94 protein-coding genes and 2 tRNA genes (2 of these 96 cut by a window edge) are annotated in these 115,343 nt (G+C 47.4%); 41 read left to right on the top strand and 55 right to left on the bottom strand.

All coding sequences use genetic code 11. The features are described 5' to 3' along the window. Nucleotides 1–258, bottom strand: partial view of an aminoacyl-tRNA hydrolase gene (pth, locus tag EOO50_RS00960; RefSeq protein ID WP_290837011.1) — the 5' end (the start) only. It extends 363 nt beyond the left edge of the window; only the first 258 of its 621 coding nucleotides appear in the window; its start codon is at nt 256–258; the stop codon falls past the left edge of the window. A 176-nt stretch (nt 259–434) separates the two neighbouring features. Between pth and EOO50_RS00955 the strand changes: the two genes are divergently transcribed. Continuing rightward, nucleotides 435–1,346: an alpha/beta hydrolase gene (locus EOO50_RS00955; RefSeq protein WP_290837009.1), complete on the top strand. Its 912-nt coding sequence runs from the start codon at nt 435–437 to the stop codon at nt 1,344–1,346. 110 nt (nt 1,347–1,456) lie between these two features. Beyond that, the gene (locus EOO50_RS00950) at nt 1,457–1,855 is read left to right on the top strand and encodes an SRPBCC family protein (protein WP_290837007.1); all 399 of its coding nucleotides are present in this window, start codon (nt 1,457–1,459) and stop codon (nt 1,853–1,855) included. Nucleotides 1,856–2,266: 411 nt separating this feature from the next. Here the strand turns inward: EOO50_RS00950 and EOO50_RS00945 are convergent, their stop codons facing one another. Then, nucleotides 2,267–2,875 (bottom strand): 50S ribosomal protein L25/general stress protein Ctc, encoded by a 609-nt coding sequence (locus EOO50_RS00945; RefSeq protein WP_290837005.1) that lies wholly within the window; start codon nt 2,873–2,875, stop codon nt 2,267–2,269. 31 nt (nt 2,876–2,906) lie between these two features. Further along, complete coding sequence (locus EOO50_RS00940; protein WP_290837003.1) at nt 2,907–3,848, bottom strand: ribose-phosphate pyrophosphokinase; 942 nt, start codon at nt 3,846–3,848, stop codon at nt 2,907–2,909. 167 nt (nt 3,849–4,015) lie between these two features. Here EOO50_RS00940 and EOO50_RS00935 point away from each other — a divergent pair. From EOO50_RS00935 to EOO50_RS00920, 4 genes are all read left to right on the top strand, one after another. After that, nucleotides 4,016–4,095 (top strand) — tRNA-Leu (locus tag EOO50_RS00935). A gap of 257 nt (nt 4,096–4,352) precedes the next feature. After that, nucleotides 4,353–4,847: a DUF4142 domain-containing protein gene (locus tag EOO50_RS00930; protein WP_290837001.1), complete on the top strand. Its 495-nt coding sequence runs from the start codon at nt 4,353–4,355 to the stop codon at nt 4,845–4,847. A gap of 174 nt (nt 4,848–5,021) precedes the next feature. Further along, on the top strand, nt 5,022–5,462 hold the full coding sequence (locus tag EOO50_RS00925) for a hypothetical protein (RefSeq protein ID WP_290836999.1): 441 nt from the start codon (nt 5,022–5,024) through the stop codon (nt 5,460–5,462). Nucleotides 5,463–5,621: 159 nt separating this feature from the next. Continuing rightward, nucleotides 5,622–6,011, top strand: coding sequence for a nuclear transport factor 2 family protein (locus tag EOO50_RS00920; RefSeq protein ID WP_290836997.1), 390 nt, complete (start codon nt 5,622–5,624; stop codon nt 6,009–6,011). 12 nt (nt 6,012–6,023) lie between these two features. Here EOO50_RS00920 and EOO50_RS00915 read toward each other — a convergent pair whose 3' ends face one another. From EOO50_RS00915 to EOO50_RS00900, 4 genes are all read right to left on the bottom strand, one after another. After that, nucleotides 6,024–6,518 (bottom strand): hypothetical protein, encoded by a 495-nt coding sequence (locus tag EOO50_RS00915; protein ID WP_290836995.1) that lies wholly within the window; start codon nt 6,516–6,518, stop codon nt 6,024–6,026. Nucleotides 6,519–6,524: 6 nt separating this feature from the next. Further along, nucleotides 6,525–8,465, bottom strand: a complete 1,941-nt coding sequence (locus tag EOO50_RS00910) for a heavy metal translocating P-type ATPase (protein ID WP_290836993.1) — start codon at nt 8,463–8,465, stop codon at nt 6,525–6,527. Nucleotides 8,466–8,546: 81 nt separating this feature from the next. Next, nucleotides 8,547–8,981 (bottom strand): DUF3828 domain-containing protein, encoded by a 435-nt coding sequence (locus EOO50_RS00905; protein ID WP_290836991.1) that lies wholly within the window; start codon nt 8,979–8,981, stop codon nt 8,547–8,549. 5 nt (nt 8,982–8,986) lie between these two features. Continuing rightward, nucleotides 8,987–11,146, bottom strand: a complete 2,160-nt coding sequence (locus EOO50_RS00900; protein WP_290836989.1) for a glycoside hydrolase family 97 protein — start codon at nt 11,144–11,146, stop codon at nt 8,987–8,989. 281 nt (nt 11,147–11,427) lie between these two features. Here EOO50_RS00900 and EOO50_RS00895 point away from each other — a divergent pair, with 281 nt between their 5' ends. The 3 genes from EOO50_RS00895 to EOO50_RS00885 all read left to right on the top strand — a co-directional run bounded on the left by EOO50_RS00895 (nt 11,428) and on the right by EOO50_RS00885 (nt 14,774). Further along, nucleotides 11,428–13,416, top strand: a complete 1,989-nt coding sequence (locus EOO50_RS00895; RefSeq protein ID WP_290836987.1) for a tail fiber domain-containing protein — start codon at nt 11,428–11,430, stop codon at nt 13,414–13,416. A gap of 112 nt (nt 13,417–13,528) precedes the next feature. Continuing rightward, a complete protein-coding gene (locus tag EOO50_RS00890) occupies nt 13,529–14,155 on the top strand; it encodes an NAD(P)H-dependent oxidoreductase (protein WP_290836985.1) in 627 nt (208 codons plus the stop codon). Nucleotides 14,156–14,192: 37 nt separating this feature from the next. Continuing rightward, a complete protein-coding gene (locus EOO50_RS00885) occupies nt 14,193–14,774 on the top strand; it encodes a Crp/Fnr family transcriptional regulator (protein ID WP_290836983.1) in 582 nt (193 codons plus the stop codon). Nucleotides 14,775–14,779: 5 nt separating this feature from the next. On the opposite strand, the gene EOO50_RS00880 is transcribed toward EOO50_RS00885, so the two are convergent. Then, nucleotides 14,780–15,031, bottom strand: a complete 252-nt coding sequence (locus EOO50_RS00880) for a hypothetical protein (RefSeq protein ID WP_290836981.1) — start codon at nt 15,029–15,031, stop codon at nt 14,780–14,782. 25 nt (nt 15,032–15,056) lie between these two features. Then, nucleotides 15,057–16,055, bottom strand: coding sequence for a GntR family transcriptional regulator (locus EOO50_RS00875; RefSeq protein WP_290836979.1), 999 nt, complete (start codon nt 16,053–16,055; stop codon nt 15,057–15,059). Nucleotides 16,056–16,156: 101 nt separating this feature from the next. Here EOO50_RS00875 and EOO50_RS00870 point away from each other — a divergent pair, with 101 nt between their 5' ends. From EOO50_RS00870 to EOO50_RS00815, 12 genes are all read left to right on the top strand, one after another. Continuing rightward, nucleotides 16,157–17,209 carry an aldose epimerase family protein gene (locus tag EOO50_RS00870; RefSeq protein WP_290836977.1) on the top strand — a complete coding sequence of 351 codons (1,053 nt, stop codon included), beginning with the start codon at nt 16,157–16,159 and terminating at the stop codon, nt 17,207–17,209. Between the two features lies 1 nt (nt 17,210). Next, on the top strand, nt 17,211–18,302 hold the full coding sequence (locus EOO50_RS00865) for a glycosyl hydrolase 53 family protein (RefSeq protein WP_290836975.1): 1,092 nt from the start codon (nt 17,211–17,213) through the stop codon (nt 18,300–18,302). A gap of 311 nt (nt 18,303–18,613) precedes the next feature. Next, complete coding sequence (locus EOO50_RS00860; RefSeq protein ID WP_290836973.1) at nt 18,614–19,711, top strand: glycosyl hydrolase 53 family protein; 1,098 nt, start codon at nt 18,614–18,616, stop codon at nt 19,709–19,711. After that, nucleotides 19,711–20,883, top strand: a complete 1,173-nt coding sequence (gene galK, locus EOO50_RS00855; protein ID WP_290836971.1) for a galactokinase — start codon at nt 19,711–19,713, stop codon at nt 20,881–20,883. The genes EOO50_RS00860 and galK overlap by 1 nt, the downstream gene beginning before the upstream one ends. Before the next feature lie 209 nt (nt 20,884–21,092). Further along, on the top strand, nt 21,093–22,145 hold the full coding sequence (locus tag EOO50_RS00850; protein WP_290836969.1) for a UDP-glucose--hexose-1-phosphate uridylyltransferase: 1,053 nt from the start codon (nt 21,093–21,095) through the stop codon (nt 22,143–22,145). Between the two features lie 539 nt (nt 22,146–22,684). Beyond that, on the top strand, nt 22,685–23,311 hold the full coding sequence (locus EOO50_RS00845) for a response regulator transcription factor (RefSeq protein WP_290836967.1): 627 nt from the start codon (nt 22,685–22,687) through the stop codon (nt 23,309–23,311). Nucleotides 23,312–23,322: 11 nt separating this feature from the next. Beyond that, nucleotides 23,323–25,062 (top strand): ATP-binding protein, encoded by a 1,740-nt coding sequence (locus EOO50_RS00840; RefSeq protein ID WP_290836965.1) that lies wholly within the window; start codon nt 23,323–23,325, stop codon nt 25,060–25,062. A 299-nt stretch (nt 25,063–25,361) separates the two neighbouring features. Beyond that, nucleotides 25,362–26,684 (top strand): hypothetical protein, encoded by a 1,323-nt coding sequence (locus tag EOO50_RS00835; protein WP_290836963.1) that lies wholly within the window; start codon nt 25,362–25,364, stop codon nt 26,682–26,684. Continuing rightward, a complete protein-coding gene (locus EOO50_RS00830) occupies nt 26,618–28,207 on the top strand; it encodes a tail fiber domain-containing protein (RefSeq protein WP_290836961.1) in 1,590 nt (529 codons plus the stop codon). Before EOO50_RS00835 ends, EOO50_RS00830 begins: the two co-directional genes overlap by 67 nt. Before the next feature lies 1 nt (nt 28,208). Beyond that, entirely contained in the window at nt 28,209–31,412 is a 3,204-nt protein-coding gene (locus EOO50_RS00825) for a tail fiber domain-containing protein (protein ID WP_290836959.1), read from the top strand. Next, on the top strand, nt 31,409–32,269 hold the full coding sequence (locus tag EOO50_RS00820; protein ID WP_290836957.1) for a T9SS type A sorting domain-containing protein: 861 nt from the start codon (nt 31,409–31,411) through the stop codon (nt 32,267–32,269). Before EOO50_RS00825 ends, EOO50_RS00820 begins: the two co-directional genes overlap by 4 nt. A 154-nt stretch (nt 32,270–32,423) precedes the next feature. Next, nucleotides 32,424–33,176, top strand: a complete 753-nt coding sequence (locus EOO50_RS00815) for a glucose 1-dehydrogenase (protein WP_290836955.1) — start codon at nt 32,424–32,426, stop codon at nt 33,174–33,176. Between the two features lie 129 nt (nt 33,177–33,305). Here the strand turns inward: EOO50_RS00815 and EOO50_RS00810 are convergent, their stop codons facing one another. The 16 genes from EOO50_RS00810 to aspS form a co-directional block, all read right to left on the bottom strand. Next, nucleotides 33,306–34,676, bottom strand: a complete 1,371-nt coding sequence (locus tag EOO50_RS00810) for an NADH-quinone oxidoreductase subunit N (RefSeq protein WP_290836953.1) — start codon at nt 34,674–34,676, stop codon at nt 33,306–33,308. A 14-nt stretch (nt 34,677–34,690) separates the two neighbouring features. Beyond that, nucleotides 34,691–36,130 (bottom strand): NADH-quinone oxidoreductase subunit M, encoded by a 1,440-nt coding sequence (locus EOO50_RS00805; protein WP_290836951.1) that lies wholly within the window; start codon nt 36,128–36,130, stop codon nt 34,691–34,693. Beyond that, the gene (nuoL, locus tag EOO50_RS00800) at nt 36,130–38,040 is read right to left on the bottom strand and encodes an NADH-quinone oxidoreductase subunit L (RefSeq protein ID WP_290836949.1); all 1,911 of its coding nucleotides are present in this window, start codon (nt 38,038–38,040) and stop codon (nt 36,130–36,132) included. The genes EOO50_RS00805 and nuoL overlap by 1 nt, the downstream gene beginning before the upstream one ends. Nucleotides 38,041–38,046: 6 nt before the next feature. After that, nucleotides 38,047–38,367: an NADH-quinone oxidoreductase subunit NuoK gene (gene nuoK, locus EOO50_RS00795; RefSeq protein ID WP_290836947.1), complete on the bottom strand. Its 321-nt coding sequence runs from the start codon at nt 38,365–38,367 to the stop codon at nt 38,047–38,049. Next, entirely contained in the window at nt 38,367–38,882 is a 516-nt protein-coding gene (locus EOO50_RS00790; RefSeq protein ID WP_290836945.1) for an NADH-quinone oxidoreductase subunit J, read from the bottom strand. The genes nuoK and EOO50_RS00790 overlap by 1 nt, the downstream gene beginning before the upstream one ends. After that, nucleotides 38,882–39,421 (bottom strand): NADH-quinone oxidoreductase subunit I, encoded by a 540-nt coding sequence (locus tag EOO50_RS00785; protein WP_290836943.1) that lies wholly within the window; start codon nt 39,419–39,421, stop codon nt 38,882–38,884. Before EOO50_RS00785 ends, EOO50_RS00790 begins: the two co-directional genes overlap by 1 nt. Nucleotides 39,422–39,580: 159 nt before the next feature. Continuing rightward, on the bottom strand, nt 39,581–40,633 hold the full coding sequence (gene nuoH, locus EOO50_RS00780; RefSeq protein WP_290836941.1) for an NADH-quinone oxidoreductase subunit NuoH: 1,053 nt from the start codon (nt 40,631–40,633) through the stop codon (nt 39,581–39,583). After that, entirely contained in the window at nt 40,633–41,676 is a 1,044-nt protein-coding gene (locus EOO50_RS00775) for a 2Fe-2S iron-sulfur cluster-binding protein (RefSeq protein WP_290836939.1), read from the bottom strand. The genes nuoH and EOO50_RS00775 overlap by 1 nt, the downstream gene beginning before the upstream one ends. Nucleotides 41,677–41,921: 245 nt before the next feature. Beyond that, on the bottom strand, nt 41,922–43,286 hold the full coding sequence (nuoF, locus tag EOO50_RS00770) for an NADH-quinone oxidoreductase subunit NuoF (protein WP_290836937.1): 1,365 nt from the start codon (nt 43,284–43,286) through the stop codon (nt 41,922–41,924). After that, on the bottom strand, nt 43,261–43,815 hold the full coding sequence (locus tag EOO50_RS00765; protein WP_290836935.1) for an NAD(P)H-dependent oxidoreductase subunit E: 555 nt from the start codon (nt 43,813–43,815) through the stop codon (nt 43,261–43,263). Before EOO50_RS00765 ends, nuoF begins: the two co-directional genes overlap by 26 nt. Nucleotides 43,816–43,940: 125 nt before the next feature. After that, complete coding sequence (locus tag EOO50_RS00760; RefSeq protein ID WP_290836934.1) at nt 43,941–45,176, bottom strand: NADH-quinone oxidoreductase subunit D; 1,236 nt, start codon at nt 45,174–45,176, stop codon at nt 43,941–43,943. Further along, nucleotides 45,176–45,703 carry an NADH-quinone oxidoreductase subunit C gene (locus EOO50_RS00755; protein WP_290836932.1) on the bottom strand — a complete coding sequence of 176 codons (528 nt, stop codon included), beginning with the start codon at nt 45,701–45,703 and terminating at the stop codon, nt 45,176–45,178. The genes EOO50_RS00760 and EOO50_RS00755 overlap by 1 nt, the downstream gene beginning before the upstream one ends. A gap of 4 nt (nt 45,704–45,707) precedes the next feature. Next, nucleotides 45,708–46,262 carry an NADH-quinone oxidoreductase subunit B gene (locus tag EOO50_RS00750; RefSeq protein ID WP_290836930.1) on the bottom strand — a complete coding sequence of 185 codons (555 nt, stop codon included), beginning with the start codon at nt 46,260–46,262 and terminating at the stop codon, nt 45,708–45,710. A gap of 125 nt (nt 46,263–46,387) precedes the next feature. Beyond that, complete coding sequence (locus tag EOO50_RS00745) at nt 46,388–46,753, bottom strand: NADH-quinone oxidoreductase subunit A (RefSeq protein WP_290836928.1); 366 nt, start codon at nt 46,751–46,753, stop codon at nt 46,388–46,390. A 186-nt stretch (nt 46,754–46,939) separates the two neighbouring features. Next, a complete protein-coding gene (locus EOO50_RS00740) occupies nt 46,940–47,137 on the bottom strand; it encodes a cold shock domain-containing protein (RefSeq protein WP_290836926.1) in 198 nt (65 codons plus the stop codon). A gap of 127 nt (nt 47,138–47,264) precedes the next feature. Further along, on the bottom strand, nt 47,265–49,016 hold the full coding sequence (gene aspS / locus EOO50_RS00735) for an aspartate--tRNA ligase (RefSeq protein ID WP_290836924.1): 1,752 nt from the start codon (nt 49,014–49,016) through the stop codon (nt 47,265–47,267). A gap of 641 nt (nt 49,017–49,657) precedes the next feature. Between aspS and EOO50_RS00730 the strand changes: the two genes are divergently transcribed. Beyond that, nucleotides 49,658–50,641 (top strand): TlpA disulfide reductase family protein, encoded by a 984-nt coding sequence (locus EOO50_RS00730; RefSeq protein ID WP_290836922.1) that lies wholly within the window; start codon nt 49,658–49,660, stop codon nt 50,639–50,641. Between the two features lie 169 nt (nt 50,642–50,810). Next, nucleotides 50,811–51,155 (top strand): membrane-binding protein, encoded by a 345-nt coding sequence (locus tag EOO50_RS00725; protein WP_290836920.1) that lies wholly within the window; start codon nt 50,811–50,813, stop codon nt 51,153–51,155. A gap of 131 nt (nt 51,156–51,286) precedes the next feature. Here the strand turns inward: EOO50_RS00725 and EOO50_RS00720 are convergent, their stop codons facing one another. The 8 genes from EOO50_RS00720 to EOO50_RS00685 form a co-directional block, all read right to left on the bottom strand. Then, nucleotides 51,287–52,828 (bottom strand): PepSY domain-containing protein, encoded by a 1,542-nt coding sequence (locus tag EOO50_RS00720; protein WP_290836918.1) that lies wholly within the window; start codon nt 52,826–52,828, stop codon nt 51,287–51,289. A 130-nt stretch (nt 52,829–52,958) separates the two neighbouring features. Further along, nucleotides 52,959–53,243, bottom strand: coding sequence for a hypothetical protein (locus EOO50_RS00715; RefSeq protein ID WP_290836916.1), 285 nt, complete (start codon nt 53,241–53,243; stop codon nt 52,959–52,961). A gap of 1 nt (nt 53,244) precedes the next feature. Beyond that, nucleotides 53,245–53,580 (bottom strand): hypothetical protein, encoded by a 336-nt coding sequence (locus EOO50_RS00710; protein WP_290836915.1) that lies wholly within the window; start codon nt 53,578–53,580, stop codon nt 53,245–53,247. Nucleotides 53,581–53,649: 69 nt separating this feature from the next. Beyond that, nucleotides 53,650–56,130 carry a TonB-dependent receptor gene (locus EOO50_RS00705; RefSeq protein WP_290836913.1) on the bottom strand — a complete coding sequence of 827 codons (2,481 nt, stop codon included), beginning with the start codon at nt 56,128–56,130 and terminating at the stop codon, nt 53,650–53,652. Between the two features lie 207 nt (nt 56,131–56,337). Continuing rightward, entirely contained in the window at nt 56,338–59,523 is a 3,186-nt protein-coding gene (locus EOO50_RS00700) for an efflux RND transporter permease subunit (protein ID WP_290836911.1), read from the bottom strand. A gap of 16 nt (nt 59,524–59,539) precedes the next feature. Continuing rightward, complete coding sequence (locus EOO50_RS00695) at nt 59,540–60,604, bottom strand: efflux RND transporter periplasmic adaptor subunit (protein ID WP_290836909.1); 1,065 nt, start codon at nt 60,602–60,604, stop codon at nt 59,540–59,542. A 3-nt stretch (nt 60,605–60,607) separates the two neighbouring features. After that, on the bottom strand, nt 60,608–61,945 hold the full coding sequence (locus tag EOO50_RS00690) for a TolC family protein (RefSeq protein WP_290836907.1): 1,338 nt from the start codon (nt 61,943–61,945) through the stop codon (nt 60,608–60,610). A gap of 4 nt (nt 61,946–61,949) precedes the next feature. After that, nucleotides 61,950–62,543 carry a TetR/AcrR family transcriptional regulator gene (locus tag EOO50_RS00685; protein WP_290836905.1) on the bottom strand — a complete coding sequence of 198 codons (594 nt, stop codon included), beginning with the start codon at nt 62,541–62,543 and terminating at the stop codon, nt 61,950–61,952. 148 nt (nt 62,544–62,691) lie between these two features. Here EOO50_RS00685 and EOO50_RS00680 point away from each other — a divergent pair, with 148 nt between their 5' ends. Further along, nucleotides 62,692–63,660 carry a polyprenyl synthetase family protein gene (locus EOO50_RS00680; RefSeq protein ID WP_290836903.1) on the top strand — a complete coding sequence of 323 codons (969 nt, stop codon included), beginning with the start codon at nt 62,692–62,694 and terminating at the stop codon, nt 63,658–63,660. Then, nucleotides 63,657–64,010, top strand: a complete 354-nt coding sequence (locus tag EOO50_RS00675; RefSeq protein WP_290836901.1) for a hypothetical protein — start codon at nt 63,657–63,659, stop codon at nt 64,008–64,010. Before EOO50_RS00680 ends, EOO50_RS00675 begins: the two co-directional genes overlap by 4 nt. A 2-nt stretch (nt 64,011–64,012) precedes the next feature. Here EOO50_RS00675 and EOO50_RS00670 read toward each other — a convergent pair whose 3' ends face one another. Beyond that, entirely contained in the window at nt 64,013–65,470 is a 1,458-nt protein-coding gene (locus tag EOO50_RS00670) for a serine hydrolase (RefSeq protein ID WP_290836900.1), read from the bottom strand. Nucleotides 65,471–65,632: 162 nt separating this feature from the next. Between EOO50_RS00670 and EOO50_RS00665 the strand changes: the two genes are divergently transcribed. Together EOO50_RS00665 and EOO50_RS00660 are read left to right on the top strand one after the other, a co-directional pair. Beyond that, on the top strand, nt 65,633–66,193 hold the full coding sequence (locus EOO50_RS00665; RefSeq protein ID WP_290836898.1) for a porin family protein: 561 nt from the start codon (nt 65,633–65,635) through the stop codon (nt 66,191–66,193). Nucleotides 66,194–66,203: 10 nt separating this feature from the next. Next, nucleotides 66,204–66,758, top strand: a complete 555-nt coding sequence (locus EOO50_RS00660; RefSeq protein ID WP_290836896.1) for a redoxin family protein — start codon at nt 66,204–66,206, stop codon at nt 66,756–66,758. Nucleotides 66,759–66,768: 10 nt separating this feature from the next. Here the strand turns inward: EOO50_RS00660 and EOO50_RS00655 are convergent, their stop codons facing one another. The 4 genes from EOO50_RS00655 to EOO50_RS00640 all read right to left on the bottom strand — a co-directional run bounded on the left by EOO50_RS00655 (nt 66,769) and on the right by EOO50_RS00640 (nt 69,215). Next, nucleotides 66,769–67,191: a hypothetical protein gene (locus EOO50_RS00655; protein ID WP_290836894.1), complete on the bottom strand. Its 423-nt coding sequence runs from the start codon at nt 67,189–67,191 to the stop codon at nt 66,769–66,771. A gap of 150 nt (nt 67,192–67,341) precedes the next feature. Next, entirely contained in the window at nt 67,342–68,133 is a 792-nt protein-coding gene (locus tag EOO50_RS00650) for a glucose 1-dehydrogenase (protein WP_290836892.1), read from the bottom strand. A 223-nt stretch (nt 68,134–68,356) separates the two neighbouring features. Then, nucleotides 68,357–68,632 carry a hypothetical protein gene (locus EOO50_RS00645; RefSeq protein ID WP_290836890.1) on the bottom strand — a complete coding sequence of 92 codons (276 nt, stop codon included), beginning with the start codon at nt 68,630–68,632 and terminating at the stop codon, nt 68,357–68,359. A gap of 4 nt (nt 68,633–68,636) precedes the next feature. Then, nucleotides 68,637–69,215 (bottom strand): hypothetical protein, encoded by a 579-nt coding sequence (locus EOO50_RS00640; protein ID WP_290836888.1) that lies wholly within the window; start codon nt 69,213–69,215, stop codon nt 68,637–68,639. Between the two features lie 118 nt (nt 69,216–69,333). On the opposite strand from EOO50_RS00640, the gene EOO50_RS00635 reads away from it, so the two are divergent. After that, nucleotides 69,334–72,108: a 2-oxoglutarate dehydrogenase E1 component gene (locus tag EOO50_RS00635; RefSeq protein WP_290836886.1), complete on the top strand. Its 2,775-nt coding sequence runs from the start codon at nt 69,334–69,336 to the stop codon at nt 72,106–72,108. Nucleotides 72,109–72,218: 110 nt separating this feature from the next. Beyond that, nucleotides 72,219–73,469: a 2-oxoglutarate dehydrogenase complex dihydrolipoyllysine-residue succinyltransferase gene (odhB, locus tag EOO50_RS00630; RefSeq protein ID WP_290836885.1), complete on the top strand. Its 1,251-nt coding sequence runs from the start codon at nt 72,219–72,221 to the stop codon at nt 73,467–73,469. 121 nt (nt 73,470–73,590) lie between these two features. Here the strand turns inward: odhB and EOO50_RS00625 are convergent, their stop codons facing one another. The 4 genes from EOO50_RS00625 to EOO50_RS00610 form a co-directional block, all read right to left on the bottom strand. Beyond that, nucleotides 73,591–73,965 (bottom strand): ASCH domain-containing protein, encoded by a 375-nt coding sequence (locus tag EOO50_RS00625; RefSeq protein WP_290836883.1) that lies wholly within the window; start codon nt 73,963–73,965, stop codon nt 73,591–73,593. Then, nucleotides 73,962–75,488, bottom strand: a complete 1,527-nt coding sequence (locus tag EOO50_RS00620; protein WP_290836881.1) for a PIN domain-containing protein — start codon at nt 75,486–75,488, stop codon at nt 73,962–73,964. Before EOO50_RS00620 ends, EOO50_RS00625 begins: the two co-directional genes overlap by 4 nt. Before the next feature lie 214 nt (nt 75,489–75,702). Then, complete coding sequence (locus tag EOO50_RS00615; protein WP_290836880.1) at nt 75,703–76,623, bottom strand: DUF4476 domain-containing protein; 921 nt, start codon at nt 76,621–76,623, stop codon at nt 75,703–75,705. Nucleotides 76,624–77,153: 530 nt separating this feature from the next. Further along, entirely contained in the window at nt 77,154–77,609 is a 456-nt protein-coding gene (locus tag EOO50_RS00610) for a retropepsin-like aspartic protease (RefSeq protein WP_290836878.1), read from the bottom strand. Between the two features lie 86 nt (nt 77,610–77,695). Between EOO50_RS00610 and EOO50_RS00605 the strand changes: the two genes are divergently transcribed. The 9 genes from EOO50_RS00605 (at nt 77,696) to EOO50_RS00565 (ending at nt 86,606) form a co-directional block, all read left to right on the top strand. Further along, nucleotides 77,696–78,466, top strand: a complete 771-nt coding sequence (locus EOO50_RS00605; RefSeq protein ID WP_290836877.1) for a TatD family hydrolase — start codon at nt 77,696–77,698, stop codon at nt 78,464–78,466. A gap of 57 nt (nt 78,467–78,523) precedes the next feature. Then, nucleotides 78,524–79,663: a 1-acyl-sn-glycerol-3-phosphate acyltransferase gene (locus EOO50_RS00600; protein WP_290836876.1), complete on the top strand. Its 1,140-nt coding sequence runs from the start codon at nt 78,524–78,526 to the stop codon at nt 79,661–79,663. Continuing rightward, nucleotides 79,653–80,681 carry an asparaginase gene (locus EOO50_RS00595; RefSeq protein WP_290836875.1) on the top strand — a complete coding sequence of 343 codons (1,029 nt, stop codon included), beginning with the start codon at nt 79,653–79,655 and terminating at the stop codon, nt 80,679–80,681. Before EOO50_RS00600 ends, EOO50_RS00595 begins: the two co-directional genes overlap by 11 nt. Before the next feature lie 49 nt (nt 80,682–80,730). After that, nucleotides 80,731–80,817, top strand: a tRNA-Ser gene (locus tag EOO50_RS00590). Between the two features lie 472 nt (nt 80,818–81,289). Beyond that, nucleotides 81,290–81,796, top strand: a complete 507-nt coding sequence (locus EOO50_RS00585) for a hypothetical protein (RefSeq protein ID WP_290836873.1) — start codon at nt 81,290–81,292, stop codon at nt 81,794–81,796. Next, nucleotides 81,793–83,052 (top strand): DUF4407 domain-containing protein, encoded by a 1,260-nt coding sequence (locus EOO50_RS00580; protein WP_290836871.1) that lies wholly within the window; start codon nt 81,793–81,795, stop codon nt 83,050–83,052. The genes EOO50_RS00585 and EOO50_RS00580 overlap by 4 nt, the downstream gene beginning before the upstream one ends. Then, nucleotides 83,015–84,391, top strand: a complete 1,377-nt coding sequence (locus EOO50_RS00575; RefSeq protein ID WP_290836870.1) for a DUF4407 domain-containing protein — start codon at nt 83,015–83,017, stop codon at nt 84,389–84,391. The genes EOO50_RS00580 and EOO50_RS00575 overlap by 38 nt, the downstream gene beginning before the upstream one ends. Then, nucleotides 84,391–86,103: a hypothetical protein gene (locus tag EOO50_RS00570; RefSeq protein WP_290836868.1), complete on the top strand. Its 1,713-nt coding sequence runs from the start codon at nt 84,391–84,393 to the stop codon at nt 86,101–86,103. The genes EOO50_RS00575 and EOO50_RS00570 overlap by 1 nt, the downstream gene beginning before the upstream one ends. Then, entirely contained in the window at nt 86,100–86,606 is a 507-nt protein-coding gene (locus EOO50_RS00565) for a hypothetical protein (protein ID WP_290836866.1), read from the top strand. The genes EOO50_RS00570 and EOO50_RS00565 overlap by 4 nt, the downstream gene beginning before the upstream one ends. A 917-nt stretch (nt 86,607–87,523) precedes the next feature. Here EOO50_RS00565 and EOO50_RS00560 read toward each other — a convergent pair. Next, nucleotides 87,524–88,663: a hypothetical protein gene (locus EOO50_RS00560; protein WP_290836865.1), complete on the bottom strand. Its 1,140-nt coding sequence runs from the start codon at nt 88,661–88,663 to the stop codon at nt 87,524–87,526. Nucleotides 88,664–89,031: 368 nt separating this feature from the next. Here EOO50_RS00560 and EOO50_RS00555 point away from each other — a divergent pair, with 368 nt between their 5' ends. The 3 genes from EOO50_RS00555 to EOO50_RS00545 are packed head-to-tail and all read left to right on the top strand — an operon-like array spanning nt 89,032 to nt 90,834. Continuing rightward, complete coding sequence (locus tag EOO50_RS00555) at nt 89,032–89,721, top strand: hypothetical protein (protein ID WP_290836863.1); 690 nt, start codon at nt 89,032–89,034, stop codon at nt 89,719–89,721. Nucleotides 89,722–89,779: 58 nt separating this feature from the next. Next, a complete protein-coding gene (locus tag EOO50_RS00550) occupies nt 89,780–90,145 on the top strand; it encodes a DUF2200 domain-containing protein (protein WP_290836862.1) in 366 nt (121 codons plus the stop codon). A 32-nt stretch (nt 90,146–90,177) separates the two neighbouring features. Continuing rightward, on the top strand, nt 90,178–90,834 hold the full coding sequence (locus EOO50_RS00545) for a hypothetical protein (RefSeq protein ID WP_290836861.1): 657 nt from the start codon (nt 90,178–90,180) through the stop codon (nt 90,832–90,834). A 22-nt stretch (nt 90,835–90,856) separates the two neighbouring features. Here the strand turns inward: EOO50_RS00545 and EOO50_RS00540 are convergent, their stop codons facing one another. The 12 genes from EOO50_RS00540 to EOO50_RS00485 form a co-directional block, all read right to left on the bottom strand. Next, nucleotides 90,857–91,315 carry a nuclear transport factor 2 family protein gene (locus tag EOO50_RS00540; protein WP_290836860.1) on the bottom strand — a complete coding sequence of 153 codons (459 nt, stop codon included), beginning with the start codon at nt 91,313–91,315 and terminating at the stop codon, nt 90,857–90,859. 226 nt (nt 91,316–91,541) lie between these two features. Then, a complete protein-coding gene (locus EOO50_RS00535) occupies nt 91,542–92,672 on the bottom strand; it encodes an aldo/keto reductase (protein ID WP_290836858.1) in 1,131 nt (376 codons plus the stop codon). A gap of 10 nt (nt 92,673–92,682) precedes the next feature. Beyond that, on the bottom strand, nt 92,683–93,534 hold the full coding sequence (locus EOO50_RS00530; RefSeq protein WP_290836856.1) for an aldo/keto reductase: 852 nt from the start codon (nt 93,532–93,534) through the stop codon (nt 92,683–92,685). A 165-nt stretch (nt 93,535–93,699) separates the two neighbouring features. After that, complete coding sequence (bglX, locus tag EOO50_RS00525) at nt 93,700–95,946, bottom strand: beta-glucosidase BglX (RefSeq protein WP_290836854.1); 2,247 nt, start codon at nt 95,944–95,946, stop codon at nt 93,700–93,702. Between the two features lie 69 nt (nt 95,947–96,015). After that, nucleotides 96,016–96,843 carry a glycoside hydrolase family 16 protein gene (locus EOO50_RS00520; RefSeq protein WP_290836852.1) on the bottom strand — a complete coding sequence of 276 codons (828 nt, stop codon included), beginning with the start codon at nt 96,841–96,843 and terminating at the stop codon, nt 96,016–96,018. 30 nt (nt 96,844–96,873) lie between these two features. Beyond that, nucleotides 96,874–98,748, bottom strand: coding sequence for a glycosyl hydrolase family 16 (locus tag EOO50_RS00515; protein WP_290836850.1), 1,875 nt, complete (start codon nt 98,746–98,748; stop codon nt 96,874–96,876). A gap of 15 nt (nt 98,749–98,763) precedes the next feature. Beyond that, on the bottom strand, nt 98,764–101,898 hold the full coding sequence (locus EOO50_RS00510) for a glycosidase (protein WP_290836849.1): 3,135 nt from the start codon (nt 101,896–101,898) through the stop codon (nt 98,764–98,766). 311 nt (nt 101,899–102,209) lie between these two features. Then, complete coding sequence (locus EOO50_RS00505) at nt 102,210–105,017, bottom strand: triple tyrosine motif-containing protein (RefSeq protein ID WP_290836848.1); 2,808 nt, start codon at nt 105,015–105,017, stop codon at nt 102,210–102,212. Nucleotides 105,018–105,262: 245 nt separating this feature from the next. Then, complete coding sequence (locus EOO50_RS00500; RefSeq protein WP_290836846.1) at nt 105,263–107,335, bottom strand: hypothetical protein; 2,073 nt, start codon at nt 107,333–107,335, stop codon at nt 105,263–105,265. A gap of 70 nt (nt 107,336–107,405) precedes the next feature. Then, nucleotides 107,406–112,148 carry a MopE-related protein gene (locus EOO50_RS00495; protein ID WP_290836845.1) on the bottom strand — a complete coding sequence of 1,581 codons (4,743 nt, stop codon included), beginning with the start codon at nt 112,146–112,148 and terminating at the stop codon, nt 107,406–107,408. 245 nt (nt 112,149–112,393) lie between these two features. Further along, the gene (locus EOO50_RS00490) at nt 112,394–113,989 is read right to left on the bottom strand and encodes a T9SS type A sorting domain-containing protein (RefSeq protein WP_290836843.1); all 1,596 of its coding nucleotides are present in this window, start codon (nt 113,987–113,989) and stop codon (nt 112,394–112,396) included. A 282-nt stretch (nt 113,990–114,271) separates the two neighbouring features. Next, on the bottom strand, nt 114,272–115,343 hold the end of the coding sequence (locus EOO50_RS00485; RefSeq protein ID WP_290836841.1) for a T9SS type B sorting domain-containing protein. The gene runs 2,465 nt beyond the window's last position; only the last 1,072 of its 3,537 coding nucleotides appear in the window; the start codon falls outside the window, past its right edge — the gene reads right to left on this strand; it ends in the stop codon at nt 114,272–114,274.

Raw genomic sequence — 115,343 nt, 5'->3', positions numbered from 1 at the left:
CAGGTTCATGTATGTGTTCGGTTTGAGCAAGATGAACTTTCGGCCTTTGAAACTATATTCGGCAACCGCTCCGAGTTTTGCCGTCTCGAATTGCAAACCTTCTTTTCTCGCCAAAAAGTCGAGCACTTTAAACCCGATGTTGTGGCGCGTGTTCACATAATCGGCACCGATGTTTCCTAAGCCGGCAATCAGATATTTCTTCATAGGACCGAAATCGTCTTTTGTTTCTCGCGCGAAAAGTTTGGAGAAAAAGTTCATGGGTGCAAAATTAGGGAATTAGGGAATTGGAAAATTAGAAAATTAGCGGATAAGCGAATGGGAGTTTAGGAGATCGATCGCATTATTTGTTCGGCGACACGCATCATCCGCTAATCCGCTAATTTTCTAATCTACTAATCATTACTTTAGCGATCAATCACAATCAAATCACAATCATGAAATCAATTTTGTTATTCCTTGTAGGATTCGTCCCGTTTTTTGCAAGCGCCCAACTGCCGACGCAATTCCAGATCCTCAACAATTTGAAAATCGCCTACAAAATCACGTTATCCGAGAATCGAAAACCCAATGAACCCGTAATCGTATTCGAAAGCGGCTTGGGAATGGGCGGCGGAAACTTCGAAACCGTGTTCCAATACCTGCCCAAAGACGCGAGTTATTTCGTGTATGACAGGAACGGCCTGGGCGAATCCCAAATCGATCCGGCCGTGAAGACCGACAGCGATGTCGTTGACCAATTGCACACATTGCTTGTAAAGGCCAAGATAAAGCCGCCGTATTTGCTCGTCGGACATTCAATAGGTGGCGCGTTCGTTCGTTTGTTCGAGTCAAAATATCCCGATGAAGTGGCGGGAATGGTCTTTATCGATCCGACGGATTTCATGTTGTCGGATGTTGAGAATGCCGCTGCCACAAAGCAGTCCAAGAGCAAGATCGGTTATCGTGAACTTTGGCCGAAAATGCTTACCGACATTTCGCAGGACAAAAATACGCCCAATGGTCTGCGCGCGGAAGCCGAACGTGAATTGCGCGCGAGCGAACCTTTTTTCGCGGAATACCAAAACCTGAAACCGTTGGGCAACATTCCCGTCGCGGTTTTGATCGCGTACAACCGCCGCAGTGAAAAATTCGAGGAAGAGATGAACGCGAAACTTGGTCTGAGTGGGAAACCTTGGTTCAAGGCATTTGACGATCTGCGGATCGAACATTATTCGAAAATGATCGCAACCAACGATCGCAGTTTTTTGATGTTGTTGCCGCAGTATAGTCATGGCGTGCACAATCAGGATCCGGAATTGGTCGGAAATGTGATTTCGTATATTTTTGCGAAAGCGGACGTTAAATGATGTGTAACTAAATTTTGATGAGGATGAAATTCTTAACTTTATATGTGGCTGTTGTCCTGCTTTTTAGTTGCGACAGGGCCGAATCGAGGCATCAACTAAAAATCAATTCCATGATGACATTTGCAGCTAAGAATATCAGTGTTTCCATAAATAGGCCAAAGGATTCGGTTTACGAATTTGCATCGGATCCTGAGAATTTCCCGAAATGGTTGGCTTTCGTGAAATCGGTTAGAAAGAAAACGGATTTGGTTTGGGAAGCTGAAACCGACCTTGGAAAAATTGAGTTCGAACTCGTGCCGAAAAACGAATTCGGTGTTATCGACCAAGTCGTGACTTTACCCGATGGCACTAAAGTAGACAGCCATTTGCGTGTAATAGAGAACGGTTCGGGAACTGAGGTCGTATTTACGTTGTTTAGAACGCCAGGAAAAACCGAAAAGGAATTTGACGACGACGCGAGAGCGGTACAAACTGATCTGGAAACGCTAAAAATCAAATTGGAAAATTAGGAGATTGCTTTGCTGGTGTAGCTTTCCGTTTACGATCGTGGCGTTGCCGATTAGAAATTTCGTTACGATAAATTTGCCACCGCCACCCACCCACAAGTTCGCGCTGTTCCACACAACCCAGCTACACAAAAAACGCACATTATCCTAAAATCCACCGTCCTGAAATCCAACATCCCAAAACCACAAACACCACCCTAAACCACATTATCCTGAAACCACACATCACCCTTAAACCACGCACACCACCCAAAACCACACACCACCCCAAAATTAAAAGCCATCGCTCAAAACTTCCCAAACCTCAAACCATAAAAAAAGCCCCGACTTTCATCGAGGCTTTCCTTAAAAAAATATGATTTCGCAGTCTCGGCCAAGCCTTTAAGACGTCATGACCTTCGACGTTACGATTGCTTACTTTTTCTTCCCTTTTGCCGGAGCTTTTGCGGCTTTCGCAGCTTCCTGGGCAGCTTTCATAGCAGCACGTGAAATTCTCACTTGAGCTACAACAGTGTTGTCAGGGTGCAACAATTTGTATTTGTCGGCAGCCAATTTTGTAACGTACAATTTGTTACCCATTTCAAGTTCTGAAATGTCGGCATTCACAAAGTCAGGAAGATCGGCCGGAAGGGCTTTCACTTTCAATTTGCGAGTGTTCAAACGCAAAACACCACCACCAAGAACACCTGGAGACGTACCTGTAATTTTCACAGGAACTTCCATCGTGATCTCTTTCTTCTCGTTCAATTCGAAGAAGTCGATGTGAAGAATCTTGTCAGATACAGGGTGAACCTGGATATCCTGCAAGATTGCGTTGATAGATTTTCCACCAAGATCAAGCACGACAGTGTGTGCGTTCGGTGTGTAAACCAAGCTTTTGAAAGCTTTCTCTTCTGCTGAGAAATGCACTGGTTTGTCGCCGCCGTATACTACGCACGGAACCAATCCAGCATCACGTAGCGACCTTGTCGAAGACTTGCCTACGTTTTCTCTTTCTGATCCTTTAATCGTAATCGATTTCATTGATAAAAAAAATTATAGTTAATATTAAAATTTACATTACAAATTTGCCGCTGATCGACTTGTTCTCCTGAACCATTTTCATCACATCGGCGAAAAGGTTGGCACAGGTCACGACTTTAATCTTCGGCGACTGCTTTTTCAAAGGAATCGAATCGGTCACGATCAATTCAGTCAACTGAGAGTTCTCGATCTTCTCATACGCGCCACCTGAAAGGATAGCATGCGTACAAATCGCGCGAACGCTGAGCGCTCCTTTTTCGATCATCAGATCGGCAGCCTTTGCAAGCGTTCCTCCCGTATCGATCATATCATCGACCAAGATCACGTTTCGGCCTTTTACTTCCCCGATGAGTTCCATCGATTCGATAACATTCGCCGCCTTGCGTTGCTTATAACAAATCACCACATCCGAGTTCAAGAACTTGGAATAAGCGTAAGCACGTTTCGATCCACCCATGTCAGGCGATGCGATCGTAAGGTTTTCAAGCGCGAGGCTTCTCACATACGGCAAGAAGATCGTCGAGGCGAACAAATGGTCCACCGGTTTCTCAAAAAATCCCTGGATCTGGTCAGCGTGCAAATCCATCGTCATGATGCGTGTCGCTCCGGCGGCCTCGAGCAACTTGGCTACGAGTTTGGCTCCTATCGGAACACGCGGCTTGTCCTTGCGATCCTGGCGCGCCCATCCGAAGTAAGGGATTACAGCGGTGATGTGGCGGGCCGAGGCACGTTTCGCGGCGTCGATCATCAGCAAAAGTTCCATAAGGTTATCGGCGCTCGGAAACGTCGAACAGACGATAAACACGCGGATCCCGCGGATCGATTCCTCATACGACGGCTGGAATTCACCATCGCTGTATTCAGAGAACGTTACCTTGCCAAGCGGCGCACCATAAGCTTCGGCGATTTTCTCGGCCAAATAGGTGCTTTGCGTACACGCGAAAATCTTTGCTTCCGGTTCGTGATTTAGCATCGTTTAATGTGTTGTTAAGTAGTTAGTTGTGTGTGCGTTTCTTAAACGAGGTGCAAATTTAGGAATAAAATCGACAGTCGAAAGCATATTTTCTACAATTTTTTGGTTGGAATAAAGATTTCTTTTTACATTTGCACGCACAAAACGGTTACTACCTAATCAAAAATGCCCGGGTGGCGGAATTGGTAGACGCGCTGGTCTCAAACACCTGTGGGAAACCGTGCCGGTTCGAGCCCGGCCCCGGGTACAAAAGCTTCTCTTAATCGAGGAGCTTTTTTCATTTAAGGACGTTTGCTTTGACAATGAGACACGGGCTCAAACTTGCAAAGGTTGAGCCGGGTACAAAAGCTTCTCTTAATCGAGGAGCTTTTTTCATTTACTGAAGTTTGCTTCGGCGACAAGTTTTTTTTACTCAATGACTTCCAGAAACATACACGCGAAACCCGCAATCCTGTAACGTAATCCGCAACCGGAAACCGAACTTTATGACTCTAAAAAAAAGTCATGAAAGCAATCATCCTCACATTCGTTCTCGCCGTAACATTGGCGTTTACGGTAAAACCGACCGATCCAAAAGAAATCGCACGTTTCCTAACCGAGGCCGCCGACGCGCGCATGATGGATCGCGAAGAAGGCAAACTCGCCATCCAAAAAGGAACCACGAAAGACATACGCGACTACGGCGAATGGATGGTGAAAGACCAAACTGCGTTACTCGGCGAACTCGAAAAAGTGGCCGCAAAGAAAAACGTGATGTTGCCAAAAGCAATCAGCGACAAAAAGCAAAAGGCGCTCACCAAACTCAGTGAAAAAACCGGAGCCGATTTCGACAGGAAATTCCTAAGCATGATAAAAATCGACCACAAGCGCGACGTCAAGCAATTCAAAAAAGCCAGCAAATACAGCGACATCGACGTCATGCAATTCGCCACGGAATTTTTGCCCATGATCGAAAAACACTTATCGGGCGTAAAAGCGATCAAACAATCGATGAAGTAAATTTTTTGTGCGTTCCGGCGGCGAGGCAAAAGCTATTCGCATTTGCCTCGCCGCCGTCGGGCTATCCGCTCCAATCTTTTGTCGCGATTCGACAAGCTCATCGCGACAAAAGGATTTCTGCTGCTATCCCTAACGCGGACGAATCCCGATCACATTTTAGGTTAACTTTAAACCATGAAAACATTCCTATTTGCATGGAACGCCGAGAAATGGAAATGGCCGACTCTCAAAGATGACATTCTCGAACTCAGGCAAACCGGAATTTTCGTCGAGGATTGGAGTTGCGCGAGCCATAAATCGGTGAAGATCGGCGATGCGGCGTTTCTGATAAAACTCGGCAAAGAACCGCGCGGCATAATCGGTTCGGGCTTCGTATCGTCAGAACCATTTGAAGGCACGAACCACAGCGGCAAGCACAGGATTCGCGTGATGATCAACTTCGAAACGTTGCGCGACCCGTTCACGGAACGGATTCTCGACATGGAAACGCTGAATTCCGGAATTTTGTCGAAACAACATTGGTCCACGCAATCGTCGGGCATCTCCATAAAAAATGACGTCGCCGACGAACTCAAACAGGTCTGGAAAGAATTCCTGAGAACTTCCGCACGTTGATTAGCTGCATTATTGCGTTCAACGAATTGACTGAAAGATAGTTAAGTCGTCTTTGGATTAATTTTCTACTTTAGTGACACGCTAAAACAGGAATCATGAGAATCGCAATATTGTTATCGGTGTTTTTTATTTCAATTTCAGCTTTGGCCCAAAACGAATTTGAAACCGCCGGACTCAAAGCTAATCAAGGAGCTCGATTTGGCGCATGCAAAAGCGATTTTCGAAGGCAATTCGATTGCGTTGGACAGCTTGATGAGCGACGACATAACCGTAAATCATCCGACGAACCGAATCGTCAACGAGAAAAAAGAGTTGCTCGACCTGATCAAAAAAGGCACGATCCGCTACACCGAATTTTCGCGAACACCTGAAAAATTTCTATTCTACAAAGACATGGTCGTCGTCATGGGAAGCGAAATTGTCGTTCCTGCCGCGGGAGCGCCGAATGCGAAAAAAAGATTGTCGCGCCGTTACACGAACATTTGGATGAAAAATAATGTCGGTAGATGGCAACTGACGGTCAGGCACGCAAACAACACTTGTGATTAGCGCGACGCAAACTCAATAATGAAGACTGATTTCGCCGACACAAATGGCGCTCGCCAAAAAGTGTTCTTCCGAATATACCCAAAATCCAACAGAGCTGTTTTTCTTTCGTTCGATCCTCAAATCCATGCTGTCGTTTCCTGCCTTCAAGACGATTTTGACTTTATCGTCGAACGTATGTCCGATGGACCTTGGTTTTCTGATACCTTTAAATGGATAAATTAGAAAAGGGTCGACTTTCCCGTCCGCGATGATTTCGAATCCTGGTTTACTCGAAAAGATCTTTATCTCGTCACGAATAAGTTGGTTTTCATACGAGTGAAGCAGGAACGTAACCAAGACGCCGAATATCGTGGCGATCAACGAAGGAAAACCCAATTTGGAACGCTTCAATCCGCCGATCAAACTTCCTCGCTTCATACTTGAGACCGCGATTATTGAAAAAGAAACGGCCGAAAAAACCGTTATCGCGAAAATTATCAAAATCGAAATTTCTATTGCGTCGATCATCGGAACCTAAAGTTTCATGCGCTGGATCCGGACCGCGTTCAAGATCGCGAGCAACGCGACTCCGACATCGGCGATCACGGCTTCCCATAAATTCGCAACGCCGCTCGCGCCCAGAGCCAGAACCGCAACTTTCACGGCCATTGCCAATATTATATTTTGCCAAACCACATTGCGCGTGATTTTCCCGACTTTGATAGCCGAGACGATTTTTGAAGGTTGGTCGTTCTGGATTACGATGTCAGCGGTTTCGATCGTCGCGTCGCTGCCCAGTCCGCCCATTGCGATTCCGGCGTCGGCTAACGCAACTACGGGCGCATCGTTGATTCCGTCGCCCACGAACGCGATTTTCTTGCCCGCGTCCTTGAGTTCCTGGACTCTTTCGACTTTTCCTTCAGGCAATAAATTCCCGAAAGCCGAATCGATCGAGAGTAATTTCGCCACTTCGTCCACGACGGCTTGCTTGTCGCCTGAAAGCATGACGGTTTTTATGCCGAGCGCGTGCATTTCGGCTATCGCTTTTTTGGCGTCCGATTTTATCTGGTCGGCGATCACGATATGGCCCGCGTATTTTTTATCGATCGCGACCACGACCAACGTAAACGCGATGTTATCGATTTCCTTTGGATAGTCGATCCCGAATTTCTGAAGCAACTTCACGTTTCCGGCCAAAACTTCGCGTCCACCGACTTCGCCTCGCAAACCGTGTCCCGCGATTTCCTCGACTTTCGAAACCGATTTGTCCGATATGGTTTCGCGTCCCGCTTTTTCGATGATCGCAAGCCCGATCGGATGCGTCGAATGGCTTTCGATCGCGGCTGTGGTTTCCAGGAGTTCCTGTTCTGAAATTCCGTTCGACTTGATTTCCTGCACCTTGAAAACGCCTTCGGTAAGCGTTCCCGTTTTGTCCATCACGACCGTGTCGATCCTGGTCATCACGTCGAGGAAGTTCGAACCCTTGAACAAAATTCCGTTTCTCGACGCCAATCCGATTCCTCCGAAGTAGCCGAGCGGGATCGACACGACGAGCGCGCAAGGACAACTGATGACCAAGAAGACCAACGCGCGGTAAAACCATTCGCGGAACTCATAGTCGGCCACAAAAAAATAAGGTGCGACGCAAACCAGCAGCGCCAACGCGAAAACGATCGGCGTGTAGATTTTAGCGAATCGGCTGATGAACAATTGCGTTTGGGATTTCCGGGCCGTCGCGTCCTGAACCATTTCGAGGATGCGGCTTAGTTTGCTGTCGGCGAATTTGGCCGTGACTTTTACTTGAGCGACAGTATTGAGGTTGATCATTCCGGCGTAGATCGGTTCGCCCGCGCTTTTTTGGTCGGGCTGGCTTTCTCCTGTTAATGCAGCGGTGTTGAACGATGCTTTCTCCGACGCTAATTCTCCGTCGAGCGCGACTTTTTCTCCGGGTTTGATTTCGATGATTTCACCGATTTCGACTTCGCTCGGGTGCACGTTCTCGGTTTTCCCGTCTCGCTTCACGCCAACCGATTCGGGCCTGATGTCGAGTAACGCCTTTATGCTGCGTTTGGCGCGGTTCACGGCTTCGTCCTGGAACCATTCCCCGATGGAATAAAATGCCATTACGGCGACGCCTTCACTATATGACCCGATCGCGAACGCGCCGATAGTCGCCACGCTCATCAAAAAGAACTCGTTGAAAAAGTCGAACCTGATCGCTTTTCGATACGCGAGGTACAAAACGTTGTAACCCGCGAGCAGATACGCGATCGAATACATGACAAGATTTATCGGAAACTTAGGTAGGATTGAAAATCCATATTCGGCGGTGAGTAAGATGAACAAGATCGCGATCGCCAATAGCAACGCCCAATGGCCTTTCCAACCTGAAGATTCACCCGAATGGTCGTGATCATGATCATGGTCGTCGTGATCGTGATCGTCTTCTTGCGGTTTGCAGCAGGTTTTTGACATTGATTTTATTTGGTTCAAATTACAAAATCCCACTAAAATTCCGTGTTAAAAAAGCCCCATCGTTTTGAAGGGGCTTTTGTATCAATCGGTTTTGATGTCGTCGATCTTGAATTTTCCATTTTCCTTGGCGACAACCGGTCGGATCAGCGCTTGGTCGTCCTCGAAATTCATGTCGTACGTGACGCGGAAAACATTGAACGTCGCCGATGGCTCGATCTTGAGCGACTTGAGCCATTCGATGTCGTAATCCTGGGCGCTCACGAAGATGTCGTAGTCGGTTTCGCCGCCGGCTTGTTGGGCCGCAAGTTGTTTGAGGAACTTCGCCGTGCAATACTTTTTCTTGATTGCGTCGACTTCTTTTTCGTCGATCGGGGTTTTGGAATTCGCGATTATATATTCGGTGTAGAACGATTTGAGCATCGCGATTTTCGTTTGCTGATCGTCGGTTTTCTTTTGGGCCGAAGCCGAGAATACAACTGTCAACAAAAGGAAAAGTGCAGTTAGATTTCGGGTCATGTCGATTACAGCTTTTTGAGTCCTTTAGAAGTTTCAGCCGTCGCAGGGAAAACCGAAATGGCGTAACCGCCGCCCGGAGCGACCATTTGCGACAATTTCGATTTGCTGGTCACGAGTACTTTCGTAATCGTGTACGCCTGTGGATTCGTCTTGTAATGCGCGTCCTTGGCATCGGCGTAAATCGTAGCGACGTAGGTTTTGCCTTTGTCGAGGAAGTCGAAGTTGATCTTTGAAGTCCTGGTTTCGTTTCCGCCGACGCTTCCGATGAACCAGTCCTGTTTTCCCTTGGCCTTGCGCGCAGCCGTGATGTATTGTCCGGGCTCGGCTTCGAGGTATTTGCTTTCGTCCCAATCGATCGCGACGTCCTTTATGAACTGGAACGCGTCGAGGAAACGGTTGTAGTTTTCAGGCAGATCGGCGGCCATTTGCAAAGGCGAATACAGCGTTACGTAGAGCGCGAGTTGGTTGGCTATCGTCGCGTTCACGTGCGAATGGTTGTCGGGATTCAATTTCGTTAAATCCATTTCGAAGATTCCCGGCGTGTAATCCATCGGGCCGCCAAGCAAACGCGTGAACGGAAGCAGCGTCACGTGGTTCGGTTTTGATCCGCCGAACGATTGGTATTCGGTTCCTCGGGCGGCTTCGTTTCCGATTAGGTTGGGATACGTCCTGCAAATTCCCGTCGGACGCACCGCTTCATGAGCGTTCACCATGATCTTGTAATCGGCGGCTTTCTCGATCGCATATTGGTAATGGTTCACGATCCATTGGCTGTAATGGTTTTCACCTCTTGGCAAAATATCGCCCACATAGCCTGATTTCACGGCATCGTAACCGTTGTCTTTCATGAATTGGTACGCTTTGTCCATGTGTCGTTCGTAATTCCTGACCGACGAAGACGTCTCGTGGTGCATGATCATTTTCACGCCTTTCGACGCCGCGTATCGGTGCAATTCCTTGACATCGTAATCCGGATAAGGCGTCACGAAATCGAAAACGTAATCTTTTGAATGTCCGAACCAATCTTCCCAACCTTGGTTCCAGCCTTCGACGAGAACGCCTCCGAATCCGTGTTTCGCGGCGAAGTCGATGTACTCTTTGACGTGAGCCGTGTTCGCACCGTGGCGGCCGTTCGGTTTTGCTTTGCTATAATCGGTTACGCCGAGTTGCACCGCGGGAATCTCGTCAGTATAAGCCCAAGATGACTTGTTCGTGATCATTTCCCACCAAACACCGACATATTTTACAGGCTTGATCCAAGACGTATCGTCGATTTTACACGGTTCGTTGAGGTTCAATGTTATTTTCGACGCCACGATATCGCGTGCATCGTCGCTGACCATGATCGTTCTCCAAGGTGAAGTCGATGGCGCCTGGATGTAACCTTTGTCACCTTTGGCATCGGGAGTGAGCCAAGATTCGAACGTCAAGGTTTTCGGGTCGAGGTTCAAATGCATGCACGAATAATTGATGAGCGCGGCTTCGTGAAGGTTGATGTACAAGCCGTCGGCCGATTTCATCATGAGCGAGGTTTGGACGCCTGTGTCTGAAAACGATGTCTGCGACAAATTCGCCGTCACCGACTTTTTCATGAGCGGTTCGATTTCGCTCAATTTCGACGTCGTGAAATCATACTCCTGGGTGTCGTAATCTCCGGGAATCCAAAACGCCGTGTGGTCGCCTGCCATCGCGAATTGGGTTTTTTCTTCCTTGATTACGAAATACGTTAGGTTTTTTTGTTGTGGGAATTCATATCGGAAACCCAAGCCGTCGTCGAACAAACGAAAACGCACGATCATCAAACGCTCGGTTCCAGATTGCTTCAACGTCACGGCGAGCTCGTTGTAATGGTTGCGGATGTTCGCCACTTCGCCCCAAACGGGTTTCCAGGTTTCATCGAAAGTTGCCGTTTTCGTATCGGAAACCGTGAAATCGTTGAGTAGGGATTTCGGGTTTTTATCGTCCTTTTGAACCTTTAGGTCAAGACCCAATTTACTTGGCTTGATGACAGGTTTGTTTTTATGGTTCAAAGTATACGACGGAACGCCGCCTTGAAGCAGCGAAAAATTCATCGTCAAATTGCCGTTGGGCGACTTCAATTGTTGCGCTGCGAGCTGGCTTACCGAAGCTAAAAGCACGAACGCGAGGAAATAAATTTTCTTCATTTTGATGTAGAGGTTTTGCAGAAAGCCAAAGGTAAATAAAAACGCGAAAGGGCGATTGTTTACCGTCGATTTCATTCGGCTGCAATTCGTCGATAAAATGCTGTTCGTCGTCGGAATCGCAATTGCTTTAAGATTTCTTTACCAAAATTTCTTACGGAAAACCTCAAATTCACCGACAAAAAATGGATTTTTGACGAATAAAACGTCTTGAATGACAGATTCTTATAAAACTTTATAAATTTGGCATATCAAACATTACAGAGTCCCAATCTGCTTTTTTTATGATGAATCGAATTTGTATTACGCTTGCACTGATACTTTGTGCGATAGTGAACGCCCAGGTAGGCATCGGTACGACTACGCCGAATGCGCAGCTGGAGATCGCTGCTTCGAATCCGTCAGCGCCTTCAAGCACTGACGGTATACTGATTCCAAGAATTAACGTGTTTCCCTCAATTAATCCATCGGTTTCCCAGGATGGCATGCTCGTCTATTTGGCTGTAGGGTCGGGTTCGAGCCTTCCGGGATTTTATTACTGGAACAACGCCGCCGGAATTTGGATCAACCTGAGCAGTTTTAAAGGTTGGGACACGAGCGGGAACGCCAACGCCATGAGCGGGACGAACTTCATCGGGACCGTAAACGCCCAGGACATTGATTTCAGGACGAACAATACGTTACACTTACGCCTTTCGCAAAAAGGCCAAATCGGGATTTACAACAGCGGCCAATCGATATTCATAGGCGAAGAAGCCGGCCAAAACGACGATTTGACGAACAATGTCAACACATTCATCGGTACGCGATCGGGTTTTTCGAATACGAGCGGAGCCGCGAACGTCGCGATGGGTTATCACTCGCTTTTTGCAAACACCGTCGGGTTTTCGAATTCGGCCATAGGGAACAATTCAATGGAATTCAATACGATCGGGAGTTGCAATACGGCTACGGGTTGGTTCGCTTTGAACGCGAATACGTCGGGAAACAACAATACCGCTCTTGGTTATCGGGCGCTTTACGCGGGATCGACGGCGTCTTGGAACACGGCAATCGGCGCGAACGCATTGAAAAATACAACGACCGGAGAAAGCAATGTCGCGTTGGGATCGGGAGCGTTGACTACCAATACATCGGGAAACGGAAATACCGCAACGGGAACGAATTCCCTGGTCTCGAACACGATCGGCTCGGGAAATACTGCGGTCGGCGCCGCATCGTTGCATGACAACATCGACGGCATTGGGAATACGGCCGTAGGAAGTTCCACGCTTTATTATACGACGTCGGGTTCACAAAATACCGCGATCGGCGCATCGGCCTTGATCGACAATAAAACGGGAAGCGGGAACGTCGCCTCAGGCGCTTTCGCAATCAGGAAAAACGTCACGGGAATCAACAATACCGCGATGGGGCGATACGCACTTACCGCCAATATGGACGGAAACAGCAACACCGCATCGGGCGCGAATGCGTTGGGATCGAACGTCTCGGGAAACAATAATACGATTTCAGGCATCCTGGCCGCCGTTTTCAATATTTCCGGAAGCAACAATACGGCTTCAGGTGCGTCGGCACTTTACAGCAGTAACGGAAGCGGGAACTCGGCATTCGGAACAGGCGCCCTGATCACGAATACGGTCGGGAACAATAATACGGCTGTCGGGAATACCGCAAATACATCAACCGGAATAATCAGCAATGCGACCGCGATTGGGAATGCCGCTATCGTGAATTTGTCCGATAAGGTCCGATTCGGAAATGCCGCGGTAACAGTGATCGAAGGCCAGGTTCCATATTTCAATCCATCGGATGCCCGGTTCAAGTTCAACGTGAAGCAAAACGTCCCCGGGCTCGATTTCATCATGAAGCTGAAGCCGGTCACATACAATTTCGACACGCGTAAATTCCAGCAATATCTGTCGCAAAATATTCCTGATAGTTTGAAAACCGATGTGAAAGGAAATGCGTTCGACAAATCGTCGGGCATCGTCCGCACAGGATTTTTGGCGCAGGACATCGAAAAAGCCGCGAATGAATTGGGTTATGATTTCGATGGGCTTCACATTCCCGACGCGTCGAATCCAACCGACAATTACAGCGTCGCGTACAGCCAGTTCATCATGCCGCTCGTGAAATCGGTTCAGGAGCAACAGGGCGAAATCGAGGCGTTGCGCAAAGAAAATGTGGCACTCAAGGCCGAATCTGAAAAGCGCAAAAAGCAAATGGAAGCCTTTGAAGAACGACTTTCAAGACTCGAATCGAAGAACTAACTAAAAACGTTATTGACATAAGAATCCTCTTCCGATCGAAGGGGATTTTTTTGTGATGTAGGTCACAGGCCGTGTCTTGCGTTTCGGGCGAACTTTGCCAAAAAATAATATCATGAGAAAAATATTCATCGTTAACGGCGCGCACGCATTCGCACATTCGGGCGCGAAATTCAATGAGACCGTTGTAAGTTGGGACAAGACATTTTTCACGGCCGCCAACGGTTTCGAGGTTCAGGTTACCGATGTGAGCCAACCATACGACGCCCAAGCCGAAGTCAAAAAATTCGCTTGGGCCGACACGATTGTCTACCATACGCCGATCTGGTGGTTCTCGCTCCCGCATAAATTCAAGACGTATCTCGATGAGGTTTTCACGGCGGGGCATAGAAACGGTTTGTATTACAACGATGGGCGAAAGGCTGAAAATCCTGAAATAAACTACGGGACCGGCGGATTGATGCACGGACGAAACTACGTGTTGACGACAAGCTGGAACGCGCCCCAGACCGCATTCACGCTTAAAGGTGAATTCTTCGAACAGAAAAGCGTGGACGAAGGCGTGATGTTCGGATTCCATAAAATGAACCAGTTTACCGGAATGGATGCGTTGCCGAGCTTCCACTTTCACGATGTCGAAAAGAACAATTCGAGCGAGCGGATCGAGGCATACCGAAACGAATACCTGGAACATCTGGCGTCAGTTTTCGAGCCGGTTTCGGTAAGTGAATTCGCGAAATGATTGATGAAAATGCGTGCACTATTCCTATTTTTACCGAATGGAGCACGCATCATTTTTACGCGATCACATTGAACGGATTGTCGGTTTGACTGACGACGAGTTCGCTGAAATTTTGCCCAAGTTCAAACCCAGACACGTTTCAAAAAAGGAATTCCTGATAAAAAGCGGCGATAAAGTTCAATCGGAATTCCTCGTCGTCAAAGGTTTGCTTAAAGCCTTCGTGCTCGACGAAAGCGGCAAAGAACACATCCTGCAGTTCGCGATGGAAAATTGGTGGGTTTCTGATTACGCGGCGTATTCGGTCCAGGATGTCGGAGAAGTTTCAATTCAGGCGCTCGAACCTTGCCTGGTGCTCGAATTCAGTCTTCTCGACAAAAGCGAATTGTGCCGTCGTATTCCAAAGATGTATCGGTTTCATGGCGAGAAGTCGTTCTCAGGTTACGTAGCGTTGCAGAAACGCGTGTTGTCGTTCATGAAAAATTCGGCGAAAGAAAAATACCAATTGTTGCTCAGGCAATATCCACAACTTTTCCAGCGCGTTTCGAAAACGTTGATCGCGCAATACCTCGGCGTCTCAAGGGAAACCTTAAGCCGGCTGGAAAAACGCGAAAAGGAATAGTTGAATCAGTTTTTCGTTCCTTCCCAACACAAAGATCCGTCGTTCACGTTGCCCAATCCCGTATAGTAATCGTAGGTTTCTTCGTTGACTTCCACCGTTCCTGACGAAGCTTCGGTCGGGCCGTACGTCGCGTAATACATTTCGCCTGCAATAACCATGTTCCAGACTTTGTTTTCGCATTCGTAGTCTTCATCGTCGCCGTTGGATTGGCAGGAAAACAGGAACGCGAACGCTAAGAGGGCAAGTAACTTTTTCATCGGGATTTTTTGCGAAGTTCGGAAATTACAGCGAGTTGCGCATAATCAGTGCGCATTTGTTCTCGATTTGTTTTTTCTTGCCGTCGAAGATGAGTTTCGCCATGACTTTTCCCATCGCCTCAAAATCGGTGGAAATCGTCGTGATGCCGTCGCCGACGACTTTCTTGAGCGGCGTTTCATTATACGAGATGATCCCGAAATCATTGCCCGCCTCAAACCGTTGCTTTTTCGATTGTTCGATCACGCGCACGAGATCGCGGTCGTTCGGAATAATATAGACTTCTCCATGGGCGATGTTGCGTCCGTCGAATTCTGAAATCACTTCATGGTCGACCACAAAATCGTTGCAGAAATTCAAAAAACCCTCACGCATGCCAAGCGGCTCGCGGAATCCCGGAAAAATCAGCACGAACTTCCCGTATTGGTCGAGTCGGGATTTGCCTTTCTTGAGCGCGTTGTACATGTCCGACACGAAATTTTGGTATACGGCGGGATATTTTGAAAGTTCGGCACTGGTCTGGTCGAGGATAAAAACTTCGGTCGATGGAAGATGTGAAATCGCCTCGGCCGCATTTTCGACATTCGCGGGCATGATCACGTATTTCGTGTAGTTTCCGTTGCTGTCGTCGATGAGTTTCGCGAACATCTTGCTGTTGAAATGATGGAACGAAATATCGACCTGGACATCTTTTCCGACGCTTTCCAAAAACGAATTATATAAATCTTCCTTGAACGAATTGAGTTCGTCAAACAACAGGAAAATCTTCTCGCGTATGCTGATTTCAGTGCTTTTTACGTAATAACCTTTGGCCGGAATCGCGAGAATGATACCGCGTTTCTTGAGTTCTTCGTAGGCCAAAAGCACGGTGTCGCGCGACAAAGTAAATTCAAGGCAAACTTTATTTACCGACGGCAATCGGTCGCCTTTGACCAGAATTCCGTTGCCGATCGCCTTTTCCAGAGACGCGATGATCTGCTTGTATTTGGGTACGCCCGAATTGTTGAGGATCGAAATCAGCTTCATTCGTTAAAAAATTTGTCGCAAATATACAAAAACTGGTAGGTAACGGTATGGTTTTACCGAATCAAATTTTACTTTTGGTTTTCATATTACGCAAGATTTAGATGAAACTAAAACAAATATCCAATTTTGTAGAGCCCATTTTTGAGAAAGTGTTCGGTTTTGCGAACGGCTTCGAAAAAGTTGGGTTGTACACGCTCCAGAATAAGAACGGCATGCAATTGCGCGTTTCCGACTACGGCGCGACCGTGACATCGCTTCAGGTTCCGACGAAATCGGGCGAAATGATCGATACTGTTTTGGGCTTCGAAAATCTGCAGGATTACCTCGATGCATATGATTTGCCGAGCGCGCCTTATTTCGGAGCCGCGATCGGGCGTTATGCGGGAAGAATCGCCCGCGCACATTTTTCACTGAACGGAAAGCAATTCGTACTGAATGCGAACGAGAACGGAAACACGCTTCATGGCGGCAACGTCGGGTTCGGCCAAAAAATCTGGAATGTGAAGCGCCTGTTGCCGGGAAACAATCCGTCGATAACATTATCGCTCGTGAGTGCCGACACCGACGAACATTTTCCCGGGAAATTGACGGTCGAACTTACGTATACGTTGACCGAAGAAAACGAATTCATCGTCGAATACAAGGCAATCACGACCGAAGATACGGTCGTTAATTTGACGCACCACAGTTATTTCAACCTCGACGGACACGATAAAAATGTAACCGACCAATTGCTCACGGTCAATTCGAACAAAATAGTCGAGACCGATTCCAAAAACATTCCGACGGGAAATTTCGTAGAGCTGCAAAATCACGCTTTCGATTTTTCGCAGGCCAAACCGTGTCCCCAAAGCATCGACAATACATTCGTGCTCGAAGGCGATTACGGACAGGCCGCGACGTTGTACAGCCCAGGAAAAAAATTGAAAATGTCGGTGTTTACGAACCAGCCCGGCGTCCACATTTACGTCGGAGGAAATTGCTTTGACCGCATCAAAGGCAAAGAAGGCGCCGATTACCATGCGCTCAGCGGGATCTGTTTCGAAACGCAGAATTTTCCCGACGCGCCAAACCACGCGAATTTCCCAAGCTCGATGCTCAGGAAAGATTCCATTTATCACCACAAGACGATTTATAAATTCCAATCCTATTGATATGAAAAAGTATATGCTAACGCTGGGTATTGTCGCGATGATCGCGTTGCCTCTAGCGTGCGGCGGGTCGGACGATTCGACGCCAAATGATGACGACGGTCCGATTATTCCAACCGAGGAATTCGTGCGCGCCGCCGATATGTCGTATCTGCCGTTGATCGAAAGCGAAGGCGCGGTCTATTATGAAGACGGAGCCGAAAAAGATGCGCTCACGACGTTGAAAGACGCGGGTTGCAATACGATCCGAATCCGTTTGTGGAAGAATCCATCGGACGCACATTCGGGAATGCAGGAAGTCAAAACGTTGGCGAATCGCGTGCGTGCTGCGGGCATGAAAGTGTGGTTGACCGTTCATTATTCCGACACTTGGGCCGATCCGGGCGCGCAAACGACTCCGTCGGCGTGGTCGACACTTACGTTCGCGCAGCTAAAAACGGTCGCTGAAGATTATACGTCGGACATCATATCGGAAATCAATCCCGACATTATCCAGATTGGAAACGAAACCAACGACGGTCTTTTGTGGCCGATGGGAAAATTGTCGACGAACGAAGCGCAATCGGTGCAACTGTTTTCAGCCATCAGCGCCGTGATCCGCGCCGAAGCCCCGAATACGAAGATCATGTTGCATTATGCGGGAACTTCGGGTTCGGATTGGTTCTTCAACAAGACGGCGGGCGTCGATTACGACTACATCGGGCTGTCGTATTACCCGGTTTGGCACGGCGCGAACCTATCGGCGTTGACAAATGCGATCAATACGTTGGGCGCGGCTCATAACAAGAAAGTACTCGTGGCTGAAACCGCGTATCCATTCACTTTGGGTTGGGACGATTGGACGAACAACATCGTCGGCGAAGAAGGCCAACTCGTTTCAGGTTATCCTGCGACGCCCGACGGACAGAAAAATTTCGTGAATGCGATCCGCACGTTGGTCGACGATTCTCAATACGGCCAAGGTTTCGCATATTGGGGAAGCGAATGGTTGGCGTTCCGCGGGCCCGAGTCCACGAATGGTTCGCCGTTTGAAAACCAGGCGTTGTGGGATTTCGACCACGAAGCACTTCCGGTTCTCGACGCGTTCCATCAATAAAATTCAAACAATTGGGATAGTTAAGAATAGTTTAGGCGAGATGCTGTACTTATTTGATTTGGTTAGACGATAAGTTATTGATTATGCATCGTGCTTGACTATTCTTAACTTCTGATTGCAATCGATTACCATGACCAGTCGACAGAAAGCTTAACTATTCTTAACGTCTTAATGGTAAAAATTAAACCATTAAGCGCATTATGAACATTAAGCTTGAGCCAATTGTTCGATCTGATTACAACCGGGAATGCAAACGTTTCTTCTACAAAAATCTTAATGAACTTAATGCCCTTAACGGTTCAAAAAACAAAATGAAAAACCTCCTTTTTCTCATATTTCCGATGTTGCTCGTCGCACAAAAAGATAAAATCTATCTCGGTGCTGACCTAAGTTACGTCAACGAAATAGAAGACTGCAACGCCCATTTCCAATACCAAGGAAAAACAGTCGATCCATTTGAATTGTTTGCCCAAAAAGGCACGAATCTCGTCCGACTTCGCTTGTGGCACACGCCCGAAATCAACGCATACTCCGGTTTCGCCGACGTCAAGAAATCCATCAAACGCGCCAGGCAAAACAAAATGCAAGTGTTGCTCGACTTCCATTATTCCGACACCTGGGCCGATCCTGAAAAACAATACATCCCGAAAGCCTGGTCGACAATCACCGACGAAAAAATCCTTGGCGACAGCATTTACAACTACACGCTATCGACTTTGCTCAAACTCCACAAGGAAAATCTTCTGCCCGAAATGGTCCAGGTCGGAAACGAAACTAACCAGGAAATCCTGCAACCCGATAAAACCCACAAAAAAATAACCGACTGGAAACGCAACGCCTTTTTATTCAACAAAGGAATTTCGGCCGTTCGCGAAGCATCGAGAAGAACCGGAAAGAAAATCGACATTTTACTGCACATCGCCCAACCTGAAAACGCGTTGAAATGGTTTGCCGAAGCCGATAAGAATGGAATAAAAGATTTTGATTTCATCGGCATTTCGTATTATCCGTTGTGGTCCGAATACAAATTCGACCGACTTCCCGAAGCCATAAAAACCCTGACAACAACATACAAAAAACCGTTGTTGGTCGTCGAAACTTCGTATCCGTACACGATGCAAAACATCGACAAAGCCAATAACGTTTTGACTGAAAAAGCCTTGATCGACGGTTATCCCGCGACGCCCGAAGGCCAGAAAAAATACATGATCGACCTGACGAAAATCGTCCTCAACGCTGGCGGAAGCGGCGTCATTTACTGGGAACCCGCGTGGGTAACCTCGAACTGCAAAACGCTTTGGGGCGATGGTTCGCATTGGGACAACGCCACGTTTTTCGACTCGGCCAACAATAACGAAGCGCTTCCGGCCTTCGATTTTTATGACATAAAGCAGTACTCAAAGAAATAATGAAGAAGAAAAAACTCATTCAGGACGTGCGTTCCGAATTCCAAAAAGTCTTCGGATTCATTCCGAAACACACGTTTTTAGCGCCCGGCCGCATCAATATCATTGGCGAGCACGTCGATTATAACGACGGTTACGTGTTGCCCGCCGCGATCAATAAATACATAGTCTTCGCCGTTTCGCCGAATGAGACCGACGAGATTTCCATCGTCGCAAAGGATCTGTCAGATGCGCATCATTTCAATCTTTCCGACGACATCAAACCCATCGAGAAAATGTGGGCGAACTACATGCTCGGCGTACTTTCGCAACTCAAGGAAAAAGGCTTGCGGTTGCAGGGATTCAACATCGTTTTTGCGAGTAATATTCCAATGGGCGCGGGGCTTTCATCGTCGGCGGCGTTGGAGTGTGGTTTCGGATACACGCTCAATAAGATCTTCAACCTCGGATTATCCAAGAAGGAAATCGCGCTCATCGGGCAAAAGGCCGAACACACGTTCGCAGGCGTAAACTGCGGCATCATGGATCAATTCGCCTCGGTTTTCGGAAAGAAAAACCATGTGTTCCAACTCGATTGCACGACGCTCGAACACGATTATCATCCCGCCGATTTCCACGATTATTCCGTATTTTTACTGGACAGCAAGGTCAAGCATACGCATCTCACGTCAGGTTACAACGACCGCCGACGCGAGGCTGCCGAAGGTTTGGAACTGCTCAAAACAAAATATCCTGAAGTCAAGACGTTTCGCGATTTGTCGCAGGAGCAAGTCGCGAAGTACAAAGACGAACTTGGGGACGTGAATTTCAGACGTTGCGATTTCGTCGTCGGTGAAATCCAGCGCGTTCGTGACGCCGTTAATGCGCTTGAGGCCAACGATTTCAAGAAACTTGGCGAACTTTTGTACGAAACCCACGATGGTTTGAGCAAAGGTTATGAAGTGAGTTGCGAGGAAATTGACTTTTTGGTCGATCGCGCGAAAGATGAAAAAGACGTGCTCGGATCGAGAATGATGGGCGGCGGTTTCGGCGGCTGTTCGATCAATCTGGTCAAGAAAGGCAGCGAAAGGGAAATCATCAATCGTATCGCCGAAGCGTACCAAAACGAATACGACATTGAGTTAGCCGTTTACAAAGTGAAAATTTCGGACGGTTGTAAAGAATATAAAAAGTAAAATTTGGGCGTTGCGCCGGCCTTGAAGAGTTGGCAGTAGCGGGGCAGTTGGCAGGCCGTCGCGGGGCTTTCCGCTATATCTTTTGAAACCTACAAGGTTAAAAAAACCTTGCAGGTTGGAAAAAGGATGCCGCTTCTATCCCACCCGAGGCTTTAGCCGAACTGACGAAGTAAACGCGAATTACGTCCCAAACAAGAAAACGAAAAGAAATGCACCAATTCAACCATAACAACGATCCGCACCGCCGTTTCAACCCTTTGTTGAACGAATGGGTTCTCGTTTCGCCTCATCGCGCGACGCGTCCGTGGCAAGGACAGAACGAAACCGTCAACCACGAAAAGCGTCCCGAATTCGACCCGACGTGTTATTTGTGCCCAACAAACGTGCGCGCGAACGGGGAACAAAATCCCGATTACAAGAACAGTTTCGTGTTCGACAATGATTTCGCGGCGTTGAAGCAGGAAGAAGTTTTGTTCGACGAGAATCCTCAGGAGCAGTTTTTCCGCGCGAAACCTGAACGCGGCATTTCACGCGTGGTCTGTTTTTCGCCTCGTCACGACTTGACGTTGCCTGAAATGGATCTGGAAACCATCGAACAAATCGTAAAAACCTGGCAGCGCGAATATGAAGAATTGGGTTCGGTCGATTTCATAAATCACGTGCAGATTTTCGAGAATAAAGGTTCGATCATGGGTTGCTCAAATCCGCATCCGCATGGACAGATCTGGGCGCAATCGTCATTGCCGACATTGGTCCAAAAAACCCACGACAGTTTCGTAAACTACTTTAAAGAGAATAACAGGACATTGCTGTCGGACTATCTTGAACAGGAATTGCGCAAGGATGAACGTATCGTGATCGAGAATGAACATTTCGTCGCGCTCGTTCCGTTTTGGGCTATCTGGCCGTTCGAAACCATGATCGTAAGCAAACGCGCGTTCTCAAAAATCACCGATATGACAAGCGATGAGGTTTCGGCCTACGCCAAAATCATGAAGCAACTCACATCGAAATACGACAATATTTTCAACACGTCGTTTCCGTATTCATCGGGCATACATCAAGCCCCGACCGATGGCGAAGAACATCCCGAATGGCATTTCCACATGCATTTCTATCCGCCATTGTTGCGATCGGCGACGGTCAAGAAATTCATGGTCGGATATGAAATGATGGGCGAATCACAACGCGATATCTCGGCTGAGAAAGCGGCGGAAATGTTGAAGAACCTTTCTTCGGAACACTATAGTCTTTGGGTTTAATCGGCGAATCGGTTAGTTGTTTAGTCGTCAAACGATCAGCATCATCAAAATTGACAACGAGATAAACAACAAACCAATGTGAATTTTCACGTTGCTTTTGTTTTCGCGTTTGTTGATGAAATAGCGATTCAATATCACCACGAATCCGACAGCAATAATTGCGAAAAGAACCCAAAGATCAACCGCTTTTCCTAAAGTCAAAGCAAAGAAAAGTGCGAGCATTCCAAAAGCCTTGCTGTTTGATTCGATTTTTTGTGATAGCTGCTGAACGGTCGGCATTGGCTTCTAACTTGGATTATGTGTCGGCGAAAATAAATAATTTCTCTTGAAAACGTATGGATTTTGAAGGGTTTAACTGTTTAATCGGTTAACTGGTTAGTGGCGGTTTTTCGGTAAGTGAACATTCGTTGCCTATCTTTTACCACCGTTAACCAATTAAACGATTAAACAAACCTCCAATTAATAACTTTCCCCGTACGCCAAAATACGTATTTCACAAACCCTTTCTTATCTTTATCATTGTACCAAGATACCAACGCATGAGAAAACGGATTTGCATAGTAGAAGACGACCGCGATTTGCGCGAAGCCTTGGGCATGATGATTCAGTTCACTGACCAATACGAACTCGCGGCCTCATTCGAGAATGCCGAATCGGCTTTTGAATCGCTTCCTGATTTGGATCCCGACGCCGTTCTCATGGACATCAACCTGCCCGGCGAAAGCGGAATCGAATGTGTGCTCAAACTAAAATCGGTTTGTCCGCAGCTTTTGGTATTAATGTGTACGTCGTATGAAGACGATGAAAAAATCTTCGAAAGCCTCGAAGCCGGCGCGACGGGTTACATCCTAAAAACCGAAGGTCCCGTTAAAATCATCGCTGCTCTGGACGAGCTCTTCGACGGCGGAAGCCCGATGAGTTCAAGTATCGCACGTAAAGTCGTAGCGAGTTTTTCCAAAATGGAATCCTCGAACAAGCTCACCGAATCGCTCACGGCGCGTGAAAAGGAAATCCTAGAACAGCTTTCCAAAGGCCAAATGAACAAGGAAGTCGCGTATCATCTTGAGATCAGTTCGGGAACGGTGCGCAAACACATACAGAACATCTACGAAAAATTGCACGTGAACACGCGCGTTGAGGCTGTAAACATGTATCTTAAGCGTTAAAAATCCACGACTTGAGATACGTAATTGTCATTTCTCTGTTTGCCCAACTCGCTTTTGCGCAGCCAATCGGCAAGAATGCGTTTGCGGTTTGTAAGGATCGCGACTGCCGTTTCGTGTCGGCGTTTCGGTCGGCTGAGAATGACCTTGAAAACGACAAGATCGGGCAATCGCAAAAGTGGTTGCAGCTCGCCCAGAAAAATCGCGATCAGGAAGCGGTCGATTCGTCGGCGTACTTCATCCAAAGCCTGCAATCGGAACTTTTTTATTACACGGGTTTGTATCAATTCGGCGTTCACGAAGCACAGAAAGGTTTGGTAATCGCAAGGACGCTGAATGACAGTCTGCTAATTTCAGATGCGTATTTCTTCAAGGGAATCAACGAATTCGAGCTCAGTGATTTCAAATCGTCCGAAAACTCCCTGTTGCTTTCCAAGCGATATTTCCCGCGTCGCGAACCAAAAAAACATTTGCGCACCGTCGTAAAAGAAGAATATATCTACAACAATCTCGCGCAATTGTACGTGGCCCAAAAAAGGTTCGGGCTTGCGATGGCTGAAAACCAAAAGGCGTTCGACGAAGCCACACGCACCAAAAGCAAACGCGGCATTCCCAACGCCGAGCAAACTTTCGGGTTGATCTATCTGGGCAAAAGACAATTAGGGCAGGCGTACCGATACTTGAAAAAAAGCACCGAATCGGCGGTATCGGCGGGCTATCACGACATCCAACTCATGAATTACGGTTACATGATGAAGTGTTGTCCGCAAACGGATTGTGCGATGGAATTGTATAAAACGGGCGTCGATTTGCTTGAACGCGTCGAAGTTAACGTCGCGTTCCAGCGGTTCTTTTACGATTCGGCGCGCGATGTGTTTCTGCACCAGGAAAACCACGACATGTTGCTAAAAGTCCAAGAGCGCATTATCGAGCTCGAGAACCAAAGGCGTTTGCGCAACAACTCCTCGATCCAAGATATCACGAGCGAATACATCGAAAGTGAAAACAAACTGTTGACGCTCAAGATCGAAGAACTCAGAAAGCAGCGAAATTTGACGTTGCTCCAACTCACGGCTTCGTTGTTGTGCGTGGTGATTTTGGTGCTTGTGTTGTTTCTCATCCGACGCAAAAATCGACTGCAAAAAATCCTGCTCGACCAGAAAAACGACATAAGTAAAGACTTGCACGACGACATCGGTTCAGGGCTCAGCAGCATTTTGATCCACGCCGACCTGCTCCAAAAAAGCGAACGAGCCACCGACAAGCAACAACTGCTCGCCTCAAAAATCGAAGCTACCGGAAAAGAGGTTTCCCAAAAACTCAGCACATTCATCTGGTCGCTGAACAACGAGAACAATTCGGTGCAGAGCTTTTGCGAATACGTAAAGTTTTACGCCGACCGATTGTTCGACGGTACTTCAATACAATTCGAACATAGCGAAGATATTTCGTCGGCCACAAGCAAAATCATCAACGGTCATGACCGAAAGAACTTATTTTTCTGCATAAAGGAAATGCTCAATAACGTGCTTAAACATTCGGGCGCGACGCATGTAAAACTTGACATTTCGACCGACCGTAAATCGCTTTTCATAACCGTTCACGATAATGGAAACGGATTGCGCGACCAAAACAAGTTTGGAAACGGTTTGAAGAACATCCAAAAACGCATTGATTCACTGAACGGAACGCTCGATTTCGAAAACTCAAATGGATTGAAGATCAGTATTTCAGTTCCATTTTCAACGGTGTAACTCGGCCGGCACAAAGACTCACTCTGCGCCTCGCACTTTTCCATATACGTCAAACGGCGTATTCGGCTTAGACCTCTTTTCTTTTAAATAGGCCATTCACCGACAAACCTTTCACAAACAACAGGTTAACGGCAACTATAATCGCATTTTGCATACGCGCAATTTCGTATTGTGACGCTTTTTCGAATGTCGCACATTTGAAAAAGTAAGTCATAAATCCCCGTGGTGATTGGTGGTATTTCATTTCGGGACCTAAAATCCTCCGCCCTAAACGGGGGATTTTTAAATAAAACGATCGCATGAGAAAATTATACGCTTTGTTTCTGTTTATTTCTATGGCCGTCGGCGCACAAGTCGGTGTTAATACGACCACGCCTCATGCGATGCTTGACATTCCCGCAACCAATCCGGCAACGCCTTCGAACACCGATGGAATACTTGTGCCCCGGATTTCGGCATTTCCGGTCATAAATCCGACGGCCGCACAGCACGGCATGATGGTTTTTTTAACCGCAATCTCGGCCGGCAATGCTCCTGGATTTTATTATTGGGACAATCCGACAGCGAGTTGGAAAGGAATCGTAGGCAGCGTTACGGGCGGTTGGGCGCTCACTGGAAATCCGGGAACGAATCCAGCCTCGAATTTTATAGGAACTACCAATGCTGTAGGTTTGACCATGAGAACCAATAACAGTCCGCGCTTTTTAATCGACCAGATAGGCAGCGGCAGGTTTGGCATAACTGGCTTTTCAGATTCTCTGTCGGATAGGTCCAGATTCGAGATAAACGCCGAAGATACAGACTTTAACGACCTTACTTTGCGATTTGCGGGCGTTGATCATCCGGTATTCAATATTATCCACAACCGCGGTAAGTTCACCAACCCTGAGCGTTTGTTGGCGGATGATGTCATCGGCGAAATCAAATTTTTTACTCACGAACCGGGCGCAACATCTTTCGGCGGACATGCCGAGGCGGCAAGAATAGGCGTACGGGTCGAGAACAATTCAGGGAACATATCGTCAGGTATGTATTTTCGGACGACCGCAGGTGGCTTGGAGCCCATTATGTATTTAAACGGACAAGGAAATGTTGGCATAAATACAGATACGCCAACAGCCAAATTACATGTCGTAGGCCAATTCTTATTGAACAACGGAACCCAGGCCAATGGTCGGATTTTGAGGACAAATGGAACAGGTGTTACCAGTTGGGTCGAACCCTCTTCGGTTTTCAGCGGAAGCCTCGATGGCGCCTACGATTTTCCGACGGCCGGCGCAGGTCGAACCATCATAGCCGATTTTGGCCCGGTAACCATTTCAGGAACCGACGGGTTTTTGATAACAGGACTTCTCGGATCCGGCAATCAAATCGTTGGAGGAGGAGGAACAAAATTATTTTGGAATCCCAGAAAAGCGGCTTTTCGAGCTGGTTCGGTGACCAACCAATGGGATGAAATCTCGGTTGGAGAACATTCCACGGCTTTCGGTTTCGAAACCGTTGCAAGCGGAAATTATTCGATGTCGGCAAATATCCAGAATGCAGCCACAGGACCATGTCTACCTCATTCGGATTTCAAAACGCCAGTGTGGGAACGGCCTCTTCGTCCTTCGGGTTGCTGAATACGGCAAGCAGTTACGGTGAAACGGTTGTTGGAATTGGTGCCGCGACCTATACGCCAAGTGCAAACGGAGCCACGCAATTCAGGATAGCCAATGCGACTGACCGCGTTTTTACTGTCGGAAATGCTATCGACAGCAACAATAACGGAACAGTCGATGCAGGAGAAAGGAGTAGCGCTTTAGTAGTTCTCAAGAACGGCAATACGGGAATCGGCAATGCAACGCCTCAGGAAAAACTTCATGTAACGGGCAAAATCAGAATGGCCGATGGAACACAAGCCGCCGGTCGCATTCTTGTAAGCGACGTCAATGGAACGGCATCATGGCAAAATGTTTCGGCGGCAAGCGGATGGGGATTGGTCGGAAATGCGGGAACGGACGCCGCAGTAAACTTTATCGGCACGACCAATAATGTCGATCTCGCATTCAGACGCAACAGTGTTAAAGCCGGCCTTATCGGTTCTGCAAACACCTCGTTCGGGCTAATGGGATTAGGTTCGGTAACCACAGGAACTTCCAATACGGCAATGGGCGCGGACGCTTTGCGCAATAATACTGCCGGAGATGAAAACACAGCGGTTGGTTTCAATGCACTGAGAATTACCCAAGGCAACGGAAATACGGCTATTGGCGCTCAGTCAGGAGTCGCTTCGACCATTTCGAGTAATGCGACTGCAATAGGATATCGCGCCTATGCGGGTCGTAGCGATGTGGTAATCCTTGGCGGTGTTACAGGGGAAAACGGGGCGACGGTGACATCAGATGTCGGGATCGGAACCACAAATCCAAGAAGCCGTCTCGAAGTGATTTCGACGAGCATAATTACGGCTCCGCTAACAGAAGGCACGATCAACATCAATTCCAATTCTCCCCAGGCAATCAATGCAGGCTCTTCGATTACCCTTAGCGCTGCGATTACTGCTACAGGCGCTGCTTCACGTGTCATGGCAACGGTAGAAGGCAGGAAGTCCAATGCAACCGACGGAGAACAATCGGGTTATCTCATGTTCAAAACCAACAATAACGGAACATTGTCCGAGCGCATTCGCGTGACGTCTTTGGGCGATGTCGGGATTGGAACGGCAACTCCAGGCGGCTTATTAGAACTGTCATTGAATGAAGGCCGCAAACCCGGCACCAATACCTGGACAATCCCATCGGACGAACGCCTAAAAACCATCCACGGCGCATACACAAAAGGCCTGACCGAAATAACAAAGCTAAATCCAATCACTTACAACTATAAAAACACAGGCGAAAAAACGTTTGAACCTGACGTGCTCAACACCGAATTCTCAGGATTTTCAGCCCAACAAGTCCAACAGGTTTTCCCCGAAGCGGTCGGCACCGATGATGACGGCTATTTAAACCTGAACATCCATCCGATATTGATTGCATCGGTAAACGCTTTTAAGGAATTGAAAAAAGAAAACGAAGAACTGAAAGCCAGCAACGAGAAGCTGACGAACACAGTTGAAGATTTATTAAAACGTGTCTTGGCACTCGAAGCGAAAAATAATTAAAATGAGAAAAACAATCGTCATATCAGTATTTTGGTTTGTTGGAATTTCAGCGGGCGCGCAAGTCGGAATCAACACGACTTCTCCTCAGGCATTGCTCGACATTCCGGTCGCCAATGCAGCTGCTCCCGCGAACACCGACGGGATCCTGATTCCTCGTATTACAGCATTTCCGACAGTAAACCCAACGGCCGCACAACATTCGATGATGGTTTTTCTTACAACCGTATCCGGAACAAATCAACCGGGTTTTTATTATTGGAACCAACCAACGCTGGCTTGGGTGAAAATCGCAGTCGGCAATGCCGGGACGTTGGATCAAGCCTACGATTTCGGTGGCGTGGGAGCCGGTCGCACGATTACGGCCGATTCGGGGCCCGTGCTCATCAATGGTGTAGACGGATTCGTATCTACGGGAACACAAAATTTCGGTGCGCTAATGCCAACAATCCCTGCAGGTGTGCGAATGTTTTGGTATCCGCGCAAAGTAGCGTTCCGGGCTGGGCGCAGCATCAACAATGAACTAGAAACGTCCATTGGGCAAGCTTCGGCATCTTTTGGCGCAACCACAACTGCATCGGGCGATTTCAGCATGGCCTGGAACGTTCTTGCATCGGCGACCGGAATGGGGTCGACAGCGTTCGGAGTTAACTCTCTTGCTTCGGGTCTATATGCTACGGCCTTCGGGGATATTTCCCAGGCGACTGCTGAAAACTCGACGGCGTTCGGCCGGAATTCCATCGCTTCGGGATTCGCATCTACCGCATTTGGGAATGGCAATTCGGCGGCGAGCTATGGGGAAACCACGATAGGAATCGGAGCCATAAACTATATCCCTTCGCTTAACGGAAATACTCAGTTCCGGTCGGCGAACGCAACAGACAGGCTTTTTACAATCGGGAATGCCATAGATCTGAATAATAATAATTATCCCGATGATTCAGAACGGCGGAACGCCATGGTCGTACTCAAGAACGGCAATGTTGGTTTTGGAAGTTCAACGCCTCAGGAAAGGCTTCACGTCGAAGGCAAGATCAGAATGGTCGACGGAACGCAAGCCGCAGGAAGAATTCTCACCAGCGACGTCAACGGAACTGCAAGTTGGGCAGATCCAGGCAGTGTTTTCGGACAAAGCCTTGATGCTTCATACGATTTTCCGACGGCAGGCGCAGGTCGTACGATTACTGCCGATACCGGAGCGATTTTGATAAATGGGACTGATGGAATCGTATCTACCGGAGTTTACGGCTCTGGGGCGATTCCGCCTGCCATCGGTACTGGTTCCAGAATGTTTTGGAATCCCAGAAAAAGTGCTTTCAGATCTGGGTTTGTATTAGCGGCCAACTGGGATAACGCCAATGTCGGGGATTTTTCGGCAGGATTCGGATATTCGCCCGTCGCCTCCGGAGCATACAGTTTTGGCGCCGGTTACAGTAATACGATAAGCGGAAATGGAGCTGCCGCATTCGGGCTTTTGAATGAGGCTTTGGCAATAGGAGCGGTTTCGTTCGGTCAAGTGAACAGCAGCACGGGTTCGTATAGTTTTACGATGGCATACAGCAATACCGCATCAGGTTTATATTCGACGGCATTTGGTCGATGGAGCCGCGCTTATAGTTGTGGTGAAGTCGTAATTGGGATCGGATCCCAATCTTACACGCCATCCGCAGGCGGGGCAACCGGATTTGGAACGGCAAATCTTACCGATCGCCTTTTTGTGATCGGAAACGCACTCGACGCAAACGACAACGGCATAGTTGACAACGGCGAAACCCACAACGCCTTGGTCATGCTCAAAAACGGGAATTTAGGTTTGAACCAATCGAATCCGCAAGAATCTTTGCATGTAAATGGTAAAGTGCGCATTGTCGACGGAACTCAAGGCGTGGGTCGTTTGCTCACAAGCGATGCGAACGGAACGGCATCCTGGTCGGCTACAAACACCATTGCCAGCGGAACGCTGGATCAGGCTTACGATTTTGGCGGTGCCGGTTTAGGCCGTGTCATTACTGCCGATGCCGGTCCTGTTCAAGTTTCAGGCAACGCAGGCCTTCAGGTTACAGGAACTTTTAATTCGGGACCAACTTTAGACTTGAGCGGTCCGGGGACGCGTATGTTTTTCTATCCGAGAAAAGCAGCTTTCCGATCGGGATTTGCCCAAGGCAACCAATTTGATGATGTCAACATCGGAAATTATAGCCTGGCTAGCGGTCATTCGTCCATAGCAACCGGATTTTCTAGCACCGCAATGGGTTTCAGTGCTATTGCATCGGGAAATTCTGCGGTTGCGTTAGGATATAATGCGGTTTCTACAGGTCATTTTGCGTTTGCGGTAGGTTATGAGACGACGGCTTCTGGACCTGACTCACGGGCTATTGGTCAAAGTTCCACTGCATCGGGTGCCAATTCCGTTACTTTAGGGTCAGGCAGTGTGGCATCGGGAAATGGGGCAACCACCATAAATAGTCTAAATACCGCTGCGGGCAACAATTCGATAGCGGCTGGTCAGGGTAATATTTCGGCAAGTTTCGGAGAGTCGGTTTTCGGGCTTGGTGCAACAATTTATACTCCTTCCACAGATGGAGATAGCAAATTTGGCCTGGCGAATCAAAACGATAGACTATTTGTCATCGGAAATGCCATGGACGCCAATAACAATTCTCAAGTTGCCGACTCTGAACGCAGCAACGCACTTCTGATCCTAAAAAACGGCCGCGTAGGAGTCGGAATCGATACCAATGCCGGAATTGGCGGACAATTCCAACTGTCCCTCGATCAAGGCCGCAAACCTGGAACCAATACTTGGACAATCGCATCGGACGAAAGACTAAAAACTATTCACGGCAATTTTGAAAAGGGATTATTGGAAATCACACAGTTACAACCAATCCGATACAACTATAAAAATCTAGGAGAACGTATTTTTGAAGAAGAAGTTTTACGAACGGAATTTTCAGGATTCTCGGCCCAGCAAGTCCAACAAATTTTCCCCGAAGCAGTCGGCACCGACGATGACGGATATCTAAACCTGAACATCCACCCGATTTTGATCGCATCGGTAAATGCTTTCAAAGAACTTAAACAACAGAACGACACGTTGCAAGAACAAAATCAAACCCTTGCCGAAACCGTAAAACGTCAGCAGGAAATGCTCGATGAAGTCATGCGGCGGATCGAGAAACTGGAAACCCAAAATCCATCAAAATGAAAAATCTTTGCACATCTTTAATGTTGCTGGCGGCTTGTTTCGCGACCGCGCAAACAGGGACAATTACTATCGGCAGCGGCAACATCGAACACAACCAATTGCCCGTTTTCAGTTTTTACGGTTATACGTATTCCCAGCAAATCGTGCCGAAAGCGACGATAAATGCGGCAAGCGGGACATCGGGCGCTATTACGAAACTGCGCTATTACTGCGTGCACACGGGCAGTTCGATCACGCCTTGGAACAATTGGGTGATTTACATCGGGCATACCGACAAAACGAGTTTCCAGCCGGGCGCTTGGGTTCCGGCGGGTGAAATGACGCAAGTATTTTCGGGCGAATTCACTCCCGTTGCGGGAAATTGGATAGAATTCGAATTCGCGCAACCATTCGTCTACAATAACGTTGACAACATCGTGATTGCCGTCGACGAGAATGCTCCGGGCTGGACGGCAACGAGCGATGCGGCGAGTTTCTACAGCTATATATCCGATGTGGAACTGGGCATGCGAATAACCTCAGACAACGACAATTTCGATCCACTCAACCCGGTCGGTAGCACGTCGACGTTTTTTCAGGTGCCGATGTTGCAATTGGAAGGGCAGATTTTAGGGGTTGCGAGTGTGTCGCGAAAAGCGGTTTCCATTTCTCCGAATCCATCCGATGGGTTGTTTTCGATACTGTCCGACTCTGAAGTCATCTCGTCCGAAGTAACTGATTTGAGCGGAAGAACGGTTTTTACGAATTCAAATTCCGGACAAAGTGAAATCGATCTGCGCGATTTGCCTTCGTCGGTGTATCTGATAAAAATTAAAACGAATGACGGGACGTTCATCAATCGCGTCGTCAAAAGATAGAGAGTTAATTTAGTAGTTAAGTTGAAAGTCCCTTTCCGCACGTCGGCGAGGGATTTTTTTTGTGCAAAAGTTAATCAAATGTCAATGTTCAATTAATGCTGTTTTTTGAAGCAATGAAGCCGTAACTTTAATAGAGAATAAAAAATCATTCATTATGACACTATTAAAAGATAAAGTGGCCGTGGTATCGGGCGGAGGTTCCGGAATCGGTTTGGCCACGGCTTTGGCGTATGCACGCGAAGGCGCAAAAGTTGTGATTACTGACGTGAACGCCGAACACGGTGAAGCCGCAGCACAAAAGATCAAAGACAATGGAGGCGATGCGTTCTTCATCAAATCCGATGCTTCGAAAGCCGCCGACAATAAAAAGGTCGTCGAAGAAACCGTCGCAAAATACGGTCGCCTCGACATCGGGTTCAACAACGCGGGAATCGGAGGAAAACCGGCACCGACCGGGGAAACCGATCCCGAGGAATGGGACAAAGTTGTCGCACTCAATTTAAGCGGCGTTTTCTATGCGTGCCGCTACCAACTGGAACAGATGGAAAAACAGGGCGGAGGCGTAATCGTAAACATGGCGTCCATTCACGGGACGGTCGCGGCTCCTATGAACGCGGCGTACACGGCTACGAAACACGGCGTAGTCGGATTGACGAAGAACATCGCGGTCGAATACGGCCAAAAGAACATCCGTTGCAACGCCGTCGGTCCGGGATATATCGAAACGCCTTTGGTAAAATCGAGCCTTGACGCCGAAGCACTCAAAACGTTGGAAGGAAAAGCGGCATTGAACCGATTGGGTCAACCTGAGGAAATCGCCGAACTCGTGATCTTCTTGAGTTCCGACAAATCGTCGTTCACTACGGGAAGTTACTTTATTTCAGACGGCGGATATACGGCTGTTTAGTCGAAAGTTGAAAGTCGAAAGTCTAAAGTCTAAAGTCGAAAGTCGTAAAGTCTTAAAGGCCGTTTTCTAAGAATGAATCATCATCATGAACGGTCCTTATGACTTTACGATTTTCGACTTTATGGCTTCTTACGGGATCAATCCGATAACACACGACGGATACAATCCGATCGCAATATTCAATAAAATCGAAACAGCGGCGACTGCGTAGAACGCGAATGGCGTCGTAGTCGGTGTTTCAGTAGCGTCTTTGTTGTACATCGCCAGAATCAGCTTGAAATAATAACCGACACTGATGATCGAGTTGATTACGGCTGCAATCACGACGGCGATATAACCGGCTTGGATGGTTTGTGTGAACAACGAGAATTTCGCGAAGAATCCGGCAAAAATCGGGATTCCGGCCATCGAAAGCAAAGCGGCCGTAAGTACTGCGGCAAGGAAAGGTTTTGTCTTCCCGAGGCCGTTTAAATTGTAGACTTCCTCATTGTCTTTGTCGCGACACACGTAAAGGATTACCGCAAACGCAGCGATTCCCGCCAATGTGTAAGCCGACGCATAGTACAACAGCGTTCCCGCCGATGATCGGATATTGAGCAATGTCATCAACATATAACCCGCATGCGAAATACCTGAAAACGCAAGCATCCGTTTCACGTTCGATTGTCGCAATGCCATGATGTTCCCGACGGTCATCGACAAGATCGAAACGATCATGATCACGACTTCATATTCATATGAAATATTCGCGTTCATTCCCGTAAGCAACTTGTAGAACGTGGCCATAGCAACGACTTTCGCGAGCGTACTCATGATTGCGGTCGTCAATGCAGGCGAACCTTCGTAGACGTCGGGTGCCCAAAAATGGAACGGAACCGCGGCGATCTTGAACAACATCCCGATCGTGAGCAATACGATGCCGATGAAGAACCATTCCGGTAATTCGGCCGATCCGGTGAGTTCAGAGATTTCCTGTATGTCGAACGTTCCCATCGCGCCGTAGATCAGGCAAATCCCGAAAAGGATGATTCCCGACGCGAAGGATCCCATAAGGAAATATTTCATCCCGGCTTCGTTGCTTCGCACATTGAGGCGATTGCTCGCGGCCAAGATATAAAGTGAAATCGAAAGGATTTCGATCCCAAGGAAGAACATGGACAGGTTGCCGAACGATACCATCGCGATCGCGCCCGCCAACATAAATAGTTTGATCGAAATGAAGTCGGAGATCTTCGCCGGCGCGTTTCGGTAAAAATCGTGGCTAAGCCCGACGATGAAAACCATAAGCACGATAAACAAAGACGAAAACGAAACCGAGAAATTGCTGGTCACGACCATATTGCCGTAATGGCTTTGTTCGTGCCCGTAATCGGCAACCGTAATGGCAAGCGCGCCAAGCAATCCGATGATGGTAAACGGTATGATCGCCTTGCGCCAGTTCATGATCTCGAACAAAAGGCACAAAACACCTAATCCCGTTATTGCCAGTAATGTATTCATGTGTCAGTCTCGAATTAGAATCTTTGTGTGTATTTTAAAATTTCCTGGATGCTTGGCGTGATGAGCTCGTTGATCGGTTTCGGATACAGTCCGAAGAAGAACAAAACGGCAATGATCACGACCATCGTCAAACCTTCCTGGAACGTGATGTCGCGGAATGGTTTCGCGTTCGACTCGCCCAACATGACGTTCTGGAACATCTTGAGCATGTAGTAAGCGCCTAGAATTATCGTAAGTCCGCCCAAAACCGCGAACCAGATGCCAACATTTGAAAGTCCGTACAATACGGTGAATTCGCCCACGAAGTTAAACGTCGACGGCAAAGCGACCGATGCCAACACCAGAATCATGAACATCGAGGTGAATTTTGGCGCTTGTGTTCGGATGCCGCCCATTTCTGAGATTTCACGTGTTTGGTAACGACGATAGATCACGTCGGCCGCGAAGAACAAACCGACGATCACGAAACCGTGGGAAATCATTTGCAGAACCGCGCCACGCAAACCGTCGACAGTCAACGAATATGCGCCAGCGGCAATCAACCCGACGTGAGCCAATGACGAATAAGCGAGTAATTTTTTCAAGTCCTTCTGACGCAACGCGACGATCGAACCGTAAATCGTTCCAGCGATCCCGAATCCGATGAATACTTTCATGAACGTGATCGCAGCCATAGGCGCAATCGGTAATTGCCAACGCAACACGCTGTACAATCCCATTTTGAGCATGATTCCCGATAGCAACATCGTACCCGCAGTCGGTGCTTTTTGGTAGACTGCAGCCTGCCAGGAGTGGAACGGGATGAGTGGAATCTTGATCGCATAAGCGGCGAAGAAGCCAAGGAAAATCCAAAACTGTTCGTTTTCGCTAAGATCGACCGTACTCAACGTCCCGACGAGGAAACTTCCGGTTTTCGTGTATAAATAAGCGAATGCGGCCAACATGAAAAGCGAACCCGCAAACGTGTAGATGAAGAATTTGACGACGGCTTTTTGTCGGTCTTTCGGATCGCCGTTACCCCAAAGCAACGCGATGAAGTAAATCGGGACAAGCGCGAGTTCCCAGAAAATGTAATAGAGCAAGCCGTCGGCGGCAAGGAACGTCCCGACCATCGCGAATCCCATGAACAGGATCAGCGCGTGGAACGATTTGGCGTTTTTGGTCTCGCTTCCGAACGTCGAATAAATGATGATCGGCAACAACGACGTCGTGAGCAACAACATCGCAAGAGAAAGTCCGTCTCCGTTGAGTGCGAAATACACGGTCGGGATGTCCATCCAACGCCTGATAAAGGCAACGTCTTGATTGCAGTTGTGATGGTAAAGCAGCACAAGCGAAACGGCCAATGCGGCTACACTGAACAACAGTGAAACGCGCGGCGCCCATTTATCGCCCGAGAGAAACGTGACGAACGTTCCTGCTAAAAGTAAAATCAGAATACTACTTACATCCATTACTTATTGATTATTTTATTGTAGAACAAACAGGTGATGATGGCCACGACGCCCAATGTGAATGCGAAAAGGTAACGTCCGACGCTTCCGTTTTGCAGCAATTTTCCTTTGTCTCCGATGGCGTTCGTGAATTTTCCAAGCCCGAAAACAAATCCTGAAAGCGCTGTTTCCAAGGTGTCGCGGAAGAATTTCGAAGCCGCGTTTATCGGGTTGACGATGAGCGATTCGTAAATTTCATCAATGTAATATTTGTTGTAAAGCACTTTTTGGAAGCCTGTGATTTCGTCGTCGGCCGGCGGAACTTCGCCTTTCTTTAGGTATTTCGCATACGCCAGACCAATTCCGATCAATCCGCCCACGACGGCGATCGCCATCAACATATATGCGGTGTTGTCCAAATGGTGTTCGCCTTCGCCTTTGTGCGCAATGATCGGTTCCAGGTAATGGTTGAGCCAGCTGTTTCCAGGCAAACTCAACAATCCGCCGACCGTGGCCAAAATCGCGAGAACGATTAGCGGGAACGTAATCAGCGCAGGACTTTCATGCAGGTGGTGTTTTTGTTCGTCGGTACCGCGGAATTCCTTGAAGAATGTGAGGTACAACAATCGGAACATATAAAATGCGGTCATGATCGAAGCAAGCGACGCAAGAACCCAAAGGCCTTTATCGGCATGGAACGCGGTCATCAGGATCTCGTCTTTCGAGAAGAAACCTGAAAACGGCGGAATACCTGAAATCGCGAGAGACGAAATCAAGAACGTCACATACGTTACCGACATCCATTTCTTGAGTCCGCCCATATTTCGCATGTCCTGTTCGCCGTGCATCGCGTGGATCACCGATCCCGAACCAAGGAACAAACACGCCTTGAAGAACGCATGCGTAATCACGTGGAAAACCGCAACTTCATAAGCGCCCAAGCCCAAAGCCAGGAACATCAAGCCGAGTTGTGAAACGGTAGAATAGGCGAGTACTTTCTTGATATCGTTCTGCACGAGTCCGATCGTCGCGGCGATCAATGCCGTCACAGCTCCTACGATTGCAATGATCGTATTCACGGTTTGCATGTCGGCCGAGTCGATCGAGAAGATGAAGTTCAAACGCGTGATCATGAAAATTCCCGCAGTTACCATCGTCGCCGCGTGAATCAACGCCGACACCGGAGTCGGGCCAGCCATCGCATCGGGCAACCAAGTGTACAATGGAATCTGGGCCGACTTTCCGCAAGCTCCGATGAACAAAGCAAGCGCCGCACCCGCGACCATATAGGTATCGGCATTGTTTCCGCCACCGAGTACGACGGTTTTCAAAGACGCGTAATCGAGTGTGTTGAACAAATGCCCGAGGATGAACATTCCGATAAGAAAGCCTAAATCCCCGATTCGGTTCATGATGAACGCCTTCTTGGCCGCGTCGTTGTAATCCTGATTTTTGTACCAGAATCCGATGAGCAGGTACGAACACAGACCAACGCCTTCCCATCCGATGAACATCACCAAAAGGTTGCTGCCCGTAACGAGCGTGACCATGAAGAAGATGAACAAGTTGAGGTACGCGAAGAATTTATGTCGGTTCTCGTCATCGTGCATGTACGAGATCGAATACAGGTGAATCAACGATCCGATTCCCGTCACGAACATGAGCCAAAGCAACGACAATTGGTCAAGCAAGATCCCGAAGTCAACCTGGAATTTCCCCAATTGAATCCAATCGAAAAGCTTCACGGTAACCGCTTGTCCGGTCTGGTTGATGCCGATGAAATATTTAAGCGTGACGAGGAAAGAAACGAACACCGCGAATGTCGCCAAATAACCGGCGCCGTTGTGCCCAAGCTTTTTCCCGAAGAAAACGTTGATAAGGAATCCCGCGAACGGAGCCAGTAATAAAAGTAAAATGTAAGCTGTATCCATGCGCGCTTATCCTTTGAGATTTTTTAGATTATCGAGGTCGATCGAACCAAGGTTTCGGAATATCGATACCACGATGGCAAGCCCGACGGCAACTTCAGCCGCGGCAACCGCCATTGAAAAGAATACGAAAACCTGTCCCTGCGCATCCTGATGATAGGTCGAGAATGCAACGAACAACAAGTTGACAGCGTTGAGCATGATTTCGATGCTCATGAAAACGATGATCGCATTGCGTCGGTACAAAACCCCGAAAACACCAATGCTGAACAAAATCACGCACAGGAAAATATAATTTTCAATACCGATCTGGTTAAGGACATTTCCCATTATTTCTTTTCGATTTTTTCACGTTTAGACAATAGCACCGCTCCGATCATTCCCACCAACAAAAGCACCGAAGCGAATTCGAACGGCACCATATATTCGTTGAGCAAAACTTTTCCGAGGACTTTAATCGACTGGTAATCTTCGCCAGTATGGTCGTAGTCGCCCACGATCGGTTTGGTTTGTATGAAGATCGCGAGCAGGACCAACGATGTCAAGATAAAGATGATCGCGGCTCCGAGTCGCGTCACGCGCGGTTTGTGCACTTCGTCTTCCTTGTTCAAGTTCATGAGCATGACCGTAAACAGGAACAAGATCATGATCGCGCCCGAATACACGATAATATGAACGACGGCCAAAAACTGGGCGTTGAACAACAAGTAATGACCCGCGACCGAGAAGAAACACAACACCAAATAAATCGCGCTGTGAATCGGTTGTTTCGTGAAAATCGTAAGGAATGCAGTGGCTAACGTGATCGCCGACAGTACGCAAAAAATGATTAAAACTGTAGACATTAGTTCTTGTTTTTAGAATTCGCCATCGCCATTTCAAGCGGCATGACCAATTTGTCTTTCCCGAAGATGAAGTCCTCGCGCTCGTAACTCGCAGGTACCAAAACTTTCGATTCGGTCAGGTAGATCGCGTCTTTCGGACAGGCTTCTTCGCACAATCCGCAGAAAATACAACGCAACATATTGATTTCGTAGACTGACGCGTATTTCTCTTCGCGGTACAAATGTTTCTCGTCAGGTTTGCGTTCCGCCGACGTCATCGTGATCGCCTCAGCCGGGCAAGACAACGCACAAAGCCCGCAAGCCGTGCAGTTCTCGCGTCCTTGTTCGTCGCGTTTCAGCATGTGTTGTCCGCGCCAAACCGCCGCTCTCGTGCGCACTTCCTCAGGATATTTCACCGTGACTTTGCGCGTGAACAAGTGACCGATCGTGATCCAAAGACCTTTCACGATCGCCACGAGATACAGGCTTTCCCAAAAAGTCATCTTTTTGTTCGAAACCTCTTTTTTGCGTCCGGATAAGGACATCGTTTCTACTGACATTTTTTATTTTTTATTCGCTTGCAGCGATTTTTTATTTTTATTTGGAGCTAATCCCGCTATCCGCTGTATCTTTTATGCTGGAACTTCCGGATTAGGGGAAAATTTCGGTTAGCATAAAAGGATGCCGCTGCTATCGGGGCTAGGGTTGCAACCTCCGTATTAAAATCCGAGGTACGCCATCAATTCTTCTCTCACCATCACGATTCCCGTAATGAAAATATTCGCGATCGCGAGCGGGATCAAACCTTGCCAACCCAAACGCATCAATTGGTCGTAACGGAATCTCGGGATTGTCCATCGTACCCACATGAAGAAGAAAATGAACGCGCATATCTTGATGAACAACACGACAATTCCTAATATATTGGCAGGATTCACGCCCCAGTTTTCGACGGCCCATTCCATTCCGGGATAATTATATCCGCCAAAATAAAGCACCGACAAAATCGTAGACGAGATGAACATGCTCGCGTATTCGGCGAACAAATAGAATCCCATTCGCATCGATGAATATTCGGTGTGATAACCTCCGATTAGCTCAGCCTCACATTCGGCCAAATCGAATGGCGTCCTGTTGGTTTCCGCAAACGAGCAAACGAGGAAAATTATGAACCCTAAAGGCTGATAAAAAACATTCCAGTTCATTCCGGCTTGTTGCATCGAAATTTCCTTCAAGCTCAACGTTCCGCTCATCATAAGCAACGCGATCAACGACAATCCCATCGCGACTTCGTATGAAATCATCTGTGACGAGGCGCGCATCGCACTCATGAGCGAGAATTTGTTGTTCGATGCCCAACCGCCGATCATGATTCCGTAAACCCCAACCGACAAGACTCCGAACACATACAATATGGAAACGTCGATATCGGTCGCCTGCAAAATCACGGTTCTTCCCATGATCTCGAGTTTGTCGCCCCAAGGAATCACGGCGCTCGTCATCAAAGCCACGCTCATTGAAATGGCCGGCCCCACAACGAACAGGAATTTGTTTGGCGTATTCGGTAAAAATTCCTCTTTTGAAAAGAGTTTCAAACCGTCGGCAAGCGGTTGCAGCAACCCGAAAGTTCCCGCACGGTTCGGCCCGATGCGATCCTGAAGCCATGCTGCGACTTTCCTCTCGGCCCAAGTCGAGTACATCGCAGCTAACATCGTAATCGCGAAAATGGTGAATATAAACACCGATTTTTCTATGAGTATCGCGCTGTCCATTATACGTTTCCTTCTTTAAATACTTCTTGTTCTTCAGTGCGCAACGGTCGTGACGCCATCGAGATTTTGCGTCGGTCTTCGTCTCGGCCGAGCAGGATTTTCTCTTCGGTCTCGATGATGACAGGCTCGATTTTTCTCGTATAGTTATTCGCGTTGATAACCGAATCCTTCTCGAAACGGCGCGGTCCTTCAATGACCCAATCTTTCACGTCCTTGTGGTCGAAACGACATTCGTTACAGATGAATTCCTCAACTTCATGATATTCATCTTTTCTTCCCGTGACGCGTTGGATCTCGTTTCCGAACATCCAAACCGTCGTCTTTCCGCAACATTTCGTGCAATCGCGGTGCGCGTTGTACGGTTTGTTGAACCAGACGCGTTGTTTGAATCGGAACGTCTTATCGGTCAAAGCGCCAACAGGACAAACGTCGATCATATTTCCTGAGAACTCGTTGTCGATTGCTTTCGAGATGCACGTCGAGATGTTCGAATGATCGCCTCGGTCCAAAACACCGTGCACGCGTCCATCGGTCAGTTGATCGGCGACCATCACGCAACGGTAGCACAAGATGCAACGGTTCATATGCAATTGGATGTTCGGGCCGATATCCTCAGGTTCGAACGTCCTTTTTTCTTCGATGAATCTCGTTTCCGATTTCCCGTGCTTGAAACTCAAATTCTGCAGATCACATTCGCCGGCCTGGTCGCAAACAGGGCAATCGAGCGGGTGATTGATAAGCAGAAATTCAGTTACCGATTTTCGGGCGTCGGTCACGCGTTCTGAAGCGGTGCTGTTGACTTCCATTCCGTCCATTACGCCGGTCACGCATGAGGCGACGAGTTTTGGCATCGGACGCGGATCAGCCTCGCTTCCTTTTGAAACCTCTACCAAACAACAACGGCATTTTCCGCCACTGCCTTTGAGTTTCGAGTAATAGCACATCGCCGGAGGAACCGATTCGCCCCCGATCATGCGCGCCGCCTGCAGGATCGTGGTTCCTGGTTCGACGTCTATGCTTTGACCATCTATGGTTACTTTCATATTTTAGACTAATGACGAAAGACAAATGACTAAGGACATGGCTTTCGGATTAATTTTAGACGAATGACGAAAGACGAATGTCGAAGGACTCAGTCAAATCGTTAAATGTCATGTTCTCTTTTTTTTTAGACTAAAGACGAAACACTAAAGCCGAAGGACTATCGTATTTCGTTAACATTTCGTACTCTATTTTGACCAAAAAACCGTCTGACTCGTTCGTCTTTCGTCTTTAGTCATTTGTCTCTTTACGCTTCCTGCTTCGCAACCAAATGCCTAACTTTTTCAAAAGGTTCTTCAACGAAATGATCGCGATTCTTGACCTTTTCAGGGAAACGAACGTGATATTCGAATTCATCGCGGAAATGACGGATCGCCGCCGCAACCGGCCAAGCTGCCGCATCTCCAAGCGGGCAAATCGTATTTCCTTCGATTCGCGCCTGGATGCTCCAAAGCAAATCGATGTCTTCTTCGCGTCCGTGGCCGTTTTCGATGCGGTGCAACACTTTTTCGAGCCAACCCGTTCCCTCGCGGCAAGGCGAACATTGTCCGCAGCTTTCGTGGTGGTAGAAACGAGAGAAATTCCAAGTATTGCGTACGACGCATGACGTATCGTTGTAAACGATGAATCCGCCTGAACCGAGCATCGATCCGGTAGCGAAACCGCCGTCGGACAATGATTCATAGCTCATGAGACGATCTTCGCCGTTCGCTGTTTTATAAATCAAATTGGCTGGCAAAATCGGCACCGATGAACCTCCGGGAACGAAGGCTTTCAAAGGTCGGTCTGATGACATTCCGCCAAGATATTCGTCGGAGTTCATGAATTCGTACACCGATAATCCGAGTTCGATTTCATAAACGCCAGGGTTTTTGATATGGCCAGAGGCTGAGATAAGTTTGGTTCCTGTCGATCTTCCGATGCCGATTTTCGCGTATTCGGCTCCAGAATTGTTCACGATCCAAGGCACGGCTGCAATCGTCTCGACATTGTTTACGACCGTCGGATTCGACCACAAACCTGAAACGGCCGGAAACGGCGGTTTGATTCGTGGATTTCCGCGTTTGCCTTCGAGGGATTCGATAAGTGCGGTTTCTTCTCCGCAGATATAAGCTCCTGCGCCGCAATGCACGTAAAGTTCCAAGTCGTAACCTGAACCTTTTATGTTTTTTCCGAGCCAACCCGCGGCTTTCGCTTCGGCGATCGCTTTTTCAAGTATGCGGAAAACCCACATGTATTCGCCTCGGATGTAGATATACGAAAGATTCGCGCCCAATGCATACGATGACGTGATCATGCCTTCGATCAAGAGGTGCGGAATGTATTCCATGAGGAAACGGTCCTTGAAGGTTCCCGGTTCCGATTCGTCGGCGTTGCACACCAAATGGCGCGGCTTGCCTGATTTCTTGTCGATGAACGACCATTTCATTCCGGCTGGGAAACCCGCGCCTCCACGCCCGCGAAGGCCTGAAGTCTTGACTTCCTCGACGACTTCGTCGGGTGTCATTTTGAGGGCTTTTTCCACTGACGCGTAACCGCCGTTCTGGCGATACACTTCATAGGATTTGATTCCCGGAACGTTGATCTTATCTAGTAATATCTTCTGTGCCATGGTTTGTCATGTTGATTTTGCCTGCGCGGCAATCTTCGATAAGTTGGTCCACTTTTGCTTCGGTGAGATTTTCGTGATAGAAATCCCCGAGCTGCATCATCGGTGCATAACCACAGGCACCGAGACATTCTACACCTTTCACGGTGAACATGCCGTCAGCCGTTGTCTGGCCATTTTCGACATTGAGTTTTGAACAGGTGTAATCCATCAAATTCTCTACGCCGTTCAAACAGCAAGGTGAAGTCTGGCAGAATTCGAACATGTATTTCCCGATTGGTTTCAGATTATACATCGAATAGAAACTTGCGACTTCGTACACTTCGATAGGCTGGATCCCGATGATTTCGGCGACCTTGTCCATCAATTCGATGCTGAGCCAGTTGTCGTGCGCGTCCTGGACTTCGTGCAGGATGGGAAGCAATGCCGATTTGCGCTTGTCGTCAGGGTAATGGCTGAACAACTCGTTGATGCGCGCCAGTAAGGCGTCGGTAATGTTTATGTCTTGATGTATTCTAATCGAACGATCCATCTTTTTCTCCTTTAATTATGAATTATAAATTATGAATTATGAATTCTTCGATCCGCTAAGCGGAACGATACGATTTCATATTCACGATTCTCAATTCATAATTCATAATTTATAATTCATAATTTTTACGCGTCGAGCTCGCCCGCAATCACATTCAAACTCGAAAGCGTCGCGATCGCGTCACTGAGCATTTGCCCGCGAACCATGTCGTTGAACGCCTGGTAATAAATAAAACACGGACGGCGGAAGTGCAAACGGTATGGTGTGCGGCTTCCGTCGGTCGTCAAATAAAATCCGAGTTCCCCGTTTCCGCCTTCGACCGCGAAATACACTTCGGTAACCGGAACCGGCACTTCGCCCATGATGATCTTGAAATGATAAATCAGCGATTCCATATTGTGGTACACGTCTTCTTTTGGCGGAAGGTAATAATCGGGAACGTCGGCGTGGTATGGACCTTCAGGCATTTTGTCTAGCGCCTGACGGATGATTTTGAGCGATTCCCAAACCTCGGCGTTTCGCACACAAAAACGGTCGTACGTATCGCCCGATTTCCCGACAGGAACGTCGAATTCGAAATCTTCGTACGAGCAATACGGCGACATGACGCGAACGTCGTAGTCGATTCCCGCGGCGCGAAGGTTCGGTCCCGTGAATCCGTATGACATTGCTTTTTCGGCCGAAATCGGTCCGACGTCGATCGTACGGTCCATGAAAATTCGGTTGCGCACCAAAAGGTTTTCGAACTCTTGCCAGATCGGCGGGAATTCTTTCAAAAGCGCTTCGATCTTCTCGAACACGAGCGGCGTCCAATCGCGTTCGAAACCTCCGATTCTTCCCATGTTCGTCGTCAGGCGCGCGCCACAGATTTCTTCGTAGATTTCGTATATTTTTTCCCGGTATTGGAATACGTAAAGGAAACCGGTCAATGCGCCGGTGTCGACACCCAAAACCGAGTTACAGATGATGTGGTCGGCGATACGCGCGAGTTCCATCACGATCACGCGCATGTATTGCACGCGTTTCGGGATTTCGATGTTGAGTGCTTTTTCAACCGTCATCCACCAACCGAAATTGTTGATCGGAGACGAACAATAGTTCATACGGTCAGTAAGCGGTGTGATCTGGTAAAACGGACGGTTCTCGGCGATCTTCTCGAACGCGCGGTGAATGTATCCGACCGTGGCTTCCCCGTCGAGGATTCGTTCCCCGTCCATCAAAAGGATGTTCTGGAAAATCCCGTGGGTCGCCGGGTGTGTCGGCCCGAGGTTCAGTATCGATAGCTCGCTTCCGTCTTCATTCTGGTTGTGTTTGATGACGTCGGCGAAGCGTTGTTCCGGTGGTAATAAGAGGTCTGACATCAGTTCTTGTAATTGTCGGTTTGTCGTCCGAAGAAACGGTCGTCCTTGTCGGTACGTCCGCCGTCTTCCATCGGGAATTCCTTGCGCATCGGGAATGAAACCATCTCGTCCATGTTCAAAATGCGCTTGAGCTGTGGATGTCCTTTAAAGATGATGCCGTAAAAATCATAGGTTTCGCGCTCCTGCCAGTTTGCCCCGAGGAACAATGGCGTCACGCTGTCAATCTCAGGCGCATCGCCTTTGATGTAACACTTGATGCGGATTCTCACGTTGTCGATCCAGTTGTGCATGTGGTACACGACCGAAAATTGTCGGCTGTTGTCGGCATCGGGAAAATGCATGCCGCAAACGTCGGTGAGGAAATTGAAGCGAAGCGTGGCATCTTCCTTCAAATATTTCATGACGTCGAGAATGGATTCCGAATCGACCTCAAACGTCAGTATGTCGTGAATGTTGATGAAATCGCTGACCGAACCGCCGAAACGGTCTGAAAGTGATTGTATGATTACATTGTGTTCTAGAGCCATCGGGTTACGAAATGTTATAAGAAGACAGAAGTTCCTGATATTCGGGCGAACTTCTGCGACGCACCGATTCAGTTCTGACCAAATCCTGCAAACGCAAAATTCCGTCGAGGATTTGCTCAGGACGCGGCGGGCAACCCGGAACGTAAACGTCGACCGGAATTACTTTGTCGATTCCCTGAAGTACCGAATACGTGTCGAAAATTCCACCTGAACACGCACAAGCCCCGACTGATATAACCCATCTCGGCTCGGCCATTTGTTCGTAAACCTGGCGTAAGATCGGCGCCATTTTCTTGGCGATGGTTCCCATTACGAGAAGCATGTCGGCCTGGCGCGGAGAGAAACTCATACGCTCCGATCCAAAACGCGCCACATCATAGTGCGACGCCATCGTGGCCATGAATTCGATTCCGCAACATGAAGTCGCGAACGGTAAAGGCCAAAGTGAATTCGCACGCGCCATCCCGACTACAGAGTCGAGTTTCGTGGCGAAAAAGCCTTCTCCTGAATAACCTTCAGGAGCGTCGGCGGTGTATATTTTTTTTGAAGAATCGTCCATAACGTTATTTTGAGTTCTAAATTTTGAATTTTAAATTTGAGTTCTCGTTAGAGTTGTTGTTTATCGTAATTTTCATCATCATCGGCAGCATTCAACACACAAAATTCAACATTCAAAATAATTAGTTATTCCCATTCAAGCCCTTTCTTGCGGATCACATACACGAACCCGACGATAAGCAGGAACATGAAAATCGACATCTTCGCAAGGCCTTCCAATCCCATTTCCTTGAAATTCGTCGCCCATGGATACATGAAGATCACCTCGACGTCGAACAACACGAACAAAATCGCCACGAGAAAATATTTTACCGAGAACGGAATGCGCGCGTTACCAATGGATTCGATACCACATTCGAAGTTCTTGTCCTTGTTCATCGACTTGCGGCTCGGGCCCAAAAAAGACGACCCGATGATCGTCATGACCACAAAACCTACGGCAAGGCCAAGTTGTATTAGAATCGGAAGATAATCGGCTTGATTGGTTTCCATAGAGAAATAGGCTTTTGAATAACTGCAAAGATAACGGCATCCCCATAAAAAAACAACCCGCGACGGCTGTGGTAATGGTTAGCAACGCTAATTTTTATTGATTATAAATAAGATTGTTACGTATGAAAAAAGCGCCCCCTGACGGAGACGCTTGGCCTTTTGTAAAAACTAGCTATATAGAAGCAATTATTTTAACAATGTTACCTGTGCTGCAACCTTGCCTTTTCGGCCTTCTTCTTCCTCGTAGTTGACTTGGTCGCCTTCCTTGAGGTTTTCGGCTTTTACGCCTGTCGCATGTACGAAGATGTCTTTTCCAGTTTCATCATCGGTGATGAATCCATATCCCTTGGACTCAATGTAGAATTTAATTGTACCTGTACGCATTGTAAATCGGATAAAAAGTTAGATTGTAACAAATTTAAACTTTAATGCGATACGTTGGTTAACTGCGTTAAAAAAAATACAATAAATGCCAATTTTAAGAAAAATTGACGAATTCAATGAGAATTCTCTATTTTACGTCGAGTTTAATTTGCAATTCGTTCAGTTGTAAATCGTTGATGGCCGACGGCGCGTCTATCATCACATCACGGCCCGAATTGTTTTTCGGGAACGCAATGAAATCGCGGATGGTTTCCTGCCCACCCAAAATCGCGGTCAATCGGTCCAGACCGAAAGCCAAACCACCGTGAGGCGGCGCCCCGAACTGGAACGCGTCCATCAAGAACCCGAACTGGTTGCGCGCTTCCTCATCGCTGAAGCCTAAATATTTGAACATCAATTGTTGTGTCGCCTTGTCGTGGATTCGGATCGAACCGCCGCCAATCTCGTTCCCGTTCAACACCATATCGTAAGCGTTCGCGCGCACTTTTCCGGGAGCCGTTTCCAAAAGCGCCATGTCCTCAGGTTTCGGAGACGTGAACGGATGGTGCATCGCATGGTAGCGGCCGCTTTCCTCGTCGAGTTCCAAAAGTGGAAAATCAACGACCCAAAGCGGTGCGAATTCCTCGGGTTTTCTAAGTCCGAGACGCGTTGCGAGTTCCATACGCAAGGCCGAAAGTTGGCTTCTTGTTTTATCGGCGGGACCAGATAACACGAAAATCATGTCGCCGGCTTTCGCGTCCGTAACGTCGGCCCATTTTTTCAAATCGTCCTGATCGTAGAATTTATCGACCGACGATTTGTAAGTTCCGTCTTCGTTGCATTTCACGTACACCATTCCCGATGCGCCGATCTGCGGGCGTTTTACCCAGTCGATCAAGCCGTCGATTTCCTTGCGTGTGAATTCGCCGCATTTCGGGGCCGCGATTCCAACCACCAATTCAGCTGAATTGAAAACGCCGAATTCCTTATGTTGCGCAACCGAATTCAGTTCCCCGAATTCCATCCCGAAACGAATATCCGGTTTGTCGTTTCCGTATGTCTTCATCGCGTGATCGTACGTCATGCGCGGAAATTTGTCGACGTCGATGCCTTTGATTTCCTTCAATAAATGACGCGTCAAACTTTCGAACATATTCAAGATATCTTCTTGCTCGACAAATGCCATTTCGCAGTCGATCTGCGTGAATTCGGGCTGACGGTCAGCGCGCAAATCCTCGTCGCGGAAACATTTTACGATCTGGAAATATTTGTCCATTCCGCCCACCATCAAAAGTTGCTTGAACGTTTGTGGCGATTGCGGCAACGCGTAAAACTGTCCCGGATTCATGCGCGAAGGCACGACGAAATCGCGCGCACCTTCAGGCGTTGACTTGATCAGGTAAGGCGTTTCGACCTCGCAAAATCCTTGATCCGACAAATATTTTCGGACTTCCATCGAAACCTTATGTCGGAACAACAAACTGTTCTTGACGGGATTGCGTCGGATGTCGAGATAACGGTATTTCATGCGCAGTTCCTCGCCACCATCGGTTTCGTCCTCGATCGTGAACGGCGGCAAAAGCGCAGGATTCAAAATGTTGAGTTCGCTCACTAATATTTCGATGTCGCCCGTGGCCATGTTCGGGTTTTTCGACTCGCGCTCGATCACGGTTCCGATGACCTGTATGACGAACTCACGGCCCAACGTGCGCGCCTTTTCGAACACGTCCTTGTCGGTGCGCTCCGAATCGAAAATCAATTGCGTGATCCCGTATCTATCGCGCAAATCGACCCACGACATGAAACCTTTGTCGCGTGACTTCTGCACCCAGCCGGCAAGCGTAACTTGAGAATTGATATGAGACGAATTGAGTTCCCCGCAGGTATGGCTTCTGTACATTTTGTTGAAATTTGGTGCAAAAATAAACATAAAATAGTCAAAAGTCGAAAGTCGAAAGTCAAAAGGACAATCGAGCAGGATTTATCAGCTGTATTTCGCGTTATGACAATCGACTTTCGTATTGATGCAAGTTTAGCAAATGGTATATTTTTTATGCATGGCGCGCAATTGGGAATGCCCGAACTTTGCGATTACGGGGAAAGGGCGATGTCGTCCCTACGAAATCCCGAAATATCTTGAGTGCAGAAAAAATGTACATTTTGCTAAAGTTTTGATGTTGATTTTCAGGAGCTCATTCCCGCTAACCGCTTATAGCTTTCTTGAAATCGCTTGTTTTTCTACGGTTGCGGCGAACTTCCTTCGGTCGTTGCCGCAACCGTGAAAAACCGACGCGATTTCTGCAAAAGGCTATCCGCTTGTATCGGGGCTATTTGTAGTTCACGTAGAACTGGAAGTTTGATTGGATGTGTTGACATCGCTTTTACTGATTTGTGGAAAGTGCAAAGTGCAAAGTACAAAGGCCAAACGATGGTGAAATCAGACGTGAAAACAATATTTTGCTAAGAGAGAACTTTGCACACTGTACTTTGCGCTTTGCACCAAAAAAACCTTTATTTTTACGGGAATCAAAAATCAACAACATGAAGAAAATAGTAGTTGCGATGCTTTTTGCCGCCGCGGGAGTGTTCGCGCAGGATAACAAGGTAAAATTCACCGCCAAGATTGAGAATAGAAATTCGGACACGATCAAAATCGCAAGCCGCACATTCAAAAAAGCGATTCCAATTAAAAACGGAGTTTTTTCGGATACTTTTGAAGTTACTGAAGGTTTCTATCAACTCAACGACGGTGCCGAAACCACAACGATGTACCTGAAACCAGGATCTGACATCAACCTCAAACTCGACGCCAAAATGTTCGACGAAACCTTGGTGTATTCAGGAAAAGGTTCAGCCGAAAGCAACGTAATGGCCGCTTTCTCATTGGGTCAGGAACAACTTGAGCCAGTTATGGAGAAAGGCGATCTTGCAGCCGTGAAAGCTGCTTACGCGAAATTTTCTGAAGGAATCAATGCCAAACTCGCCGACAAAGAAATCAGCGAAACGTTCAAAACCCAACTATTGATGGGCATGAAGCAGGGCGAGGCACAAATGGAGCAAATGTTTGCAGCCAAGGCCGCCCAGGCGAAACTTGAAGGCAGCCAATCGCCACTGTTCGAGTACGAAAACCACAAAGGCGGAAAGACAAAATTGTCTGACCTATATAAAGGTAAATATGTGTACATCGATACTTGGGCGACTTGGTGCGGGCCTTGCCGTCAGGAAATTCCATTCCTTCAAAAAGTCGAGGAAAAATACCACGGCAAGAAAATCGAATTCGTGAGTATCTCAATCGACGAAAAGAAAGATTACGAAAAGTGGAAGAAATTTGTCGTCGAGAAAAAACTCGGAGGCGTTCAATTGTACGCAGACGCCGATTGGAGATCAGAATGGGTACAAGCGTTCGGAATCAATTCGATCCCGCGTTTCATTCTTATCGGGCCTGACGGGAAAGTCGTCGATGCCGATGCGTTCCGTCCGTCGGATCCACAATTGACCGCGCAACTGGATCAGTTACTCAAATAAAAAATAAGGATAAAAAATATCCAATAACTTGAAACCCTGCGTCATTGCAGGGTTTCTTATTTTCCAATGTTAAGTTTTTTCTAATGTTACCAAATTGTTAAGCGAAAGTTTGGTTTGTGTAAAGTACTTCTATATATTTGTTTTGTTATTAACCGAAAAACCTACTATAATGAAAAAGTATTTTATATCTGCGGCGATGTTGGTTTCGGCCCTTGTTTCGGCCCAGGAAACACAACCAAAACTGGAAGCTGTTGGCGATTTAGTGAAAGCTACATATTATTACGATAACGGACAAATTGCCCAGGAAGGTTTCTTCAAGGATGGCAAAGCCGACGGTAAATGGATCGCTTTCGATATGAACGGAAACAAAAAATCAATCGGGGAATACGCTTCAGGTGAGAAGACAGGCAAATGGTTCTTTTGGAACGACGCCGTTTTGAGCGAAGTAGATTATTCGAATAGCCGAATCGCATCGGTCCAAAACTGGAAGCAAGACGCGATCGCGAAAAAATAAGTTCATTTCAAGTAATAGAAAAGGCTGTCAATTTTTTGACAGCCTTTTTTTATGCTTTTTGGTAGGAAAGATATACTTGAATTTTGACGAAATTGGTTTTCTTGCCAAACCTTTGAGGTTTATCCAGACATCTAAACTTTCGCCGTTCTCGATTTTAAAAACGCAAACAAAGTCGCGATAGCCAAGACGTTCCAGAATATATCGATGAACGCGACCTGGAACAATCCTGCGTCAAGCGCCATCCAAAACCAATTACCGGTCAAAATCCCGTTCGTGATCGGAATCGAAAATCCCAAAACACTCCCCGCGGCCAAACAAAAACGAGTCGTAAATCCGTAGTCTTTTTTGAGCAGCAACAGAATCGTGAGCAACAACCATGCTGTGAAATAAAACGCATACAAAAAGTTCATCTCAGCTTCAGGATAGATTTTCACCGCCATGAAAGCTGCCGCCGTAACAGGATACATGCTCATCGAAATGGCGAGATATATACGCACGACGCGGTTGTTGAAACGCTTTTTCTTCGCGTCGGTATTTTTCTTGTTCCGGGCCGTAAGCCATAACATCACGCCCGACAGAATCACGAAACACGTGAGCAATCCCATCACGAAACTCACGATCTTGAGCGTATAACCGGCATAATCGCCATAATGGATTCGGTACAACACGTCTTTTGTGCCCTCGAGATACGAATTGGTTTGATACGGATCTTTCTTTTTGACGATGTTTCCCTTCGCGTCGAAAATCACTTTGCCGATTCCCGTGAATTTCGTCGCCCGTGGGATCGCGCCCTCGGCGATCACGTGCATGTTCGCGTCGCCGTAATTCTGGATTTCGATCATCGTGATGTTGAAATCCTTGAATTGCTTTTTGGCGGTCGCAGCGATTTCGTTGAAATTGATCGCGATCGGAGCGCGCTTGTTCGCAAACTCATATTCAATATTCGTGTAACCCAATTCCCGGTAGAGTTTCGCGTCGTCGCCTTTGTAAAGCGTCATCACGGTAGGAGCGACGAGGAAAATATTGATCAGGAAAAATGCCCCCGTAACCGCGTACACGAATTGGAATGGCATCCCGATCATGCCCAGAGCCGTGTGCGCATCGGTCCACATCGTCTTGAGTTTTTCCTTCGGTCGGAACACATAGAAGTTAGAAATGATCTTTTTCCAATGGACCAAAACGCCCGTGATGATCGCAAAGAGGAAGAACAAGGCCGTGAATCCCGCCAAATAATAACCGTACGGATACGGGATTTGCGCCAAAAAGTGCAATCGGTACAAAAATTCGCCTAGACCGTAAGCCTGGTCGTAGGTCTTCATTTTGTACGTCGTCGGATTTACGTAGAAATACTCGTGTATCCTCGCTTTTTTGTCGGCCAGCGAATCCTTTGTGGGATCGAGATGCGCAATGAATTCCTGCTCGCGGAACGGCCTGCTCAATTGGAACGTCCGACCCTGCAAAATGTATCCGCTGTCAAGTTTTATGAGTGCTTTATCGATGTCGATGTCAAGATATTCGTTGTTGGCGCTCGATTGGTTGTGCTGCCAACTGTTGATGTCGTCGCGAAAAAACGCAAACGAACCCGCGAAGAAAATCACGAACAGCACGACGCTGATCACGATGCCGCTTACGGTGTGAAGGTGAAAGAGAATGTTGTATTTTCTGTTTTCCATAGTTTTCTGTTGATGCGTTGTTTGTTGATGCGTTGATTCGAGTCAATCTCTCGCGTTCAAATTTAAGGTCCAATCGGGAGGCAAGTATTCAAATCAACGCATCAATACATCAACGAATAAACTTTCCGATTCAAACTTGCCCAAGATACCCAATGCCCCAAAACACCGCCGAAACCACCAAATAAAGTCCCCACATTTTCAATCCGCTTTTCGCCAAAAACGTCACGATCATGAGCGTTACCCAAAGTAGGAAACCCGTAAACGCCGTCGTGATGATGACTTCGGGTCGGCTGAACCAACTTGCGAGCATCAAATGAAACGTCATCGAAACTAGATAGCTTCCTAGAATCGCAGCCGAAATCTTCGCGAATCGCGGCCAGAACGCCGGTGTCAAATATTTTTTGTTCGCCGGCATGTCAAAGAAGGAATAAGATTTCGACAATTCCCGACAACACAAAAACCACCAATGCCGATCGCAACGTCACGATTTTCAACGGCGACAACAACACGATCAAACTTCCCGAAACCATCAAGAATACAAAGAAAAGGAATGTTCCGGCTGCGATCCCGCTGTACAAGATTGATAAGGTAAGCGATAATAAAAGCAATCCGACGGCTACTTTTTTAGCTTCGGAAGTATTATCGCGCAACGCATTTTCGATACGCGAGTGGCCAACGTGCACTGCTTTTGCAGAACTGTTGTAACCCGCGAAAAATCCCGAAAACGCAAGAAAGGCGGCAGCGGTTATCATAGGCTGGTCTTTTAGTGCAAAAGCCCCGATCGCGTGATCAGGGCATAATTGCTGTGTTTGTTACTCAAATTAGAACTTGTACGTCAATCCGCCAAGGACGCTTCGCATGTTGCGCGGGTGCACCGTTGACCAACCGTCGAATGTTTCTTTGTTCGTCAAATTATCGACTTTAAGCGTGATCGTGAAATGCTCTTTCGTGTAAAATAGTGACGAGTTCAAAACGGTGTACGACGGAAGCGTGAACGTTCCTGTCGTTGCGCGGTTCATGATGCGGTTCTTGTCGGCGTAGTTTCCACCGAATCCAAGCCCGAAACCGTTCAACGCGCCCGATGAAATCTTGTAGCTCGCCCAAAGGTTCGCCAAATTACGCGGTCCTGCGCTTTCCGGGCGATGACCCACAAATTCCGGATCGCCTTGTCTCAAACGTGCGTCGATATAGCTGTAACCGAACACGATGTTCAATCCGGTGATTGGGTTTGCCGTGATGTCGGCTTCGAAACCGCGGTTCTTTTGCGCTCCGTCCTGACGTGAAACCTGGTCACCGGGAATACCGTCTGTCGGATCTGCATCTGGAAGGAAAACGGTGTACACCGCATCTTCGACCTCGATGTTGAAATAGCTGAACGTAGCCGAAAGTTTATCTCCGAAAAGATTCATTTTCGTGCCGAATTCCAATTGTTTCGCATGTTCAGGACCGAATGTTCTCGGAACCGGCGATCCGCTTACGATGTCCGACGTCGGGCTCGTATTCGTAAATCCGTCCATGTAGTTTCCGAAAACTGAAAGCTTGTCGACGATTGGCTGGTACACCAAACCGAATTTCGGAGAGAAAGCCGTCTGAGCCGTCGGGTTGTCTTGGTTCGCGTCGGCCCAATTGAAGAAACGGTCCACGCGGATACTTGCCATGGCCGAAAGCGCAGGCGTGATGTTCAAGACGTCCGACGCATAGGCGCTGTACACTTCTTGTTTTGTCTTGTTATTGTTGATTGGCGCGCTTTCGAGCAACGCGTCGGTTCCGGCGATCGTAAGGTTTCCGCTGTCGTCGATGAATTGCGTCGGATCAGTGATGCCGAGGACCGCGTTGAACTGGTCAAGCGAGTTACCTACATAAACATATCCGTTCCCGACATAGCCTGAACTGTTGTCTGTATTGGTTCGGTTAAAGTAATCAAGCCCGACAACAATACGGTTTCTCATCTTTCCGATGTTGAAATCCCCGTTGAAGTTCTGTTGGATATCGGTAGTCTGGCCCGTTACGTCCTGGTAGTTCATATATCTCGCAAACGTCACGCCTTCCGTAATCGGCAGGAATTGCGAACCTTCATACAAGTACGAATAATATCCTTGAGACTTTTGCGCACCGCGTGACAAAACGGTTTGAGACGTCCAGTTTTTGTTGATTTTGTATAACATCTGGCCTTGCAACGTGTACGATGGCGTCTCGATCGTAAGTTGGTTGCTCGTGTAAGAACGCTTGTTGTCGTAACCGAATTGGTTCATGTCGACCACGCGAAGTGGCGCGCCGCGGTCAAAGAACAACATGGTCGCGTTCGTGTTTTCGTTGTTCATAATCTCGGCGTTGACCAAGAATGTCAATCGGTCGCTCGCCTCATACGAAAGCGATGGCGCGACGAAAAGTGATTTGCGGAAACCGCTGTCCTGGAAACTGTCTTCCTTGTGATAAGCGGCATTCAAACGGAAATTCAATTTGTGGTCGAGATCCAAAGGCGTGTTGATGTCGGCCGTGATGCGGTTCAAACCGTAGCTTCCCGCGATGTACGAAAGTTCGCCACCGAACGTATTGTAAGGGCGTTTCGTATTGATGTTGATGAGTCCGCCGTACGAGATCAGGCTGCTGCCGAAGAGTGTTCCCGACGGGCCTTTGATGACCTCGATGCGCTCGATGTTCTGAGGATCGAGACCGCTGTTGCTCAAGCCCGGCAAACCGTTGATCATGGTCGGTTGCACTGCAAACCCGCGAAGCGAATAATAACCGGATCCGTCGCCACCGCGTCCCGTGGAAACCCAAAGTTGTGAAAGTCCGGGAGCGTTTTTAAGCGCGTCGTCGAATGAAGTCACGACTTGTTCTTTCAATAATTCTCCTGAAATGGTGTTGTAAACCTGAGGATTTTCGATGTTCTTCAAAGCCATTTTCCCAACGACGGCGCTCTCTTTACGCGCGAAGTGATTGACTTTGTTTCCTTGTACGACGATTTCATCGAGTTCTTCGGCGCCCGAGGTAAGCGTGAAATTCTCAACGATTTCGTCTCCGGCTTTAAGCGTAAGGACTTTTTCCTTGCTTGAATGTCCGACCAAAGTCACGCGCAAAACATACGTGCCAGGCTTCAAGTTTTTGATTTCGTATTCGCCGCTCTCATTCGTAACGGTCCCGATTTGGGTGTTTTTTAGAACGACCGAAGCGTTGTCGGCGTTCTCATTTGTAGATAAAGTGATTTTTCCTTTGACCGTTGCCGTCTGCGCGAAGCCAGTCGAGGCAAACAAAACAGCACATAAAGAAAAAAGTAAATGTTTGATGGTACTTGATTTCATTAGGTTGGATTTTACGGGAGCAAAAATAGAACCCGAAATCGGATACACCAAAATTATTTTTATTTATTCTAAATAAGAGTTAATTCGAGCATTTCATTTGGAAATCGATAAATATTTTGGAAAAAAAAGGAGAAACTGAAATTCTAATCTTAAAACCATAAAAAAACCTGCCCAAATGAGCAGGTTTTAATAAAACGTTTTTATCGCTTAAAGCTGATGTTTCGTCGTAAATCCGTCTTCGCTTACTTCATTCGGCGTATAATCCTCGACGATCAACTCGTCGTAATTCGGAGCTTGCTTGCCTTTGTTCACGCGCGCCAAAATACCGTCGAAAATCGAATACACGACAGGAACGATGATCAGCGTCAGGAACAACGACGATATCAAACCACCGATGATTACCCAAGCCAAACCGTTGTTCATCTCGGCCGCACCGCCCGACGCCATCGCGATCGGCACCATACCGAACACCATCGCGATCGTCGTCATCAAAATCGGACGGAGACGCGCGTGGTTCGCCTGGATCAACGCGTTGTACGTCGATTCTCCGGCTTCTTTCCTGTGATTCGTAAAGTCGACCAAAAGAATCGCGTTCTTACACACGAGCCCGATGAGCATGATCACACCAAGGATCGTAAAGATATTGAGCGTATTATTTGTCAAAGCCAGCGCATACAACGCCCCGATGAACGAAAGCGGCACCGAGAACAACACCACGAACGGATACACGAAACTGTTATATAGCGCAACCATTACCAGATACACGAGCAAGATCGCCGCGAGCAACGAGATTCCGAGCGTTCCGAAACCTTCCTGGCTGTTTTCGATATCTCCGCCCCAAACATAATCGACTCCGGCTGGGCGCGGCATTTTCGAGAATACGTTTTCCCACTCGGTAGCGACGGCCTGAACCGATTTACCCACGGTTTGCGCCTGTACCGAAACCGAGGCACTCTTGTCGCGACGCTCGAGCAAACTCGGGCCCGAACCTTCAGTGATCGTAGCGAATTGCGACAATTTGATCTGTTGGTTCTGGTCGTTTACGAAGACAAGATCGCGCACGTTGTTGATGTTCGTGCGGTCGAATTCGTTGAAACGGATGTTGATGTCGTATTCATATTGTCCGGCGCGGAATTTCCCGTCGGTGTTTCCGTTGAACGCGGTCTGCATCGTGAGTCCGACGGTTTGCAACGACAATCCGAGCGCCGCCATTTTATCGCGATCGACCTGGACGTTTACTTCGGGACTTCCGTTTTCAGACGTCAGTTTGATTTCGGTCGCACCTGAAATTTTCGCGAGTTCGGCAGCGGCAGCTTCGGCGAATTTCATCGCGCTTTCGTTGTCGTTTCCGGTGATCGTGAGCATGAGCGGCGCTTCGTCGGCTCCACCCATGATACTTACGGGAACGGTTTTTACTTGCGTTCCGATGAGCACTTTTTGCAATTCGCGTTTGGTTTTCGCGGCGTAGATGAACGTGTTGTCGGTCCTGTCGGCACGATCCACGAGCGTAACGGTGATTTCCGATTTGTACGGTGTTGTTTGCGAGCCTGAGAATCCGCCCGAAATTTGTCCGACGGTCGTAATCAAATTCGTCACTTCTTTCTGCTTGCTCAAGTATTCCTCGGCTTTTTGCGTCATGAAGTTACTCTGCTCGACCGATGCGTCTTTGGGCAATTCCAATTGGACGATGAATTGTCCGCGGTCCATTTTCGGGAAGAAATCCCCACCGATGAATCCTCCGAAGACCAACATGATCGAAGAAACGAACAAGACGATGATCGTCACCAACGAGATCACTTTGTTTCTTCGGCGCTTCAACGACCATTTCAAGATGCCCGAAACCCAATCGGTGAATCGGTCCAATCCGCGTTCGAAACCAAGGATCACGCGTTCGAAAATGTTTTTTCCGGTCAAGTGTTCCAATTTTCCGAAACGAGACGAAAGCCACGGAATCAACGTGAACGATGACAATAATGAAAGCGACGTCGCGATTACGACCGTGACGCAAAACTGCGTGATGATGTTCGCCACGAAACCGGTACTCATCGCGATCGGCAAGAACACGACGATGATGACGAGCGTGATCGCCGTTACCGTAAATCCGATTTCTTTCGTTCCTTCATAAGCGGCGCGCGCTCGGTTTTTACCCATTTCCATGTGTCGGTAAATGTTCTCGAGAACAACGATCGCATCATCGACGAGAATACCGACGACGAGCGAAAGTCCTAGCAAACTCATCAAGTTGAGCGTGTAACCCATCAAATAAATCCCGATGAACGTCGCGATCAACGACGCCGGAATCGACACCATTACGATAAATGCGTTTCGGATCGAGTGCAGGAAGAACAACATCACGAAGGCCACGAGAATAACCGCGAGGAACAAATCGTGGATTACACCGTCGGCTGCGACAAGCGTAAATTCCGACGTATCGTTCGCAACTTCAAGTTTCAAACCTTGCTTGGCGTAATCTTTTTCGATTTTCGAGATCACGGCGCGAACTTCCTCACTTACCGTTACCGCGTTGGCGTCGGTTTGTTTGATGATCTGCAACGCGATCGCGTTATTTTGGTTCACACGAGAAATTTTCTCGATCTGTTTTTGTGAATCCTGTACGTCGGCGATGTCGCCCAAACGAACCTGAACGCCATCTTTGTTAGACACGACAAGGTTGCGCATTTCTTCGACGTTGCGGTATTTTCCTGACAAACGCACGAGCATTTTATTTTCACGCGTTTGGATGTTTCCCGTCGGAAAGTCAAGATTTGAGGTCAGGATCGCCTGTTGTACATTCGGGATCGACAAACCGTAACCTTTTAATTTTTCCTGATCGAGCGAAACCTGGATTTCACGTTCCTGTCCGCCGACCAATGTGATTTGCGCCACACCGTTCACACGCGCCAAGAGCGGTTCGATTTTCTTGTCGAGCAAGTCGTAGAATTCGACCTCGTCCATTTTCGCGGTCGCGCCCAAAGTCATGACAGGCAAATCGGAAATCGAGAATTTCGTGAGCGACGGCGGATCGACATCTTCAGGCAAATCCTTTTCGATCGCGTTGATCTTGCGCTGGGCGTCGTTCAACGAATAATCGGCGTCGGCTTCGGCTTCAAGCGTGACCATGACGAGCGACAATCCTTCGTAGGATTTTGATTCGACTTTCTTGACCAACTCGAGTGACGAAACCGCGTCCTCAATTTTCCGCGTCACGGTATTTTCGACCTCGCTCGGAGAAGCGCCGGGATAAACGGTCGCGATCGTCACGACGTTGATCTCGAACTTCGGGATCAATTCGTAGCTCAGGTTCGAGAAGCTGAAAAGCCCGCCGAGCGTGAGTATGATAAACAGCACGATGACAAGCGTCGGCCGTTTGATTGATATTTCTGCTATTTTCATATTTGTTGGTTTAGGGCTAGTTGATGATCGAAACTTTGGCGCCGTTTGTCAAGTTGATCTGGCCCGATGTCACGACGATTTCGCCGTCGGTCAAACCATTGAGCACTTCTACGTTCGTTCCGAGGATTCGTCCCGGAGTGATTTTCTTCAAAGTCGCCGTTCCGTCTTTCACGACGAAAACCTGTCCTGAATTCACGCCTCCGACAAACGCCGTTCTCGCGATGACGCGGATCGGTCGGTCAGCTCCTTTCGCTTTTCCGAATTCGGCCGTTCCATACATTCCGGCTTTGAGTTCGTTGTTCGGGTTGTTCGCGATTTCGATTTCTACAGGGAAATTCAACGATTCGTCGGCTTTCGGCGCGATGAACGTGATCTTGCCCTGGAATTCCTTGTCAGGATAAACGCTCGCCTTGACTTTCACGGGATTTCCGAGTTGCAACGACGGGATTTGGCCTTCGTCGACGGTCACGGTCAGTTTCAGTTTCGATACGTTCACGAGTTCGAAAAGTTCGGTTCCCGGAGAAACGACTGATCCCGGTTCGATCATTCTTTTATTGACGATTCCGTTGATCGTCGACTTGATCGTCGCATCGCCCAAAGAAATATTCGATTGGTCCAATTTCGCTTTCGCGGTTGCCAGATCCACTTTCGATTTGTCGACCTGTTGTTTCGTGACACCGCCCGTTTTAAACGCACTTTCGTAACGTTGGGCGTCAGTAACCGCGTTTTGGTATTCGGCACGCGCGCTTTGCACATCGACCGAAAGTTTGTCGCCCTTGATGATCGCAAGTGTTTGCCCGATTCTCACCGACGAACCTTCATCGACCAAAACCTTCGTGACACGGCCTGCGTTCTCAGCCGAGAATTTCAATTCCTGTGACGGCATGAAATTTCCGTTCGACACGAAATCGGTCGAGATCGCTTTTGTCGCGACCGTGTCGACACGGACGGCGATTGTTGCGTTTTTCTTGGAAACGATGGCTTGTTCCTCTTCGTTTTTCGCCTTGTTTTTCGTCAGGACAAAAGCGATCAAGGCGATAACCGCGACGGTGACGATGATATAGATTATTGATTTTTTCATGGCTTAGTTTGTTAGGTTTTTGAGTTCTCCTTTTGATTTGTAGAGTTTGATTTCGGCTTTTTTGTATTCGAGCAACGCCGAGTTGTAGTTATTCGCGGCCGTCGTCAATTCGTTCTCGGCTTCGAGCAGATCGGTCAATGTCGCCAATCCATTGAAGTAATTGTTGCGCGTGTCGTTGAGTACCGATTGTGCCAAAGTCGAGTTCGCGCGTTGGTTTTCAAGAGTCGACAAGTTGCTGCGGATGTTTGCCACGGCGTCTTCGTAATCTTTCGACAACCGCAGTTTCGTATCTTCGATATCGACCTGTTGTTTTCTAAGTTCGACATCGGCCTTGCTGACTTTCGCGCGGTTTCCGAAACCTGTGAAAATCGGAATCTTCAAGTTCATCCCGATCGAAGAATAATCGGACCAATACACGCCGTCAGCGGGTTTTCCGCCCCAAGGGAATTGGTTTCCGAGACCTTGATAGTTGTAATTCGCAGCCAAGGCAAGCGTCGGATAAAAAGCCGCGATCTTCGATTTCTTCTGGAATTCGAGCAACTGTTCTTCCTTTTTCATGAGCTGAAATTCGACGAGTTGCGTAACATCGGGTTTAGTTTCAAGTTCAATTGGCTTGACCGACATGTCGTCTTTGGCGAGTACGATCGGCGTCTCGACAGGCATTCCGATGAGAAACTTCAACGCGTTCTCGTTCAAGATCACCTGAACCCTGGCTTTTTGGCGTTCGGTGTCGTTGTTGTTGAGTTTTACGACGGTTCGGTCAAGGTCGATTCTTTTCGCTAAACCGTTATCGAGCTGGCCTTGAATCACGCCGCGCGTCCTGTTCGTGTTGTTGTATGTGCTGTCGCTCACGGCGAGTCTTTCCTGCGCGACGAAAACTTCGTAATAAGCGGTTGCGACTCTTTCGATGACTTGTTCGTCCGTAAGCGTGGCATTTATAAGGTAGAATTCACGTGTTGATTTCGCGGCTTTCAAACCCGTAAACACTGACATGTCGAACACGTTTTGAGTTAATGCCAATCCCGCGGTCGAGCTCCATTTTTGCCCGAACGGAACCAAAACGATCGTTCCCGCAGGCTGTCCAAAGAACTCTCCGGGAAGCGCGCTGTTCTGCAGAATTGGGTTGTAAGTGAGATTTCCATTTCCTGAAAGTTGCGGAAGCGCCTGAGAACGCACGTCCTGGATTTCATATTCGCTGTTCTCGACATCGAGTTTGGCTTTCTTGGAATCGGCCTTGTTTTGGAGCGCGTAATTGATCGCGTCTTTCAGCGTCAGCGGTTTTTGCTGGGCGCTGGCCGAAACGACCAAAAGCAAGGTTAATATTGAGAGGATTTTTTTCATAGTGTTACGCATTGATTGATAGTTGTTTTTCGAGTTCATCGACGCCTTTTTGGGTAGCAATGGCGCGAGTATGATAGATCAGGGCAGCCAGTTCGAGGACTTTTGCGTCTCTTTCGAGCTGTACGGTTTCGTTTACGTTGGTGATGAGCGTCCAGTAGAATCGGATCGAGTTTTCGACGTCGGTGTCGGGGCGATAATACCCGAGTTCTATGCCTCGGTCAATGTTGTGACGCATGTAGCGCACACATTCGTGCTGTTCCTGAGACATCGTGAGGTGATAAATTTCAGGGTAATGTTTTTTCAATTGGTAAAGCGGGGACGTATCTGAAACCTGGAAAATCCCTTCGAACACTTTTCGGACCTGGAAATTTTCTTCGACCGGATTGAAGTTCTGCGCGATCACCGATTCGATCGTTTGGTTCACATGGACGTGGACGGTTTCGGTCGCCTCGACGATCAACACTTCCTTGTTGATGAAATATTTGTAGATCGTCTTCTTGGAAATACCCATATCATTGGCGATATCGTCCATCGTAATGCTCTTGAAGCCGTACTTCAAGAACATCTCGGTTGCCCGTGCGACAATTTTCTCTTTCATTTTCTTTGGGTTAAATCGGGGGCAAAGTTAGAGCGGAAACTTTTGACACAAAAATAGTTTCCAAAGTATTCACAATTATTTAACATTGCCGAATCTTACTGCTTTTGCCAAACCGCGCCAAAGGTTTACCTTAGCGGCAAATTACGCCATGCATACCGTTAGCCATTACCGAGAATCGTTTACCGCTTATCTTGACAAACAGGTCTTGCTCAAGGAACCTAAAAATTTGTACGAGCCTGTCGATTACATAATCGGACTCGGCGGGAAACGCATGCGCCCGATTTTGACGCTCATGTCGGCCGACATTTTCGAAACGCCTTTCGAACGCGCTTTACCGGCGGCTTTGGCCGTTGAAATGTTTCATAATTTTTCGCTTGTCCACGACGATATAATGGACGACGCGCCGTTGAGACGTGGAAACGAAACGGTGCACGAACGTTGGGACATCAACACGGGAATTCTCTCGGGCGATGCGATGCTGATTCTCGCCTACCAATATTTCGAACAATACGAACCGACAGTTTTCCGCGATCTCGCGAAGTTGTTCAGCAAGACCGCGATCGAAGTCTGCGAAGGCCAGCAATGGGATGTCGATTTTGAAACGCGTGACGATGTGACGATTCCCGAATATCTTAAAATGATCGAATACAAGACCGCGGTTTTGGTTGGCGCGGCCATGAAAATGGGAGCGATCATCGCGCAGACTTCGGTCGAAAATTGCGATTTGATCTACGATTTCGGATGTAATTTGGGCATCGCGTTCCAACTTCAGGACGATTACCTCGACGCGTTCGGCGATCCGGAAACATTCGGGAAACAAGTCGGAGGCGACATCATCGAAAACAAAAAAACATACTTGTACTTGAAAGCACTTGCGAACGCGCGCGACAAGAAACAATTGCAGGATTTGTATTCGATAAGCCCGGCCGATCCGAGCGATAAGATCAATTCGGTCAAGGAACTTTTCAATGCGAGCGGCGCGTCCGAAGCGACCCAAAACGCCATAAAAGACTATACGTTCAAGGCATTCGAAACACTGGAAAGAATGGATATTTCGAGCGGGAAGAAAGCGGCGTTACGCCAATTCGGGATTAAATTAATGGAACGCAACGTATGAGTTTCATCGCGCCCATTTCGTTCGATTCACTTTTGGCCGAAGCTGAAAATGAGAATCTCTACCTCAAGCTCATCGAGCAACTGAACAAGGATTTCAACCTCGCGAACGAACCCGTCGATTTTCCGAAAAGCACGAAGCCGAACGAACTCAAAGTACAACTGCACGAAAAGATATATCGGCTCATACAATATAAATTCGCGGAATACCTGAACCTACTTTACATAATCGACGTGTCCGAAGATCAAGTCAAGCAACTCGACGGATCGGACATCTCAGAACTCGCAGGCGAAGTGGCGTTTTTAGTCCTCAAAAGAGAATGGCAAAAAGTGTGGTTTCGCAACCGTTATTAAAGCTACTTTGTAATCTCGGCCAATACTTTTTTCCCGTTCTCGTTCGTCGGATCGAGCGCAATTGATTTTTTGTAGTTCGCGATCGCCAAATCCTTGTTGCCGTTTTTTAGGTAAGCTTCTCCGAGGCTGTCGTAAGCATTGCCCGATTTCGGGAACGATTCGACATTGAGTTTAAAGATTTCGATGGCGTCGGCGATTTTTCCCGTGCTGAGCAATTCGTATCCCAACCGGTTCATCTCACTTTCGTCCAGCGCATAGTCGTTCGATTTTTTAAGTTCGATGAATTTCGCTTTGGCGTCGGCGACGTTTGATTTGTGAATGATTGGAAGCAATGCGTCGGCGATCGAGCGTTTCGGCATTTCATACGGCTTTCCATATAAGATATTCCGGATCGCTTCGTTCACCTTGCCCAGCGGCGCGCTTCCGGTATTGTTGAGCAAAACCACGAGATTTTTGTCGGTAGTGATTCGCGAAATGATGGTGTTGAAACCGTTGATTCCGCCTCCGTGTTCGGTAATGTTGATCTTCGCGTTGGGCTTGAAACCGTCGATGTCGGCGATTGACCAGCCGTAACCGTAATGTTCGCCCCAGGCAGGAAAATGTTTCGAGAACATGAGATCGCGCGATTTTGCCGACAACACTTTATCCTTATATAATGCCTGATCCCAACGATACAAATCCTCGACCGTCGAGTACATAGATCCCGCCGCATACGGCAAAGCCATGTCAAGATAATTGGCGTTGACGTAACCGCCAGGCTTTTTCTCGTAGCCCGAAGCGCGGTGTTTGAGGATATTTTCGTGGTGGTCGAAACCAGTGTCGTTCATCTGCAACGGTGTAAAAATGTTTTCCTGCAGACAAGTTTCGTACGATTTTCCCGTCACGGTTTCAATGATATAACCGATCAGAAAATATCCCGAATTGCTGTAATTGAATTTTTCGCCGGGCGCAAATTCGAGTGGCAGATCGCAGAATAATTTCACGAAATCTTTTGGGCTGTAATAATCGCGACTCGTTTCGCTGAAGAAATTCGGGAACGACGTATAACTCGGAACGCCCGACGTGTGCGTGAGCAAGTGGTGCAGCGTGATTTTATCGCCCGTAGCTTTCGGATAATCGGGCAAATATTTTGAAATCGGAGCGTTGAGGTCGAGCTTTCCTTTTTCGACCAATTGCAAAACGAGCGCGGCCGTAAATTGTTTGGTGATCGATCCGAGCCGGTGTTTGGTGTCGGGCGCGTTGGCGATATCCCATTCCATGTTGGCCTGGCCGAAACCTTTCTTGAAAATCACCGAACCGTTTTCGCTGACCAACGCCGATCCGTTGAATTTGCCTTGGTCGGCGTAGGCTTGTATGAGTTGGTTGATTTTCTCGGGTTTGGTTTGGCCGATGAGGTTTGCCGAAATTCCGACGAAACAGAAAATGCCGAAAAACAGCTTTTGAATGTTTGATTTTTTCATGATTGATGATTTGATGATTTCGGTAAATGTAATGAAAACTGTCTTGTAATCAACATTTTATAATCGGGAATCTGAGGTTTCGCTCATATTGCTAACCATTTGATTCGATGTGGATTGATGGTCGTTTGCGAAAAAAATATAAATTGCGCCAAAACCATATTGATGAAAAGAATCTTTACTCTTCTATTGATTTCGTCCATTGGGTCGGCCTTCGCTCAGAATAAACTCAACGCATTCGTTGGCGTGAATTATTCGCTTTTCACAAAAGGAATTTACAAACAGGTTTCGGGCGAACAATCGTTTGGAATGAACATCGGCGCGAACTACGAGATTCCGCTGAACCCGACGATTGCGTTCCGACCCGGACTCAACTTCGCACAAGTAGGCGATCGGACGAAAACGACCGGCTACTATGAAAATTCGATTAAAGAACTCGACACCAAACTTTCGTACGTGAACGTACCCATGGATTTCAAATTCTGGAACAAAATTTACCTGATCGCAGGCCCGCAATTGTCGGTTCGCGTGAACGATGCGCCCGCCAAGAGAGCTGAAATCGGTTTTAACCTCGGAACCGGGTTCACGATAAACAAACTCTTTTTCGAATTCGGTATTTATCAAGGACTTACGCCCGCGATGGAAAATATTGTCGATTTTCAAACGGGACCGTATGATGTCCACAACGGTTACGCGAAATTCCTTGTCGGTTACAGCATTTTTTAAGTTCGCTAAAATGAGAAAATACCTGATCGCACTCGCACTCCTAACCGTAAATCTCGTTTTCTCACAGGAACCGAGACCACTTCGCGAAATCCCGACCTATTACATAAGGTTGAACACCGTCGCCGATATCAAAATCGACAGTTGGGCAATCAACGCGCCTCAGGACAAAAAACTCGAAGGCAAATTCCTCGTGATCAATCTTTGGGTTCCGAACTGCGTGCAATGTAACGTCGGAATGAAATATCTCGAGCGCTTGCAGCAGGATTTTAAAGGTGTCAAGAATTTGTATTTCATCAACCTCGCTCAAGAAGATTCGCTAAAAACGGCAGCAAGTTTCGCCAAGCAGAAATTGTCTACGACTCTGATCGTCGCGTCCGACAAACGCAAAATCACGAAACTTCGCTCCGACGGACTCAAGCAAATCATGTATCCGATGGCGATCATGGTCGATCCTGAAGGCGTCGTCCGATATATTCAGTTTCCTTCCTTAATAAAAAAGGAAGAAATACAAAAATTCCTCGACGGAAAATGGGAACCGTTCGATTCGTTTTACCAAAATCATTAAGTTGTGGATTTCACTTGGCCGCGACAATCGTTTCCTCACATTCTTCCTCGCCCTGCGTTTCACAAATCCAACGGTTCCCGACGCGCATCGGCGAACCTTCGAGACAATTGCAGGTCACGTACTCAGGATTTTTGGGCAGATAGAAATAGTTTTTCTCGCGCGACAATATCGTGGCGATCTTGAACGAATTGTCGGCGGTTTCCCCGAATAGGTAATAGAATGTTTGCTCAGTCTCAGGATCGCGCGCCTTTCGGATTTTGAGTGTCTGCAACGTCTTGTCGAATCCATTCTTTAAAAGCAACGCGTTCCATCGTTCCGACGTCGCGCGCTTGTTGAGGATTTCAAACTTTCCGGCATAGACGATCCCGGTTTTTTCGTTGGTCGCGCATTGGCAGAAAAGCGCGAAAAGCAATGGCAGATACAAAATTTTCATGGCGTGGAATTGAACGATGAAGGTCGGCCAATCGCATGAAAGCGAATTACATTTTTTATGTACGAAATCTTAAAATCCGAGCATAAAAAAAGGCGACCGTTTCCAATCGCCAATTCCAGTGGTATATTTTTAAACGAGTTGTCTGCTCAATTACGAATTCCCGTATAGATTGGATTCGCCTCCGTCGATCGCGATCGTCTGTCCGTTCACGTAACGACATTCGTCGCTTAACAGGAACGCGACCAAGTTCCCGACGTCGGCCGGATCACCGAGCTTTCGCGTCGGATTTCGTTGGGCATATTCGATCTCGGCGGCTTTCGGGTTGGAAGGATTTACCTGCTTGAACGCTTCGGCGACCATCGGCGTCAAAATCGCTCCGGGCGCAATCGCATTCGTATAAATATTGTCCTTGCCATATTCGATCGCTGCGTTTTTCGTCATTCCTGAGACCGCGTGTTTACTCGCGACGTACGGCGTTTGGTTTACGACGCCTCGGATTCCGCCCACCGATGCGACGTTCACGATTTTTCCGCCTCCGTTTTTCTGCATGACCGGAATCACGTAACGCAATCCGTAATAAACGCCGAGTAAATTGATGTCGATTACTTTTTTGAAGATGTCGACGTCGTATGAAATCAGCGGCGCCTGCTTGCCTTCAATTCCCGCGTTGTTGTAGAATCCGTCGATCGTGATGAATTCGGCGACCGTTTTTTCGACGTAATCCTTTACGGCTTCTTCGTTTGACGTATCGGCGACGAGATTCAGGATTCTCGCTTCGGGATTGATCTGAAGCAATTCAGCTTTCGCTTTTTCAAGTGCGTTGGCATTGTAATCGACAAGTGCCAAATTCGCTCCTTTTTCGGCCAGAACTTTTGCCGTTGCCAATCCGAGGCCCATTCCGGCTCCCGTTATAATTACTGTTTTTCCTATGAAAGAACTCATGATATATGTTTTATACCGTAAAGTTCGCCCGATGAAAAATGGATTGCTGTTAACGGAACCGCAATTAACAAAAATTAATGATTCGTTTTGAAGCAATGTGTTTTTTTTTTTTGCTTGAGTGCCTGAGTGCCTGAGTGCCTGAGTGCCTGAGTCGTTTGTGAAAACTGGTGAGATTTGGGAATTTGGTGCGGCGTCGACCTTGCGATAATCTATCTTTTCTCGTCTAATTGATGACGCCGGCCAATACCATCATGCCGACAGCCGCGAAAAACAGTAGGATTTCCGGTTTCAATTCTTCCCAAGTTTCGCGGTTCGGCATGTTTTTGAGAACGAGAATCAAGAGGACCACGAACGAGAATAACAGGATAAAAAGTGAAATGAACACCGAGAAATAATTGAAACCAATGGATTCGGCCGGCCCGACGCTGAATTTTAAAAGTGCCGTCGTTGCTGCAAGAACCAGCGCAATTTTCAGCAACATACGGATCAGGTGTTTCATCGGCTCAAAAATAAACGCGCACGAACGGCATCCAGGAATCGGCGTAAACGGTTTTGTCGCGATCGAAAAGCAAGTTGTAACGAAGCCCGACGGTCACGTTTTGCGTGCGATAACCCGCTCCGACGAACAATCCCGTATTCCAGAAGTTGTCGTGCTGTGTCCCGAAATCTATAGTTTCCAAACGCGAATTCACACGCAACTGTTCGAGTTCGACCGACAATTGCAATTGCTCGATGGGCATGAAAAGTGCGATCACGCTGCCGCCGTAAATCCATGAACGGTATTCGTCAATGTCCGAACTGTATCGCTTGAAGCGCACGTAATTCCCGTTGAGTCCGACGCCGGCCGCGAAATAGCGATTGAAGCTGTAGATCGCGCTCGGAGCCAACGAAATATCGGTGTATCCGCTGCCGATTCCAAGCCCGAGCCCGCCGCCGATTTGGACGCGTTGCCAAAAATCCGATCGATACACGGGACGCGGCTCCCAAGTACTGTCGGCCTGAGCAAAAACCGACGCGGCAAAAAGCAACAGCGCGCCACTCAAAACGAATCGGTTAAATCGATAAACAGCAAGGGATTTCATAGAATTTTGGAGCTATATTTAATAACCATAAAAGTATCTAAAAACATATAGAAATTCGGTTAAGAGTCGTACTTTTGCGAAACTATTTTCAAAATATAGTCAACATTTTCCAAAAATTATGGATAGGTTTTCATTCCTGAACGCAGCGCACACTGAATTTTTTGCCGATTTATACGACCAATACCTAGAAAATCCCGATAGCATCGAGCCCAGCTGGAGAAGTTTCTTCCAAGGTTACGATTTTGGCGCGAGTGCTTATGGCGGAGTTTCTGAAGTGGCGCAATCGGCTCCGGCTGCCGTTTCAAACCAGGATTTCAGCGAAAAGTCTGAAAAAATCCAAAAAGAATTCGCGGTTCTGAAACTCATTGAAGGTTACCGCACGCGCGGGCATTTGTTCACCAAGACGAATCCGGTGCGCGAACGCCGCGTGTTTACGCCGTCGCTTGATTTGTCGAACTTCGGTCTTTCCGACTCCGATCTGCAAACGACATTCGACGCCGCAAAAGTGATGTATTTGGAGCCGACGACGCTCGAAAATATCCTCAAGCATTTAAACAGGATTTACTGCCAGTCGATCGGTGTCGAGTACATGTACATCCGCGATCCTGAAGTCAGGACTTGGATACAGGAACGAATCGGTGTCAATGACAACCGCCCGAAATTCTCGACCGAGCAAAAAAAACACATACTTTCAAAACTCAACGAGGCGGTTTCTTTCGAGAACTTCCTTCACACGAAATACGTCGGCCAAAAGCGTTTCTCGCTCGAGGGTGGCGAATCGTTGATTCCGGGTCTTGACGCTTTGATCGAAGCCGCGGCTGAACAAGGTGTTGAGCAATTCGTAATGGGAATGGCGCACCGCGGTCGTTTGAACGTATTGGCGAACATTTTCAAGAAATCCACACAGGACATTTTCTCGGAATTCGACGGGAAAGATTACGACGACGACGCGTTGTTCGACGGTGACGTGAAATATCACCTTGGATTGACCGCCGATCGCAGAACGCAGACCGGAAAATCGATCAACATCAACCTTGCTCCGAATCCATCGCATTTGGAAACCGTCGGAGCCGTTATCGAAGGAATCACGAGAGCGAAACAAGACCGTTATTTCCCGAATGATGCGTCGAAAGTATTGCCGATCGCCGTTCACGGAGATGCCGCCGTCGCAGGACAAGGCATCGTATACGAAATCGTGCAAATGGCGAAACTCGATGGTTATAAAACCGCCGGGACAATCCATATCGTGATCAACAACCAGGTCGGATTCACCACGAACTATCTTGACGCACGTTCTTCGACGTATTGTACCGACATCGCGAAGGTCACGCTATCACCGGTTTTGCACGTGAATGCCGACGATACGGAAGCTGTCGTCCACGCGATGATTTTCGCACTTGATTACAGGATGAAATTCGGAAGCGATGTATTCATCGACCTTCTCGGATACAGGAAATACGGGCACAACGAAGGTGACGAGCCGCGTTTTACCCAACCGAAATTATATAAAATCCTTGCGAAACACCAGAATCCACGCGATATCTATTCGGCTCAATTGTTGGCCGATGGCGTCATCGACGGGAATTTCGTGAAGTCGCTCGAAGACAAATACAAAGCCGTCCTTGAGGAAAACCTTGAAGCGTCGCGCAAGAAAGATCTCACGATCATCACACCGTTCATGCAAAACGAATGGCAAGGTTACGTCCAGGCGCAGCAAGCCACGATGCTTGAACCGGTCGACACGACTTTCGATGCGAAGAAACTCGCCGAAATCGCGAAACACATTACCGAACTTCCGCAGGATAAAAAGTTCATCAGCAAGATTTCAAAGCTTATCAACGACCGCAAAAACATGTGGGAAGGCGATAAATTGGACTGGGCGATGGGCGAATTGCTTGCGTACGGAACGCTTCTTACCGAAGGCTACGACGTTCGAATCTCAGGACAGGACGTGGAGCGCGGAACATTCTCTCACCGTCACGCTGTCGTGAAAGTCGAGGATAGCGAAGAAGAAGTGATCTTGCTTCAGACGTTAAAAGATCAGAAAGGGAAATTCAACATTTTCAATTCGTTGTTATCGGAATACGGCGTCGTCGGTTTCGATTACGGATACGCGTTGGCAAGCCCGAAAACACTCACGATCTGGGAAGCGCAATTCGGGGATTTCTCGAACGGGGCACAGATCATGATCGACCAATACATTTCAGCGGCCGAAGACAAATGGAATAACCAGAACGGTTTGGTCATGTTGTTGCCTCACGGTTATGAAGGCCAGGGCGCGGAACACTCGTCGGCGAGAATGGAACGTTACCTGCAACAATGTGCGAACGAGAACATGTTCATCGCCGATTGTACGACACCGGCCAACTTTTATCACTTGTTGCGACGCCAAATGGTTACGACGTTCCGCAAACCTTTGATCGTGTTCACGCCGAAGAGTTTGTTGCGTCATCCGCTTGTTGTTTCGACCAAAGACGAACTCGCAAACGGTAGGTTCCAGGAAACGATCGATGACTCGTTCGTGAACAAAGCCGACGTGAAAACGCTCGTGTTCTGTACCGGGAAATTCTATTACGATCTGCTTGCCGAACGCGAAAACAACGGCCGCAAAGATGTCGCGTTGGTGCGCATCGAACAATTGTTCCCGTTGCCAGTCGAGCAATTGAAGGCGATCATAGCAAGTTATCCGAACGCCGACGATTACGTCTGGGCGCAGGAAGAACCTAAAAACATGGGCGCATACAGTTTCATGCTCATGAATTTCGACTTAGTCAAATTGCGTTGCGCTTCATTGAAAGCCTACAGCGCGCCGGCCGCCGGAAGTTATGCACGTTCAAAGAAACGCCACGCCGCTGCGATCGCGATGGTGTTCGATAAAAATTTATTTAATTAGAATGATATAACCTGCAAGGTTTCCAAAACCTTGTAGGTTTAAAAATAGAGACCTACAAGGTTTTGGAAACCTTGCAGGTCAATCCATAGACAACATAAAATTCTATATCGATGATTTTAGAAATGAAAGTTCCTTCGCCAGGCGAATCGATTACCGAAGTGGAAATCGCAACCTGGTTAGTGAAAGACGGCGATTACGTCGAGAAAGACCAAGCTATTGCCGAAGTCGATTCAGACAAAGCAACACTCGAATTGCCAGCCGAAGCCAGCGGAATCATTACGCTTAAAGCCGAAGAAGGCGACGCGGTGAAAGTAGGGCAAGTCGTGGCTCACATCGACACCGATGCTGCCAAACCGGACGGAGCGTCTGCACCAAAAGCCGACGAAAAGAAAGAAGAACCGAAGGCCGAAGCTCCAAAAGCGGAAGAGCCTAAAAAAGAAGAACCGAAGAAAGAAGAAGCTAAACCGGCCGAAACTTCATACGCTTCAGGTTCGGCTTCACCTGCAGCCAAAAAAATCCTCGATGAGAAAAATATCGATGCTGCTTCTGTTTCCGGAACAGGAAAAGACGGCCGCATCACCAAAGACGACGCCGTAAACGCGACACCGTCAATGGGAACGCCTACTGGAGGAAACCGTTCTTCAAGCCGCACGAAATTGTCAATGTTGCGTCGTAAGGTCGCAGAAAGATTGGTTTCGGCGAAAAACGAAACGGCCATGCTTACGACGTTCAACGAAGTGAACATGACACCGATCAACAAAGTGCGCAACGAATTCAAGGAAGCGTTCAAAGCCAAACACGGAGGCGTGACTTTAGGTTATATGTCGTTCTTCACGAAAGCCGTGACGCGCGCGTTGCAGTTGTTCCCCGATGTAAATTCGATGATCGATGGCGACCAGAAAGTGGCCTACGATTTCGCCGACATCTCGATCGCGGTTTCAGGCCCGAAAGGTTTGATGGTTCCGGTTGTCAGAAACGCCGAGGCACTTTCGTTCCGTGGAATCGAATCGGAAATCAAGCGTCTTGCTTTGCGTGCGCGCGACGGACAAATCACCGTTGATGACATGACAGGCGGAACGTTCACGATCACAAACGGTGGTGTTTTCGGGTCGATGCTTTCGACGCCGATCATCAACCCGCCGCAATCGGGAATTTTGGGAATGCACAACATCATTGAGCGCCCGATCGCGGTTGATGGAAAAGTTGAAATCCACCCGATGATGTACGTGGCTTTGTCGTACGATCACCGTATCATCGACGGGAAAGAATCGGTCGGATTCCTCGTCGCGGTGAAAGAAGGCCTCGAAGATCCGATAAATCTTTTGATGAACGGAGACGCGAAAAAAGCCTTAGAATTGTAGATTCCTTTTTAGTTTTATATGAAAAATCCCGCTTGTGAGAGCGGGATTTTTTTTGTTTGTAAACGGGGATGTTTCGTCGTTGATGTCGATTGCTTGAAGGTGCTGGGGACTTTATATTGCGTCACTCATTATACCAATATGCGAAAGACTGCGGTGGAGATAAATTGTAGTCAGTTTTTAGACATTTTGGTTGTTGATATTTGAGAAGTTTCTTTACTTGGATTGCAAAACCAAACTGACGTTTTGCAAAGTATTTGTAAAAATATTCTTCAGTGATTCCCGAATCTTCCTTTGTTAAATCCCATAAAGTTTCTAAATCATGACTGTGGATTTGTTCTATCTCGAATTCCCCAATCACCTTTTGAACTGGTGATGATGAATAGACTACAATCGATTTTACATCCTGTTTAAATATTGCTTTTCGAAATTCAAATTTTTTAGTGCCATCAAAAATTTTATTAGCAAATTCCGGTTTTATGGATAGGACGACTTTCATGATTGTTTTTTCTTGTATGCAAATTTAAGTAAAGTATTGAACTGATCGTTATCTAAAGGGATAAACCCTCTAGGCATATTCATAATGTCGGGAATCACGCCAATAACGTTTAAATCATTAAGCGTGGGTTTTGGCGTGGGAAACGAATGAGCGTATAAAAAATTAACAACAAACGGACGATTTCCGGGAAATTTATTCCACCAATCATCTAGAAGTGCTTGTCTGGCAATCATCGTTCTCCTATTACAAGCATCGTAAAACTCTTCAAAATTTTTAAAATCATTTCTGATACTTTCTACAATGCAAATTGTCGTTACGGTGCTTGAATATTTTTTAGGAGTTGTTTCTCCCATACGATAAATGACAATTATGTCTCCAGCTTTTAAATTTCGATCCTTCGAATGTGAAATATAAACCTTACTTATCCGATTTCTGTGGGGCTCATTTTCAGTATACTTGCTTGAATCTTCTTTTGTATTAATGCTATCTGGAAATAGTTCCGTGTGATATTGCGGCTCAATTTTAATAATGTATTTATTTGTTTTCCTTGAAATGAATGGATATGTAAGTTTGGGAAATTGGATGTTAACAGGCAGCGATTTTCCATATGTTCTAGTATAAACGAATTCTTCTCCATTAGGTGTCGTTTTAATACCATACTTTTTAAATCCCCACTCTTGAAGCAGATCGATTAATTGTTCTTGTTCTGGTCGCTTATTAAAAATTGTGACATATATCTCGTGTACTTTATATTGACTTGCGTTGTCGAAAACTGTTTTAAGAAATCGTTCGCCAATTTTGTATCCGTTCCCTGTAACTTTCAGGGTTCCAATCTTTAATCTTTTCTTTTTCGGGAATGAAGGAGTTATCTCTGAATGGTTTTCATTTTCATCTTCTATTTTGATGAAAAGAAATGCAATAAGCTTGTCATCTTGATAGCAAACGTAACACGGGTCTTCGGATTTTTTATTGAACCATTTGTTAAATTCTGCATAGTCCAGACGAAAACTATCAAAAAAAGGATCATTAATGTCAACTTCGGCGAAATCAATCTTTTTTACTGCTAATATTTTGTAATTTACAAGGTCTGGATTTTCGGCCGTTGCTTTTTCAAGAAATGTTTGGATTTTAAAAACTTGTTTGGAGATTCCCAGTTGCGCAGCTTTCAAATGTATCTTTTTGTCTTCTGAAATCAAGCAATCTACACGGCCTTCATATACTTCGTTCAGCAATTGGGTATCATAGACATCATTTTGGTTTTTATCGACATTCCCACTTAATTGATTGATCGATGTTCCAAATTTTGCCGGATGTTTAATAAGATTGTAGCTTTCTAATTTTACTCTGATCGTTTTTAGTACCTGCTCATCTTTATATTTTTCAATCTCGATAATTGAAATTGGATGTATATATTTTTCGTGTCGTAGTTTGTCCAGCCAAAAGAACAATTGACCTATATCTTGCCTAACAATTTTTCCGGTTTCTCGATGAATGACAATATTTGTGTCTAAAAGTATCTTCATTAAATATTGATTTTAACAGCATCGTACTTAAAATCGTTCTAAGCATATTCCGCGTCCGAAAGAAAATTCTAGACCATAGGTCAGAAATATAAAAAAATCCGAGAACCGTATTTCACGCAGTTATTTGGTACTAAATATATAAAATACTTCAACTCACAATTCACCTCAATAAAAAATCCCGCTATTTACGGGATTCTAAATTTCAAAAAGTTCATCATCGTCTCGACACAAACTCCGTCAACTCATCAACATTCGAACTAAACGTAAACACATCGTTTACCTTATAATAATTGTTTGGGTCGACGCAGTATGGGAAAGCGAATTTCGCGATTTGTAGCTTGTTGTCCTCGAACTTGAATTCCTGACACATTTTGGCAACTTGGGCCGAACTTAGGCAATTGTTAGCAATCATCTGTTTGGCCGACTTCAGGCGCGTATCTTCAAAAGTCTGTTTGCGCAAACTCGCGAGCATGTCATCGAGTTGACGCGGCGAAATGGCGTAACCGTTGCGGCAACCGCGTGGTCGGCGTTCTTCTTCTTCAGTAAAACTCGCCGTCGTCGTGGTCGTAGTTGTCGTGGATTGCGTGACCGAGCCGTTCATCCCCGGTTCCTGAACCGAAATATTTACATTCACTCCCGGAACGCTCGCGCCCATCGAAATTCCGCCTCCGTTGCCTTGAGTGGTTGTGGTCGTAGTCGTTTCAGTAATTGTCATCGAGATCGGTTCGGGATTTCCATATTCGAAAACCGTCACCGACGGCGGCGCGTCATAACCGTCCACGATGTCAGCCATCGAAAAGAAACGCAATTTGAGTTTTTTGGGATCTTTTTTGTCGCGTTTTAGCTTGTAGGTTACATCTTGGAACACATCGTCAGCGTCGGTAAGCGAAAGATTGCTCGTCGAAACCGCAGCGATCGTCTTGTCTTCGAACAGGATTTTGGCCGTGTAATATTTTTGGGTGAGATGCTCGACGCGAATGTTGGTCTGAGCCTTGTTGTTGATTTTCTCGCCGTTCAACACGAGGAAAAATTTGTCGCCGTCTTCAGAGAAAATGGTCAAATGCCCGAAGTCTTGGGCAACTGAAACCAACGAGGTGAAAACGGTAAAAATCAAAAGGAAAGTAATTTTCTTCATAAAGGGAATTTTCAAAAATTGGTGCTAATGTAAGGATTCGGTAATTCGGATGCACGAAAATTTTCAGATCCGAATTATTTTAACAAAACCAAACATCGCGCCAGTTTCCAACTGACGATCGTTTCTGGATTCAAAGTTTTTTTACTTGACCTTAAACACAACATTGCGATTTACATTATTTGATGCTTTTGCCCGATCGATAGTCGGTTTAAGACGTTTTATAGCCTCGATGTCGCGCTCGTATTGGTTCGCGTACGACACGGAAACTTGCGCATCCGTCGCAAATTCATTGAACAATATTACCGGCATACGTCGGTTTTTGTTTTTCGATCTGGAACGGAATCGAGAAATTGCCCGAATAATCAGTTCGTTGCAACGCGATTACGGGCTATTCGTAAAGAGGCGGATACTTGAAAATTCGTAATTGCCCGCAGGAAGTTCGAGTGCGAACAAGTACGTGTGGCCGTCGTCCAATTGACCTTTGTGTTTCATCTTCCAGATTTGTTCGGGGCTGACGTTTCCAAATGTTGTCAGCCGAGCGGAACATTTTTCCTGAGATACAGACAACAATTCTCATAATCAATAATCGCCTTTCCGTGGATCAACACGTCGGCGCCAATGATTCCCTGAACTCGTTTGGCCTTGTGTTGTTGCAACGCGATGTTCACGTGCGACAAATCGAATACGACCAGATTAAAGTCGGAATCCTTCCATCGACCGATCTTAAGCAGGTTTTTCTTGGCGGTCTGCGTGAGCATGTCGATCGCTCCGGCACCCGCGGCTTTGGTTTTTGAGTTTTTTGTCTTGAGGTGGAAAAACTCGGCTTCATCAAACCCGACGCAACTGTTCGACGCTCCCGTATCGAGGATGAAATCGCCTTTGACGCCGTTGATCGATGCCGAAAGAAGCAGGTGATTCGTTTTGGAAATCTTGAATTTTATCTTTTTATAATTATCCTTGAGCAGGATTTTTGAAAGCTGGTCCATAGGGAATGAGTGAATACCAAAAATAAGCGAATTCCCACGAAAACTATTCTTAAAGCCTTCGTAACTTTGCGCAAAATCCCGTTAAAATGACGCTCACCGATACGCACACCCACATTTACAGCGATGAATTTGCAAATGACCGAGACGCGATGGTGCAACGCGCGATCGATGCGGGTGTGACGCGTTTTTTCGTTCCTTCGATCGATTCTACGTGCACCGACAGCATGTACGAAATCGAAAACCAATATCCCGAAAATGTCTTTTTGATGATGGGTTTGCATCCGGTTTACGTAAAGCCTGAAAGCTGGGAAACGGAATTGGCGTTCGTGGAAAGCGAATTGGGCAAGCGGAAATTTTATGCCGTCGGGGAAATCGGCATCGATTTGTATTGGGATAAATCGACTTTGGATATCCAAAAACGAGCGTTTCGGAAACAAATCCAACTCGCAAAGCAATACAAACTTCCCATAAATATCCATTGTCGGGAAGCATTCGATGAGATTTTCGAAGTGCTCGAATCTGAAAGATCGGATGAACTATTTGGAATTTTCCATTGTTTCACGGGCGATTTGGATCAGGCGAGACAGGCGATTTCGTTGAATATGAACCTCGGGATCGGAGGCGTCGTGACGTTCAAGAATGGAAAGATCGACCAATTCCTGCACGAGATACCGATCGAAAACATCGTACTCGAAACCGACGCGCCATATTTGGCTCCCGTGCCATTCCGCGGCAAACGAAACGAAAGCGCTTACATTGGGAACGTCGCGGCCAAACTCAGCGAGATTTACGGATTGCCGATTCAGGAAATCGCGAGAATTACGACCGAAAATTCAAAAAACGTGTACGGCATTTAAGGAAAACCTAACAAAACTTCGGATAAATTTTTGTTCATTTGCGATAAATAAGTGCCAATGTCAAAATTCGATTCCATCAGGCCTTTTTACGATGCCGAAGTGAACGACGCCCTACGCGCGGTGTCGAACCACCCGATGATGAAGGCGCTGATGAACTTCACCTTTCCGGATCAGCCCGAAGAAGTTTGGAAAGCGCAGTTCGAACGCACGTATTCGATACGCGATTTCCAATGTAATTTCGTTTATAATTCGCTTCAACAAGTTCTCGAACGCAGCTCTGAAGGCGTAACCACAAGCGGTTTCGAAAAACTCGAGCAAAATACGGCTTACCTTTTCATATCGAATCACCGCGACATCATCCTCGATACGTCGTTGCTCAATTGCGCGCTATTCGAACATGGTTTGGTGATGACGGCGTCAGCTATCGGAGACAATCTAGTGAAGAAACAGTTCCTGCATACGTTATCGCGATTGAACCGGAATTTCCTCGTACAGCGCGGGTTGTCGCCACGTGAACTGTTGATGAGTTCGAAATTGATGAGTGAATATATCGCCCGATTGTTGCGACGCGAGAATCGTTCGGTTTGGATCGCGCAACGTGAAGGCCGAACCAAAGACGGAAACGACCGGACGCAGCAAGGTGTTTTGAAGATGCTCGGAATGGGTTCGAACGAAGAAAATATCCTGAATTATTTCAAAAAAATCAAAATTGTTCCCGTCGCGATTTCGTATGAATATGATCCGACCGACGCGCTAAAGATGCCACAATTATTGGCCGAAGCGAACAATGAAAAATACATCAAGGAGAAAAACGAGGATTTCCTGACACTTTTGTCGGGGATAATGGGGCAGAAGAAACGCATCCATATCGCGGTCGGCGACGTATTGTCGAGTGAAATTGATGCTATTTCATCGGAATTCGAAAACAATACGAACAAACAAGTCCAGGCGCTCGCCCAGGTCATCGACGATTCGATCCTTACGAATTACAAATTGTGGCCGACGAATTACATCGCCTACGATTTGCTGTACAAAACCAACAAATATTCTGATCGTTACACTGAAAAGGAGAAAGAACTCTTCGAACGTAGACTCGAAATCCGTATTGACGAAGACAATCCCGTGCTTTTCGAAGGTTTCCTCGCCATGTATGCGAATCCCGTCGTGAACAAACTCAAATACGCCGATGCCGTCTAAGCCCAAAATCCTGTTGCTCTACACGGGCGGGACGATTGGCATGGTGAAGGATTTCAAGACCGGCGCGCTCAAGGCGTTCAACTTCTCGAAGCTTTTACAAAAGATTCCCGAACTAAAGCAGCTCGATTGCGAGATTGAAACGACGTCGTTCGACAAACCTATCGATTCTTCGAACATGAACCCGCAAAAGTGGCAGCTCATGGCCAACGTGATTGAAAGCCATTATGAAAGTTGCGACGGTTTCGTGATTTTGCATGGTTCGGATACGATGAGTTATTCGGCATCGGCACTCAGTTTCATGCTCGAGCATTTGGATAAACCGGTGATTTTTACGGGTTCCCAGCTTCCGATCGGGGATTTACGCACCGACGCCAAGGAAAACTTGATTACGGCTATTCAAATCGCATCGTTGCGCGCGAAAGGCAAGTCGGTGATCAACGAAGTCTGCCTGTATTTCGAGTATAAATTGTACCGAGGCAACCGCACGACGAAGATCAACGCCGAACATTTCAACGCATTCGCTTCGCCGAATTACGCGCCTTTGGCCGAATCGGGCGTGCATCTTAAAATAAACTCCGAACACTCGCTCGCCAAGAACGGAACCAAAAAACTCATCGTCCACAGAAACATGGAAGACAATGTCGTCATCCTAAAAATGTTTCCGGGAATCAGCGCGGCCGTTCTCTCATCGATCCTAAGCATTCCGAACCTAAAAGGACTCGTGCTCGAAACCTACGGCTCAGGCAACGCCCCGACCGAAACCTGGTTCGTCGACGCGCTCAAGAAAGCGATTGAAAACGGATTGCATATCGTGAACGTCACGCAATGCTCGGGCGGAAGCGTGAGCATGGGGCAATATGAAACGAGTACGCAACTCAAGAAAATCGGCGTAATTTCAGGCAAAGACCTCACGACCGAAGCCGCAATCACCAAACTCATGTACTTGCTTGGCCAAAACGTCGCGCCCAATGTATTCCGTACCGTATTCGAAACCGCATTGCGAGGCGAAATGTCCTGAACATAAATTTCAAGTAAACCGAAAAAATCCGTTTCTTTGCAACCGCTTTAGAGAGGTGTCCGAGTGGTTGAAGGAGCAAGCCTGGAAAGTTTGTATGTGGGTAACTGCATCGTGGGTTCGAATCCCATCCTCTCTGCGAACAACTTGCGCTTCCCAAAGGGAAGCGCATTTTTTGTTTACGGCGGTGTCAAAAGGCTTTTTCAGCCTTTTGTAAGCTGACGAAAACAAAAAATGGCAGCCGCTTTTTCAGCGGCGCAAGTTGTTCGACAGACGCCCCCGCCAGGGATCACCGCAGGTAATCCCATCTTTCCAACCTTTCCTAAGAACGCAAAAGCAAAAATCACGGCCGCGTTAAGAGTGCGCAAGTCATTCGGCAGACGCCAGCACCAGGAATAACCACAGGTAAACCTATCTTTTTAAAGATTTCGAGTCCCGAAGCTCGATTGTACTGTTTGTCAAAAATAACTTAGGTACAGAGCTAATATACATCAAGTGATGCTCTTCCATCGGCACAAATTTCCATAAACAATTTTGACGTTATGGAAAACCGTAATGCTATAATTTCCAAAGCGCGTAGGTTTACTAAAGCAAAAATAATTAAGTGCTAGATGACGAAAACTCTACAAAAACTCCGATTTGGTTTTATTGTTTTGGGTCGTGCCCTGAAAATACTTTTCAGATTTAGAAAAGATATTCGATTACTGCAATTGAACTACGCCGAAAATCACATATTTGAAAACAGTTTCCAGCCGGTCAGCTATAGATTCCAAAATGCGCTTTGGTATAAATTTGATGGGCGAAATACTTTAGAAAAGGAACTTAAAATCTTCAACCTGCCGAATGCTCCCAAAGAATTTAATCTAGTGGTTTTCGGTTTATTTCAAAAGCGAACATATCGTATAAAGCTGAATCCAACGCTAAGATTCGATTCGCATACTTTTCATGTGCAGGCGGCATTCTTTGACGTGGAATTTCTTTCGATGCAAATAATCCAACTTCCGATAGAAATCAAACCCACAACACCTTTATTCAAAATTCACGAATTGAAAGTGGAAGTGCATATTCCTGACATATCCCTTCAGTTTACACCTTATAACCAAAATGGACTAATATGAAAACAGAATTCTACGAATGCAAACAAGCGGGCTTCGCAATGCGTTGGCTTTGGAAATGCGCAGGCGGCGATCCTTATTTGCTGAATCGCGCCACTTATTCCGATCAAATCAAATATATGTGCTTGGGCGGAATCGTTTTTGCGACGGGCGCAATGGCAGGACTCGCGGGCGGTTACGCTTTTTACACCATTTTTGAGGAAAGAGGATCGGCGATAGACAATCCGATTGACGTTCAGGCGGTTTGCATGTCGATTGCCTTCGGAATCATCTGGGGACTTATTATTTACAACATTGACAGATTCATCGTGACAAGTACAGGGAAAGGTGACGGAACTGAGGCGATTACTTTACAGGAAATCAAAAGCGCACTTCCACGTATCATAATGGGGACTATCATTGCGATGACGATTTCAAAACCGGTTGAGATTCGGATGTTTAAAACCGAAATCGACATTAAACTTCGTGAAAAGCAACTGGAACAACAGGCAGAATATCAAGCTAAGGTTGATAAGACTTACCAAGATCGCGAGAAATTGCTTTTAGCGGATTTTGGGAAACTGGAAAGCCAACGAGGCGTACTTCTCGAAAAAATCAAGGAATACGATAACCAGTATAGAAAAGAAATGGGCGAAGGACAAGGCGGACGCGGAAAAGGTGAAGGCCCAGTCGCGAAAGCCTTGAAAAGCGAACGTGAAAAAGCAGAAGCTGATCTCGGCGCATTCGACAATTATCACAAATCTGAATTGGACGATTTGAACAGTCGGAAATTGAAATTGCGATTGGACAAAGAAAAAGAACGAGGCAACAACGAAAAAATCGCCAACGGTCTCGACGGATTGCTCGAACGTATCAAAATAACCCACGAAGTCGCAGGTTTCTGGATTTCACTGTTCATCACACTACTATTCCTCGCCATTGAACTCACGCCGATTTTCTTCAAACTCATGTTAACCAAAACCACTTACGATTACCTATCGGAAAACCGCGACGACCTGATCAAAGCACAAAACGGCATCGAAGTACAATATGACCATTACCAATCGAAAGCCGGGATCGAGCGCCACCTGACGATAAACCACCAAGCTCAGAAACTCATCTTCGAGAAGAGAATGGTCAGCAAAATACAACAAGAATTGACAGAATACGCCGTGGATAAATACAAAGAGCGCGAGAAAAAGAAAATCGATGCAAATCTGGACGAGTACATAAAAGTCATCAATGAACGATCAGCAGAAAACACCTCGGAACAGTCTTAAGATCACGCTGAGCATCTTCTCTGGCGAAGATATAAACTACGTACGGGGCGCGAAAAAACCGGCGCGAATCGTATTGGCTTGGATCGGAGTGTTTGTGATTTTGATTTTTATAGGATGTCTTTTCAGTGCCTATTTTTTCTTCAATTCGCTCATGCAGGGAAATGTGGCGGTAAGTCTGCCGGTTGGGATTTTTTGGGGATTGCTCGTCGTGAATATGTATTTCCTGTTGTTGTATACCGTATCGCCGGCGATCTTGCCCAACAAAAACAAAAGTTCGGGTGGAAGCAACGGTCTATTCACGTTTTCGATGTTGTTACGACTTGGATTCATGTCGCTTCTGGCCATCATTACTGCCCAACCGTTGAATGTCGAACTGTTTTCGGTTTCGGTGGAAGCAAGTTTGCAACGGCATGTGAAGGAAGAACGCGCTAAGATGATCGTTTCCGCCGACCGATTTCTTATTTCAGAAGAAGTAAAAGAATTCCATGATTTCAGACAACAATTTAATTTGAAGGATAAGGCCATTTCTCAGTCGGACCAAAACCTTTTGGAAATTTACCGAAAAGTAGCCGACGATAGCCTGTTTTTGACACAATCTGACAAAATCCTCAAGAAGTTAGACAAGCTTCAAGAGTATCTATTCCTGTCAGGAAAACAAAAAGAGCAACAACAAAAGTTACTTTCGGAACTCGATGAGCAAATCGCTTTCGAGATAGAGTCCGACAGAAAAGCGCAGGATTTCTTGGCAACGAAAAAGTTTAAAGACGAAAAAGTCAGGGAATTGAACATCAAATTATTGTCGGCGATCACGTCCAAACTCAAAAATTACGACGACCTGAATATCCTTCTGTCCAAAAGCAACTTTTACATCAAACGCGTGCAGTTGATTTTGTATGAATGTCCACTTTCGTTTCTGTCGACGTCCTGCATTTGCTTTTTATTCCTGTTCCCGATTTTACTCAAATACCAAGTGCGCAAACTCGCAAATTATTACGAGCGGAAAATTACGATGGAAGTTGACGATGTCACAAAACGCTACGAGAAATTTAAAATCGACTATGCCAAAACGCTCAGGGAAAACGTCGAACCATTTAAATTTTCGTCTCAGGCGCGCATCGCACGCGAAATGGATAAGTTGAAAAATGTCAATTTCTCGCGATATATCGAGCTTAAAAAAGAAATTGAAGAGGAATACCAGTCAGAGGTTTTTGCGAAATACGAATATTGGATGGACAATCCTTTCCGTACGATGCGCAAACCAAAACCGAAACTCATCATGCAAAATCACATCGCACTCATGGATTTGGTGCATCCGAAACCCGAAAATGAAACCGACTGATGGAAGGAAAAATCGTCAACATCATTAGCGCGGAAAGGTTTACGGGCGACGATGGAATCGAATACGTCAAATATGTAAAGGAAATCCTCACGCCGCGAAAAACCTTCGTGAAAGGAGAAATTTCGGGAAAGTATCGGGGCGATCGAATGGTGTTCGAAAATCTTCGTCCGAATACGGAACTTTTCGATTTCGAAATTTACGAAGCTGAAGTCGTATGCGATTCTCCCGAGAACTTCAGCCTGATTCCGTTTGAATTAGAAGGCAAACTCGAATTCCCTAGAGAAAAATTGCCCAACCATATTCCAGTCTCTATCGTGTCGAACGGGCTTTCGTACGATGTGAACATTCTCGAACCGTCACTTTTCGATTTTTATTCGATCCCGAAATTCCGACAGGTTCACGGAGATGAAGTTTACGGGCGAATGACGGCTTACGTCACGGGTTATGTGCTCGATCACCAACGGGAAGAGATTGAGGAAATTGTGGAATACGTAGAAGAAGCCGAGGTTGTCGATGAGCCGATTTTCACCTCGCCGCCCATCGTTACAGGAAGCGAGCCGACCGTAAACGGATACAAAAAAGTCTACACTTCGGGCGGCAATTCACAATGGACATACCGAAGTTATGGAATGCCTGCCGCCGATGGTTGTCTCGGAGGTGTTTTCGGGTTTATCGGACTCGTACTTGGACTTTTGTTCCTGATAATCCTAATTCCGAATTTCTTCTATGTGTTGCTCATCGGATTCGTGTTTTTTCTGTTTTACTACCTGGCGCCGATTCTGAAATGGATTTCCAGGATTGTCGGTGCCGCTTTTCTGCTGTTGTTTTTAGTTGGAATGATCGGCGTCATCACAAATGGAAATCGCGCATCATCCCGAATTCCGAGAAATATTCAAGACGAACGGGAAGCTATTTCTCCAGTGAATCCCGATCCAGTTGTCGATTCCGATTCCGATTCTTCGCCAGAAGATATTCCGCAGAATGGCGACACATCGGAATCTGAACAAATTGACGAAATCATTAAACGCTTCCGTTCGTGGCAAGATTACGACGGGAATTTGTACGAAGGTTACTACACCGTAAAAAAGTCGGATCTTGACAAATCGAACCGCTATAAAAATGCTTATCAGATGAGGTCGAACCATCAAAGCGAATACGACAAGCTCGTGCACAACCTCAAAGAAAACGACAAGGAAAAACTTTCCGGTTTGTACGGAATGTTTGACAGCATCCAAACTGAAAACAAATTGTCGAAACTTGCTTTCGCGCAAATGATGGTTGCCATGGTTCAGGATATTCCCTATGCTTTGGTATTGCAAGATGATTGTGATCCGAAGCTGTACGGCGACAATCGATTTATCAGCCAATACCTATCCGCGCCTGGCGCAGTTTGTGACCCCTATGAAAAATTTGGAATCAACACTCCAGTAGAATTCATTACAAATTTAAAAGGTGATTGTGATACAAGAACATTGCTTCTATATACTATTTTATCACATTTTGGCTACGACGTCATCTTGCTTAGTAGTGACGTATATCAACACTCTATTTTGGGAGTTAATCTTCCAGGAGACGGCGTTACGTTTAACTTTATTGGGACCCGATACCTTGTATGGGAAACAACCGCACGAGGAATAAAACCCGGAATTATTAATCCTGAAATGGCCAATATGAACTATTGGCGAATCTCACTAAAATCTAAAACAAAATGAAAACACAAAGTATTGCTTTAACTATCGTGTCAGGCCTGATAGTTTTCGGGTTCTTATTTTTTCTGATAAAGATATTTTCGCGAAAATTCAAAACCATTACGGAAACCGAGTCAGAAACTAAAATTTCCTATTCCTTATATACTTTCGGAATCTTGATAGGTGGATGTATCTTATTTTCCAAAGCTATTCCGCTGATACCGCAGGGCTTCGAAATTCAGTGGAACCAACATCAAGAGTCTTTTGTTTTGGAAGCACTCGAATTTGTGGCAACCGTAATCGGGTTCAGTTTCCTATGGCTTGGCGTGATTCACTTTTCCGTCGACGCATTGACTTTTGTCATTATGGGAAAAAGAGATGAAAAAATTGAAATGGAAAGGAATAATTTTTCTTTTTTCTTGACTAAAAGTATTGCATTCGTTGGACTATCGATATTAGCATCGTCAATCATCGAGAACTTTTTGAGGCTGTTTATGCCAACATTAGATATGCCTTTTTACAACTAAACATTAACCGATCGGAAACTCTTAAATATTACTTCTTGATAAATAAAAACAGTGGCGAAAATGGTCGTTTTATTTATCGAGAAGTTTTTCTAAATAATCAACTCTATTAATTTCCGATTCAAGAAGTCACTCATAAAGCCTTTTATTTCCTCATAGACTTCTACCAATTTATCTAATGGGTTGAATGTACAATGTGTCGTCCCGAATGCTCCGATATTATTTCCTTGGCTCGAACTGTTATCATAAAAATTGAAATAGTTAATAATTCCATCCTTACTAAAATTTTTAATTGCTTCAATTCTCTAATCCTTAAAATTTTATGGGCGATATGCACTTTAGGTGACTTTTACATACTGAAAATATTGTGTGTCGTAAATATAAGGAATCTGAAGAACGGGCTTGTCGATAAAATGAAAAGTAGTCGTCGGTTTTGAAAACCTCAGGCAGACTCAAAGAACAAGTATGTTGATGTTTTCGTTTCATCGAGACGTATAATATCCGAAGTCCAGCGAATTAGCGGTGACTTTCTAAAAAACGTAACGACGCAATAACACTAACGCAAAACATATTCATCCCGCCCAAAAACTTGTGACAAAATTTCAATACAAAACAAAGTGCAACACTTTTTGTGACACTTTATTTTTTCCGACCAAAATGTAACAGATTTGTTGCCATAGAATCTCGGCGAAACGGTGTCGCCGAAAAATAATGGTCGGTAAAGTTGTGAGAAAAATTTCGGTAACATTTTTCCCTCACACTTTTTGTGAGGATTTTCGAATTGGAAAAACATCTTCACAGAAAATCCCTGCATTGTCAAATCGCATCACAACAAGCCAAAAAAAACCGCGGTCCTAAAACCGCGGCTATCCAAAATAATTAAACCTTATTCATCGAAAATGGGAACGTATTTACCCTAATTATTTTTTAATTCCGTTGATGAAGTTTTTCAATACCGTATCGGTTTCCTCAAGCGTATTTTTTTGGTTTCCGACCGAGCTCGACACGACAAGCGTGCGTTTCGGATCCGTCGGATGTTCCAAGATATAGATCACGAATTGGCCTCTTTCAGTCCATTTGTAGGCATTGATGTGCTCGCGCTCGGCCGTGTTGCTTTGGAACTTGTAACCTTTCAACCCATTGATCGTGACTTCCTCGAATTTCGTCATCAAGTCGGCTTTCTTAAGCGATTTGTCTTCCTGATACGACATTTTTGAAATTCTCCATTTCGATTCCAACATATCATTGATGTCGTCCCAAGGCAACGTGAATTTGGCGATGTCGTAATCCTTGAACGGCTTTTTCGAATCGTAAAGGTTGTTGTAATTGGCGTACAGAGTAGCGGCGTGGATAAAATCGTCGGCAACTTCCTTCGCGTTCAATCCAGGGAATTTGTCGCTGCTTAACGTGTAAGCCGAGTACCAGATTTCCTTGTTGCGCAAACGATATCCGACGTCAGTGCGCGAATCGTCGATGCTTCCGTTCTGTTTCGTGTCGACGTCGCCCGGAACGTTCGTCTTGTCGATCGTCAGGCCAAGGAATGGCAACGGGAGATTCTTGTCGTCCCAAATCGGAACATTGAATACAAGCGGCTGCAACAATTGGACTTGCTCGCCGTATTTCTGGTAACCGATTTCCTCCACGACATAAAATCCGATCTTGACCTGGATCGTCTTTTCTTTTTCCTGTCCATTGGCCGACGTAAGCAACCAATCGAGCGTGTTGCCGCGAACCGGAAAACCGCCTTCGCCGAACACCTTGAATTTCTTGGTCGCAGGTGATGTTTTGTAGAAATCCTCGATCGCGACGTATCCTTCTTTTTGGATGAAGAACATCTGTATGTCTTTTTTGTCGGCGTCCAAAAGCTGGGCGTACAAAACGGCCGCTCCTGAGATGATCGTGACTTTTTTCGGGTTCTTGAAACTGATCTGCAACGAAGCGAGATCTTTCTTTGAAACGGTTGCGCCCGCCTTGATTTCCTTGCCGTTGATAAACGCTGAGAGCTGTGCATGGCTGTTCATGCTCACGGCAATAAGCGCCGCGAAAAGTAATTTTTTCATTAGTGGTATAAAATTTTGTTTGGTAATTATTTGGCTCGATTGAGATGGATTTCGCAATCGCGCGGGTGCAAACATAATCGGAAACAACGTATTTGGCATAAACTTTTAACCAGAATTTTTCGGTTAAATGGTAACGTATTCATTTTGAATTAATACGAGAAACTCGGGTTTCAAATCGATTTCCCGATGTGTTCGGCAATGCAAGGTTAAAGCAAATTGAAATAAGAATTTCTGTCAATGGACAGACGGTTGTTCCGAATCGATATTCGTCGGGAATGACAGTATATCCGTTTCAAGATGGTAGTGATTTTTTGTGATTCGGAAATTGCTTTTGATTAATTTAGCGTCGATCCGACAATTTTGTACCGATGAAATTTTACAGGCTCACCATCGACTCCGGCAACGGGTTTCAAGTAGTCGTCGACCAACCACCAAGGGAATTGCTGCAAAAGGAATTGTACGCGCCGTATACATTCGACACCATCGATTCATTGCTTCTCGACTTGGATAAAAAGAAAAAGAAAACCGACGTTTTGCTCGTAGGAACGCTGGGTTTGTTGGGTTTTCCGGCTCACGATCGCGTTTGCGAAATTTTGAAGGACTTCCATCTGCGCGATGTGCAATTCGTGAAAATTACGGGCGGCGGGCTCGACGATTACCAATTCGTTTTCTTCAATAGCGACCTGACGTCCAAACTCGACTACCATAAAACGCATCTCGCTTTCATCAAAGACTTTTTGGGCGACATTGAAGAACTCGACATCGAAGTTCCAAAAAACCGAAACGGCGCAATCAAGATTTATAGAAAACACGCGTTCGATTCGACGTTCAACAAAATGATTCCCAAGAACGGCTACCATTTCTTATTAGGTTTCGACATCAACGAATACGACGGTTTCCGAATCGGGCATTTCGACAAATCGTTTTATGTTTCCGAGAACGTAAAGAATGCGCTCGAAGCGGCTCAAATCACGAATATCGTTTTTTCCGAATCGACATTGTTCAACAATCCTGAACCTGTCGTCGCACCGATAAAAAAGACTTGGAAATTTTGGTGATCGCGTCAAAACCGCGCGCGCCCGGAATTATTATTTTTGCCAATACAATCTCACTGTCATGAACACAACTCCCGAACACGACGCCAAAATCGCGAAATTGATCTTCGCATCCGTCTATCCGCATTACGTCAAAAAGGTCGAAACCAAAGGCCGAACCGTGGCCGAACTTCATCAGGTAATCGAATGGCTCACGGGTTACGACGAAAAGAAACTTCGGCAAAAAATCGACGAGAAGGCAACGTTCGAAACGTTTTTCGCCGACGCCAAACTCAACCCGAACGCACCTCTGATCACAGGTACGATCTGCGGTTATCGCATCGAGGACATACAAACGCCACTCACGAAACAGACGCGCTACCTCGACAAGTTGATTGACGAATTGGCGAAAGGGAAGAAGATGGAGAAGATCCTGAGAACCGAATAATAAAAATCAATTGGCGGGAACATTGTCGCGCGATGTACAAATTTGCAATCTTAAAAAAATCCGATAAATTCAAATGGACGGCCAATAAAGTGGTTTACGGTTCCATGGCGATTTTCGTGCTCATTCTCGTTGCATCAAATGCGATTGGAATTGAAAATGAGCTCTTTGAAAAAATCCTGATTTTTTGTTTTATAGGTACTTACATCGCCGGTTTAGGTCTAAAATTTTACGGATTGGGAACGACGAAAGATTTTGACGGGGAATTGGACGGGTTTCTAGTTTTTGACTTTAATCAAATAACGATAAAAGACAGGGCCATCGACATCGCTGACGTCGCGAACATTTCCATCGACAACAACGATTATTACGGACGGCAATATGCGAATGATCGAAACGACTTAAATCCGGCATCGTCGAACGGATCCGGAAATTTCGCGGTTATAACTTTAAAGTCGGGCGAAACACTAAAGACGCAATTCATCATGGGCCGATCCGATGACTTCCAGAAAATCAGGAAAGAATTGATCGGATATCACGTAAAGGGAAAAATTGCGCTCGAAGCATTATCAAATATTTTAGGCGAACGAAGTTCAAATGAAATCGAACTCTTGAAAAGTGAAATTACCGCTCACGAAATACCGGCGCCAATTCGACAAATTGCCGAAAAGGCTAGAACGGCTTCTAAATAATAGTAAAAAAAAATAATAGAAACTACTGTCCCGGCGTCATCAATTTCGTAAACGACAGCGAAGCCAATTTCCAATCCTTATTTTCCTTCACATACACTTCGGTCACCATAAACGGATTTGTTACCTCGTTTCCGCCCACAACCGCCAAAAGCGTAATCCTGTTCAGTAGAATGGCCGTGTTTCCGATGATATTCACCGACGCTTCATGAATATCGGCCTTCTTATACCAAATTCCACCGCTCTTGATGATGTTGACTTCCTGTTCTTTTCCCCATGAGCCGCCCATGTGTACGAACACGGCTTTGTCATGGAAGAAATTGGCAAGCACATCGGCTTTTTTCTCAGACATCCAAGTCCATTTTTGTTTGGAGAGGTCGAGGAGTTCCTGTTCGGCCTTTGATGGTTCTTTTGTCGTTCCGGTTTGTGCCGACGAGGAATAAGCGCCCGCCAGAAGAAGTAATCCAAAAAATAGGTTTTTCATGATGTGTGTTTTTAATTAGAGTTTGTGTATCCGTTACTAAAGATCAAACCGATTTTTTTTGCCACGAAGGCACGAAGCAAAAGTTACGTTCGCAACATACGCCAATCGTCTTTGCATCCATTTTTAGTGTCAGGAAAAAGTCAACATCGCACAATCGCATCAGCAATGATTTCTTCGAGGCAAAAGATACTTTTTTCCTCTACGTCAAGCGTAGCATTCCTTAAGTTTACTTCTTTTTCTCAGGAGCCTCAACACCCGACATCGCCAAAATTCCAGCGGGTAACCGTTCTCCTAGAATCTTGGTGGCGTCGACCTCTTTATTGAATTCCTGTAATTCAGCCGTAGTGAATTTCACGGCGTCGGCTCCGGCATTCTCTTTCATGTGTGCCATTTGCGTCGTGCCCGGAATCGGAACGATCCAAGGTTTTTTCGCGAGCAACCACGCAAGTGAAATCTGGGACGGAGTAGCCGACTTCTTCAACGCCCATTTTTTGAGTATGTCGACGAGCGCCAAGTTGTTTTTGATGTTGTCGTCTGAAAATCTTGATTCGCCACCACGGATGTCGCCGGGAGCGTATTTTGTATTCGCATCGATCGCCCCAGTCAGGAATCCGACACCTAACGGGCTCCATGGCACGAATCCGATGCCGAGTTCTTCGCAAAGCGGAATGATCGTCTGCTCAGGTCCGCGCCACAACAAAGAATATTCGTTCTGTATCGCCGTCACGGGATGGATCGCGTGTGCGCGTCTCACAGTTTGTAAGCCAGGTTCTGAAAGCCCGTAATGCAAAACCTTGCCTTCTTTGATAAGGTCTTGAAGAGTTCCGACGACATCTTCGATAGGAACTTGCGGATCGACACGATGTTGATACAGTAAATCGATACGGTCGGTTTTAAGACGCTTCAACATATATTCGACGGCTTTTTTGACGTGATCAGGTTTGCTGTTCAGTCCGCCTTTCCACTGACCGGTTTCAGGATCGATGTCCCAGCCGAACTTCGTCGCAATCGTAATTTTGTTCCGAAACGACGCGACACCTTCGCCCAAAATCCGCTCGACCTCATGCGGACCATAGGCTTCGGCAGCATCGAAAAACGTGACGCCATTGTCAAAAGCCGATCGGATGATGTTATGCATTTCGGGGCGATACGGAATCGTCGTTTGATATGTCCGACTCATATTTTGGACGCCGATTCCAACGCTCGACACTTCAAGAGATTTGCCGAGTCTTCGTTTCCCGGGTGCAAGCGATAACGGTTTTTCGTGGGCTGAAATGTCGGCCAATGAATCGAATGGCATTAGCGTAGTTCCCGCGATCGCAAGTCCTGCGGTTTTGAGGAGTGATCGTCTGTTCATGTTTATATGTTTATCGCGTTATTTTTCGCTCGCTGAGCCATTTCACCATATTCGGATCACGATGGTCAAAAAACAAACTCGCGTTCGTGTCGAGCGTTTTGATCGCGTCCATGTCTTTTTCTGACAATTCGAAATCGAAAATGTCAAAGTTCTCGGCCATCCTTTCTTTACGCACCGACTTTGGAATCGCGATCACGCCTCGTTGCGTCAGCCATCTCACGATAACCTGCGCTACGGATTTGTCGTACGTATGGGCGATCGACGCGAGCACTTCATTCTTGAAAATATCGTTTTTACCTTCGGCGAATGGTCCCCACGATTCTATCTGCACGTTGTTTTCAGCAAGAAATTGCTGCGTTTCGACTTGCTGGTGGAACGGATGCGTCTCAATCTGATTGACCGCGGGCGTAAATCCACTGTTCGCGATCAAGTCGGCCAATCGGTCAGGATGGAAATTGGAAACACCGATCGCTCGCACTTTTCCCTGCTGATACAATTCCTGCATCGCGCGCCACGAACCGTAAATGTCGCCATAAGGTTGGTGGATCAAATATAGATCGAGATAGTCCAGTTGCAACAAGTCCAACGATTTCTGGAAAGCGGCCAACGTATTTTCATAACCCGCGTCGCTTACCCAAAGTTTCGTCGTGATAAAAAGTTCTTCTCTCGGAACGCTGGTTTTCTTTATTGCATTCCCGACGGCTTGCTCGTTCATGTACGACGCGGCCGTGTCGATAAGTCGGTAGCCCGTGTCGATCGCGTCAAGTACGGCTTGTTCGCATTCCAAAGGGTCGGCGACCTGAAAAACGCCGAAGCCTAAGATGGGCATTTCGACGCCGTTGTTCAATGTTATAGTTTTCATCGGTTTACTAATTTTCAATCAAATAATTATAGAGTAAAGGTCTGAAATTTTAGAAGCGCCGCTTTAATACCTATTGCAGTATTATCTACCAATATCACTGATTGCCAGATGAGCAAAAAAAAAGACCGGATCTCTCCAGTCTTTTTTATTCAATTACAATAAATCTTAAGGCGCGTCGTTCGCTTTCACATCGGTCAATTCGAACTCGCTTTTCACGCGGATATCTTCGGACGACGAACCGACCATTACGTCGAATTCTCCCGCTTCTGACGCGAACGTCAAATCCTCGTGATAAAACGACAGCTTCGAATCGTCGATCGTGAACGTGATGGTTTTGCTTTCGCCCGCGGCCAATTTAATTTTTTGGAAATCCTTCAGTTCTTTCACGGGACGCACGATCGATGCGACTCGGTCCTTCAAATACAATTGCACGACTTCTTCGCCCGCGACCTTTCCGGTATTTTTGACCGTCAGGGAAACCTCGAGCGTTTCGTTCTTGCGAATAAGTTTCTTCGACAATTTCAAATCCGAATACGCGAAAGTCGTGTAACTCAACCCGAACCCGAACGGGAATTTCGGTGAGTTCTGCAAGTCGATATAGGCCGAAACATACATTTTGTCGTCTTCGTTCTTTGCGGGTCGTCCCGTGCTCGTGTGGTTGTAGTAAATCGGGATTTGGCCTTCGGTTCTCGGGAACGTCATCGGCAGTTTTCCCGACGGGTTGTAATCGCCGAAAAGCACGTCGGCGATCGCGTTTCCGGCTTCAGAACCCAGCCACCATGAATAGACAATCGTCGGCATGTTGTCGGCTGTCCAATTGAAAACGAGTGGTCGCCCGGCGTTGATCAAAACGACGATCGGCTTGCCTGTTTTCTGGAGTTCCTTAATCAAATCTTCCTGGACTCCGGGAAGGTTGATCGTGCTGCGACTTTTCGCTTCACCGCTCATGTCGTGGCGTTCCCCGACGCTTAGGATCACGACATCGGCTTGGCTGGCGACATCGAACGCTTCCTTGAAACCGTCTTTTTTCGTGTCGGTGATTCCGCAACCTTTGGCGTAAAGCAATTTTGTGTTCTTGCCGACTTTTTTCTGCAGGCCTTCCCATTGGGAAACGATGTACGTCGAGTCGACGTCTTTGAGATCGATGGCCCAAAAACCGTGGTTGGCTCGTTTGAGTTTTACCATCGGCCCGATGAATGCGATCGTTTTCGTGTCTTTTGAAAGCGGCAATGTATTCTTTTCGTTCTTGAGCAACACGATGCTTTTGGCCGCAACTTCTCGCGCCGCCTTCGTGTGTTCAGGATTGTTGAGTGCCGCCTGCTGGCGTTTCGCATCGCTGAAGCGGTACGGATCGTCGAACAAGCCCAATTCGAATTTCTTGCGAAGGATTCGTTTTACGGCGTCGTCGATGAGCGATTCCTGGACTTTGCCTTCCTTTACCAATTCGGCGAGATTGTAACGGTATGAATTGCTTTCCATGTCCATGTCGCTTCCGGCGGTAATCGCTTGCAACGCGGCTTGTTTCTTGTCTTTGCTGTAACCGTGGTTGACCATTTCACCGATCGAACCCCAATCTGAAACCACGAATCCCGTGTAATTCCATTTGCCTTTCAGGATGTCGCGCTGGATCAATTTGTTGCCCGTCGCTGGAATTCCGTTTAGGTCGTTGAATGAATTCATGAACGTTGCGGCTCCGGCGTCGACCGCGGCTTTGAACGGCGGAAGGTATGTTTCCCACATCATGCGTTGGCTCATGTCGACCGAATTGTAATCGCGTCCGCCAATCGCGGCACCATACGCCAAAAAGTGTTTCGCGCACGCCATTACCGATGTCAATTCCCCGAGTTTATTTCCCTGGAAACCTTTGACTCTTGCGTAGGCGATCTTCGAACCTAAATACGTGTCTTCGCCCGCGCCTTCCATGACCCGGCCCCAACGTGGATCGCGCCCGATGTCGACCATCGGGGCAAACGTCCAGTGGATTCCGCTTGCCGATGCTTCACGTGCGGCTATCCGAGCTGAAAGTTCAATCGCCTGCAAATCCCAACTCGCGGCCTCGGCCAACGGGATCGGGAATGTCGTCTTGTAGCCGTGGATCACGTCGAGCCCGAAGAGCAACGGGATCTTGAGTCGCGATTGCATGGCGAGTTCTTGGTAACCGCGCGTATATTCGGAGCCGAGGACATTGAGCATCGAGCCGATCTTGCCGGCTTTAATTTCCTCTTTTTTGTTCGGGTTCATCGTCAACGGTCCGGTCACGGCATGGTCGCCCGTGTATTGGTTGAGCTGACCTATTTTCTCTTCCAAGGTCATTTTTGCCAACAGCTCGTTTACTTTTTGGTCAATGCTTTTTTGCTGCGAAAACCCCAAAGAGGCAATCAACAACAGTACTATCGATAACTGGTTCTTCATTGTGCATGCTATTTATGACCGACCGAAATGCGTTGGCAACCGACCTTTCATGAATTGGTAATTGACGGCTTATTGGTAGACTTTCACGTAGTCGACGATCATTTTTTGCGGGAACGGCGTTTGTGCTGTCGGGAATCCTGCGAAGGTTCCGCCTACAGCGACGTTCAGGATCATGTAGAAATCATGGTCGTACACCCATTCGCCGGGAACGTCTTTCTTGGAAATCCTTTTATAAAGGAAATCGTCACAATAGAAGTCGATTTTATTCTCGCTCCATTCGACCGCGAAAATGTGGTAATCCAGGTCGAAACGGCTGTTCTGCATCGAATACGTCGAGGTGATCGCATTTCCGGCCGAGTAACCCGGGCCGTGGATCGTTCCGTGGATCGTGTTCGGTTGTTGGCCTCTCATTTCCATGATGTCGATCTCGCCGCATTGAGGCCAAGGTGCTCCGTTTGTCGCGCCGAGCATCCAGAACGCTGGCCAGATGCCGGGTCCGTAAGGTGTTTTTAATCGGGCTTCGAATCGGCCGTAGGTTTGTGAAAATTTGTCTTGTGTTTTAATTCGCGCCGACGTGATCGAATTCCCGTTCTTGATCGCGGTGATCACCAAGTTTCCGTTTCCGTCCAACGAAACGTTCTCGGGATTGTTCGTGTAGTTTTCGAGTTCCTGGTTGCCCCAGCCGCCGTTGTTGCCAAGATCGTAACCCCATTTCGCTGCATCGGGCATGGAACCTTGGGCGCCATCGAACTCATCGCTCCAGACGAGTTGCCAGTTGCGGCTGCCTACGTCCTGCTTGTCATCTTCATTACATCCTGAAAGTGATATCGAGATAACCGAGAGTACGACAATCGCCAACCCTTTGTTACTTATATTGCTTTTTGAAAAGTATTTCATTTTTTGAATTTTTAGTTTTTAGCGTCGCGATTAGTTTCGGAACAAGATATTGTCAAGATAGATATCGCCGTTACCGTCAAATTTCAATTGGATCACGTTCGCAAGATCTACCGGGGCGAACGATGTCAACGGGATGTCGATGCTGTTCCATCCGGCCGTCGTGGGAACGGTAAGCGAAACGAGTTTCTCGACCGGGCCGGGACTGATCAGGTAAATGTTCAACGCCGTCGAATTCGCCGAATAATAATCAAGGTGCAAAAAGTTCCTCGCCGATACGTTCGTAGCCGCGCCCAATTGCAATCCCTGATAATTCAAACCGGCGTATTTCAACGTGTTGTTCCCGGCGATGGCAACCTGCGTCGTTTGGGTTGCCTGTCCCCAATTCGGATTCAGGTCAGAACCCGCAATGTTCGTGTAGGCGTCGCTGAATACCGATGTCACGTTAGCCGCAGGATACGAAGGAGTAGGAGCAGCCGTCGTAGGAACAGGTGAAACAACGCTGCCGTCGTTCACGAAATAAATATTGTCAGCGTAGAAATTTGTGATATTCGTGCCTTCCAGGACGATTTGTCCAAGGTGCGCGCGGCTCGCCAGTCCCGTGAAGTTTGCGAGTGGAATGTTCAGGCTGACCCAACCTTGTGCGACCAACGTCGGAGCTGTGAAAGTAAGCGTGAATCCTGTATCGTTTCCGCCGCCAAAAGCACCGTCGGCGCCAAAATCATTCAATCCGACCTTGAAATTCGCTCCTGCCGGAAGTGCGTTCGGAATGTAAACGTCCATGCGAAGGTGCGACATGGCCGAAGCGTCGACCGTCGGGCTTGAAAATTCGATTCCGACGAAATTGAAGTTCGTGTAGTTCAATACATTGTCGCCTTCGACCGTAAAATCAGCCGATAGCGTCGTTTGGTATGGTGCCCAAAAACCGTTGTAATAGTTTACGGGAACGTTTGGATATACGTCGGTGAAAATAGAAATCACGTCGCTCGGATCGGCAGTCGGCGTAGGCGCATGCACGTAAGCTCCCGACGAATTGATCGTCAATGATCCCGCAGCGGCAACTCCGCCAACCGTAGCTGTAATGACGGCAGTTCCGGCACCGATCGTCGTAACCACGCCCATTTCATTGACTGTCGCAACCGCTTCGTTTGACGATGTGAACGTGAAATAAGCAGGCGTTACGGTAACCAATTGGTTGATTCCGTTTGGCATGTTGAACGCCGTGACCAAACCGTCGATCGTGTTCGTTACTCCGGCATAAGCCGTTTGCACTTGGTCTTCTCCGTTTAAGATTTGCGGTTGTTGCGGGTTGATCGTGCCGAGTTTCTCGAATTTGACCTCGTCGATCCAGAACGTGTAACCGTTTCCGTTTTCAGGACCTTCAGATATGAAGAACATTCCTTTTTCGGCCGTCAATTTCGCGGCATCGGGAATCGGGATGATGTATTTTTTCCAGACCGTGCTGATCTGCAAGCCGTTTATCGCAGCCTGGTATTTGTTATCCCCGAAGTCGTTTCCGAAACCGACCACGTCGATCGTCGCGGCAACGGTACTTTTCGCCCAAAACGTCAACGCATCGTATTTGGTCAGATCTCGTCCGACGGTAAGGTAAAACGAACCTCCGGCGTACGAACCTGACGGATCGTTCACGTTCGGCACGTCGAATCGCATCGAAGCGGCCGAGTTGTTGTAGGCGACATCGGTATCGACCTGGAAAGCATCGGCAACCGCGCCTCCGTAAGCTGAATAGATCAGGCCTGCGGTAAATGTATCGATGAACACTTCAGGATTTTTAGAAAACGTCGCTTCTTCAAAATCATCGGGGTCGTTCTCACAGCTGAAAGCGGCGAACACAAGCATCCAGAAGGACAGTTGATACGCCAGTTGGGTTCTAAAATTTGGTTTCATAGTTTTCATTTTTTTTTATTTTCCGATATTAATATGGATGTATGTCCTGATTTCCCATTCGTTTCCGTTTGAGAACCCGATTGCGGTCGGATCTGGCACGAATTCACCCGATGCGTCCTGGATCTGCGTCGGATTGTAACGCGGTGAATATTGGTCGAGCGATCTCCATGTGCCGCGGATACCGATTCTTGTGCCCGGAAGGATGAACCAGTCCGGTTTCCCGATTTCGGTCGACAAATCGGCCATCAATTGGAGCGGGAACGTCAAGTTGTAATCGCGGTGGTAATCGTAAGGTCCCCAATCGTTGACCTTGACGAACGATTGCAATTTGACTTGCTTGTAGATCATGCGCATGTCCAAACCGTAACGGTGGATCGTTCTCGCGTCGCTTCCGTTCGCCTGTGCGTCGCCTTGGTAGATGTTTGCGATAAAACCGAAGTCCTTGCTCCATTTCGACACCAAACGCGCGTTGATCTCATAAAGGTCTTTTGCCGGTGCTGCGCCGTCGAACGCGAAAGTAGAACGTCCGTCAGGCAAGATCCCGATGGCGGCATCCTGGGTCGTCGGCAGGTGACGGAATACGACACCCGCGCTGACTGCGAATTTCGCGTCTTCAGTTCGGTCATTTTCCCAGTTGTACATCCAGGTTCCCGGCGTCGGGTCAAATGTCAATAGAAGTTCTCCCGCGACTTGTTCCCTGTTCGCTCTGACTACGAATGGATCGTCGAGGATGTTTCTCGGTCTTCCCGGGGCTTGGGCATTTGCGTCGATCGGGCCTTCAAGCGGTTTTTGCCACAAGAAGTTCGGCGCGATCTGGAATTTCCCGACGTTCAATGTCGCTCCCGTCAAGAAGTTGTACTGGTTGCCGCTTCCGCTGTCTTTCAATCTCCAGCCTGTGAAGGTCTGCGTGTAATCGGCGCCACCGTTTGCGACCAAGCCCATTGCGGCTCCTTGCCCGTACCAATTGAATTTCCCGCCTGTGTATGTGATTTTCGCTTTTCCTCCCCAATTGTCTTTGTTTTCGATTTCATGTTGGAAAATCTGTTGGTTTCCTTCTGACCCGCGAGCGATTTGATATTCGCGTCCGTTCAAAGGCGAACCTGCCCAGATTCCTCCGACGTTGAATGCGAATTTCCCGATCGTCCTGTTGACCGCAACCGTGAAACGACGTGTTTTTGGCTGCGGGATCGCGAAGGAACTCTCGGTATTTGTCTGTTGTTCCAAATCTTCGTGGAAAACGCCCGTCACACCGAATTTCCCGATGTTTTTCGAATACTTGAGCAAGATCGCAGGGTTGGCTCCCCACCAAAGTTGCGGTCCGAATGCGAGTTTCAGTCCGCTGAACATCTTCTTGCCTTCCATTTCGAAACCAAGAGGCGCGATGCCGTTGTAGATGTCGATCGTCGGCCCATAATTCGCTTCAGGATACAACCCGAAGAAATCGCCTTCGTAACCCCAGTGATAATGGCCGGTTCTGTAAAATCCGTTCAGGTTGAACAAGCTGTGGTTCCACGTATAGCTCGCGCTGTAGACTTGCACGCGGTTGTTCGAATCCAAAGTCGTTTGTTGGTTGTTGTTCTCGACAGTAACCGGACGGCCGCGGTTTTCATAGAAAATCTGGTCGATCGGGTTCAACGCGACGTTTCCGAGGATGTTGAATTCGACGTTGGCTCTCATGTTCGAAGCAGGATTCGCCTCGACACCGACGTAGAACGACTGCATGTGATCGAAGCCGAGTTTGTTCGGATATTCGACGACATTCGGGTTTTCAGAATCAGGAGTCGTGATCAATGAACCGCCTGTGTTGAATGTGGTGAATTCGGCTCTCAGTTTACTGAATCGGATCAATCCGCCAGACTTTGCATCCAATGCGGCTTTGTCACCACGCGCTCTCAACGTCGCGTCCATGATTTGGATATTGTCGAAATAATTCCCGACGCCAAGTGCCGTCGTATTCGGGGCATACGGATTCAATTTGTGTGCTTCTTTCAATACGTAATAAGCCGAACGCGGGTACAATTCATAGAAACCTTTCTCGTTCGTCGGGCCTTTTGCACAGATTCCGAACCATTCTTCGTTCATGTTGTTCTGTCCTTGCTCGAAATCGCGGATGTAACCGCCGTTCGCCCATGAAGCGGCCGTATCGTGAACGTCGAGATATGACGTCTGTCCGTATTTCCACCAACCGTCGCTGAACTGGAACGTGAATCCGCCGATCGCATTCTGTGCTTTTCCTAAACCTGCGGCATTCTGGTAGATTTCTTTCCACTCGCTGAGCAAGTAGTACGCTTGTGATGTTTGGTCTTCTTGGTTTGTGATCGCGTTGTAGGCGTCGGCACCGAATTCGGCAAACAAAACCGGTTTTCCATACTGTTTTTTAACCTGTTCGAACAAATCCCCGAACGATACGCCTCTGTAAACGTTCGTAGCGAAAATGTCGAAATCAGGACATTCTTTTGCGATGATGTCCAAATACATCAAATCCCCGTTACAGAATGCGATCGGGTGCGAACCGTCGATCTGCTTCATCGAAACCGCAGCCTCGTTGAAAAGTTTGTACATCGCGACGGCTCTCTTGGTCGTTACGCGTTCCGGCATCGGGATATTTTGTGTCTCGGCTCCGTCCCAGAACAAGCCGTAGTTGTTCTCGTTTCCTAATAAGAATAGGAGCAGACCTTTTGTGTCTTTGTATTCGGTGGCGAGATCGGTCGCGGCTTTCAGGAGCACTTTGCGGACGTTCGGGTCGGAATATTCGGTGTTCGGAACGTAGGCTCCGTTCAAGTCCAGTCCGTAGCGTCCGAAAGAGTGGTTGATCATCGTGTGGATGCCGTGCGTCACATAAACGTACTCGATCCATTTTTTAGGCATCCCGGCATAAACCCTGATCGTGTTCACGCCCATGTTCTTGAGCAATCCCATTTCGTTGTCGAGGGCTTGTTTCACGAAGTCATCGGGTTGTGTCCATAGGCTGTAGGAATAGTTGGTTCCGATCGGATAGTAGTCCCAGTTCATTCCGTTTACGATGAATTCTTTTCCGTCGACGATCAATTTCGAACCGTCGGCGCCGTTCGCCACAACAATCTTGTCGTTTTGCGAAAAAGCCGATGGTGAAAAGACAGCAAACGTTAGTAATAAAATAAGTTTTCTCATTTTAATGGTTATTTGATTTTGGTATGGTAAGGTGTTACAGCGAATGTTAATCCGGCACATAACCCCTCAATTTTATTTGGTATTGGCAAAAAGTGCGTTCAAAAAATTCGGATACGCTAAAACTACATTTTTTGTATATGTAAAATCCGATTGATTGGCTAAAGAAACTATACAACAAAACATTTACTTACAATTTCCACAACACGCTTCAATTAACAGTGTTTTAACAACATTTTGAAATGAGCGATCTCTTGGATTTACACGCGTTTTTTAGGTGTTCGTATGGTTGTTGTATGGTTGAAATCACTGTATCAAATCGACAGTATATACTCCACGACGCCCGTTTCGTGCGGCAAATCCATCTTTTTACGCAAACGATATCGTTTTACCTCTACACTTCGCACCGAAATGTTGAGCAATGGGGCGATTTCCTTCGACGATAAATTCAATCTTAAATACGCGCACAATCGCAAATCGTTCGGCGTCAACGACGGATGTGCCTGCTTGATTTTCTTCAGGAAATCGTTGTCGGCATTGTTGAACGCTTCCTTGAAAATCGTCCACGAATTGTCCTCGGATATGCTTTTATTGATTGTGTTGATCACCGACTTTATGCTCTTGTCGTCGCTTTCCGGACCAGTGCGTTTCAAGTCGTCTTTTATGAGCGCGAGCAATTCGTTCTTCTTCATCAAGCTCATTGTCGAAACGGCGAGTTCACGGTTCTTGCTGTCGACGTCGCTTGACAATTGCTCGTTCTTGAGCTTCATGAGCTGCTGTTCGTTTTCGAGTTCCTTGATCTCGAGCAACAAATTGTTTTCCTCGATGAGTTTCTGCTCTTTCTTGCGGTAATATTCCTTGTACGCCTTGTGTACGTAAAGCACCAATAGAATTCCCAAGATCAGGTAAACCGACAACGCGAAGTTGTTCGCATACCAGGGCTTGCAGATCGTAAAACTATACGTCGCCATGTTCTTCGGGTTCGAGTTCGCGATTTTCGCGCGCACTTTGAACACGTAATCTCCAGGCGGTAAATTCTTGAAGTTCGCAGCCGTTTTCGCCGACCATTTACTCCAATCTTCCTGCAAACCCTCGAGGATGTATTGGTATTCGGTGTAGATATATTTGTTGTATTCGGGCACGGTGTAGTTCAGGATGATGTTGTTCTCATCATATCCGAACTCGCCACCGTCCTTGACCGGGCAACTGATCAATTCCTCGTCGAGCTTGTTGATCGTGACGTTCGTGATCGAAACGCTGTTGCTTTTGAAACGCAGGTCGTTGAGGTTGATCGTGTAATAACCGTCGGTCGTGCCGATGAGGTAAATCGAGTTCGACAAACGCGCCACGTTCTCATAACCCAACATCGAACCGGTCAATGACAACGGAATCGGAATCGTGTTTTTCTTGAGCTCGTTCCCGATCTTGCTCAACGTGAAATAATGGATGTAATTCTTGGAAAACAGCCACAATTTATCGGACCCGTCGGCGATCAATTTACCCGACGTGTATTCGTCCTTTTCAAAAACGGCACTTAATTTCTTGTCGCGTCGGAACGATTTGTGCGCGTCATCGAGAATGTAAATCCCTTCCTTGCTCGCGTAATAGATGTTTCGGTCGAATTTTATCAGACTCGCATTCTTGCCTTTCTTGGGCGTGTCGAGCATCGTCAACCCTGAACAGGTCGTGAAATTCGCATCGAGATGGAATCGGAACACGCCTTTGTATTCGTGGCTGATGTACACGTCCCGCGAATTCGAAATCTCAAAGTGTTTCGACGAATAATCGAACTTCGAGATCTTGTTTCGGAACTTCCATTGGTTGTTGACTTTTTCCAACACCGAAATCCCGTAATAATTTCCCTGCAACAACAAATCGGGTTTTCCGGGAACTTTCACGAATCCCCAAGTTCCCGATTGTGAGAAAATTGGAATCGCGTTGACATCCCGCACTATGAAAGTGCCCGAATCGTGTCCGCAAAAAATCGTTCCTTGATATTCGAACAGCGACCAAACCTGGCCTTTCGTGTTCTTGATGAATTGAAAACTCTCATTCGAATTGTACGTCTTGCAAAACAAACCCTGATTCGTCCCAATGTACAATTTCCCGTTGTGCAGCAGCGACGCGTACACTGTTCCCAGCGATCCGGTCTTGTCGGAATAGCTTCTGATCGGCGATTTCAGGTTGAGGCAATTGATGCCGTTGTCGAGCCCGATCCACAAATTTTCGTCGACATCCTCGAAGATCGACAGGATCGTATTGTTGCTCAAACCCTTGTCCTGAGTAATGTGATATTTGAGTTTTCCCGACGCCGACAGTATGAAAACCCCGTTCGAAACGGTTCCGATCGCAAAGCCTTTGTCGGCCAATTGCTGGCAACTGTACACGCTGCTCGTCACGATCTGTTCGTCGACATCTGAGAAAAAAGGCGCGAAACTACCGTTGATGAACGTGAAGAAACCGTTCTGTTGCGTTTGGAGCAGCAAGCCGTCGTCGGCTGAAAAAATCGCGACGATCTTATTGTTCACGGCGACCGGTTGATTCGAAACCAATTTGGCTTTTCCATTTTCGATCTCGTACAAACCTTCGTTGGCGACCTGATAGTAAATCGAATTATTGGCCTGGAACGACTTCAGGATGCCGTGTTTCGGCTTGATGACCGAGAATTTTCCGGTCTTCGTATCGTAAATATGGATTTGGTCGAGCGACTGAAAGATCATCCATTGCTCGTACGCGAAAATATTCCAGAACTGCTCGTCATCGACGATCCGGTTTTTTATTTTGCTGCTCAGCGAATGGTATTTGAGGTGGTTGTTCGCCTCTCGCGTCCAATAACCGAACTCCATGTAACAGCCCGTATAGACTCGGTCACCGACGACTTTTACCGATCGGATGATCGTCTCGTTAGGCGACGCATACAACGTCCACGCCGACCCGTTGAATTCGAGCAAACCGTCATTGTTCGCGAAGAACATGAAGCGCTGGGAATCCTGGGAAATCATCCAGTTCTGGTTTCCGGCGTTATAAATCGATGGATTGTATTTTACAATTGGCGACAATTCCTGTCCGAACAAAAAAACAGGAAGCAGCAGTAGCCAAATGAAACCTGATTTGATTTTCATTTTTACAAATGATTTTGATTGCGATTGATAGATTAAATGTGTTTGGGGTAAACATGCCAAAAAACTGGGCGCAATATAATTTAAGAAATCGATTTCGCGCAAGTATTGTGACGCGATAATAAACACTTTTCACGCGCCCGACGATGCGATTGTTTTTGTCCGACCCGAATTTTAGAAAACAAGCGATTCCGTGTTGGGAAATCGCTTGTGGTCTAAATTTTTAAAATCTTGCGGGAAAGCACTGCCTATCGCAATTGCTGGACTTCAAAAACGGTTTTTCCGCTAAAGAAATCAATCTCGGCGCCGTTGATGTAATTCTCAAAATAGACCTCGATATAGTCGCCTACTGCAAGCTGGATCAAACAGCTTACCGAGCGGTCGACCGGCCCGTTACCAAAGTGATTCGCCGATGTCTGTTGGTAGAAGAGCCCGTTGCGGCGTATCCCGACCGAGTAAAACTGGTTGTTCGATTGGCTTGTCGTATGGATCGCGGCATCGATTCGGTAAAAGCCGGCTTTCGTGGCCGTAAATCTTCCGGTCGCTGTCGAGAATTCGGTGCTCGAATCGAACGCGACGGTATTGAAATTCACCTTTTGCCAGCCCGTATCGTTGAGGACTTGATTGGCCGCCAGATTGGTGCGCACCATAGACAACGTCGCGCTCGGGCTCGTGACCCAATTCGTCGCTCCCGCGCCGTTCGTTTGCAGGATTTGGCCGTTTGTTCCGCGTACGTTCGGCAATGCGTAACCGTTGGCGTTCGCCGGATTGTTGACTTGCAACGTTCCGTTCACGCGTGCGATGTTCGTGTCGAATTCACCGTATATCAACGCGTTGCTCGCATCGGCACTTGAATTTTCGATGTAGAGTTTGTTCGAACCCGTTTCAGCCGATCCCGCGCTGTAACCAAGCGCAACATTTCCTGTTCCTGCGTTGATGGTGAGCGCATTATAACCGACGGCTACGTTATTCGAAGTAGCCTGATTCGCCTTAAGTGTGTTCGATCCGATGGCGACGTTGAAACTGCCTTGGGAAAAATGTCCTGCCTGGGCACCGAAAAACGCATTGTTGTTGGCCGCAAACGTATTGTATCTGCCCGCTTCGAACCCGACATAGGTATTATTTGTGCCCGTTTGGAGTTCATCGCCGGCCTGTGTTCCGAACGCGGTATTGTTCGCGCCCGTGCTGATGCGCAACGCACTCGATCCAACGGCCGTATTTCCCGTAGCAGCGCCGTTGCCTTGCAGCGTATTGTATCCGATCGCAGTGTTGTTGCTTCCCGAATTTCCGAAAAGCGCATGCCAGCCGATAGCTGTCGTATTGTTGAAGTTCACGCCCGATCCGAATTCGGCTTCGTGGCCCATTACCGTATTTCCCGATCCCGTGTTCCGACCCAATGCATAATTCCCGACCGCCGTATTCTCGGCTCCGGTCACGTTTAATTGCAAGGCTTGGTTGCCGACCGATGTGTTCCGACTTCCGCTTGTGAGACCGGCTCCTGACTGAAATCCGACAGCGGTATTGTTTACGCCTCCGTTGCTGTTGGTCAACGCTTGGAATCCGACACCTGTATTGTTGCTTTGCGTCGTGTTCCTCGACAAAGCCTGAAAACCGACTGCCGTTCCATTATTTCCCAACGTATTCGCGTTCAATGCCTGAAAACCGACGGCCGTCGAAGCGCTTCCCGTATTCACGGCCAAAGCGGCATTTCCGACGCCTGTGTTTTGGATTCCGGTCGTATTCAATGTCAACGTTCCATTTCCGACAGCGACGTTATCGGCTCCGGTACTCGCAGCCAACGCGTTAGTCCCGAAGGCCGCGTTGTTCGTTGCAACTCCGGCTGTCAAAGCATTTGTTCCGAAAGACGTGCTCGTCGCTCCGATTTTTCCGGCCGCGGTGTTGCTTCGTCTGAACGCCAAATCGATGTTGTCGGTCGTTCCAAGAAAATTCGTCGTACCTGACAATCCCGAATTTCCTGTCGTATTCCATGCGTTCGTCGCGCCCGATCCGAGTTTTTCCCAAACGGTTCCGTTGAAGAAATAAAATCCGGTCGTTGTCACGTTGACGGTTGTGCCAGTGGCCGTTCCGTTCGTGATGTCGTTCACGTACAATACCGTCGAGGTCGGAGTGCCCACCATGGATTGCGCGCGCAGTCTGGAAACCCTCGGGATCAATAAGCCGTCAACGGTAGTTCCCGTCAAATTAGCGGCGGTAACGTCAAGCGTGGCCGCGGGAGAGGTCGTCCCGACGCCAACTTGCGCCATGCTCATCGCCGAATACAGCAAGAACACTATCGCCAATTTATTTCTTGAGGTTGTCATAGTTTTGATTTTTAGAAAATTAAAAACACCCCTCGATTAAGAGAGGTGTCTTTATTAATAACTCCACAACTTATCTTTTGATAACCCTGAGTGTCTTCACCGAAGCACCTTGGGTCACAATAACATTGTAAACACCCGACGGATAACGCTCGCCGAACTGTTGCATTTCTATCGCGTCCACTGCGAATTCGCGGTTGTCAAGTAATTTGCCTACCATATCGTAGACTTTTACCTGAATGCGCTCGTCACTTGCCGTGTCCATGTCCAGCGAGAATCCTTCCAGATATGGGTTCGGATAAGCAACTGCACGGAACGCGATGCCCGGTGCCGCCTCTTCCTCGAACATGCCACGAGTCGCGCCCGGAGCGGTGACCAATGAAGCTTCCCCGAACGGAGACCAAGTTCCGGATGTCATCACGGCCACGCGAACTGCGTACTGTGCGCCAGGAACAAATCCCGGAACATTTCCAAAGCTGAAATAATGCGCCGCACGGTCTACGATGATCGTAGTGAACGGAGCGGTTGCAAGCGTCAGTTCGAAACGGTACGAAGTCGCACGGTTCATGCTGCTTGTGTAGAACAACGTATTGTTCGTGGTCGCAACGCCAGGATTCGTGATTACAGGAACCGCAGGAGTCGTGATGTTACAAGGCGAACCGTAACCTGAATAGGTTGTGCTGTTTCCTGTTTTCAACGCTACTTCGATGCTGTAAGTCGTGCCGTAAGCATACGTCGACAACATCGTGAGAGAGAACCAATGTGTCGTGCGGTCAAGCGTCTGGATTTGGTTCGGTGCGCTTGCATCGGTAAGGTTCGTGATACGGAAACGATATCCCGTAACGCCTTGCAGACTTGTAGTAGCGATAAGCGTCGAGATGTTCGTAAGCGTGATATTACATTGAGATGGCGTGACCGAAGCCGCTCCACCCGGATCCAAAACCGCAGGTGTTGAAACCAAACAAGGATCTCCGTAGTAGTTAAGCCAGATTCCGTTACGACGCAATTGAACTGAAATAGAGTACGTCGTAGCGTAGTCGTAAGTCGCAAGAGCCGTCAACTGGAAGTTCGGAGCCGTACGGTCGATTGTCTGAACCGCATTCGTAGTCGTGTTCACAACGCGGAAACGGTAGCCGTCAACCGGCGCGCCAAAACTCACGGCACCAATCAAAGAGTTGATCGTAGTAAGCGTCGTTCCACATTGGGAAGCCAAAACTTTAGACAACAATTGGCTGCCTTCGTCGATAGTTCCGTCGCAGTCGTCATCGACTCCGTTGTAAGGAACTTCAGAAGCGCCTGGGTGAACCGCTGCGATGGCGTCGTTACAATCGGTGTTGTCCAAGACATAGCCTGATTGAGGCGCGCACAACGCGAGAGAATTGTTCGGATCACCATAAGTATCTCCATCGGCATCGGCGTAATACGTATAACATTCGTTGCTGAAATACACGTTGTCGATGTAGATCTGCGTCGGAGCGGTAACGTTCTGTTCGAATTTCAATCCGTAAACGTTGTTCAACGTCGCGGCAGGAAAAGCCGTCATCGGAATGCTGACCGAGTTCCAACCTGCGTGCAAGTTAGACGCGGTGTACATGTGATCTCCGTTTGAAATCAAGAAGATCATCACGTTCGACTGCGCAAGATTCGCGTTCAAAGGCGCATTTAGATATATGTCGACGTGCAAATGGCTCATGCCCGTAACATCGAATAGCGTTTCGTTTTGGTCGACAAGACCTAAGAAGCCAAAGTTGTCCAAACGCAAAGCTGTGTTCGTTCCGTTCGGGATTTCAGTCAACGTGGTCGCTCCCGTCCAGTTCGAACGCACGGCCGTAATCGCGTTTGCGTAAGTCGACGGAGTTCCCGTATACATAGAAACGACGCGATCCGGTGTTCTTGTCGGTGGAATCGGTGAAGGTCCGGGAGTCGGATACGCTACGACCAATTGAGCCGTGATGCTTGCCGAACCATAACTTCCGTCAGCGGCCTGAGTAGCCGTGATCGTAGATGTTCCAGGACCGACGACAGTCACGGTGTTTCCGCTTATAGTCGCAACTGCAGGATTACTGCTCGTGTACGTGAATGCGCCCGCGCTGTTTGAATTCGGAGCCGTCAATGTAAACGGAGCGGCGCCGAATGGTTGTGCCGGAACCGAGAAGTCGGTCAATGTCGGAGGCAATGAAGTCGCCGGACGATAGAAGTAAACGTTATCCACGTAAATGGTTTTGCCCGGGCCGTTCAAACCTTCGAACTTGAGGAAGAATACGCCGGTCATGTTAAGGCCTTGGTTGGAATACGTCGACAAAGGAATGTCGAAGCTGTTCCATTGGTTCAACGTAACCGAACGTTGTGCCACGCGGTCGCCGTTGTTTTGCAGCCAAAGGTTCAATCCTGTGCAGTCTTCTGAATAGACATCGATGTGCATCATCGTCATCGCAGTCAAATCGGTTGCCTGGAAGTTTAGGATTTCAACAAGGAAATTCGATATTTTCTTGGTGTCGTTGCCTTGAAGCAGTTCGTCGGTCGTCGTGGACGCATTTTGCCATGAAGGAGAAGATGAAGTCGCGTAAGCATTGCTGTACATCGAAATCACATCCCAAGGGTTTCTTGCCGGAGGTGTCGGAGCAGGAGTCGTCAACGGCGGAACCGTTACCGTAAATACTGCCGTCGTGCTCGCCGATGTATAACTGCCGCTCGCAGCCTGTGTCGCCGTGATGGTCGACGAACCAGCGCCAACGATGTGCAGGTTTCCACCGATCACAGTCGCTACCGCAGTGTTGCTGCTGCTGTATGAAAACGCTCCGGGACTATTTGAAGTCGGAGGCGTGATTGCAAAGTCTGCGTCGCCCAAGACTTTCGCAGGGACGGTGAATGCTCCGAGTGTCGGTGCCGTTCCTACCTCACGGAAGAAATACAAATTGTCGATCGCGAAAATCTGGCCTCCCGTAATCGCCGCGCCCACTTTAGGTTCGTCGTATTTGATCTGGTTGATCAGTGCGAGATTTACCGCTGGGAAATTCGCAGCGTTCACGTCGATGTTGAAGCTGTTCCAAACACCCGGCGTCAAAGCGAGCGTGTAGCCTGATTCTCCAGAGCCCGCGGTGATCAACACCAAACGGATCGAATTGAGCGTAGGCGAGTACACGTCCACATGCAATTTGTTTATCGACGTGGCGTCGGTGTTTGCAAAGGCCGTTCCTTGATACGTGCCTGAATTTTGATATTGTTTGACTTGGTTGCCACCGTATGATGGCGTAGTCAGGTTGTTCGGGTGGTTCGACGTTTGTCCCCAGTTCGGGTTGAAGTCGGTTCCTGCAATGTCCGTGTAGTACGGATTCGCGAAAATCGAAACCACATCCGCGGGGTTTCTCGCAGGTTGTGTCGGCGATGCGCCCGGATCCGGGAAATTAACGGTGAACGTAGCCGTCGCGACACCTTGTCCGTATGGGCCGTTCGCAGCTTGGGTCGCGGTGATGGTCGATGATCCGCCTCCGACGATATGAATCATGTTGCCTCCGACGATCGTCGCTACAGCCGTGTTGCTGCTTGTGTATGACCATGCTCCGGCACTGTTTGATGTCGGTGCTGTGATCGCGAAATCAGCATCGCCTACGTTTTTAGCCGGAACCGTGAACGCTCCCAATGTCGGAGGTTGTATCGTCGCAGGTCGGTAAAAATATACGTTGGTGATGAAAAGTGTAGTGTTGTTCGGATTGAAAGTAACCGGAACGATATATTTCAAATGTGCCAAATCAACGGCCGAATAAGAACTCAATGGGATGTCGTAAGAATTCCAAGTGCCTTGGGATTTCGCGCCCGGAACTTCCAATTCGATGTTGCTGCCATTCGCGGCTTCGAGTTTTATCTTGAACGACACGAAATCAGGCGACCAAACGTCGATGTGCAGATGCGTCATTGCCGACACATTCAAATCCAGCGCGCCATTCGTCGAGATTCCTGAATAACTGTGGTTGATGTATTTTTTGACGACGCTGTTGTCGGCAAGCGTAACGTCGCCCACGATCGTACTTCCGCCAAAATTGTCGAAAATAACGCCAGGTTGGTTCGTATAGGCCGCGCCGTATTGAGACAAAACGTCCCAAGGATTTCTCGCCGGTGGAGCCGCAGGTCCTGCCGCAGGTGTCGTGTTCGGAACCGTAACCGTAAACGTAGCGGTCGTGCTTCCCGATGAATAGCTAGCAGTCGCCGCTTGTGTAGCCATGATGGTCGATGTTCCGCCACCTACGATATGGATGCTGTTTCCGCCCACGATCGTGGCAACTCCGGTATTGCTGCTCGTGTACGTGAAAGCACCGGCGCTGTTTGAAGTCGGTGCCGTGATCGCGAAATCAGCGTCGCCCAAAACTTTTGCGGGAACGGTGAATGTTCCGATTGTCGGTGCAGGAAGCGAACTTCCGCCTCCGCAGTCGTTTCCGACCGTGTACTGGAATTGTTGGGTAACGGCGAATCCGCCCGCGGCCCATTCGAATTTACACGCGACGGTAAAAGTACTGCCCGGTGTTACGTTCGTGTACGTACGTCGGAAGGTTTGTCCGCCCACGTTTGTCATCGGCAATTCGGCAAAGCCGGGATTGAATGTCCAGGCGTAGCAGACGAGTCCGGTCACTGGCGTCAAGCCCTCAAATTCCACGGTCACGTCATTGCCTGACGTCGTGAATTTGTACCGGTATTCGGCCATGCCGCTACCTTGGGACAGTTGGGTAGATGTGCCCGCGCATTGCGTGTTCTGGGCGACGCTACCATCGATGCCCGCCACAAATACAAGCAGTAGCAGGATCAGGTTTTTAATGTTCTTCATAATCGTTTGGTTTTCATAATGGTTGTTAATCTCTAAGGAATTTTCCTCAGCTGCTTTGTTCATATTCATTCGTTTTTGCCAGATCTTGTTGGTTAGTCAAGACACTAGCCGACCTTCCCGTAAACGCTATATCGTTTTCGTGAAAAGGGTAAAAAAAATGCAGGTGATTGGAGATTGGGGAATTTCCAGGAACTGATAAAAAGAAAGGCAAACCATCTCACGACAGTTTGCCTTTGTGCATTACATCAATTCTTAACAAGTTTAATCGTTTTGCTGCCGCCGTCAGTAAGGACGTTGGCGAAGTAGATTCCGTTCGACAGTTCCGATGCGTCGATCACGGCATTTAAATCGTTCGGTTGCAACGCTTTGATCTGCTTTCCTGAAATATCGAAAACGGTAACCGAAGTAATGTTCTGGGTCGCGTTGATATTCCACTCGTTGCGAGTCGGGTTCGGATACGCGCTGAATGTCGCCTTTGCAAAACCTTCCGATTGCAATAGCGGCTCGTTCACCGAGAAGTAAATATTGTCGAAGTATATGATGTTAGACACCAAGTTTGAAGAAGTTCCCAATTTGAACTGGAAGAAATTCGCCTTGTTGAAGCCCAATCCCGTAAAGAAGCTCAACGGTACGTTCACACTTTGCCAAGAACCGGCCGTGAGTGATCCGTTTCCGCCGCCAGTCGTATTCAATTCGTAGTTGTATTCGGTTACGACACCGCCTACGTTGCCGATGATGATGAAACGCAATTGCGTAGAAGTTCCATCCGCGAAATAATCGAAGTGTAGCCATTGATATGTTGAAATATTCGTCACCAAATCAGTTCCTTCGCCATAACCTGCGACCGCGAAATTCATTTTGATCGCTTCATTCACGCCCGCTGTCGGGTCGAGATCCGGTTTTCCGGCAAAAACGCCGAAGTTGTAGTTCGGTGTCCAGATGTTCGTAAATCCGCCCGTGTCGCCGTAAAGGCTTAGGACTTCCATGTTTGGAGTTGCCGGTTGAGGCGATGGGTTCGGAAGCGATGCCACAAAATTCACGGTATATGTTTTCGTAACGTTTCCATTGGCCGAAGTGACCAAAACCGATGCAGTTCCCGGAATTCCCGACGCCTGCGTAGTCGAAGTAACCGTTGCATTCGCGTCAGTCGTAGTCGAGCCGGTGATTTGTGGTACCGTAGTTGTCCCGACGACGAGTTCGACCGTGTAATTCGTAACCGAAGAAGTGAATCCGGGCACTGTCGTTCCGTCCACTTTCAAATCGCTCAAGGACGCGTCAGACCCGGCCGCCGTAGGTGTTTTCCAGAAATAGATATTGTCGAGATAGATAGCCGACGGGTTTGCGCCGTTTTGTCCATCGAACTTGATTTGATAAACCGCATCCCAGCTCATGCCCGTGAACGCGCTTTTTGGAAGGTTGACGCTGCTCCATCCATTCTGCACCAATGGAACGTCGACCAGAACTTCTGGAGTTCCGGTTCCGCTGCCGCCGTTGATAGGCGAAACTTTAATATTGGTCGCGGTCGATGTCCAGATGTCGATATGAAGGAATTCCATGCCCGACGCGTTCTGGTTCGTCAACTCGGTTCCCTGATAATTGAAATTGGTATACGCCAACACCAGGTTTCCGGTTCCCGGATCGTACGATGGGTTCACCTGACCGGTTTGTCCCCAGTTCGGGTTGTAATTTGTTGCCACGCTCGGGAACGAATCACCATATATAGAGATTACATCTGCCGCGGCATTTGTAGGGGTAGGCGCATTAGTGGTCGGTTGGGCGTAAACGAAGACTCCGTTCAGCAACGCGATCGTTAATACTACTAATTGGGTAATTTTTTTCATATCACACATTTTTAGGAATTAAATTTGTCGAAAGCTAAAATAAATAATAACATAATTACGTAGTCTGCAATTATCGCATATATAAACTATACAACCAAATATTTATGAAAACGATTGAGTTGGTCGATAAAATCTTCCACAATAACGAATTATAAAGCGTTTGACTAACTTATAAAAACCGCTAATGTATAGTTGTTGTATGGTTTTTTCGATGCTTTACGATGCTTACTACAACGTTTTCTTTGGACGTTTTTGGCCGAAATCCGCTCGAAAACGCGCAAACTATCTTTTTAATGCGAAATGGGCGTTGAACGTTTTGTTCAAAGCGTTTTCGATATAGTCGATCGTGAACCAGTAATCGGTCGACGGCAATGCTCGTCCATTGTAATTTCCGTCCCAACCGGAACCGTCGGGGCTGATCTGTTTGATCAATTTTCCGTATCGGTCATAGATCCGAATCACCGCATTCCCGATTCCGACAATATTCCACGTATCGTGTATGCCGTCGCTGTTCGGAGTGAAATATTTCGGGTAATTCACAATCGTCACAGTTGCCGTTAAATTCGTACAGAATGCATCGAAAACAGTAATCGTATGCGTTCCCGCCGAAACATCGCGGAATACGTTCGACGACTGCACCGTGTCGTCCAATTGATACGAATACGGTCCGTCGCCACCCACAACAGTAATCGTAACCGTCGGGTTGTCACTGAACGCACTCGATTGCTGTATCACCAAACTTTCGCCCTGCGACATTTCACTCACGACCGCCTCAACCGGAAGCGAAGCACAACCTTGGGCATTCGTCGCGATCACCGAATACGTTCCGATTTGATTCGCGTCGTACGTGCTTCCGGAAGCCGTCGGAATTAAATTCGGACCGAAAAACCATTGGAAACTATGGGTTGCGGGATCGAGATTCGTGTCCAGCGTATAAAATTGGTTTGCGCCCGAACCTGTCGTACAGATCACGCCGTCGGTAATCTGCGGAACAGGCAATGGATAAATCGTAACCGTTATCGCGACAGGAATTCCGGGACAACCGTTGTAAAAAGGCGTCACGGTATACGTTGCGGTTCCAACGTTGCCATTCGTCAAAGCCAACGTTTGTGCGATCTGGTTCCCTGTATCCGACGTTGCGCCCGACGTTCCATTCTCGACAACTGTCCAACTAAACGTCGTGCCCGCGATATCCGACGTCAGATTTATCGCGACCGACTCACCTTCGCAGTAGGATAAGTCGCCGCTATACGCCATAATCGGAGTCGGATTCACCGATACCGTGGCGAAACCCGTAAGCGTTTGGCTGCAACCCGTTCCCGCCAGAGCCACGCTGACCAATTGATAGGTCGTA

The organism is Flavobacterium sp., from assembly GCF_004211145.1.
Lineage (GTDB): Bacteria > Bacteroidota > Bacteroidia > Flavobacteriales > Flavobacteriaceae > Flavobacterium.
This window is presented reverse-complemented; position numbering and strand designations above follow the sequence as displayed.

Coding starts and splice junctions, on each gene's coding strand:
- EOO50_RS00495 (WP_290836845.1), bottom strand. CDS start 112,148: ATGAAGAACATTAAAAACCTGATCCTGCTACTGCTTGTATTTGTGGCG.
- EOO50_RS00675 (WP_290836901.1), top strand. CDS start 63,657: ATGAGTTTCATCGCGCCCATTTCGTTCGATTCACTTTTGGCCGAAGCT.
- EOO50_RS00665 (WP_290836898.1), top strand. CDS start 65,633: ATGAAAAGAATCTTTACTCTTCTATTGATTTCGTCCATTGGGTCGGCC.
- EOO50_RS00765 (WP_290836935.1), bottom strand. CDS start 43,815: ATGGATCGTTCGATTAGAATACATCAAGACATAAACATTACCGACGCC.
- EOO50_RS00720 (WP_290836918.1), bottom strand. CDS start 52,828: ATGGAAAACAGAAAATACAACATTCTCTTTCACCTTCACACCGTAAGC.
- EOO50_RS00635 (WP_290836886.1), top strand. CDS start 69,334: ATGGATAGGTTTTCATTCCTGAACGCAGCGCACACTGAATTTTTTGCC.
- EOO50_RS00925 (WP_290836999.1), top strand. CDS start 5,022: ATGAAAACATTCCTATTTGCATGGAACGCCGAGAAATGGAAATGGCCG.
- nuoL (WP_290836949.1), bottom strand. CDS start 38,040: ATGGATACAGCTTACATTTTACTTTTATTACTGGCTCCGTTCGCGGGA.
- EOO50_RS00560 (WP_290836865.1), bottom strand. CDS start 88,663: ATGAAAAAATTACTTTTCGCGGCGCTTATTGCCGTGAGCATGAACAGC.
- EOO50_RS00695 (WP_290836909.1), bottom strand. CDS start 60,604: ATGAAAAAATCAATAATCTATATCATCGTCACCGTCGCGGTTATCGCC.
- EOO50_RS00680 (WP_290836903.1), top strand. CDS start 62,692: ATGCATACCGTTAGCCATTACCGAGAATCGTTTACCGCTTATCTTGAC.
- EOO50_RS00750 (WP_290836930.1), bottom strand. CDS start 46,262: ATGGACGATTCTTCAAAAAAAATATACACCGCCGACGCTCCTGAAGGT.
- EOO50_RS00615 (WP_290836880.1), bottom strand. CDS start 76,623: ATGAAGAAAATTACTTTCCTTTTGATTTTTACCGTTTTCACCTCGTTG.
- EOO50_RS00775 (WP_290836939.1), bottom strand. CDS start 41,676: ATGAAAGTAACCATAGATGGTCAAAGCATAGACGTCGAACCAGGAACC.
- EOO50_RS00740 (WP_290836926.1), bottom strand. CDS start 47,137: ATGCGTACAGGTACAATTAAATTCTACATTGAGTCCAAGGGATATGGA.
- EOO50_RS00875 (WP_290836979.1), bottom strand. CDS start 16,055: ATGAAGCTGATTTCGATCCTCAACAATTCGGGCGTACCCAAATACAAG.
- EOO50_RS00820 (WP_290836957.1), top strand. CDS start 31,409: ATGAAAAATCTTTGCACATCTTTAATGTTGCTGGCGGCTTGTTTCGCG.
- EOO50_RS00825 (WP_290836959.1), top strand. CDS start 28,209: ATGAGAAAAACAATCGTCATATCAGTATTTTGGTTTGTTGGAATTTCA.
- EOO50_RS00580 (WP_290836871.1), top strand. CDS start 81,793: ATGAAAACAGAATTCTACGAATGCAAACAAGCGGGCTTCGCAATGCGT.
- EOO50_RS00510 (WP_290836849.1), bottom strand. CDS start 101,898: ATGAGAAAACTTATTTTATTACTAACGTTTGCTGTCTTTTCACCATCG.
- EOO50_RS00715 (WP_290836916.1), bottom strand. CDS start 53,243: ATGCCGGCGAACAAAAAATATTTGACACCGGCGTTCTGGCCGCGATTC.
- EOO50_RS00950 (WP_290837007.1), top strand. CDS start 1,457: ATGATGACATTTGCAGCTAAGAATATCAGTGTTTCCATAAATAGGCCA.
- EOO50_RS00505 (WP_290836848.1), bottom strand. CDS start 105,017: ATGAAAATCAAATCAGGTTTCATTTGGCTACTGCTGCTTCCTGTTTTT.
- EOO50_RS00570 (WP_290836868.1), top strand. CDS start 84,391: ATGGAAGGAAAAATCGTCAACATCATTAGCGCGGAAAGGTTTACGGGC.
- EOO50_RS00865 (WP_290836975.1), top strand. CDS start 17,211: ATGAAAAAGTATATGCTAACGCTGGGTATTGTCGCGATGATCGCGTTG.
- EOO50_RS00605 (WP_290836877.1), top strand. CDS start 77,696: ATGACGCTCACCGATACGCACACCCACATTTACAGCGATGAATTTGCA.
- EOO50_RS00955 (WP_290837009.1), top strand. CDS start 435: ATGAAATCAATTTTGTTATTCCTTGTAGGATTCGTCCCGTTTTTTGCA.
- EOO50_RS00565 (WP_290836866.1), top strand. CDS start 86,100: ATGAAAACACAAAGTATTGCTTTAACTATCGTGTCAGGCCTGATAGTT.
- aspS (WP_290836924.1), bottom strand. CDS start 49,016: ATGTACAGAAGCCATACCTGCGGGGAACTCAATTCGTCTCATATCAAT.
- EOO50_RS00845 (WP_290836967.1), top strand. CDS start 22,685: ATGAGAAAACGGATTTGCATAGTAGAAGACGACCGCGATTTGCGCGAA.
- EOO50_RS00655 (WP_290836894.1), bottom strand. CDS start 67,191: ATGAAAATTTTGTATCTGCCATTGCTTTTCGCGCTTTTCTGCCAATGC.
- EOO50_RS00535 (WP_290836858.1), bottom strand. CDS start 92,672: ATGAACAGACGATCACTCCTCAAAACCGCAGGACTTGCGATCGCGGGA.
- EOO50_RS00805 (WP_290836951.1), bottom strand. CDS start 36,130: ATGGATGTAAGTAGTATTCTGATTTTACTTTTAGCAGGAACGTTCGTC.
- EOO50_RS00830 (WP_290836961.1), top strand. CDS start 26,618: ATGTCTACCTCATTCGGATTTCAAAACGCCAGTGTGGGAACGGCCTCT.
- EOO50_RS00915 (WP_290836995.1), bottom strand. CDS start 6,518: ATGATCGACGCAATAGAAATTTCGATTTTGATAATTTTCGCGATAACG.
- nuoF (WP_290836937.1), bottom strand. CDS start 43,286: ATGGCACAGAAGATATTACTAGATAAGATCAACGTTCCGGGAATCAAA.
- EOO50_RS00700 (WP_290836911.1), bottom strand. CDS start 59,523: ATGAAAATAGCAGAAATATCAATCAAACGGCCGACGCTTGTCATCGTG.
- EOO50_RS00600 (WP_290836876.1), top strand. CDS start 78,524: ATGTCAAAATTCGATTCCATCAGGCCTTTTTACGATGCCGAAGTGAAC.
- EOO50_RS00815 (WP_290836955.1), top strand. CDS start 32,424: ATGACACTATTAAAAGATAAAGTGGCCGTGGTATCGGGCGGAGGTTCC.
- EOO50_RS00610 (WP_290836878.1), bottom strand. CDS start 77,609: ATGGACCAGCTTTCAAAAATCCTGCTCAAGGATAATTATAAAAAGATA.
- EOO50_RS00945 (WP_290837005.1), bottom strand. CDS start 2,875: ATGAAATCGATTACGATTAAAGGATCAGAAAGAGAAAACGTAGGCAAG.
- EOO50_RS00625 (WP_290836883.1), bottom strand. CDS start 73,965: ATGAAAGTCGTCCTATCCATAAAACCGGAATTTGCTAATAAAATTTTT.
- EOO50_RS00870 (WP_290836977.1), top strand. CDS start 16,157: ATGAAACTAAAACAAATATCCAATTTTGTAGAGCCCATTTTTGAGAAA.
- EOO50_RS00515 (WP_290836850.1), bottom strand. CDS start 98,748: ATGAAACCAAATTTTAGAACCCAACTGGCGTATCAACTGTCCTTCTGG.
- EOO50_RS00650 (WP_290836892.1), bottom strand. CDS start 68,133: ATGAGTTCTTTCATAGGAAAAACAGTAATTATAACGGGAGCCGGAATG.
- EOO50_RS00745 (WP_290836928.1), bottom strand. CDS start 46,753: ATGGAAACCAATCAAGCCGATTATCTTCCGATTCTAATACAACTTGGC.
- galK (WP_290836971.1), top strand. CDS start 19,711: ATGAAGAAGAAAAAACTCATTCAGGACGTGCGTTCCGAATTCCAAAAA.
- EOO50_RS00730 (WP_290836922.1), top strand. CDS start 49,658: ATGAAGAAAATAGTAGTTGCGATGCTTTTTGCCGCCGCGGGAGTGTTC.
- EOO50_RS00850 (WP_290836969.1), top strand. CDS start 21,093: ATGCACCAATTCAACCATAACAACGATCCGCACCGCCGTTTCAACCCT.
- EOO50_RS00595 (WP_290836875.1), top strand. CDS start 79,653: ATGCCGTCTAAGCCCAAAATCCTGTTGCTCTACACGGGCGGGACGATT.
- EOO50_RS00885 (WP_290836983.1), top strand. CDS start 14,193: ATGGAGCACGCATCATTTTTACGCGATCACATTGAACGGATTGTCGGT.
- EOO50_RS00710 (WP_290836915.1), bottom strand. CDS start 53,580: ATGATAACCGCTGCCGCCTTTCTTGCGTTTTCGGGATTTTTCGCGGGT.
- EOO50_RS00540 (WP_290836860.1), bottom strand. CDS start 91,315: ATGAAAAACCTATTTTTTGGATTACTTCTTCTGGCGGGCGCTTATTCC.
- EOO50_RS00550 (WP_290836862.1), top strand. CDS start 89,780: ATGAACACAACTCCCGAACACGACGCCAAAATCGCGAAATTGATCTTC.
- EOO50_RS00520 (WP_290836852.1), bottom strand. CDS start 96,843: ATGAAATACTTTTCAAAAAGCAATATAAGTAACAAAGGGTTGGCGATT.
- EOO50_RS00640 (WP_290836888.1), bottom strand. CDS start 69,215: ATGAAATCCCTTGCTGTTTATCGATTTAACCGATTCGTTTTGAGTGGC.
- EOO50_RS00585 (WP_290836873.1), top strand. CDS start 81,290: ATGACGAAAACTCTACAAAAACTCCGATTTGGTTTTATTGTTTTGGGT.
- EOO50_RS00835 (WP_290836963.1), top strand. CDS start 25,362: ATGAGAAAATTATACGCTTTGTTTCTGTTTATTTCTATGGCCGTCGGC.
- EOO50_RS00685 (WP_290836905.1), bottom strand. CDS start 62,543: ATGAAAGAGAAAATTGTCGCACGGGCAACCGAGATGTTCTTGAAGTAC.
- EOO50_RS00545 (WP_290836861.1), top strand. CDS start 90,178: ATGTACAAATTTGCAATCTTAAAAAAATCCGATAAATTCAAATGGACG.
- EOO50_RS00670 (WP_290836900.1), bottom strand. CDS start 65,470: ATGAAAAAATCAAACATTCAAAAGCTGTTTTTCGGCATTTTCTGTTTC.
- EOO50_RS00940 (WP_290837003.1), bottom strand. CDS start 3,848: ATGCTAAATCACGAACCGGAAGCAAAGATTTTCGCGTGTACGCAAAGC.
- bglX (WP_290836854.1), bottom strand. CDS start 95,946: ATGAAGAACCAGTTATCGATAGTACTGTTGTTGATTGCCTCTTTGGGG.
- EOO50_RS00810 (WP_290836953.1), bottom strand. CDS start 34,676: ATGAATACATTACTGGCAATAACGGGATTAGGTGTTTTGTGCCTTTTG.
- EOO50_RS00645 (WP_290836890.1), bottom strand. CDS start 68,632: ATGAAACACCTGATCCGTATGTTGCTGAAAATTGCGCTGGTTCTTGCA.
- EOO50_RS00905 (WP_290836991.1), bottom strand. CDS start 8,981: ATGACCCGAAATCTAACTGCACTTTTCCTTTTGTTGACAGTTGTATTC.
- EOO50_RS00860 (WP_290836973.1), top strand. CDS start 18,614: ATGAAAAACCTCCTTTTTCTCATATTTCCGATGTTGCTCGTCGCACAA.
- EOO50_RS00705 (WP_290836913.1), bottom strand. CDS start 56,130: ATGAAATCAAGTACCATCAAACATTTACTTTTTTCTTTATGTGCTGTT.
- EOO50_RS00500 (WP_290836846.1), bottom strand. CDS start 107,335: ATGACAACCTCAAGAAATAAATTGGCGATAGTGTTCTTGCTGTATTCG.
- EOO50_RS00530 (WP_290836856.1), bottom strand. CDS start 93,534: ATGAAAACTATAACATTGAACAACGGCGTCGAAATGCCCATCTTAGGC.
- nuoH (WP_290836941.1), bottom strand. CDS start 40,633: ATGGACAGCGCGATACTCATAGAAAAATCGGTGTTTATATTCACCATT.
- EOO50_RS00900 (WP_290836989.1), bottom strand. CDS start 11,146: ATGAAGAAAATTTATTTCCTCGCGTTCGTGCTTTTAGCTTCGGTAAGC.
- EOO50_RS00785 (WP_290836943.1), bottom strand. CDS start 39,421: ATGTCAGTAGAAACGATGTCCTTATCCGGACGCAAAAAAGAGGTTTCG.
- odhB (WP_290836885.1), top strand. CDS start 72,219: ATGATTTTAGAAATGAAAGTTCCTTCGCCAGGCGAATCGATTACCGAA.
- EOO50_RS00555 (WP_290836863.1), top strand. CDS start 89,032: ATGAAATTTTACAGGCTCACCATCGACTCCGGCAACGGGTTTCAAGTA.
- EOO50_RS00790 (WP_290836945.1), bottom strand. CDS start 38,882: ATGTCTACAGTTTTAATCATTTTTTGCGTACTGTCGGCGATCACGTTA.
- EOO50_RS00755 (WP_290836932.1), bottom strand. CDS start 45,703: ATGGCTCTAGAACACAATGTAATCATACAATCACTTTCAGACCGTTTC.
- EOO50_RS00930 (WP_290837001.1), top strand. CDS start 4,353: ATGAAAGCAATCATCCTCACATTCGTTCTCGCCGTAACATTGGCGTTT.
- EOO50_RS00490 (WP_290836843.1), bottom strand. CDS start 113,989: ATGAAAAAAATTACCCAATTAGTAGTATTAACGATCGCGTTGCTGAAC.
- EOO50_RS00575 (WP_290836870.1), top strand. CDS start 83,015: ATGAACGATCAGCAGAAAACACCTCGGAACAGTCTTAAGATCACGCTG.
- EOO50_RS00890 (WP_290836985.1), top strand. CDS start 13,529: ATGAGAAAAATATTCATCGTTAACGGCGCGCACGCATTCGCACATTCG.
- EOO50_RS00620 (WP_290836881.1), bottom strand. CDS start 75,488: ATGAAGATACTTTTAGACACAAATATTGTCATTCATCGAGAAACCGGA.
- EOO50_RS00880 (WP_290836981.1), bottom strand. CDS start 15,031: ATGAAAAAGTTACTTGCCCTCTTAGCGTTCGCGTTCCTGTTTTCCTGC.
- EOO50_RS00760 (WP_290836934.1), bottom strand. CDS start 45,176: ATGTCAGACCTCTTATTACCACCGGAACAACGCTTCGCCGACGTCATC.
- nuoK (WP_290836947.1), bottom strand. CDS start 38,367: ATGGGAAATGTCCTTAACCAGATCGGTATTGAAAATTATATTTTCCTG.
- EOO50_RS00910 (WP_290836993.1), bottom strand. CDS start 8,465: ATGTCAAAAACCTGCTGCAAACCGCAAGAAGACGATCACGATCACGAC.
- EOO50_RS00660 (WP_290836896.1), top strand. CDS start 66,204: ATGAGAAAATACCTGATCGCACTCGCACTCCTAACCGTAAATCTCGTT.
- EOO50_RS00690 (WP_290836907.1), bottom strand. CDS start 61,945: ATGAAAAAAATCCTCTCAATATTAACCTTGCTTTTGGTCGTTTCGGCC.
- EOO50_RS00895 (WP_290836987.1), top strand. CDS start 11,428: ATGATGAATCGAATTTGTATTACGCTTGCACTGATACTTTGTGCGATA.
- EOO50_RS00725 (WP_290836920.1), top strand. CDS start 50,811: ATGAAAAAGTATTTTATATCTGCGGCGATGTTGGTTTCGGCCCTTGTT.